This is a genomic window from Nannocystis punicea, from assembly GCF_026965555.1.
GTDB classification, from domain to species: Bacteria; Myxococcota_A; Polyangia; order Nannocystales; family Nannocystaceae; genus Nannocystis; species Nannocystis punicea.
Genome location: NZ_CP114040.1, coordinates 1,322,493 through 1,437,835 on the forward strand (window position 1 = coordinate 1,322,493; position 115,343 = coordinate 1,437,835).

88 protein-coding genes (2 of these 88 cut by a window edge) are annotated in these 115,343 nt (G+C 71.8%); 41 read left to right on the forward strand and 47 right to left on the reverse strand.

Going from position 1 to position 115,343, the window contains the following annotated elements:
• The 3 genes from O0S08_RS05100 to O0S08_RS05110 form a co-directional block, all read left to right on the forward strand.
• Window positions 1-832, forward strand: the 3' portion of a protein-coding gene (locus O0S08_RS05100; RefSeq protein WP_269037859.1) for a sigma-70 family RNA polymerase sigma factor. Its footprint begins 137 nt before the window's first position; only the last 832 of its 969 coding nucleotides appear in the window; its start codon lies beyond the left edge, outside the window; the stop codon is at window positions 830-832.
• A gap of 91 nt (window positions 833-923) precedes the next feature.
• Window positions 924-1,340, forward strand: coding sequence for a VOC family protein (locus O0S08_RS05105; RefSeq protein ID WP_269037860.1), 417 nt, complete (start codon window positions 924-926; stop codon window positions 1,338-1,340).
• 613 nt (window positions 1,341-1,953) lie between these two features.
• Entirely contained in the window at window positions 1,954-4,011 is a 2,058-nt protein-coding gene (locus O0S08_RS05110) for a hypothetical protein (protein ID WP_269037861.1), read from the forward strand.
• Window positions 4,012-4,204: 193 nt separating this feature from the next.
• Here the strand turns inward: O0S08_RS05110 and O0S08_RS05115 are convergent, their stop codons facing one another.
• The 6 genes from O0S08_RS05115 to O0S08_RS05140 form a co-directional block, all read right to left on the reverse strand.
• Window positions 4,205-4,636: an acyl-CoA thioesterase gene (locus tag O0S08_RS05115; protein ID WP_269037862.1), complete on the reverse strand. Its 432-nt coding sequence runs from the start codon at window positions 4,634-4,636 to the stop codon at window positions 4,205-4,207.
• A 327-nt stretch (window positions 4,637-4,963) separates the two neighbouring features.
• Window positions 4,964-6,130 carry a M56 family metallopeptidase gene (locus O0S08_RS05120; protein WP_269037863.1) on the reverse strand — a complete coding sequence of 389 codons (1,167 nt, stop codon included), beginning with the start codon at window positions 6,128-6,130 and terminating at the stop codon, window positions 4,964-4,966.
• Window positions 6,127-6,513 carry a BlaI/MecI/CopY family transcriptional regulator gene (locus O0S08_RS05125; protein WP_269037864.1) on the reverse strand — a complete coding sequence of 129 codons (387 nt, stop codon included), beginning with the start codon at window positions 6,511-6,513 and terminating at the stop codon, window positions 6,127-6,129. Before O0S08_RS05125 ends, O0S08_RS05120 begins: the two co-directional genes overlap by 4 nt.
• A 591-nt stretch (window positions 6,514-7,104) precedes the next feature.
• The gene (locus O0S08_RS05130; protein WP_269037865.1) at window positions 7,105-7,818 is read right to left on the reverse strand and encodes a hypothetical protein; all 714 of its coding nucleotides are present in this window, start codon (window positions 7,816-7,818) and stop codon (window positions 7,105-7,107) included.
• Complete coding sequence (locus tag O0S08_RS05135; RefSeq protein ID WP_269037866.1) at window positions 7,815-8,378, reverse strand: RNA polymerase sigma factor; 564 nt, start codon at window positions 8,376-8,378, stop codon at window positions 7,815-7,817. Before O0S08_RS05135 ends, O0S08_RS05130 begins: the two co-directional genes overlap by 4 nt.
• Before the next feature lie 42 nt (window positions 8,379-8,420).
• On the reverse strand, window positions 8,421-9,551 hold the full coding sequence (locus O0S08_RS05140; RefSeq protein WP_269037867.1) for a hypothetical protein: 1,131 nt from the start codon (window positions 9,549-9,551) through the stop codon (window positions 8,421-8,423).
• Between the two features lie 85 nt (window positions 9,552-9,636).
• Here O0S08_RS05140 and O0S08_RS05145 point away from each other — a divergent pair, with 85 nt between their 5' ends.
• Window positions 9,637-10,746: an SUMF1/EgtB/PvdO family nonheme iron enzyme gene (locus O0S08_RS05145; RefSeq protein WP_269037868.1), complete on the forward strand. Its 1,110-nt coding sequence runs from the start codon at window positions 9,637-9,639 to the stop codon at window positions 10,744-10,746.
• 107 nt (window positions 10,747-10,853) lie between these two features.
• On the opposite strand, the gene O0S08_RS05150 is transcribed toward O0S08_RS05145, so the two are convergent.
• From O0S08_RS05150 to O0S08_RS05160, 3 genes are all read right to left on the reverse strand, one after another.
• Complete coding sequence (locus tag O0S08_RS05150) at window positions 10,854-11,840, reverse strand: hypothetical protein (protein WP_269037869.1); 987 nt, start codon at window positions 11,838-11,840, stop codon at window positions 10,854-10,856.
• A 326-nt stretch (window positions 11,841-12,166) separates the two neighbouring features.
• Window positions 12,167-13,048, reverse strand: a complete 882-nt coding sequence (locus tag O0S08_RS05155) for a hypothetical protein (protein ID WP_269037870.1) — start codon at window positions 13,046-13,048, stop codon at window positions 12,167-12,169.
• Between the two features lie 23 nt (window positions 13,049-13,071).
• The gene (locus O0S08_RS05160) at window positions 13,072-13,962 is read right to left on the reverse strand and encodes a hypothetical protein (RefSeq protein ID WP_269037871.1); all 891 of its coding nucleotides are present in this window, start codon (window positions 13,960-13,962) and stop codon (window positions 13,072-13,074) included.
• Between the two features lie 501 nt (window positions 13,963-14,463).
• Here O0S08_RS05160 and O0S08_RS05165 point away from each other — a divergent pair.
• On the forward strand, window positions 14,464-15,117 hold the full coding sequence (locus O0S08_RS05165) for a hypothetical protein (RefSeq protein WP_269037872.1): 654 nt from the start codon (window positions 14,464-14,466) through the stop codon (window positions 15,115-15,117).
• A 25-nt stretch (window positions 15,118-15,142) separates the two neighbouring features.
• Here O0S08_RS05165 and O0S08_RS05170 read toward each other — a convergent pair whose 3' ends face one another.
• Window positions 15,143-16,897, reverse strand: a complete 1,755-nt coding sequence (locus O0S08_RS05170) for a DUF6438 domain-containing protein (RefSeq protein ID WP_269037873.1) — start codon at window positions 16,895-16,897, stop codon at window positions 15,143-15,145.
• 490 nt (window positions 16,898-17,387) lie between these two features.
• The gene (locus O0S08_RS05175) at window positions 17,388-19,046 is read right to left on the reverse strand and encodes a leucine-rich repeat domain-containing protein (RefSeq protein WP_269037874.1); all 1,659 of its coding nucleotides are present in this window, start codon (window positions 19,044-19,046) and stop codon (window positions 17,388-17,390) included.
• A 370-nt stretch (window positions 19,047-19,416) separates the two neighbouring features.
• Between O0S08_RS05175 and O0S08_RS05180 the strand changes: the two genes are divergently transcribed.
• Complete coding sequence (locus tag O0S08_RS05180; protein WP_269037875.1) at window positions 19,417-19,944, forward strand: hypothetical protein; 528 nt, start codon at window positions 19,417-19,419, stop codon at window positions 19,942-19,944.
• A gap of 204 nt (window positions 19,945-20,148) precedes the next feature.
• Here the strand turns inward: O0S08_RS05180 and O0S08_RS05185 are convergent, their stop codons facing one another.
• Genes O0S08_RS05185 through O0S08_RS05195 form a run of 3 tightly spaced genes read right to left on the reverse strand, consistent with a single transcriptional unit; the run spans window position 20,149 to window position 22,395 of the window.
• Window positions 20,149-20,808: a CoA transferase subunit B gene (locus O0S08_RS05185; protein WP_269037876.1), complete on the reverse strand. Its 660-nt coding sequence runs from the start codon at window positions 20,806-20,808 to the stop codon at window positions 20,149-20,151.
• A gap of 46 nt (window positions 20,809-20,854) precedes the next feature.
• The gene (locus O0S08_RS05190) at window positions 20,855-21,673 is read right to left on the reverse strand and encodes a hypothetical protein (RefSeq protein WP_269037877.1); all 819 of its coding nucleotides are present in this window, start codon (window positions 21,671-21,673) and stop codon (window positions 20,855-20,857) included.
• Window positions 21,674-21,699: 26 nt separating this feature from the next.
• Window positions 21,700-22,395 (reverse strand): CoA transferase subunit A, encoded by a 696-nt coding sequence (locus tag O0S08_RS05195; protein WP_269037878.1) that lies wholly within the window; start codon window positions 22,393-22,395, stop codon window positions 21,700-21,702.
• 206 nt (window positions 22,396-22,601) lie between these two features.
• On the opposite strand from O0S08_RS05195, the gene O0S08_RS05200 reads away from it, so the two are divergent.
• From O0S08_RS05200 to O0S08_RS05210, 3 genes are all read left to right on the forward strand, one after another.
• Window positions 22,602-23,528 carry a hypothetical protein gene (locus tag O0S08_RS05200; RefSeq protein ID WP_269037879.1) on the forward strand — a complete coding sequence of 309 codons (927 nt, stop codon included), beginning with the start codon at window positions 22,602-22,604 and terminating at the stop codon, window positions 23,526-23,528.
• Between the two features lie 565 nt (window positions 23,529-24,093).
• On the forward strand, window positions 24,094-25,005 hold the full coding sequence (locus O0S08_RS05205; protein ID WP_269037880.1) for an isocitrate lyase/PEP mutase family protein: 912 nt from the start codon (window positions 24,094-24,096) through the stop codon (window positions 25,003-25,005).
• A gap of 428 nt (window positions 25,006-25,433) precedes the next feature.
• Complete coding sequence (locus O0S08_RS05210) at window positions 25,434-27,476, forward strand: ankyrin repeat domain-containing protein (RefSeq protein ID WP_269037882.1); 2,043 nt, start codon at window positions 25,434-25,436, stop codon at window positions 27,474-27,476.
• A gap of 82 nt (window positions 27,477-27,558) precedes the next feature.
• Here O0S08_RS05210 and O0S08_RS05215 read toward each other — a convergent pair whose 3' ends face one another.
• Window positions 27,559-27,726: a hypothetical protein gene (locus tag O0S08_RS05215; RefSeq protein ID WP_269037883.1), complete on the reverse strand. Its 168-nt coding sequence runs from the start codon at window positions 27,724-27,726 to the stop codon at window positions 27,559-27,561.
• 141 nt (window positions 27,727-27,867) lie between these two features.
• Here O0S08_RS05215 and O0S08_RS05220 point away from each other — a divergent pair, with 141 nt between their 5' ends.
• The 9 genes from O0S08_RS05220 (at window position 27,868) to O0S08_RS51025 (ending at window position 38,510) form a co-directional block, all read left to right on the forward strand.
• Window positions 27,868-28,413: an MAPEG family protein gene (locus O0S08_RS05220; protein ID WP_269037884.1), complete on the forward strand. Its 546-nt coding sequence runs from the start codon at window positions 27,868-27,870 to the stop codon at window positions 28,411-28,413.
• A gap of 113 nt (window positions 28,414-28,526) precedes the next feature.
• Window positions 28,527-30,227, forward strand: a complete 1,701-nt coding sequence (locus O0S08_RS05225; protein ID WP_269037885.1) for a hypothetical protein — start codon at window positions 28,527-28,529, stop codon at window positions 30,225-30,227.
• 155 nt (window positions 30,228-30,382) lie between these two features.
• A complete protein-coding gene (locus O0S08_RS05230) occupies window positions 30,383-31,648 on the forward strand; it encodes a hypothetical protein (RefSeq protein WP_269037886.1) in 1,266 nt (421 codons plus the stop codon).
• Window positions 31,649-31,678: 30 nt separating this feature from the next.
• A complete protein-coding gene (locus tag O0S08_RS05235; protein ID WP_269037887.1) occupies window positions 31,679-32,254 on the forward strand; it encodes an RNA polymerase sigma factor in 576 nt (191 codons plus the stop codon).
• Window positions 32,241-33,041 carry a hypothetical protein gene (locus O0S08_RS05240; RefSeq protein WP_269037888.1) on the forward strand — a complete coding sequence of 267 codons (801 nt, stop codon included), beginning with the start codon at window positions 32,241-32,243 and terminating at the stop codon, window positions 33,039-33,041. Before O0S08_RS05235 ends, O0S08_RS05240 begins: the two co-directional genes overlap by 14 nt.
• A gap of 25 nt (window positions 33,042-33,066) precedes the next feature.
• Entirely contained in the window at window positions 33,067-33,657 is a 591-nt protein-coding gene (locus O0S08_RS05245; RefSeq protein WP_269037889.1) for a hypothetical protein, read from the forward strand.
• A 632-nt stretch (window positions 33,658-34,289) separates the two neighbouring features.
• A complete protein-coding gene (locus O0S08_RS05250) occupies window positions 34,290-35,210 on the forward strand; it encodes a hypothetical protein (protein ID WP_269037890.1) in 921 nt (306 codons plus the stop codon).
• A 199-nt stretch (window positions 35,211-35,409) separates the two neighbouring features.
• The gene (locus O0S08_RS05255) at window positions 35,410-37,173 is read left to right on the forward strand and encodes a hypothetical protein (RefSeq protein WP_269037891.1); all 1,764 of its coding nucleotides are present in this window, start codon (window positions 35,410-35,412) and stop codon (window positions 37,171-37,173) included.
• A 380-nt stretch (window positions 37,174-37,553) separates the two neighbouring features.
• Window positions 37,554-38,510: an STAS domain-containing protein gene (locus O0S08_RS51025; protein ID WP_276082587.1), complete on the forward strand. Its 957-nt coding sequence runs from the start codon at window positions 37,554-37,556 to the stop codon at window positions 38,508-38,510.
• A gap of 38 nt (window positions 38,511-38,548) precedes the next feature.
• On the opposite strand, the gene O0S08_RS05265 is transcribed toward O0S08_RS51025, so the two are convergent.
• Window positions 38,549-39,835: a hypothetical protein gene (locus tag O0S08_RS05265; RefSeq protein ID WP_269037892.1), complete on the reverse strand. Its 1,287-nt coding sequence runs from the start codon at window positions 39,833-39,835 to the stop codon at window positions 38,549-38,551.
• Between the two features lie 493 nt (window positions 39,836-40,328).
• Here O0S08_RS05265 and O0S08_RS05270 point away from each other — a divergent pair, with 493 nt between their 5' ends.
• Entirely contained in the window at window positions 40,329-43,199 is a 2,871-nt protein-coding gene (locus tag O0S08_RS05270; protein ID WP_269037893.1) for a serine/threonine-protein kinase, read from the forward strand.
• 86 nt (window positions 43,200-43,285) lie between these two features.
• On the opposite strand, the gene O0S08_RS05275 is transcribed toward O0S08_RS05270, so the two are convergent.
• The 4 genes from O0S08_RS05275 to O0S08_RS05290 form a co-directional block, all read right to left on the reverse strand.
• Window positions 43,286-44,095 (reverse strand): hypothetical protein, encoded by an 810-nt coding sequence (locus O0S08_RS05275; RefSeq protein ID WP_269037894.1) that lies wholly within the window; start codon window positions 44,093-44,095, stop codon window positions 43,286-43,288.
• Window positions 44,096-44,101: 6 nt separating this feature from the next.
• The gene (locus tag O0S08_RS05280) at window positions 44,102-45,358 is read right to left on the reverse strand and encodes a cytochrome P450 (protein WP_269037895.1); all 1,257 of its coding nucleotides are present in this window, start codon (window positions 45,356-45,358) and stop codon (window positions 44,102-44,104) included.
• A 149-nt stretch (window positions 45,359-45,507) separates the two neighbouring features.
• Entirely contained in the window at window positions 45,508-45,906 is a 399-nt protein-coding gene (locus O0S08_RS05285; RefSeq protein WP_269037896.1) for a hypothetical protein, read from the reverse strand.
• A gap of 356 nt (window positions 45,907-46,262) precedes the next feature.
• Entirely contained in the window at window positions 46,263-47,165 is a 903-nt protein-coding gene (locus O0S08_RS05290; RefSeq protein ID WP_269037897.1) for a hypothetical protein, read from the reverse strand.
• 698 nt (window positions 47,166-47,863) lie between these two features.
• On the opposite strand from O0S08_RS05290, the gene O0S08_RS05295 reads away from it, so the two are divergent.
• Both O0S08_RS05295 and O0S08_RS05300 read left to right on the forward strand, forming a co-directional pair.
• Window positions 47,864-48,085, forward strand: a complete 222-nt coding sequence (locus tag O0S08_RS05295) for a hypothetical protein (RefSeq protein WP_269037898.1) — start codon at window positions 47,864-47,866, stop codon at window positions 48,083-48,085.
• Window positions 48,086-48,100: 15 nt separating this feature from the next.
• Window positions 48,101-48,607 carry a hypothetical protein gene (locus O0S08_RS05300; RefSeq protein ID WP_269037899.1) on the forward strand — a complete coding sequence of 169 codons (507 nt, stop codon included), beginning with the start codon at window positions 48,101-48,103 and terminating at the stop codon, window positions 48,605-48,607.
• A gap of 12 nt (window positions 48,608-48,619) precedes the next feature.
• On the opposite strand, the gene O0S08_RS05305 is transcribed toward O0S08_RS05300, so the two are convergent.
• On the reverse strand, window positions 48,620-50,161 hold the full coding sequence (locus O0S08_RS05305; RefSeq protein WP_269037900.1) for a hybrid sensor histidine kinase/response regulator: 1,542 nt from the start codon (window positions 50,159-50,161) through the stop codon (window positions 48,620-48,622).
• Between the two features lie 1,187 nt (window positions 50,162-51,348).
• Here O0S08_RS05305 and O0S08_RS05310 point away from each other — a divergent pair.
• On the forward strand, window positions 51,349-52,347 hold the full coding sequence (locus O0S08_RS05310) for a sensor histidine kinase (protein ID WP_269037901.1): 999 nt from the start codon (window positions 51,349-51,351) through the stop codon (window positions 52,345-52,347).
• Between the two features lie 860 nt (window positions 52,348-53,207).
• Here the strand turns inward: O0S08_RS05310 and O0S08_RS05315 are convergent.
• The 8 genes from O0S08_RS05315 to O0S08_RS05350 form a co-directional block, all read right to left on the reverse strand.
• Window positions 53,208-55,241, reverse strand: a complete 2,034-nt coding sequence (locus tag O0S08_RS05315; RefSeq protein WP_269037902.1) for a PAS domain-containing hybrid sensor histidine kinase/response regulator — start codon at window positions 55,239-55,241, stop codon at window positions 53,208-53,210.
• 178 nt (window positions 55,242-55,419) lie between these two features.
• Window positions 55,420-55,743 carry a circadian clock KaiB family protein gene (locus tag O0S08_RS05320; protein WP_269037904.1) on the reverse strand — a complete coding sequence of 108 codons (324 nt, stop codon included), beginning with the start codon at window positions 55,741-55,743 and terminating at the stop codon, window positions 55,420-55,422.
• Window positions 55,740-57,464, reverse strand: a complete 1,725-nt coding sequence (kaiC, locus tag O0S08_RS05325; protein ID WP_269037905.1) for a circadian clock protein KaiC — start codon at window positions 57,462-57,464, stop codon at window positions 55,740-55,742. Before kaiC ends, O0S08_RS05320 begins: the two co-directional genes overlap by 4 nt.
• A 355-nt stretch (window positions 57,465-57,819) precedes the next feature.
• Entirely contained in the window at window positions 57,820-59,010 is a 1,191-nt protein-coding gene (locus tag O0S08_RS05330) for a sigma-70 family RNA polymerase sigma factor (protein WP_269037906.1), read from the reverse strand.
• Between the two features lie 822 nt (window positions 59,011-59,832).
• Window positions 59,833-60,906: a PAS domain-containing sensor histidine kinase gene (locus tag O0S08_RS05335; protein WP_269037907.1), complete on the reverse strand. Its 1,074-nt coding sequence runs from the start codon at window positions 60,904-60,906 to the stop codon at window positions 59,833-59,835.
• 10 nt (window positions 60,907-60,916) lie between these two features.
• Window positions 60,917-61,525 carry a response regulator gene (locus O0S08_RS05340; protein ID WP_269037908.1) on the reverse strand — a complete coding sequence of 203 codons (609 nt, stop codon included), beginning with the start codon at window positions 61,523-61,525 and terminating at the stop codon, window positions 60,917-60,919.
• Window positions 61,526-61,720: 195 nt separating this feature from the next.
• A complete protein-coding gene (locus tag O0S08_RS05345; RefSeq protein WP_269037909.1) occupies window positions 61,721-63,475 on the reverse strand; it encodes a response regulator in 1,755 nt (584 codons plus the stop codon).
• Between the two features lie 13 nt (window positions 63,476-63,488).
• Window positions 63,489-69,743: a HAMP domain-containing protein gene (locus O0S08_RS05350; RefSeq protein WP_269037910.1), complete on the reverse strand. Its 6,255-nt coding sequence runs from the start codon at window positions 69,741-69,743 to the stop codon at window positions 63,489-63,491.
• 1,067 nt (window positions 69,744-70,810) lie between these two features.
• Here O0S08_RS05350 and O0S08_RS05355 point away from each other — a divergent pair.
• From O0S08_RS05355 to O0S08_RS05365, 3 genes are all read left to right on the forward strand, one after another.
• Complete coding sequence (locus O0S08_RS05355) at window positions 70,811-72,022, forward strand: tetratricopeptide repeat protein (protein ID WP_269037911.1); 1,212 nt, start codon at window positions 70,811-70,813, stop codon at window positions 72,020-72,022.
• A gap of 126 nt (window positions 72,023-72,148) precedes the next feature.
• Window positions 72,149-73,378 carry a hypothetical protein gene (locus tag O0S08_RS05360; RefSeq protein ID WP_269037913.1) on the forward strand — a complete coding sequence of 410 codons (1,230 nt, stop codon included), beginning with the start codon at window positions 72,149-72,151 and terminating at the stop codon, window positions 73,376-73,378.
• Window positions 73,379-73,405: 27 nt separating this feature from the next.
• Entirely contained in the window at window positions 73,406-74,500 is a 1,095-nt protein-coding gene (locus O0S08_RS05365; RefSeq protein ID WP_269037914.1) for a hypothetical protein, read from the forward strand.
• A 63-nt stretch (window positions 74,501-74,563) separates the two neighbouring features.
• On the opposite strand, the gene O0S08_RS05370 is transcribed toward O0S08_RS05365, so the two are convergent.
• Window positions 74,564-75,661: a DUF481 domain-containing protein gene (locus tag O0S08_RS05370; protein WP_269037915.1), complete on the reverse strand. Its 1,098-nt coding sequence runs from the start codon at window positions 75,659-75,661 to the stop codon at window positions 74,564-74,566.
• 94 nt (window positions 75,662-75,755) lie between these two features.
• Window positions 75,756-76,493 (reverse strand): ribulose-phosphate 3-epimerase, encoded by a 738-nt coding sequence (gene rpe / locus O0S08_RS05375; RefSeq protein ID WP_269037916.1) that lies wholly within the window; start codon window positions 76,491-76,493, stop codon window positions 75,756-75,758.
• A 123-nt stretch (window positions 76,494-76,616) separates the two neighbouring features.
• Here rpe and O0S08_RS05380 point away from each other — a divergent pair, with 123 nt between their 5' ends.
• The gene (locus tag O0S08_RS05380) at window positions 76,617-77,834 is read left to right on the forward strand and encodes an MFS transporter (RefSeq protein ID WP_269037917.1); all 1,218 of its coding nucleotides are present in this window, start codon (window positions 76,617-76,619) and stop codon (window positions 77,832-77,834) included.
• The gene (locus O0S08_RS05385) at window positions 77,831-79,438 is read left to right on the forward strand and encodes an Eco57I restriction-modification methylase domain-containing protein (protein ID WP_269037918.1); all 1,608 of its coding nucleotides are present in this window, start codon (window positions 77,831-77,833) and stop codon (window positions 79,436-79,438) included. Before O0S08_RS05380 ends, O0S08_RS05385 begins: the two co-directional genes overlap by 4 nt.
• Window positions 79,439-79,524: 86 nt before the next feature.
• On the opposite strand, the gene O0S08_RS05390 is transcribed toward O0S08_RS05385, so the two are convergent.
• The 6 genes from O0S08_RS05390 to O0S08_RS05415 all read right to left on the reverse strand — a co-directional run bounded on the left by O0S08_RS05390 (window position 79,525) and on the right by O0S08_RS05415 (window position 85,266).
• Window positions 79,525-80,190 carry a glutathione S-transferase N-terminal domain-containing protein gene (locus O0S08_RS05390; protein WP_269037919.1) on the reverse strand — a complete coding sequence of 222 codons (666 nt, stop codon included), beginning with the start codon at window positions 80,188-80,190 and terminating at the stop codon, window positions 79,525-79,527.
• Window positions 80,191-80,439: 249 nt separating this feature from the next.
• Entirely contained in the window at window positions 80,440-81,630 is a 1,191-nt protein-coding gene (locus O0S08_RS05395; protein WP_269037920.1) for a pectin acetylesterase-family hydrolase, read from the reverse strand.
• Between the two features lie 567 nt (window positions 81,631-82,197).
• Window positions 82,198-83,082 (reverse strand): hypothetical protein, encoded by an 885-nt coding sequence (locus tag O0S08_RS05400; RefSeq protein WP_269037921.1) that lies wholly within the window; start codon window positions 83,080-83,082, stop codon window positions 82,198-82,200.
• Between the two features lie 182 nt (window positions 83,083-83,264).
• Complete coding sequence (locus tag O0S08_RS05405) at window positions 83,265-83,438, reverse strand: hypothetical protein (protein WP_269037922.1); 174 nt, start codon at window positions 83,436-83,438, stop codon at window positions 83,265-83,267.
• A gap of 244 nt (window positions 83,439-83,682) precedes the next feature.
• Window positions 83,683-84,780: an NADH:flavin oxidoreductase gene (locus tag O0S08_RS05410; protein WP_269037923.1), complete on the reverse strand. Its 1,098-nt coding sequence runs from the start codon at window positions 84,778-84,780 to the stop codon at window positions 83,683-83,685.
• A gap of 9 nt (window positions 84,781-84,789) precedes the next feature.
• On the reverse strand, window positions 84,790-85,266 hold the full coding sequence (locus tag O0S08_RS05415) for a hypothetical protein (RefSeq protein WP_269037924.1): 477 nt from the start codon (window positions 85,264-85,266) through the stop codon (window positions 84,790-84,792).
• Between O0S08_RS05415 and O0S08_RS05420 the strand changes: the two genes are divergently transcribed.
• Both O0S08_RS05420 and O0S08_RS05425 read left to right on the forward strand, forming a co-directional pair.
• A complete protein-coding gene (locus O0S08_RS05420; protein ID WP_269037925.1) occupies window positions 85,259-85,951 on the forward strand; it encodes a MopE-related protein in 693 nt (230 codons plus the stop codon). The genes O0S08_RS05415 and O0S08_RS05420 overlap by 8 nt on opposite strands.
• Before the next feature lie 453 nt (window positions 85,952-86,404).
• On the forward strand, window positions 86,405-87,076 hold the full coding sequence (locus O0S08_RS05425; protein ID WP_269037926.1) for a DUF4336 domain-containing protein: 672 nt from the start codon (window positions 86,405-86,407) through the stop codon (window positions 87,074-87,076).
• Window positions 87,077-87,347: 271 nt separating this feature from the next.
• On the opposite strand, the gene O0S08_RS05430 is transcribed toward O0S08_RS05425, so the two are convergent.
• The 4 genes from O0S08_RS05430 to O0S08_RS05445 all read right to left on the reverse strand — a co-directional run bounded on the left by O0S08_RS05430 (window position 87,348) and on the right by O0S08_RS05445 (window position 90,488).
• Complete coding sequence (locus O0S08_RS05430; protein WP_269037927.1) at window positions 87,348-87,719, reverse strand: DUF4180 domain-containing protein; 372 nt, start codon at window positions 87,717-87,719, stop codon at window positions 87,348-87,350.
• 527 nt (window positions 87,720-88,246) lie between these two features.
• Window positions 88,247-88,714, reverse strand: a complete 468-nt coding sequence (locus tag O0S08_RS05435) for an SMI1/KNR4 family protein (protein ID WP_269037928.1) — start codon at window positions 88,712-88,714, stop codon at window positions 88,247-88,249.
• Window positions 88,714-89,883: a ferritin-like domain-containing protein gene (locus O0S08_RS05440; protein WP_269037929.1), complete on the reverse strand. Its 1,170-nt coding sequence runs from the start codon at window positions 89,881-89,883 to the stop codon at window positions 88,714-88,716. Before O0S08_RS05440 ends, O0S08_RS05435 begins: the two co-directional genes overlap by 1 nt.
• A gap of 2 nt (window positions 89,884-89,885) precedes the next feature.
• The gene (locus tag O0S08_RS05445) at window positions 89,886-90,488 is read right to left on the reverse strand and encodes a TetR/AcrR family transcriptional regulator (protein ID WP_269037930.1); all 603 of its coding nucleotides are present in this window, start codon (window positions 90,486-90,488) and stop codon (window positions 89,886-89,888) included.
• A gap of 130 nt (window positions 90,489-90,618) precedes the next feature.
• Here O0S08_RS05445 and O0S08_RS05450 point away from each other — a divergent pair, with 130 nt between their 5' ends.
• From O0S08_RS05450 to O0S08_RS05470, 5 genes are all read left to right on the forward strand, one after another.
• Complete coding sequence (locus tag O0S08_RS05450) at window positions 90,619-90,978, forward strand: hypothetical protein (protein ID WP_269037932.1); 360 nt, start codon at window positions 90,619-90,621, stop codon at window positions 90,976-90,978.
• Complete coding sequence (locus tag O0S08_RS05455) at window positions 90,978-91,430, forward strand: DUF2062 domain-containing protein (protein ID WP_269037933.1); 453 nt, start codon at window positions 90,978-90,980, stop codon at window positions 91,428-91,430. Before O0S08_RS05450 ends, O0S08_RS05455 begins: the two co-directional genes overlap by 1 nt.
• An 88-nt stretch (window positions 91,431-91,518) precedes the next feature.
• Window positions 91,519-93,216 (forward strand): Ig-like domain-containing protein, encoded by a 1,698-nt coding sequence (locus tag O0S08_RS05460; RefSeq protein ID WP_269037934.1) that lies wholly within the window; start codon window positions 91,519-91,521, stop codon window positions 93,214-93,216.
• 11 nt (window positions 93,217-93,227) lie between these two features.
• Window positions 93,228-95,570 (forward strand): PKD domain-containing protein, encoded by a 2,343-nt coding sequence (locus O0S08_RS05465; protein ID WP_269037935.1) that lies wholly within the window; start codon window positions 93,228-93,230, stop codon window positions 95,568-95,570.
• A 188-nt stretch (window positions 95,571-95,758) separates the two neighbouring features.
• Window positions 95,759-96,397, forward strand: coding sequence for an isochorismatase family protein (locus O0S08_RS05470; protein WP_269037936.1), 639 nt, complete (start codon window positions 95,759-95,761; stop codon window positions 96,395-96,397).
• Between the two features lie 76 nt (window positions 96,398-96,473).
• Here the strand turns inward: O0S08_RS05470 and O0S08_RS05475 are convergent, their stop codons facing one another.
• Window positions 96,474-97,184: a GTP-binding protein gene (locus tag O0S08_RS05475; RefSeq protein WP_269037937.1), complete on the reverse strand. Its 711-nt coding sequence runs from the start codon at window positions 97,182-97,184 to the stop codon at window positions 96,474-96,476.
• 261 nt (window positions 97,185-97,445) lie between these two features.
• On the opposite strand from O0S08_RS05475, the gene O0S08_RS05480 reads away from it, so the two are divergent.
• Window positions 97,446-99,362 carry a lipoxygenase family protein gene (locus tag O0S08_RS05480; protein ID WP_269037938.1) on the forward strand — a complete coding sequence of 639 codons (1,917 nt, stop codon included), beginning with the start codon at window positions 97,446-97,448 and terminating at the stop codon, window positions 99,360-99,362.
• Here the strand turns inward: O0S08_RS05480 and O0S08_RS05485 are convergent.
• Window positions 99,359-99,727 carry a hypothetical protein gene (locus O0S08_RS05485; protein WP_269037939.1) on the reverse strand — a complete coding sequence of 123 codons (369 nt, stop codon included), beginning with the start codon at window positions 99,725-99,727 and terminating at the stop codon, window positions 99,359-99,361. The genes O0S08_RS05480 and O0S08_RS05485 overlap by 4 nt on opposite strands.
• A 297-nt stretch (window positions 99,728-100,024) precedes the next feature.
• Between O0S08_RS05485 and O0S08_RS05490 the strand changes: the two genes are divergently transcribed.
• The 4 genes from O0S08_RS05490 (at window position 100,025) to O0S08_RS05505 (ending at window position 106,505) form a co-directional block, all read left to right on the forward strand.
• On the forward strand, window positions 100,025-101,296 hold the full coding sequence (locus O0S08_RS05490) for a M28 family metallopeptidase (protein ID WP_269037940.1): 1,272 nt from the start codon (window positions 100,025-100,027) through the stop codon (window positions 101,294-101,296).
• Window positions 101,297-101,472: 176 nt separating this feature from the next.
• Window positions 101,473-104,139: a M16 family metallopeptidase gene (locus O0S08_RS05495; protein WP_269037941.1), complete on the forward strand. Its 2,667-nt coding sequence runs from the start codon at window positions 101,473-101,475 to the stop codon at window positions 104,137-104,139.
• A gap of 61 nt (window positions 104,140-104,200) precedes the next feature.
• Window positions 104,201-105,637 carry a hypothetical protein gene (locus O0S08_RS05500; RefSeq protein WP_269037942.1) on the forward strand — a complete coding sequence of 479 codons (1,437 nt, stop codon included), beginning with the start codon at window positions 104,201-104,203 and terminating at the stop codon, window positions 105,635-105,637.
• A 37-nt stretch (window positions 105,638-105,674) separates the two neighbouring features.
• Window positions 105,675-106,505, forward strand: a complete 831-nt coding sequence (locus O0S08_RS05505; RefSeq protein ID WP_269037943.1) for an SDR family NAD(P)-dependent oxidoreductase — start codon at window positions 105,675-105,677, stop codon at window positions 106,503-106,505.
• Between the two features lie 68 nt (window positions 106,506-106,573).
• On the opposite strand, the gene O0S08_RS05510 is transcribed toward O0S08_RS05505, so the two are convergent.
• Window positions 106,574-107,149 (reverse strand): hypothetical protein, encoded by a 576-nt coding sequence (locus O0S08_RS05510; RefSeq protein ID WP_269037944.1) that lies wholly within the window; start codon window positions 107,147-107,149, stop codon window positions 106,574-106,576.
• A 287-nt stretch (window positions 107,150-107,436) separates the two neighbouring features.
• Between O0S08_RS05510 and O0S08_RS05515 the strand changes: the two genes are divergently transcribed.
• On the forward strand, window positions 107,437-108,006 hold the full coding sequence (locus tag O0S08_RS05515) for a hypothetical protein (RefSeq protein WP_269037945.1): 570 nt from the start codon (window positions 107,437-107,439) through the stop codon (window positions 108,004-108,006).
• Between the two features lie 73 nt (window positions 108,007-108,079).
• On the opposite strand, the gene O0S08_RS05520 is transcribed toward O0S08_RS05515, so the two are convergent.
• The 3 genes from O0S08_RS05520 to O0S08_RS05530 all read right to left on the reverse strand — a co-directional run bounded on the left by O0S08_RS05520 (window position 108,080) and on the right by O0S08_RS05530 (window position 113,961).
• Window positions 108,080-110,062 (reverse strand): IgGFc-binding protein, encoded by a 1,983-nt coding sequence (locus tag O0S08_RS05520; protein WP_269037946.1) that lies wholly within the window; start codon window positions 110,060-110,062, stop codon window positions 108,080-108,082.
• A gap of 215 nt (window positions 110,063-110,277) precedes the next feature.
• A complete protein-coding gene (gene ggt / locus O0S08_RS05525; RefSeq protein WP_269037947.1) occupies window positions 110,278-111,999 on the reverse strand; it encodes a gamma-glutamyltransferase in 1,722 nt (573 codons plus the stop codon).
• Window positions 112,000-112,380: 381 nt separating this feature from the next.
• Entirely contained in the window at window positions 112,381-113,961 is a 1,581-nt protein-coding gene (locus tag O0S08_RS05530) for a chondroitinase-B domain-containing protein (protein WP_269037948.1), read from the reverse strand.
• A gap of 341 nt (window positions 113,962-114,302) precedes the next feature.
• On the opposite strand from O0S08_RS05530, the gene O0S08_RS05535 reads away from it, so the two are divergent.
• Window positions 114,303-115,343 carry the beginning of a poly(A) polymerase gene (locus O0S08_RS05535; protein ID WP_269037949.1) on the forward strand. Its footprint extends 1,983 nt past the window's final position, so only the first 1,041 of its 3,024 coding nucleotides appear in the window; the start codon lies at window positions 114,303-114,305; its stop codon lies beyond the right edge, outside the window.

Below are 115,343 nucleotides of genomic sequence, written 5' to 3' on the forward strand. Positions count from 1 at the left end.
CTGGCGGGCGCTCGACCGCTTCGAGGGCCGGGCGTCGCTGCGCACCTGGTTGTACCGGATCGCCACGCGCGTGTGCCTCGACGCGCTGAGCCGGCGCTCGCGGCGGGCGCGGCCGATGGAGCTCGGGCCGGTGGGCACGGTCGAGGACGTGCTGGTGTCGATGCCGGGCGAGCGGTGGGTCGAGCCGATCCCCGACGCGCAGGCGCTGCCCGCCGACGCCGACCCGTACGAGCGCGCCAGCCTGCGCGAGAGCATCCGCCTGGCCTTCGTGGCGGCGCTGCAGCACCTGCCGCCGCGGCAGCGGGCGGTGCTGCTGCTCACCGAGGTGCTCGGCTGGCCGGCGGTCGAGGTCGCGGGCAGCCTCGAGACGTCGGTGGCGGCGGTGAACAGCGCGCTGCAGCGGGCCCGCGCGACGATGGCGAGCCGCGGCGCGGAGCTCGGGGGCGCGCCGCTTTCGGCCTCGCAGTCGCAGCTGCTCGAGCGGTTCGTCGAGGCGTTCGAGCGCTACGACATGGACGCGCTGTCGAGCCTGCTCCACCAGGACGCGACGCTGTCGATGCCGCCGTACTCGCTGTGGCTGCGCGGGCTGCCGACGATCCGCACGTGGCTGTCGGGCCGCGGCGCGGGCTGTCGCGGGTCGCGGCTGGTCCCGACCGCGGCCTCGGGCTCGCTGGCGTTCGGGCAGTACCGGCCGAACCCCGACGGGGGCCACAAAGCGTGGGCGCTCATCGTGCTCGAGACGGCCGGCGACCAGATCGTCGGCCTCAACTCGTTCCTCGACACTGCGGCGTTGTTCCCGCGCTTCGGGCTGCCGCCGGCGCTCGACCCGTAAGAACTCTATCTTTTAAAATTCTTTGCGAGCGACCGATGAGTCGAGGAAGCGGCCTCGGTCTGTAGTCCAGAACATTCAAGGAGGAACCACCATGGCAAGCACCCACTCGCGCAAGCTGTTCGTCAACCTGCCCGTCCGCGATCTCAAGCGCACTGTCGACTTCTTCACCAAGCTCGGGTTCACCTTCAACCCGCAGTTCACGGACGAGAAGGCGACCTGCATGATCGTCAGCGAGGAGGCGTTCTTCATGCTGTTGACCGAGGAGCGCTTCAAGGATTTCACGTCGCGGCAGATCTGCGACACCCGCACGCACGTCGAGGGCCTGTTCGCGCTGTCGGCCGGCAGCCGCGAGGAGGTCGACCGCCTGGTGAACACGGCGATCGAAGGCGGGGGATCGGCCATCGGCGAGCCCAAGGACTACGGGTTCATGTACTACCGCGCGTTCCATGACCTCGACGGGCACCACTGGGAGGTGGTGTTCATGGACCCGAGCCACGTGCAGTCGTGAGCGCGGGGCGAGCCGGGCGCGCCGCGGAGCGCCCGGCTCGGTCGTCGTTCGAGAGGGCTCTGTCGGGATGGCGTCGCGGGGCCCGAGGTGCGCCCGGTGCGCCGAATCATTCCTGCCGTCGAGTGAATGCTCGCATTTTCAGGGCAACTCTCGTCGCGCATGATTGGGAGTTCGGGCAGCTCGATATCGTCGGAGACGATCGATTCGCAGGGGCTTCGAGCGACGGGCTGGCGAGGCACTCACGCCATTCGCGTCGCACCGAGGAGTGTTTCTCTTCCGCCGACCGTGCCCGAGCGGAGGCGGAGTGAATACGGGGAGTTCGAAGAACGACGCGAGAAAAGCGGCGGCGCGTGCTCCTGCGGGCGGTGGTGCAGAGGGGAGTTCAGGGCCGCCCCTGGCGGGGCTCATGCTCCTGTCCTAGTATCGAGGGGTGCGCTCCGTTCGGAGGTGCGGCGTCGTCTGGGTCGCGCTCCTCGCGTGTACGCCGGGGCGGACCGCGCCCGTGGCGGTGCCTGGCGCGCGGGAGGGCGGTGGAGCGGCGCCGGCGATCGGGCGCGAGGGGCTGCTCGCGCGTCTCGGCTGTCCGGAGCGAGAGGCGCCGGATTCGGCGCCGATGCACCTTCGCGCCGGCGGATACGGGTTCGCCGGTGGTGGGCCGCGCACGGCGATCGTCGGTCGTGGCGGCACTGCGCTCGTCGACGCTCGCACCGGCGTGCAGAGCTCGTTCCTCGCCGACGTCGGCGCGCTCGGCTGGCTGGACCCGCGCACGCTCCTGGCCCGAGTGTGGCTCCCTGCGGCGAATGAGGTCGCGGTGCCCGGGCTCGCGCGAGGTGGGAGCGGCGAGGTCCTGCCGCGCATGATGCTCGTGAGTGTCGACGTGGTCGACGGCGCCGTGAAGCCGAGCGCGACGGTGCCGTACGCGACCGCGGTCGAGTACCTCGCGGGGGCGCGTGAGGTCCTCGTCGTCCACGGCTCCGAGGAGTTCACCGTCGTCTCGACCACGGGACAGCGTCTGTGGGGTGTGCCGGCCGCCGCAGTCACTCCGCTCTCGGACGAGCGATCGTTCCTCGGGGCCGTGCGAGTGTCCTTCGTGAACGATCCGTCGCGGGCGCGGATCGCCGTGGTCGGCAACCTCGGCTCCGAGGTCCGGTCGAGCGATTCGGGGGAGGTCCTGTCCGCGCATTCGAAGCAGCGGATCCTCGGGTTCTCGACCGAGCCGGCGGGGATCTGGGCGCAGGCCGGCGAGGTGCGGCTGCTCGGCGAGCAGGCGACCGCCGGCGAGGTCCGTCTCGACCTCGGATTCGCGGCGAAGGGCGCGGCGCAGCACGGCGACTACGTGGTGTTCTTCGGGGCCGAGCACGCCGAGCTGTGGTCGATCGCGCCGGCGCTGCGGCTTCATGCCTGGTCTCACCCCGGAGCGTCGATCTCGAGCGCGGCCTGGATCGAGGACGGATGTCGCGTGTTGCTCGCGGCCGACGAGGGCTCCTGGCTGTACGACCCCCGCGCAGGCGGCCTCGTGAAGGCGCTGCCGCGCGCGGATCTGGCGCCCGGAGGGGCGTTTCAGGCGTTCGTGGCGGGAGGCCAGCTCGCAGTGTCGGACGGCCTGAGCCTGACTCTCTGGTCGCCCGGCGCGCCCGGGCCTGCGCGGCGGAGAGATCTTTCAGAGGAACTGGCGGAGGGCGCCGCGAGCGGGCAGTTGTTGGTCGATCCGGCCGGCGACGGGCTGTTGTGGTTGGTCGAGGGCGGCAGCGGCACCGCGATGCACGGCCTGGATGCTTCGCTCGCGGCGGCGAGGGAGCTGGGGACGTTGCCCTGGAGCGGCCCCGGCCGCGAGGTCCGTGTGTCCGCGAGCATGGCCCTGGCCGCCTCGGCCGAGGCGCTGCGGGTCTGGACGCGCGAGGGTCTGCAGCGACGGTTGGACGTGCATTTCTCGGGGCCGCGGCTGGCGGCGGTGAGCCTCGGTCCGCGCTCGGGTGATGTTTATGTGCACAGAGCCGGCAGCTCGGCGATCGAGCAGCTCGGACCGGGGGGTCGCGCACGTCGACGCGTGCGGCTGCCCGAGAGCGCTCGAGGCTGCATCGAGGCGCTCGAGATCTCCGCCGACGAACAGTGGCTCGCGGCGGTCGATTGCTCGGGTGAGGTGAGCGCGGGGACGGTTTCTCGCGCGAGACTCGAGCGGCTCGAGCTTTCGCCGCGGCATCGATTGCGGCCGTACCATCCGTTCCACCAGGGGAGCCGGCTGGCATGGAGTCGGCTCGAGGCCCGGCTCCTCGTCGTCGACGACGGTCGGGACCCGGTGCTCATCGACATGCGCCGGCCCGACCAGGCGACGGTGCTCCGCGATCCGCAGCGGCCCGCAGCCGTCCTCGCATCGGGGCCGGTGCAGGCATCCTTCACTCTGGACGGCGCGCAGGTGCTCGTACGGCGCAGCAGCGGCCTGTTCGAGCTGTGGGAGGGCGGAGGCACCGAGCCGCTGGCCCGTCTGGCGCTGTTCGCCGACGGGAGCTGGGTGGTGTGGCATCGCGACGGGCGGTATCAAGTCTCGGATCTTCCTGGTGCCGCGGCCGCTTCGTTCGCCGCCGGGTCGGGGGTGCGAGATCCATCGCTCGCGGCCACGCTGTTCGCTCCGGCTCCGGCCGGACCTCCGAACCCGGGGGCGGGCGGTCGCTGAGGTCGGTCACGGCCGATGGTCGCGCTCGCGGTTTCTCGCGCGTCGCGTCACGGTCGGAGGCAGGAGCGCCGCGCGGACCTCGGCGGATCGCGGGGCTCCGCGCCGGTGCGGGCATCGAAGCGGACAATGCGGGCCTCGCCCCGGCATGGATGCGATCGAGGTGCTCGCGGACGATCCGGCGGCGCGCGTCGCGTCACGGGTGAAGGGCCAGGAGGGCGGCGCGGACCTCTGCGGGCAGCGGGGCCTTCGCGCCGGCGCTGTAGTCGAAGCTGACGATGCGGCCCTCGCCCTCGGCGGCGACGCGATCGAGGCGCTCGCTGACGATCCGGTAGCGCATGGTGAAGCGATCGTCGCCGATGTCCTCGGCGCGAGCGGCGAGGATGACCGTGTCCGGATAGGTGAGCGGCGCCTTGAACACGCAGGAGGTCGAGGCGAGGATCGGGCCGACGCCGCCGGTGTGGCCGCCCCGGGTCCAGCCGATCTCCTCGAAAAAGGCGATTCGCACCGACTCGAACCAGCGGAAATAGACGACGTTGTTGACGTGCGCGAAGGTGTCCTGGTCGCCCCACGCGACCGGCCAGCGGCGGACGACGGGGAAGTCGGCGAGACGGGCGTCGGCGGTCATCGCCGCGGACGATAACGGAGGCCGGCGCAGCTGCCCAGGGCGCGCGGCGCGAGGGGCCGCCCGGCGAACTCGCGGACGTCGATGCGCTTCGAGCGAGGATGGCGGGGCGTCCACGGCTGGGCCGCGCTCGTCACGGAAGAGTGCGAGTGCAATCGCGCCGCGACGTGCGCACTGGTCGCGTCGCGCTCGACGAAGTTGGGATGATGGCTTTTAGGACATGTTTATGAGGGCATGTCCTGTAGATCACCCAATAACGGCCGCGGCCATTATCCCAAATTCCACACTCTACACAATCACACCGCTGGCGCGCCCCCGGCGCCCTGCCGCTCAGCAACCGTCGGTGTCTGCGGCCGGCTCGGGTTCGGGCTCGGGCGGGGCGATGAACGGGATCGGATAATCGCATTCGGCGTCGCTCGGCGTCGGCGCGGCCTCGTCGGCGGCGGGCTTCGCCTGCGCTTCGGCGGGGAGCTGCCAGGCGTCGCCTTGTTCGGCGGGCGCCGGCGCGGCCAGGGCGGGCACGGCGGGGGCGTCGTCCTCCTCGGTCTCGCAGGCCGCGAGGGCGCCGGCGCCGGCGAGGGCGCCGCACAGGAGGGCGAGGCACAGGCCGCGCGAGCAGGCGGGAATGGGGGCAGTGGGATCGACGAGGCGTTCGATGCGAGACACGAGGGTTCCTCCGGTGGCAGACAGGGCCGGCCGCAGCGACGGTCGAGCGGACGCGGCGAGGCGGGTGAGGGCGTGGACGTAGGGGGCGAGGGCTTCGGGCCGGGCGAGGACGGCGGCGTCGCAGCAGCACTCGCGCTCGTGGCGGATCTGGCGGGCCAGCCAGCGCGCGGCGGGGTGAAAGAACAGCGCGACCTCGACGAGGTTCTGCGCCCAGCCCCAGGCGACGTCGGCGCGACGGACGTGGGCGACCTCGTGGACGAGCAGCCACTCGAGGTCGTCGCCGGGCCAGCTCGCGAGGGCGGCGGCCGGCAGGGCGCACAGCGGGCGCCGCCAGCCGAGCACGGTGGGGACGCCGACGTCCGGCGAGATCGCCAGGTCGATCGGGCCGGTGTACGCGAGCTGACCGCGGGCCCGCGCGAGGCGGGGCTCGGCGGCGGCGGCGGGCAAGAGCCGGGCGCGTCGCCGCAGCCGCGCGAGGCGAGCGGAGGCGACGGCCAGACCGAGCAGGCCCCAGGCGGCCCCGAGGGCCCAGACGAGGCCGATCCACGGGGTGGCGGGCGCGAGCGAATAGGAGGCGGATGCGACGGTGGCGCCGAGGTCGGCGAGCCCGGAGGCGGCCGCCGCGGGCTCGGTGGCGAGGCGCGGGTAGAGGCCGCACAGCAGCGCGGCCGGCGGGACCGCCAGCAAGGCCGCGAGGGCGACCGCGTAGCGCTCACGCGGGCGGGCGGCGCCGAGCCGCCGCAAGGCGATGGCAGCGACCGCGGCCGCGGCGAGGCCGAGCCACGCGGCGTGCAGCACGAGGACCCCGAGGATGGCGAGCGCGGCGGTCATGGGTTGCCCCTTCGCTCGAGCCGCGCCAGGAGCTCGCGCAGCTGCGCCAGCTCGTCGGCGCTGGCCGGCCGCTCCTCGAGCGCGCGCATGACGAGGCGAGAGGTCGAGCCGGCGAAGGCCTTGTCGAGGAGGTCGCGCACGAGCGAACCCTGGGTCTCGGCCTCGGCCTGCGCAGGCGCATAGATGTGGCTGCGCGCCGACTCGTCGCGGATGACGAGCCCCTTGTCGGTCATGATCTGCAGGAGCTTGAGGACGGTGGTGTAGTTGACCGCCCGCTCGGCCTGCAACGCCTCGAAGACGGTGCGCACGGTGGCCGGCCCGGTCGACCACAACACCCGCAAGATCGACAGCTCGGCGTCGGTCGGTCGAGGCGGCGGAGACATCGCTCGAGAAGATGTACGACGGGTTTCGTAGTGTCAACGAAAAGTTTCGTATTTCTTCGGCGCGAAATCGCGCGGCGCCTGTAGGGGCTTTCAAAAGGGGGCTGTGGGCGCGATCGCAGAGGGGGTCGGGACGGTGATGCGCGGCGTGACGCTCGAGGTCCCTCGAGGACGGCGCCGGCGCTCGCGGGGGCCAGGTCGTCGTTGGCTGACCCTAAAGACGGCTCGTGAACGGGTGTCCCGAGATGCCGCCGGCGCTCGCGGGGGCCAGGTCATCGGTGGCTGACTTTAAAGACAGCTCGTGAACAGGGGTCCCGAGATGCCGCCGGCGCTCGCGGGGGCCCAGGTCGCGAGTGGCTGACTTTAAAGACAGCTCGTGAACGAGTGTCCCGAGATGCCGCCGGCGCTCGCGGGGCCAGGTCGTCGTTGGCTGACTTTTAAGACAGCTCGTGAACGGGCGTCCTGAGATGACGCCGGTGCTCGCGGGGCAAGGTCGGCGTGGCTGTCTTTAGAGACAGCTCGTGTCTCGTGACATGCAGTCCGTCGATTACTATGGCTGTCCTCGAGGACATGTTGATCCTCGGCGAGCGGCGATTACAGGCCGCAGGCGCCGCGGACGCGCTCGGCGTGGATCGACGTCGGGTTGGCGGCGAGGAACCGGCGGCCTGCGGCTGGCGCGTTCGCCTGCTCGCCTTCGCAGCGAGCGATCGCCCGCAGGGCGTCGCGGTCCTGTGCGAAGTGGCCCGCGGGATAGAGCTGTGCGTGGCGGCGCAGGGCTGCGAGCCCCTCGCGCAGGTCGCCGCGCTGGATCGCGGCCTGGGCGGTCGCCAGCAGCTGCAATTCGGCGGCGAAAGCGTCCTCGTCGGCAGCGACGGGCGGGCGCGAGGGAGCGGGTCGTCGCGGCGCCGCAAGGGCCGTCTCGGGCGGCGCAGGGGCTGCATCGGGCGGCGGCGACGGTGGGGTCGCGGCCTCGCGGGCGGGCGCCGGCGGGAGCACCAGCGGCAGCGGGAACAGCCGCGGCTCGGGGTCGACCGTCGCGGCGATCGCCGCCGGTTCGGCGACCTCGCGCCCGGCCAGGCCCACGCCGACGGTCGCGAGCACGCCGACGATCAGCGTGGTCAGCGGGACGACGCGCAGCCACGGCGTGCGCGGTGCGGGGGCGGGTGCGGCGGGCTCGGTGACGACATCGTCGGCGGCGAGCGCCGCGGCCAGGCGCGCCCAGCCGCGCTCGCGCGCCCCGTCCGGCGGGACCACGCCGTCGGCCTCGCGGCGAATGATGGCACGCAGCTCGTCGTCGACGGCGGTCACCGGGGCTTCTCCTTCGTACGGGCCAGGTAACGGGCGACGGCCCGCTGCATCGCCTGGCGGGCCAGACGGAGGCGCGAATAGACGGTGGGCAGCTTGAGGTCGAGCGCCGCGGCGATCTCCGGCGCGGTCATGTTCTCGAGCTCGATCATGATGAAGACCGCGCGCTGATCGTCGTCGAGCCCGGCGAGCAATTGGTGCAGGGTCACCGCGGTCTCGTGGCGAGTCTGCGGATCTGCGGGGCTCCGCGGGGCGACGCTGAGCTCGTACCGCCGCAGGTGGTGGACCTCGCGCTGATGGTCGCGGCGCCGCGACTGGGCGACCCGCATGGCGATGGCGAACAACCAGGTGCGCAGGCTCGACCGGCCCTCGAAGTCCGCCAGCCGCCGCGCGACCACGAGGAAGGCGTCGTGGACCGCGTCCTCGACGTCGGCCTCGTCGACGCCCAGCCGCCGCAGCGAACGCCACATGAAGTCGTGGTGCTCGCGGTAGACCTCGGCCAGCCCGTCCGGCGGTCGAGCCGCGGACGCGGGCCTGGGCGCGGCGGCAGGCGGGGCGGTCACGCGCTTGGTTCCTCGGGCGGGGCCGTTTCCATCACGCGAAATTCACGGGAAGCGCAGCTCGATCCCGAGCATGAAGCGCCCCGCGACCGGCGCGGCGCGATGGAGCGTGCCGCGGCCCTCGACCACGAACTCGGGGCGCGTGGCGGGGACGATCAGCTCCGGCGCGAACCACACCGCGAGGCGAGTCGACGGCACCACGGCGAGCGACGGGGCGAGGACGGCGGCGATCCAGCGGGTACGGTCGTCGCCGTCGTTCTGCAGGCGGACGTTGGCGACCCGGACGCCGCCGAACTCGAGGCCCGCGCACAGCGGCAGCTCGACCAGGCGATGCGGATGCACGACGCCGCACAGGCGCGGGCCCACGGTCCACAGCAGGAAGTCGGCGCCGGACTCGGTGCCGGCGATGCGAGCGCGACGCGACGGCCACAGCTCTGCCACCAGCTCGAGGCGCAGGTGGCGAAACACGAGCGCCGCGGCGCCGCCGAGGCCTCCGCCCGCGGCCGGGAGGTCGCCGACGCCGAGGCCGCCGAGCAGTCGCACGGCGCCGCGCGGCTGCCATCGCGTGGGGCGCGGGGCGGGCGGAGGCGTCGCGTTCGCCGGAGGCGGGGGCTCGACCGGCGTGGCAGCAGCAGGCGAGGGCGTCGCGGCCGTCAGGGGCGGGGGCTCGACCGGCGCGGGTGCAGGCGAGGGAGCCGCGTTCGCGGCGGGCGGGGGCTCGGCGGGCGCAGGAGACGGAGGCGCGGTCGCGGGGACGGGCGTGACCGCGGGGTCCGGAGGCGGCGGCTGGAGCAGCGCCAGGGCGTCCGGATCGAGGCGACCGACGGCGGTCGGGTCGACGGTGATGGCGATCAGCACCGCGGCCGCCTGGGTCAGCAGCGCGCAGTCACGGTCGTAGCGCAACGCTCGTTCGCGCATGCCCTCCGCCGTGACGGTGAAGATCCGGAGCGACCGCGTCCCGCCGTCGTCGCGGACCACGGCGACGATCGACAGCGGTCGGGTCCGCGGGGCGTCGAGCGGCGCGCCGAGGATGGCCTCGATCCGGCCGCGCAGGGCCGTCTCGTCGGGACACGCGGCAGGAGCGTCCCAGCGCAGCTCGACGCCCCGGGCGGCGGGCGGAGGGGCTGCGGCGCCGGCGAGTAAATAGAGAGTCGTCGAAAGCAGCGCCCCCAGCACCGCGCGCACTATAGCCGGACCCGATCGTTCCGGCCCGCGCAGATCGTGTGATGGATCGGCGGGCGCCACGGCACCAAGCGGCGCCATGACCCTTTCACACCGCTTTCCAGTTCTACTGTGCTATCTCGCGCTCTCTGCCTGTCAGGCCACGGTCAATCTCGGTCCGCTGAGCGGCACCGACGGTATGGATACGAGCGACAGTTCGACGGCCGACCCGCCCGGGACCACCGGGATGACCGATCTGACGACGGAGGGTCCGTCGAGCTCCGACCCGGGGACGACGACGGGACCGGACCCATCGGGGACCGAGACCTCCGAGACGTCGACCGGCGACCCCGGCGAGACGACCGCGAGCGACACCGGCAGCGCGAGCGAGGGCACGAGCACCACTGACACCACGACCGGCGACACGACCACCGATACCATCACGAGCGGCACCACGGGCGGCGTCGACCCGGGCTGCGGCGATGTGCCGGCCGACATGGCGTGCGTCCCGGCCAACACCTTCGAGATGGGCACCAACCTCGCCATGTTCGGCGGCTGGCAGACCGACCCGACCGAGAAGCCGGCGCATACCGTGACGATCACCAAGTCCTACTGGATCGATCTCACCGAAGTCACGGTCGAGGACTACTCGGTATGCTGGGCGCTGAAGGTCTGCGAGCTGCCGATGCAGGGGCCGAACCTCAACTGGGGCGTCGCGGGCAAGGAGAAGCACCCGGCCAACGGCATCAATTGGTATCAGGCCAAGAAGTACTGCGAATGGAAGGGCAAGCGGCTCCCGACCGAGGCCGAGTGGGAGCTGGCGGCCCGCGGCGACGACGGGCGGATGTATCCGTGGGGCGACGAGCCGCCGACCTGCGACCACGTCGCCTCGAACGACTGCGGGACGACCGGGACGGTGGCGGTCGGGTCGAAGCCGCTCGGCGACTCGCCTTACGGCCTCCACGACATGGGCGGCAACGTGGTCGAGTGGTGCGCCGATTATTACAAGGAGGATTACTACTATCAGTCGCCCGCGGTCGACCCGATGGGGCCCGTCGACGGCACCCGGCGCTCGGCTCGCTCGTTCGGGACCTTCGTCTACGCGCCCGGCCCCGCGTCACGGGCGACCCTGCGCAGCGGGGCGTCGCCGCTGCTCCAGGACATCAATCCGGCGGTGGCGGGCTTCCGCTGCGCTCAGACGGCGCCTTGAGCGAATCATCGCGGGAGATCGAGCTGCAAGGACATGTCTCGAGAGACATGTCCTTGCATGGACTCGAGGTGGCCGATCGGTAGGCGTGACGCGGCGATGCCTCGCGTTCATGCCGCCGCGACCGCTGCGAGCGTCTGCTGCCGCTCGCGTCGCGCCTTGCGCTCGCGCTCCCAGCTCACCGCGTGGCCGGGGCTGGCGGCTTCGCGGCGGGCGAGGTCGGCGGTGAGCTCGGCTTGCTCGCGCGCCCACGCTGCCAGGGCCTCTGCGCCGAGGGCGGCCGCGGCGTTCGCGGCCGAGCCGAAGGCCGCGCTCGCCATCCCGAGCAGGCGCACGAGGCCGCCGCCGAGGTGAAGCCGCGCGGCCACGGGCGCGAGGCCGGCCGGCTCCGCGGGGGGCGGCGCGAACAGGGCAGGCGCCCAGGCGAAGCCCTGCGCGAGGTCGTCCTCCCAGTCGACCACGTCGTCGCGGTATTGCAGGCCGAGCGCCGCGCCGGCGACCACGGCCTCGACCAGCGATTGCTCGGCCGCGGAGAAGCCGGCGGCGGCGGCAGCGGCCAGCGCGGCCGGGAACGCGAAGCCCTGCTTCTTCCACGCGACCGCGAGGTAGCGCTCGAGCGTCGCCGGGGCCCGTCCTGCCGCGGTCGCGCGCTCCTCGGCGACCGACTCGGCGGTCATGCGCCGGGCCCACGCGAAGTCGCGGAGGAACGAGGGCGTGTCGGCGAGCAGGGCGGCCAGCGCCGCGTCGCGGGCGCGCTCCAGCCGCTCGAGGATGGCGCGCTCGCGCAGGCCGACCACGACCTGGCCGTCGTCGATGCGGTCCATGCCGAAGGCGACGATGATGGCGAACAGGTGGGCCGCGCCCGCGACGCTGCGGAGCTCGTCGGACACGCGCGCGCGATCGGCGAGGAGCAGCATCGGCAGGCCGAGCACCGCCGGGTTGTTGAAGACGCGGCTCCACGGCGTGCCGGGGTTCGGCGTGAGGCCGAGTCGATGCGGGAGGTCGTGCGCGACGGCGACGAGGTCTTCGGGCAGCTCGCGGACGAAGCGAGCGTAGGTGCGGTCGATGCCTTCGTGAACGGACGTGCTGGGGCTCATGGCGGTCTCCGGGGAGCGAGCGCGGCGAACCTCGCGTCGTCTCCTCGGCCAGCCCCGTCTTCACTCCCCGTGCCCTGCGGCGGAGCCTCGTGATCTCGCGCGCTTGCAGGCGGGCGCGAGGGGGGCCGGAGGTTTCTGCCGGCTCGGGCCGGCGGTTTCTGCCGGAGACCGCGGCGGCCGTGCGCCGACACGGGGAGCGTGAGAGCTTCGCGGTACCGCGATTGGCCTCCACGGACGAATCGGTGGTGAGTGCAGGAGCTGCCGGCGCGTCGCGCCCGGACGAAGGCGAGAGGGATCATTCGTGAGACATGTCTTTTCGACCATCTCTAGGGCGATGCACAGCTGCCGACGTCCTCGAACCCGGGTGGCGCCTCGCCGTCGCCGTACCACGGCAGACACTCCTGCCCCTGCCCCGGGCACGGTTCGGCCGCCGACGCGTCGCAGAACGGCACGCAGCAGCCGGGCGCCCGCGCCTCGCACTCGACCGCGGCCTCCGGCTCGCCGCAATGCAGCCCCGCCTGGCACTCGTTGAGGTACTGGCACGGAGCGAACAAATCGCCCTCCTCACCGCCGTCGAGGACACACATGAATTCGCTCGGGTTGCCCGGCCGGGGGATGCACACGTCGTTGTAGGGGCAGTCCTGCAGCAGCGGATTGCACATCGGCCCGCAGATCGTGAACGCGGGGTCGTCCGTCGGCACGCACGTCTCCGCGGGGTCGACACAGTCGGGCGCGTCGGGGCTGCCGCTGCACAGACCCACGCACTCGCTCACGTCGTCGATGCTCGAGCACAGGAGCCCCACGTCGCAGCTGTCCTCGCCGCTCGCCGCCGGGCCGAACACCTCGCACGGCTGGTGGAGCCCGTCGGGCTCGGGCACCACGTCGACGCACTTCAGGCTGTCCGGCGCGTCGTCGCCGTAGGCCGAGTACTGCGTGCACTTCTGTCCCGGCGGACAGTCCTGCCCCCACGGGTCGCATGGATGGCCAGGGGCGCCGCCGTCCAGCGGCATGATGAACGGCGAGCTCGTCGCGCTCCCGGTGTCCGCCGCCGTCGAGTCGACCCCGGCGGTCGTCGGCTCGACTCCTGCCGTCGTGGTCGAGCTCCCCATGGCCTCGCCGCCGCTCGCCCCGCCGTCGGTCTCGCCCGGCTGCCCCGGCGTACAGGCGGCGAGGACGAGCGGGAGCAGGCGAGTGAGCGCCCTGTCCATTCGAACATGTCCATCAGGCCATCTCATTGCGGGACCTCGCACACTCCGACGTGCTCGAACCCCGGCAGCGCCGTCCCCGGCTCGGACCACGGGACGCACTCCTGCCCCTGCCCCGGGCACGCGTTCGCCAGGGAGGTGTCGCAGAACGGCGCGCAGCAGCCGACGACCCGCGGATCGCACTCGTCCGCCAGCTCGGGCGCCAGACAGTAGAGGCCCGGGTCGCACGCGTTGGTGTACTCGCACGGGTCGAACACCTGCCCCTCGTCCCCGCTGGCGTCGAGGACGCACGTGAATTCGTCCGGAGCCACCGGGTTGGGGATGCAGACATCGTCGGGGGCGCAGTCCTGCAGCAGCGGATGACACACCGGCTGGCACAGCGTGACGACCCCGTCACCGGTGATCACGCAGCTCGCCAGCGGGTCGGCGCAGTCCGGCGCCTCGGGGCTGCCGGTGCAGAAGCCGATGCACCGGCCCACCCCGTCGACCACGCCCCAGCAGATCATCCCGACCTCGCAGCTGTCCTCGCCGCTGACGGCCGAGCCGAACACCTCGCACGGCTCGTAAAGGCCGTCGGGCTCCGGCACGACATCGACGCACTTGTGGCTCTCCGGCCAGTTGTCGCCGTCGCCCGACCAGGCGTTACACTTCTGTCCCTCGGGACAGTCCTGCATCCACGGATCGCAGCGCCCCGGGCCGCCCGCGTCCGGCGGCGCGATGAACACCGAGCCGCTCTCGCCGTCGCCGCCGGAGGTCGTACTCGCGGTCGGCTCGTCGACCGAGCCGCTCGACGTCGAGGACACTTCGATGGTGCTGCTCGCCGTCGCCGCGTCGCTCTCGCCTCCTCCGAGATCGTTCGGCTCGCCGCACCCGCCGAGCCACGCGAGCGCCAGCAGGCAGGCTGATCGTCCGGACATGTCCCGAAGAACCTGCATGAAAGAGCAGAACCTCTGGCCCGCGGGCTGCACGGTTGAAAACTAACATACATCATGTTTCTTCACGGTGGCGGTCGTCAATATTAGAAAACATGGGTTAGTTTTGACGGATCGTCGCGCAAAGTCGCGCCTCCGAAGACCGCGACACTCACGACCTGTCTATTCGGGCATGTTCGGAATGCGCCGCCCTCGGGCTCAAGTGGGGAGGTATCGAGGACCTCGAGGATGCGCATGCGTCCGCCGCACTTGCGGCGACGGTGCGTCACCTTCGCGCGTCGTCCCCGTCCGGCTGCACGCTCGGATGACAACGGCGGAATCGCGGCGGTGGATGTCCCGGCAGCTGTTGATTGCGACGGTTGCGGCGGACGCGGCGTCACGGTCGCTGCCGGCGCCGTCCGGGTCGCTGGCGTCTGCGAGCGCTCCACGCGAGCCGGGGCGAGAGCGCCTGGACGCGCGCGCCGGGCCGCGTCACAAGACGCGACGATGCTTCGAATCGCGGCCGCCGGTCTCGTCTTTACAATCGCCTGCCTGAGCGGCGGGTGCCCGCAGCCCGATTCGCCGGGGGCGACCAGCGGCGTCGGCGAGCCCGTCGTGGCCGAGTCCGCCTGCGAGTGCGTCGAGCCCGAGGCGTTCGCGGAGGAGTCGGCCAGCTGCTTCGACCAGCGCCCCTGTGACCTCGTCGAGCGCGCCTGCCTCGCCGGCGACGAGCAGGGCGACGCCGTCTGCGGCGAATGGGGCGAGTTCCACGTCAGCGAGGCGGCGCTGAACTGCGCCCTCGAGCAGATGATCGCGGGCAGCCCCGGGCTCATCTTCTACGAGGACACGGCGCCGCGGGACGACGGCGACGCCCTGGAGTTCCCCCACGAATTCGCCTGGGGCGGATTCATCCAGGTGATGCAGTCGCGGACCGCTCTCGGCCGCGACTGGACCTCGATCTCGAACCTCGACGGCGAATCGAAGGAGGAGTCGGCGGCGGAGGTCCACGATCTGAAGGCCAGGGCCTACTTCGAGGGCTGCAAGGCCGAGCCCGATCTGTCGCGGCGCTTCGACTGCCTGATCGCCTGGCGAGCGGGAGACGCCCGTCTGACCTGCGACGCGCCGAGCGTGGTCCATTACGAGATGAGCAGTGGCCTCTGACGCGTCGGCTGCGGCGCGACGACGATCAATTCATGGTGGTCCAGCGATCGGTGTCCAGCAGGGCGGAGATCCGGTAGGCCAGCGAGAACATCGCCGCGTGGGCCGGGGCAGTCGGGCACAGCCGCTCGCTGTCGTACTCGACGGTCCGGCCGTCCCGCCGCACGCGGACGGCGAAGGTCTCGTCGTCGAACACGCGGACGCCGCACGGGCCGCGCTTGCCGGGCTCGGTGGCCTCGAATCGCGCGAGCGCAGCGAGGATCAGCTTGACGCGATCGAGGGCGACCCGGTCCGAGGCGGGGCCCTTCTCGCGGACGTGGCGCTCGCCGCGGTAGTCGAGGCCGCCGTCGGCGCGGACGGTGATCGTGAAGACGGGGCAGTTGCCGAAGCAGCCGCGGCGGTCGAGGCGGAGCTCGAAGTCGGCGGCGATCGTGCGCGCCGCGTCCTCGGGGCCGAGGACGGTGCTGTAGATCTCGCTGGCGCGGCGCCAGTGACGGGTGACGAAGCGGGCGAGGTAGGGTGATTCGACCAGGGCCCGCCAGCCGCGCTCGCCGGGCGTGTTCATCGAGACGTCGAGGCGACGCAACGACGCGAGCTGCGGCGCCGTGGCGAGGGCGACGATCCCGTCGGGGCCGATCCGGTTGCCGCCGACGCCGAGCGTATGAAGGCGGCGCCATTCAGTGCGGCCGGCGATCGCTCGCGCGCCGGCGTCGCCGATCCGGTTGCCGTCGAGCGCGAGCGTCTCGGGGTCGGTGAGGCGCGCGAGGATGGCGGTCGCGGCCTGCTCGCCGAGATCGCAGCGCGAAAGGTCGAGGTAACGCAGGCGGGCCAGATGAGGGGCGTTGGCGAGGGCGTGGCCGCCTTCGGGTCCGAGGTCGTTGTGGGACAGATCGAGCCGCTCGAGGGATGCGAGGTGCGTCGCGCCGGCGAGGGCCGCGGGGCCGCGCGGGCCGATATGCGTGCCTCGCAGCGACAGCTCGCGCAGGCCGGACCATTGCTTCGCCCCGACGATCGCGGCGAGGCCGGCGTCGCCGATCCGGTCGCCGGCGAGGCGCAGGACGGCGAGCCGCGGCAGACCGCCGGCGCGCGCGAACGCGGGGAAAGTGTCGGCGTTGACGCCGATGGCCCCTCCGAGGTCGAGGACCTCGAGGCCGGCGAGCGCGGGGTTGCGGCCGAGCTGGCGCAGGGCGGCCGGGGTGAAGATGTTGCGCGACAGGTCGAGCTCGCGCAGGCCGGTCCACGCGGGCGTGTCGGCGAGGGCGGCGCTGACGGCGGTGGTGTCGAAGCTGTGGTGGAGGCGGAGGATCTCGAGGCCGCGGAGGTGCGGGCTGCGAGCGAGGGCGGCGATGCCGGCGGCTTGCGGCTTGCTGTCGGTCAGGTCGAGCTCGACGAGCCGGGCCAGCAGCGGACGCTCGGCGAGGATCGCGGCCTCGCGCGGGCCGATCCACCCGCGCAGGACGAGGCGGCGCAGCGCGGGCAGCTGGAGGCGGTCGAGGTGGAGGAGCAGCTCCGGCGGACCCGCAGGACGGCAGGGTGAGCTCGAGCGTGTGGACGCGCGCGAGCTGGGGCGAGCCGGCGAGGAGGGCGAAGAACTCGTCGGTGCGCTCGCAGATGTCGGAGAAGCTGAGCGGGTGGATCCGCAGGATCGTGACCTCGGCGAGCGCGCCGCGGTCGAGGAGGTTGCGCGCCTCGGCGACGCTGTCGAGGTGGACCGAGCGGACCAGCGGCCAGCCGATCGGCGCCCGGCCTGCTGCCCACCACTCCTTGGAGTCGCGTGGTTCACGGCGCAGCTGGTCGGGCCAGGTGTCGGCGGCCGCGAGGCCGCGGCGCAGCAGCTCGTCGCGCTCGCGGCCCGGCGGGAGCTCGGTCAACCTTTGCTCGAGGGCCCGCCACAGCTCGGCCGGGGCGTCAGGTTCGCGCAGGTCGGGGTCGGCCGGCGGGAGCGCGCGACGAAGCGCTTCGACCGGGTCGGCCGGCAGGGCGGGCGTCGTCGGTTGGCTGTCCGAAGGGACAGGTTGTTTTGAAGGTGTCCCGAGAGACAGGTTGCTCGCGGACGGGGAGGCGCACGCGGCCACCAGCAGGACGGCGAGACACACGCGCACCGGGTGACGGTAGCAGAGGTCGCGGCGCGTGGGTTCGGCGGGGATAGGTCCACCGCGATCGCAGAGCCGGCGACCGGTGATTCCTCGCGCCTGCGGCGAGTCCACAGCGGCGCGAGGGCGCGCGATCTGCCGTTCGCTCGCGCCGTGGGGGCGCTCGCGGCGGTCGGACACTCACGGCATCGGCAGCCGGACGCAGCCGCCGAGCCCGCTGCACGCGTCGACCATGTTGTCGTAACAAAAGTCGTCCGGCGGCGATTGCAGCGAGGCGTAGAGCGCCTTGGCGACGCAGCTCGGCAGCTGCTGGTTGTCCGAGACGTCGTACCTCTCGTTCACCTCGACCAGAGCGCCGTCCTGCAGCGGCGCCAGAGTGGTCAGGAGCGGGTTGTCGGCGATCTGCAGGCTGCCCACGCCGGCCAGGTTCTCGAGCCCGGCCAGCGACGCGAGCGCCGGGTTGTCGGCGATGTACAGGGTGTCCAGGCTGGTCAATCCTTGCAGGTCCGGCAGCGCTTGCGCCTTCGTCTGGGCGAGCACCAGCGACGTCGTCGACTGCAGGCTCTGCAGCGGCGTCAGCGATGCGAGCTGCGGATTGTCGGTGATCTGCACGTAGTCCACGCTCGTCGCCTCGCCCAGGCCGGCGAGGGTCTCGAGCGCAGGGTTGTGGCTGATGGTCACGGAGTTCAGCGCGTCGCCGAGGCCGGCGAGCCCCTGTAGGTCGAGCAGCGCCTCGTTGGAGTTGATCTCGAGCTGGGAGTTGATGACGACCTCCTCGAGGCCGGTGAGGCTGACCAGCGCGGTGTTGCTGCTGACGTCGAGGAGGCCGACCTCGCCCTGCAGCGGCGGCAGCGACTCGATCGCGTTGCCGACGAGCATCAAGTTGCCCTCCACGGTCGTGCCGGCCAGGGGCGCCAGCGTCGTCAGCTCGGGGTTCTGGCGCACCTCCAGGTGGTAGAGCGTCGTCAGGCCCTCCAGGCCGGCCAGGCTGACCAGCTCTGGGTTGTACTCGATCTCGAGGCGACCGTTCGGTCGCACGATCGCGTGGAGGCCCGCGAGGTCGACGAGCTCCGAGTTGTGGGCCAGCCGCAGGCCCGCGAGCGAGGTGAGCGCCGCGAGCCCGGCGAGGTTCGTCAACCGGGTGTGCTCGAGCTCGAGGTCGCCGGAGAGGTCCGTCAGCGCGGTCAGGTCGAGCGAGGTGAGCGGCGCCGAGAGCTTCAGGTCGCCGCCCACGGTGGCGAGGGCGCCGAGGTCCAGCGACGCGAGCTTCGGCGCGTCGCGGATCTCGAGGTATGTGCCGACCGACACCAGCCCCGCGAGCGCGCTGGCGTCCTCCAGCTCGGGCGTCGATTCGAAGAGCAGATGACCGCCGATCGACTCGAGCTTCTCCAGGCCGTGCAGGCTGACGATCTCGTGAGTGCCGAGGATCTTGAAGTATCCGCCGATGGAGCGGATCTCGCTCAAGAACCACAGGTCAGGGCCGGTGCCGGGCGAGAGCCACACGTCGCCGAGGATGCAGTCGTGACCCTCCAGGCGCTCCGCGGTCAGCTCGGCGACCGAGGACACGATGCTGCTCTCGTAGCAGTTCATCGCCGGGCCGGCGGTCGTGGAGCTGCTCTCGCCGGGGTCGGTGGTCGTCGGCAGGGTCGTGCTCGCGTCGCTGCTCGTCGGCTCGCCCGTGGTCGAGGGCCCCCCCGTCCCGCCGCCGGTCGAGCTCTCCGACTCGGAGGCGCCGGTGCTGCTGCCGGTGCTCCCGGTGCCGGTGGCGCTGTCCTCGGCGACGGGGTCGCCGCAGGCGAAGAGCAAGACCGACACGGCGAGCAGGAGCGATCGATCCACCACCATGCGACCGTAGAGCACGACCTGCGCGGCTCGCAAGCGGCGGGCGAAAGGGAGCTCGCGGGGCCCGGAGCGGCCGGAACGCGGGCGCGGCGAGGCAGTCGACGGCGCGCCGGATGTCGGGCGATCCGTCAGCGATCGCCCGTGCGCTCGGGCTGCGTCCCGCGGGGCCCGAGCGCCCTCGGCCGAGCGAGGATGCTTGTAGAGACATGTCTCTCAAGACATGTTTTTCGATGCGCCGCGACGCACCGCACCGCGCCGCGCCGGATCGGGCCCGAGGCGCGGGAGCGCGCGCGGAATCGGGGCGGGGACGGCCTGGGACGCCGAAGATCGGCGAACGGAATGCCGGGGGCCCGGGCACACACTCGACATGCTCGACCGCCTGACTTGCCTCTTCCTCCTGGCGACCGCGCCGCTCGGCTGCGGGTCGAACGAACACTGCATCGGCGACTGTGAGCCGCAATCCAGCTCGTCCGCCACGGCGGGGCCGGCGACGACCTCCGGGGGAGGCACGTCGACGACCGCGGAGGAGGGGACGACGGCCGACGCGCCGACGACGGGCACCGCGAGTACGACGGCCGAGGCCACCACCACCGGCGGCCCGGGTCCAGCGACCTGCCGCGACGCCGTCGCCTGTGCGGCCCAGTGCGTCGTCGAGTCGGAGCCGCCCCCGCCGGGAGAGGAGGGCTGGCAGGCTTGCGTCCTGGCCGGCTGCGCCGAGGACCTGAGCAACGTCGAGTGGCTCAAGCTGTTCGACCTCACCGAATGCGTGCAGACCAAGTGCGCGACGGCCTGCATGGCAGGCGAGGAGCCCTGTCAGCAGTGCGTCATGCAGGGCCTGGGCGACATGCTCCCGCCGGGGGACGAGTGCGAGGCGCCGGCGGAGGCCTGCGACTGAGGCGCCGCCGGTGCGAGAGGCGAGACGTCCGGGCGCGGCGGGGCGCTGCCGGGTGGCCGTGCGCGGCGGCATGTTGCAAAGGACATGCTCCTTCGAGCATGTCCAGGATCGCGGGCTGAACAGGGCTAGCGCTTCGAGACATGCTGCGAAGGACATGCTCCTTCGAGCATGTCCAGGAGAGCATGTTCTTTCGGGCTACGCCGCTCAGTTCGCGGCGACGGTGGCGAGCTCGCCCTCGACGTGGACCTCGCAGCCGGTGCGGCTGCGGACCTCTTCCAGGGTGTGGCCCGGGGCGATTTCGGCGAGGACGAGGCCCCTGGGGCCGGTCTTGAAGTAGCCGAGGTCGGTGACGACCTCGTGGACGACGCCCTTGCCGGTGAGCGGGAGGGCGCAGGTCTTGACCAGCTTGGGCTCGCCGTCCTTGTTGTTGTGCTCCATGCAGACGATGACGCGGCGGGCGCCGGCGACCAGGTCCATGGCGCCGCCCATGCCCTTGACCTTCTTGCCGGGGATCATCCAGTTGGCGAGGTCGCCGCGCTCGCTGACCTCCATGGCGCCGAGGACACACAGGTCGATGTGGCCGCCGCGGATCATGGCGAAGCTGTCGTGGCTGCCGAAGAACGAGGCGCCGGGCTGGAAGGTGATGGTCTGCTTGCCGGCGTTGATGAGGTCGGGGTCGACCTCCTCCTCGCGCGGGAACGGGCCCATGCCGAGCAGGCCGTTCTCGCTGTGGAGCACGACGTCCATGCCGGCCGGGATGTAGTTGGCGACGAGGGTCGGCATGCCGATGCCGAGGTTGACGTAGTAGCCGTCGCGCAGCTCTCGGGCGACGCGCTGGACGATCTGCTCGCGGGACAGGGGCATGGCGTGGTTTCCGGGGTGAAGGGTAACAGCTCGAGGGGCGGGACGATCAGGCGGAGAAGTCGAGGAGCAGCGGCGGCGGGTCGCCGAGGTCGGCGAGCGCGACGCGCGGCAGGCGAGCGGCGAGGACCTCGTCGTCGCGGTCGGGGCGCGCGGCAGGGTCGCCGGCGCGCGGCGCCTCGGCGGCGACCACCCGCGGCGACGCGCCGCGCTCGAGCCTCACCCACGCGCGCGCGCCGGCGGCGGTCAGGACCAGCGGTCGCTGCAACCTGTCCGTGAGGACATGTGCGGAGGGCGCGTCGCTGGCCTGGCACAGGCGCAGGACCTCGGCGGCGAAGGCGACGGCGAGGCCGCAGTCGTAGCGGCACGGCTCGAAGGTGACGAGGCGCAGGTGCTGGCGCAGCAGCAGGTTGTTGAGGCGCCAGTCGGGTTTGGCGACCGAGGCGTCGTGGGCGGCGACGTAGTCCTCGTGGACGCTGTCGCGGTCGCCCGCGCGCAGCTTGCCCGGGCCGCGGAGGATCCGCGCGGTGAAGGCGTCGACGCAGCAGCGCGGGTAGCCGAGGCGGCGGCCGAGCTCGCCGGCGTAGTAGGCCTTGTCCTTCGGCGGCAGGTGGCTGGCCAGCAGCGGGCGCTCGGCGGCGCGGACGGCCGCGGCGTCGGCCGGGTCGCGGGCGACGTAGACCAGAGTGTGCTCGTGGCGGTGCACGCCGACCGGGCCGCGGGCGGTGACGACGGCGGCGCCCAGGGCCTGGAAGCGCCCGGCGATCGCGCTCGCCTCGAGCGCGGTCGCGGCGATCCGGATCGCCGGCTTGAGGCCCGCGGCGAGCGCGAGCCACTCGACGTCGATGCGCTGGTGGCCGCCGTGCATCTGTCTCTTCGGACCTGGCGAAAAGGTCAGGCGCTCCGGGTGGTCCGGAACTCGATCGGCTTGGCGTAGCGCTCGCCCTGGATGATGCGCTGGACGTAGATGCCGGGGGTGTGCACGTGGTCGGGGTCGAGCGCGCCGGCCGGCACGAGCTCCTCGACCTCGGCGATGGTCACCTTGGCGGCGGTGGCCATGGCCTGGTTGAAGTTGTTGGCGGTGCGGCGGAACACGAGGTTGCCGTGCGTGTCGCCCTTCCAGGCCTTGACGATGGCGAAGTCGGCCTTGAGCGGCGCCTCGAGCACGTACCAGCGGCCGTCGATCTCGCGCACCTCCTTGCCCTCGGCGATCGGGGTGCCGTAGCCGGTCGGCGTGTAGAAGCCGCCGATGCCGGCCCCGCCGGCGCGGATCCGTTCGGCCAGGGTGCCCTGCGGGACGAGCGTGACCTTGAGCTTGCCCGACAGGTACAACTTCTCGAAGGTCTTGTTCTCGCCGACGTACGAGGCAGTGATGCTGCGCACCTGCCCGGCCTCGAGCAGGATGCCGAGGCCGACGCCGTCGACGCCGCAGTTGTTGCTGACGAGGTCGATGTCGCGGATGCCCTTGCGATGGATCGCCTGGATCAAGTTCTCGGGGTTGCCGCACAGGCCGAAGCCGCCGCTCATGAGGGTGATGCCGTCACGCAGGTCGGCGACGGCCGCGTCGGCGCTGGGATAGGTCTTGTCCATGGCGCGGGGATTGTCGGGCGGTGTCGGGCGGGAGGCAAGCGCGCCGTCGCCGGCACATGTGAGCCGGCGCAGCGGGCTCCTCCGCACGCGCCGGCGCCGGGGCCCGAAAGCGCCGCAAAGCGCCCAGGACGGCGAAGCTGCGCGAGTCGCGGGCGGTTCGCTGCCGCCGCCTGGTGGGCCCGGGGGCCTGTGGTAGAGGAGTGGCCATGGCTTCCCATACAAGGTTCTCCGGCGCCCTCGCGGCGATCTTCCTGCTCTCGCTCCCGGCCTGCGGCGACTCGACGGCGACGACCACGGCCACCACGGTGGCGACCACCGAGTCGTCCGGCCCCAACACCGGGACCGAGACTTCGCCGCCCGACACCACCACCACGACCACCGCGACCACCGAGGCGGTGACGACCTCGGCCTCGACGGGCCCGACGTCGACGACGGCCACCACCGCGCCCGAGACGTCGACGGGGCCGGCGACCGAGACCACGGCGGCGTCGGCGACCACCAGCGAGACCAGCGGCGAGACGACCGCGGTCACCAGCGAGACCTCCGGCGAGACGACGACCGCCGGCGAGACCTCCGAGGGCACCACCGGCGAGCCGATGGGCGCCACCTGCCAGCAGGACAGCGACTGCCAGATCTACACCGACTGTTGCACCTGCGACGTGATCGCCGTCGGCGAGCAGCCGCCCGCGTGCGACGTCCCCGAGTGCTTCGTCGAGGTGTGCGGCACCTACGACCTCAGCCCGCAGCCGCCCGTGTGCCGGTTCGGCCGCTGCACCTTCGCCGACGTCACCTGCAACCCGACCGGCGTGACCTGCGACGAGCCGCCGCCGGACTGCGGCCCCGGAACCCTGCCGAGCGTCGCCGGCGAGTGCTGGACCGGCAAGTGCGCGCCCGTCGAGGCCTGCAACTGGGCGCCCGACTGCGAGGCCTGCACGACCGACCCCGACCCGCTGGTGTGCGTGCTCAAGGCCCAGAAGGGCGCCTACCACGTGTGCGAGCCGAAGCCGGTGGCCTGCGGCGACGCGCCCGAGATCGACTGCGAGTGCGGCCAGGAGATCTGCGACGCCCTGCCGCCCCACACCGAGTGCCACGACCAGACGCCCGGGATCGTCTGCGAGTGCCCGTTCTGCTGAGGTCGTTCCTCGGCCCGACCGACTTCACGCGAGCGGCGTCCTGTGGCTCCCCGAGAGCCCCCTGGAGACCGGGGGGCCATGCTTCGGCACCGACTGGCACGAGCCGGTCGCCACCGCAAGCGGCTCGACCCGGAGAGCGCTGGCTACTGCGCTCGCCCGTCCGTTCAGCGTCGACGACGACTCTCGTCGCGACGCGCGTCTCCGCGGGGACGCTCATCGCGATTCGTCGACCATTCTTGCGCCCAGGGGCCGAGCATGGCTTCTGCATGGCGACGAGCCGAAGTACTCGACGATCCCCGTCAGCTGCCCGCGCGGGGCCTTCGACTCCTCGCGCCAGAGACATGCCGCCGAGCATGAATGACATGGGCCACACGCGGGCGGAGCCCGTCCTTGACGGCTGGATATTCCTCTTTCATGGACCCTCATGGGCTGTCGGAGCGGACAGGAATTCGTGACCACGGTCGAGCGCTCGCCATGGTGCAGTCGAGGGCCATCACGGACGGCGCTCGCCTCGCGCGCCGGTCGCATGGCGTGGGGATGACGGGCTTGCGGAGGAGTCCTCGCCATGGCTGATCTGTTGCCGCGTTCGGGGACCCGTCGTCGGTCGCTGCGCGACCTGCTCCGCAACGGTAGGCCGGTGCTCGCGCCGGGCTGTCACGACGCGCTCTCGGCTCGGCTGGTGGCGCAGGTCGGGTTCGACGTCGTGTACATGGGCGGCTTCGCGACCACGGCATCGCTGCTGGGTCGGCCGGATGTCGGCCTGCTCGGCGGCTCGGAGATGATCGACAACGCCCGACGGATCGTTCAGACCGTCGAACTGCCCGTGATCGCCGACGCGGACACCGGTTACGGCAATCCGCTCAACGTGATCCGCACCGTATGCGAGTACGAGCGGGCCGGGGTGGCGGCGATTCACCTCGAGGATCAGGTGAGCCCGAAGCGGTGCGGGCACATGACGGGCAAGCGCGTCATCCCCACGGCGGAGATGCTGGCGAAGGTGCGTGCTGCGGTGGCCGCCCGCGACGATCCCGAGTTCGTCCTGATCGCGCGCACGGATGCCCTCGCGGTCGAGGGGGTCGAGGCGGCGATCGACCGCGCCTGCCGCTACGCGGACGCGGGCGCCGACGTGCTATGGGTCGAGGCGCCGACGACGGAGGCGGAGCTCGAGCGGATCGCCGTCCGGCTCGAAGGCCACACGGTGCTGCTGAACTGGCTCGAGCAGGGTCGCACGCCGCCGATCGGGATCGAGAGGATCCGCGAGCTCGGCTTCGCGCTGGTGCTGTTCCCGATCGGCTCGGTGTTGGCGATGGTCGCCGGACTACGCGAGTACCTGCAATGTTTGCGCGCCCACGGCACTCCCGTCGGCTGCCTCGAGCGGTTGCCGAGCTTCGAACAGTTCAACGCCGTCGTCGGCCTCGGCGAGGTCGAGGCGCTGGGGCAGCGCTTTCGATCCGGAGAACCTGTCGCCGAGGACTGACACGAAGGCCCTGCGCGACGCAGAGCACCGGCGCCAAATCGCCTCGCTTCCGGATGCCCTCGACCGTGAACGTCGACAAATCGACGCGGCCCTGCTCGACGCTCGCGGGTGAACAGCACGTCGCCCCCGGGGAGCCTCGCGTATACCCGCCAGGCGGGCCCTGGCGCAGCGACGGTGCGGCCGTCCGCGTGGAGCACACGGTGCCCCGCCAGCTCGTCCTCGTCTTCGAGGAACACATCGACGAGCAGCGCGCCGTCGGCGACAAAGCCGCTCGTGATCCAGTCCTCGCCGCGGCCCCGGACGAAGCTGGGACAGTGCGCACCGATTAATCAGTGCCGGTCGCACGTGCGAATGTCACGGCTGCCTGTGGTGGTCTCGGCGTGCACCGATCGCGCTTGACCGCGTGAAGCAGGACGATAGTCTGCGGCATGGCCCGCACCCCCAAGCCAGTCGATCCCACCAAGGCGCTGCGCAAGCTGCTCAAGCTCGTCCGCGACGGCGACGCCTCCGAGGAGGCCGGCGTCGTCGCCGAGCTCACGGCCGTCCTCGACGCCTCACCCGCCGCGATCACCACGCTCGACGGCCTGCGGTTCCTCCCGCACGCCGCCCAGATGCGCCGCCTCGACGTCGTCGAGCTGTTGCTGGCCCGCGGCGCCGATCCGCGGGTCAAGGCCAGCGACGACGGATATCCCTGCATCGCGGCGCTGATCGGCGCCCCCGACAGCGCGCGGGTGATCGCCCTGATCGAGCGCATGGTGGCCCGCGGCGCCGATCCCAACGAGCGCAGCGGTCGCACCAGCGCGCTCGAGCAGGCCGCCGACGTCGGCCTCGCGGAGACCGACGCGCTGCTGCGGCTCGGCGCCTCCGAGGCCGCCGCGCTCGCGGCCCTGCACATCGCCGTGCCGGCCGCCGTCCGCGACCCCGAGCGTGCGGCGATCGTCGAGCGTCTGCTCGCCCACCTCGCCAGCGTCGATGCCCCCGGCGAGGAGGGTCTCTCGGCGCTGCACATCGTCGCCGTGCACGGGACGCCGGAGCTGCTCGCGCCGGTGCTCGCTCGCAGCGGCGACCTCGGCCACGAGGTCACCGCCGCCAGCGAATTCAACGTCGGCGCCTGCTCGCCTCCCGGGGGCGGCCTGGTCCCGCAGGTCCGATTCGCGCCCGGCTGCACCGCCCGCGACCTCGTCGCCGCGGTCCTCGAGGTCCACGAGGCGGCGATCGCCTGGTACGGCGCGGCCGGGTACGAGGGTCCGCAGCGGCTCGAACGCCACGCGCAGCTCACGGCGGTGCTCGCCCTCCTGAGCGCCCGCGGGGTGCCCCACGGCGCCCCCGAGCGCGGCGAGCTGCCGCCCTTCGTCGCCGAGGTCGACGCGCTGCTCGCCCGTCTCGCCGCCCACGTCGGCGGCGACCCGGAGGCGCTGCGCCGCACCGCCGCGGCCGCGCCGATCGAGGACACCGGCCCGTGGAGCTACAGCAGCGTGATCCTCGAGCGCGCCCGTACGAGCTTGCTGCGCGGCGCCGTCGCGGCGCACACCGGCGACTCCTGGCTCGCGCATATCGTCGCCGGCGATCACCGCCGGTTCCTGGTCGCGCGCCACGAGCAGCACGGCTGGAAGCCGCCGCAGGCCGAAAATTATCCGGAGGCGGCTCGGCGGCCGCTCGCGAACGGCGTGGTGGTCGGCGGCCGCGGCGAGGCGCTGCTGCTCGTGTGGCGCCACGCCGAGGGCATCGGGCGGATCGGAGTCGCGGCGCCGGACAGCTTCGTCGCGCTCGGTGACGACATCCTCGACTTCCTGCGCCGCGAGCTGCGGACGCTCGGCGTCGCGGTCGACGACATCGCCACGGGCCCGGTGCAGGGCCCGGGCGCGGGATTCGGGCCGCAGGTGCTACGCGCCGATCGCGAGACGCCGCCCCGCCCCGAGCAGATCGATCGCATCGGCGGCCTGCCGCGCGGCATCCGCGAGTGGCCGGAGTTCGACGGCAAACCGATGCACCACGTGCTCACCCTCGACCTGCGCGAGCACCCCTATCACTGCCCGCCCGGTGTGCGCGCGCTGGCGCTGTTCGTCAGCTCGCCGATGGAGCACGAGGCCTACACCCCGTACAACGATCACACGCGAGTGCTGCTGCTGACCGACGCGGATCTCGAGCGCGGCGAGCACCCGCTGCCCGTGGCGCTGGCCGGCGTCGAGACCGTGGCGCCGGCCAGCGTGCGCCGCGAGAACGCCGCCGGCATGGGCGAGCGCGAGCTCTACAAGCACAGCTTTGTCGGCGGCGACCCGATCTGGCTGCAGGGCGACGAGGGCGACGGCGACGAGGGCGACGGCGACGACGAGGACGAGGACGACGACGGGGCCCGCCCGCCGCACTCCTTCGTCCTGCAATTCGACGAATCCTTCATCTCCGAGCTCAACCTCGGCGACATGGGGATCATGTACGTGTTTACGGACACCGCATGGTTCCAGTGCCATTAGACACGGGGACGCGGGCCCGCTGCGAGCGCTCGTTCTGTTGCGGCCGCCTCCGCCGCGGCCGAGGCTTCCGGGCCCCGGCCGCTCAGACGCCCTGGAAGTAGTGGAACTCGATCGTGTCGGCGAGCAGGCGCGGGACGAGGATCCGGGAGCTCGGGGCGGTCGTCGCCGCGTCGGTGGCAGTGTCGCCGCCGTCGTCGCCGCAGGCGGTGAGGGCGAGGGCGAGCGAGAGCCGTGCGGAAGTGAAGCGCATGACCCGAGCTTTTAGCACGCGCCCTCGATCGGCGGCCTCTTCGTGTGCGGCCGCGTGCCGTCGCGCGCGGGCGCGTGCGCGCGCCGAGACGTCTTGTTCGTCGTTGCAGGACGTCGCCGAAGCATGGCGTATCGTCGCGTCATGAACTCCGAGCTTCAGGCCAAGCGCGCCGCCACTATTCGACTGATTCCGATCGGGCTCGCCCTCGGGTTGGGCATGGTCGGTCTCCTGTACTCTCTTGTCCCGCCGCTGCGCGACGTCGACACGCTCGCCGACCGGATGGTCGTGGCGCTGCGCTGCGCCGGGGTGGCGGCGCTGACCCTGTTCGCGGGGATCCAGGCGGTCGCCGGCCAGCGCGGCAAGTCCGAGGCGATCGACCCCCTCGCGGGCGCAGGCCGGGAGCCGCGGGTCATGCAGATCCACGCCCGCTACACCCAGAACACGCTCGAGCAGCTCGTGCTGTTCGTGATCGTCCTCGGGGCGCTGAGCACGTACCTCGACGCGGGCTCGATGCACCTGCTGCCCATCCTGACCGCGGTGTTCATCCTCGGCCGGGTCGTGTTCTGGGTCGGCTACCTGCGCGACCCGCTGCTCCGGTCCCCCGGGATGGCGATCGCGTTCATGATCAACGGAGTGTCCCTGGTCTACATCGTCTACCGCACGCTGCGCTCGCTCGTCGGCGTGTGATCCGTTCGCACGGGGGCCGGGCTCCGCGGGGCGGTGAGCTCCGCGATGCGATGCATCGCCCGGCGCGAGGTCCTGGCCTCCGCGCGTCGGTATGGCCTACAATCCTCGCTGTCATGTCTCTTCGCGATCGGTTCTACACCCCGGCCGACGTCGTCGCCGATCTGCAATGGGTCCGCGGGCGCCTCCTCGATCCCGCGGCGCCCGACGACGAGCGCTCGCACGGGCGCGTGACCAGCGACGAGCTGTTTCACCGCTGGTCCGGCAGCGGGCGCAGGCCGGCCCGCGGCGGCATCTTCTGCCAGCGGATCTTCGGCCCGGTGAACGAGTTCTGCTGCGCGTGCGGTCGCGTGTGCGGGGCGGAGCACGCGGGCGTGACGTGCGAGCGTTGCGGCGTCCTCTGCACCGCCGCCGACGCGCGCCAGCGTCGACACGGCCACCTCGAGGTGGCCGGCGTGCTGCACCCGGCGCTCGCGCCCGTGGTCGCGCAGGCGCTGCGGCTCGCGCCCGAGCAGGTCCTCGCGGTCGCTCGCTGTCAGGCCTGGCTCGATGGCGACGTCTGGCACGCGCTCGCGGACACCGACACTTGCGAGGATCCCGAGACGACCGGTCTCGTCGCGCTCGTGGCGGCGCTCGAGCGGGTCGGCGCCGATCCGGCGCTGGTCGAGCTGGCGATCACCCGCGCCGTCCCGGTGCCGCCTCCGGGGCTGCGGCCGTTCGCCGGCGATCTCGGCCCGGCGATGGTCGACCCGTGGATCGGTCCGCTCAACGAGGCCTGGCGCACCTTCCTGCTCGCCGCCAACCAGCAGCTCCGGCTGCTCGAGATCGGAGTGCCGCCCATCATCGACATGCACGCGCAGCGCAGGGTGCAGGAGCGCTTCGAGGCGCTGGTGCGGTGGACCGCGTCGCCGCCTGCGAGCGTGCGCCCGTGGCCCGAGCCCGCACCGCTGGTGGCGCCGGTGCGCCTCATGGGCCCGCCCGGTCGCCTCCCCGACGAGGTCGGCTCGGAGGTCGTGGGTCTGCTGTTCGTCGACGAGGAGCGGCTGTTCGTCCAGCGACCTCAGGCCTCCTGGCTCGTCAACCTCGCGGGCGAAGTGCTCGCGCGCTTCCCCACGTGCGGGCGGATCGCCACCAGCGTGCACGGCTCGCGCCTGCGCATGCCGCAGTGGATCCGTCACGAATGGGACTGGTTCGGCCAGGACGAGTACTGGGACGCGAAGTCGGGCCGCGCGAGCGTCGCTGTGCTCGAGCTGCAGACGGGCGAGTACCTCGACACCTATCCCGCCGATCTGCCGCTGCGTTCGCTCGAGCACGATCAGCCGGAAGAGCTGGTGCCCGTCAGCGTCGACGGTGACGCGCTCTCGGGCCCCTTGCGCTGGGGCGGCGATCGGCCGGGGACGCTGGCCACCACGCGAGACGGGCGCTTCGCGTGGGTCGGCGAACAGGACGCCACCGCGGTCCTCGATCTCGACACCGGCCTGCCGCTGCTCGACCCGGTCATGGAATCACGCGTCGACGAGGAGGACCCGGTGGTGCGCCTCTCGCCGGATGCTCCGGACGTCCGCGACGAGGCCGACGCCGGTGAGGCCGCGACGGCGCTCGGCCTCACCCCGCAGCAGCGATTCCGCTTCCTCCACGGCACCGGCGTGGTCAGCGACGGCGAGCGCTTGTGGTTCCGCGTCGACGCGATGATCCTCGCCGCGGCCTTCAGCCCCGCCGCCGATCGCCTCGCCATCGCCACCGACGAGGAGATCGTCGTCATCGCGGTGAGCGACCGGCCCGCGATCGTCGGTCGCTTCGCCGCGCCGCAGGCGTGACGCACGCGCCGGGATGCTCGCGCGCGTAGATTCGCGAGCCGTGGAATTCGTCGCGCAGGACCCGACTTCTCTCGGGGTGCAGGCGCTCGAAAGCCGCCGAGTGAAGGGCGCTCGCGGGCGTTGCGGCTGCGAGAGCCGTGCGCCATCCTCCGCCGGTGTCACGCCCCCTGTCCTGTGCGGTCGCGGTGCTGGTGCTCGCCGGGTCCGCTGCGACCGCGCGGGCCGCCGGCGAGCGCGTCGCGCTGCGCTGGGACGGGCCCGAGAGCTGTCCCGCGGACAGCTTCAGCGCATCGGTCGAGCGCTACCTGGGCCCGCGCGCCGGCGACGGGCCGCCGCTGTCCGTGCGGGTGCGGGTCCGCGAGCACGGGCCCGGGCGCTGGTCGCTCGACCTGGACGCCGCCACCTCGGCGACCACCGGCACCCGTCACCTCGAGGCAGACAGCTGCGAGACCGTGCTCGACGCGGCCGCCTTCGTCGTCGCCCAGGCGATCGCCGCCGCCAGCGGGGATGAACCGGCGGCGGGGCCCGGCGAACCGCCGCCCGCGGCCGCCCCGGAGCGCGACTCCGCGCTCGTGCCCGAGCCCGGCAGCGCGGAACCGCTCCAGCCCTCGCCGAGCCGCAGCGGGTCGACTGCGCCGTCCAGGTCGCCCGTGGGCGCCACCGCGCCGCCCGGGTCGCCCGCGGGCGCCACCGCGCCGTCCGGGTCGCCCGCGGGCGCCACCGCGCCGCCCGGGTCGCTCGTGGGCGCTCCCGCGGCGCCCGGGCCGTCCGAGGCCGCCGGCGCGTCGGGCAGTCCGCAGGCGGTCGAGGGCCCCGAGGCGGCTCCGGCCGGCGTCGCACCGGTCGCGCGCCGGCCACCACGCCTGCGCGCGGCGATCCGCCTGACGGAGGGCATCAGCGGCGTCGCCCTCCCGGCCGTGAGCAACGAGCTCGGCCTCGGCGTCGCCCTGCTCGGCGCGCGCTGGCGCGCCGAGGTCGTGGCCCACGGCCGCCTGCCCGCGCGGGTGCGCGCCCCGGACCAGCCCTCGATCGGCGCCGACCTCTCTCTCTGGGCCGTGGGTGTCCGCGGCTGCGCGGTCCCGCGCGTCTCCCGTCCGGCTCCGTCGCTGCGGACCTTCGAGTTCCCGCTGTGCGCCGGCGCCGAGGTCGGGCAGGTCCTCGCCCGGAGCGTCGGCCTGGCCGTGCCCGGGCGCGTCGGCCTGGTGTGGGCGGCGATCACCGCCGCGCCGGGCGTGCAGTGGGTGCCCCGCCCGTGGCTCGCAGTGGGCTTGCAGGTCGAGCTGGCGGCGCCGCTGCTCCGCCACGAGTTCGTGATCCGCGGCCTCCCGCCGCTGCACCGCCTCGGCCCGGTCGACGTCCGCGGCCTGCTCGGGGTCGAGTTCCGCCTCGGGGGCGCTCCCGCGCGTCCGCGTGGGCCGTGACGGATCGGGACCTCGGTGGGAAATCCGAACATGCCGCCGCCTCCCGAGTCCGCCGCCGGCCCTGAAGGGGCGCGCGAGGGCGCGCGGGCCCGGCTCGGGGCGCTGTACCAGGCGCACGCCGACTTCGTGGTCCGCATCAGCCGCCAGCTGGGAGCCCCGGCGGCGCAGCTCGAGGATGTCGTCCACGACGTGTTCCTCGTGGTGCACCGGCGCATCGACGAGTACGACGCGAGCCGCGGCTCGCCGCGGGCGTGGCTGTACGGGATCGCCCGCAACGTGGTGCTGCACCGCCTCCGCGGCCAGGCCCGCGCCGAGCGGCGGCTCCGCCTGCTGCCGGACCCGGAGCCGCGGCCAGGTCCGGACGAGCGCCTGGCCCGGAACCACGCCGCCTCGCTCGTGCAGCGCTTCCTCGACGAGCTCGACGAGGACCGGCGTATGGTCTTCGCTCTGATCGAGATCGAAGGCATGAGCGCGCCGGAGGTCGCCGAGGCGCTCGGCGTCAAGCTCAACACCGTCTATTCGCGGCTGCGTCTGGCCCGTCAACAATTCAAGGCGACCGTCGACCGCCTGCAACGCGGGCGAGGAGGACCCCATGGAGGAGCTTGACCGGAGCGCTCACGAGTTGCTGCGCGAGTACCGTGTCGAGGCCGGCCTCGACGCTCCGGCGCGGACGCGGGTGTGGCGGCGCCTCGAGGGCTCGATCGAGACCTGCCCGATCGAGCAGGCCCCGCCGGCACGCCGCCCGCGCGGGCAGATGGCGGCCGCGGTCGTCATCGTCTCGCTGGCCGCGGCGATCTTGCTGCTCGTGTGCGACCGACGGGGACTGCTCGCGTCGGGGCGAGGCGACGACGCCGAGGCGGCCGCCTACGCGGCGTCGGGCGCGGGCGAAACACGCGAGCTCGAGCGATCGAGCCGGCCGAAAGTGGAAGCGGCCGAGCCGACCTCGCCGGAGCTCGAGGCCGCCACCGCCGCGTCCGTCGCCCCGGAGGCGAACGACGCCCCGGCCCGACCCCGCGGCCCGCGCGTCGGCCCGCGCGTCCGCGGCGGCGTGATCGAGTCACAGGTCGACAAGGACATGTCGAATGAGACAGGTTCCTCGGGACAGTCGAGCCTCGCCGCCGAGCTGGAGCTGCTCCGCCGCGCGCGGGCGGCCCTCGACGGCGGCGACGCGGCCGGCGCCCTGCAGGACCTGGCCGGCCACGAGCGCGCCTTCGCGGCCGGGCAGATGCTGCAGGACCGCCTGCTGCTGCGCATGGAGGCCCTGTGCGCGCTCGGCAAGGGGCGCCAGGCGCGGGCCGAGGCGGCGGTGTTCCTGCGCGCGTACCCCGGGTCGACGCATATTGCGCGGGTGCAGACGATCTGCCCGGAGTCGTCGAATGTCGTGACGGATTGAGGGGAGCGCGGGAAACCAGCGCACCATGCTTGATCTACTCCGACTTCGTCCCCTCGCCCTCGTGCCTTGCCTGCTGCTCCTCCCCGCCTGCCCCGGCAAGGAGGGCCTGCTGACCGACTTCGACCCCTCGACCACGGGCGAAACCCCCGAGACCTCGACCGGCGGCGCGTCGAGCACCAGCAACAGCGCGAGCACCGGAGGAGGCGTCACCACCTTCGACCCCTCGACCGAGACCGCGAGCCCAGGCGAGACCGAAGGGACCGCGGGCACCGACACCACCTTCGACCCCGAGGATCCCCCGCCGCAGACAGTCACGTCCTTCACCGGCGGCGAGGAGACCACCGGCCCGGAGTTTCCCGCCAACCTGTGCGCCGATCTCGGCTGCGGCCCGGACCAACTCTGCGTCAACCCGGGCCCGTGGTGCGACTACCGGCTGGACCCGCCGGACTTCGTCGACGTGCCGCCGTACTGCGCCGATTTCCCGGCCCACTGCGAGATGGGGATGGGCCTGGACTTCGATCTCTGCCTCGGAGAGGAGTTCTGCACCCTCGGCGAGCTCCCAATTTATGCGGACGAACACCACGTGTATTGCGGGGGCGCCGCCGATTGTATCTGACGCCGCCTTCACGACGCACGGGCCTTCCTCGCAGGAGGCTCGCGTGCGGCCCGCTCGGGTTCGCCGTGACCGGGCGTGTCGCACGGCACAATGAGCAGGGCGCAGGCGAGACGTATGTGAGGACCACGCCGTTCGCCGCACGTCGGTGATCGGCGCGCTCCCGACGCGTCGAAACCGACCGCGACGTCGACCGGGCCGTCGCGATTCTCGTCCTGCCCCGGCTGCGGACTGCGTCGCAGCGCGGCCATTGTCCTCGCAGCGCGAGCGGCCCGATTCGCCGCGAAAATTTCCGGGACAGCGGACGCCGAGGTCGACGTCCGCCATAATCCATCGTTTCGGCAGCGGCCGTCCCATCGTGACGAGTGCCGCGACTCCGACAGGCGAGAACACCGCACTTTCGGCGCCGGGCCCACGGGGCGATCGAGCATTCATTCCTGTGTCTGCTCGCACATGTGCTCGGCCGGCCTCGCGCTGCGGGCGATCCGCTGGTGCGTGGGCGGACCGCGAGCGAGGGCGCCCTGCGTCGCGGGTGCGCACGGGACCCACCTCGCGCCATGCTGGGGGCGCCGCGTCGGCCCGGCGCGGTCCAGGGCTCAGCACCGCCCTGTACTCCGTCCATTCGAGGTGAAGTCATGTTCGCCCTGCCCCTCGCCCAATGTCTCGGGCTCGGCGCCGCGGTCGCGCTCGTCGCTGCGCCGCTGCCCGCGACCGCATCGCCACAATCCGCCCCCTCGGACCCGACGCACGCGACCGGAGCGGCCGCACCCGCCAAGCCGTCGAAGGCGAAAAAACAGCACCAGGACAGGAAGCCGCCGCCGAAGCTCGAGCAGCAGGAGGCCGCGGCGCTCGCCGAAGCCGCCCGCGAGCGGGTCGACATCACCGCGCGCGCGGCCGAGATCGCGGGCAAGCACGGCCTGCAGGCGAGCGCTCGCTGGCTGACGGTGCAGGCGCAGGCGACCCGCGATCCGATGGTCTACATGATGGCCGCCGAGACGTCGCTCGAAGCGGCGGCGAGCGACGAACAGCTCGCGGGTGTCCTCGAATTGATCGAGGACGCGATGCTCCTCGCCGAGGCCCCACCGGTGGTCCGGATCGCGGCGGGACAGGTCTCGCAGGTGCGCTCCGAGTGCGAGGCGATCCGGACCGCCGTGGCGGAGCGGCGCGCGGACAGGGCGCGCCGCGAGGCGCAGCGCAAGCGGACCAGGCGCGGCACGCAGCGAATGTTCGTGGGCGGGGCGATGCTGTCGCTCGGGGTCGCGGGCCTCGGCCTGATCGCCGGCGGCGCCACCCAGCTCGGCAGGTACCACGAGACCCTCGGCGCAATCGAAGGGATGGAGCACCTCTACGACACGTCGGCCTGGGATTCTTATTACGATCAGGGCTCGCGCATGATCCTCGCGGGGACGCTCCTCACCGTCGTAAGTCTCGCGGCCGGCGTGCCGCTGCTGGTCTTCGGCGCCCGCGATCGGCGAGAGGGCCGCAGGACCGGCGAACGCATGACGTTCACGGTGCGGCCCGGTCTGGGCAGCCTCGGCTTCGTCGCCCGCTTCTGAGCCGACGTCGCGTCGCGTCGCCCGTAGGCCGCGACGCCGCGGATTGCTCGCATCGAAACCGTCGATCTTCGTTGGACCTCGATCCCTTCAGGAGCGAACTATGCGCTGTTTCATCCCACCACCGAGCCCGTATACCCTCCTATCATTCACTGTTGCGATCCTCGCCGCCGCCGGCTGCCCGCCTCCCGACGACTTGCCGATGACCTCGGCCACCGAGAGCGGCACCACGGGCGATCCTGTCACCCCCGCGAATGACGCGCCGACGACGGGCGGACCGCCGGAGGCCGTCGCCTGCGAGTCCCGGCGCAATCAGACCCAGGAGATCTTGCAGGCGCACTGCGGCGGCTGCCACGGCGATCAGGGCAAGGGCGACTTCAGCAACGTCACCGATCTGGAGGCGCTGATCGCCACCGGCAAGATCACGCCCAAGGCTCCCGCCGACTCCTATCTTTATCAGCGGATCGTCAAGGGCGAGATGCCCCCCGCGCCGAATGCTCCGGTGCCCGCGGACGAGCAGGCCGTCCTCGAGGCGTGGATCGGCGAATGTAGCACCCCGATCGGTCAGGAGAGCGGCGATCCACAGAGGCCGCCAGAGTGCGCCCCGGAGGCGCCCGTGACGACGGGCGAGTGGCTCAACGCCATCCAGGCGGACCTGCTCACCCTCGACCCCAACGACTGGAAGTTCCAGCGCTACGTCTCCTTCATCGAGCTCTACAACTTCGGCTACTGCCCGGGCCAACTGACGACGTATCACCACGCGCTGACCAAGGTGCTCAACAGCCTGTCGGACCAGACCGAGCTCGGCTTCCCGGTCGCGGTCGCGGGCAGCCACGACGCCATCTTCCGCGTCGACCTGCGCGACTACGGCTGGAACGCAGACCTCTGGGACAGGATCGCCTGTGCCAACCCCTATTCGATCGATTACGGGGTCAACGAGGCCTACCCCGTCGCCGCGGCGATCCAGGACGCCTTGAAGAACGAGAAGGGCACGGAGGTGGCCCTGTTCGTCCAGCCGGGGCGGCCGTTCATCAACATCGTCACGCGCCCGCCGCTTTACCACGACATCCTCGAGATCCCGGAGACCCTCGCCCAGCTCGCCCTGATCAAGAGCGGCATCGTCGACCTGGCCGGCAACGCGCTCGCCGAGCAGAACAACGAGATCGAGGACATCGTCCACCGCGCCGGCTTCTACGTCTCCGGGGTGTCGGACTCGAACCGGATGATCGAGCGCCAGAGAGTGCCCGGCGAGAAGGCCGGGTACTTCTGGCACAGCTTCGACTTCGGCGACAACGACGGCCCACGCGACATCTTCGCGCACCCGCTCGACTTCCAGGCCGACGGCGGCGAGGTGATCTTCTCGCTGCCGAACGGGTTCCAGGGCTACATGATCGTCGATGGCCTCGGACAGCGGATCGAGGCGGCGCCGACCGCCGTGGTGAAGGACCCCGACAACCAGGAAGTGGCGTACGCGGTGGTCAACGGGATCTCCTGCATCGGTTGCCATTCCTCGGGGATCATCGTCAAGGCCGACGAGATCCGCGCCCACGTCGAGAGCAACATGGAGGATTACACGCCGCAGTCGATCATCGTCGGGGTGCAGAACCTGCACCCGGAGGAGAACGTGATCGAGATCCAGCAGAAGGACTCGAACCGATTCATGGGAGCGCTCGAGGCGGCCGCGGTGCCGCACGTGATCGAGGCCGGCAACGGCCAGCTGATCGAGCCGATCCGCATCGCCGACTTCGCGTTCCTCCGCGTCAATCTGACCAAGGAGCTCGCCGCGGCCGAGATCGGCACCTCGCCGGAGAAGCTGCTGTCGATCGAGCAGACCGTGCCCGACATCGCCCTGCTGTACGGCAGCGGGACGCTCACGCGCGAGGACTTCGTCGACGTCTTCGCCCCGTCGGTCGAGGCGCTCCAGATCGGCGACGCCCAGCCGCTCGCGGCCTGCACGCCCGGCTGAGCCGGTTCGAGACGGCGACGCGCGCGCCGACTTCGCCCGCCGGCGTGCGAGCCACCGCTCGTCGGAGAGATGTGGGCGAACGCGTATTCGCGGGTCGCCGATCATTGGTCGCACCGAGCCACCGGCGCGAATCCGCGGCGCCGGGATCGGAGGCGGCCGGGTCGGCGCCACGCGGCCCTCCGGGCGCAGGCGGTGACCAGGTCCCCGTGACGACGGGATATCCGCTCGTACTCCGTATATTAGGACCTCCTGGCGATATTCCCGCACACGCGATTCGGCGGGGCGAGCGCTGTGCGGTCGTGGCGCCGATTGGCGAGAGCTGCCTTTGCGGAGATTCCTGGGACCGCGAGGAACGTTGATTATCGGCCCCGCGAGGTCTCTTGTCGGAACAAGGCGAGCTATCACTGTCCCTGGCGCGCGCGGAGGAGGAGCTCCTGCAACTCCGCCAGCGACTGGCCCAGGTCGAGGGCGAGGCCCGACGCTATCGGGCGCTGGTCGACTCGAGCGCCGTGAGCATCCAGGTCTACCGCCCGGACGGCAGCTCCGCCGAGGTCAACGGCGCCTATGAGCAGCTGTGGCGGGTGACGGCCGCGCAGGTGGCCGAATACAACGTCCTCCAGGACCCGCAGATCCGCGCGTTCGGGATCATGCCGCTCGTCGAGCGCGTGTTCCACGAGGGAGTCTCGTCGCAGATGCCGTCGGTCCGCTACGACCCGTGCGTCAACGAGCTCGTCAGCGCCGGCCAGGCGGCCTGGGTGGCGTCGGCGATGTCGCCGGTCCTGAGCGCGGAGGGGACGGTCGAGGAGGTCCTGCAGATCCACCTGCACGTCGGCGAGCTCAAGCAGAGCGAGGAGGAGCTGCGCGAGCAGAACCGCCGGCTCGAGGAGGCCGTCCAGGCGCGCACCGCCGAGCTGGAGGCCAAGCTGCAGCTCATCGAATCGCAGCAGGAGGTGATCCGCGAGCTCTCGACGCCGATCATCGAGGTGTGGGACGGGGTCATCACGCTGCCGATCGTCGGCCTGATCGACAGCGTCCGCACGGCGGAGATCATGGACAGCCTGCTGCAAGCGGTCGCCCGCACGCGCGCCCGCTTCGCCATCCTCGACCTCACCGGCGTCGAGGTCGTCGACACCGGCACCGCGAGCCACTTGATCGGCATGATCCAGGCGATCCGCCTGCTCGGCGCCGAAGGCATCCTGACCGGCATCCACCCCGTGATCGCCCAGACCGTCGTGGCGCTCGGCGTCGACCTCACGCGCGTGACGGTACACGCCAAACTGCGCGACGCGCTGCAGTACTGCCTCACCAGGCTCGCCGAGCGGCGCGCCTGGAGGTAGGTCGGGCTGTTCGAGCGGGCAGGCGCGGCGAGGGGGTGTTACGAGCTGCCGCCGCCCGGGAGGATGTGCTTGAGGACGAAGGCGCCGACGAGGCCGAAGTCGTCCCAGTCGCCCTGGGTGGCGCCGCAGCTGGTCATGCTGCTCCACCCGGGGAGGTTGGCGTTGCCTCCGGGCGGATTGTAGAGGCGGTGAGCGCCGTTCGGGGAGTTGGCGTCGGTGTAATAGCAATTGGCGCCGAGCGGGTCGCCGTTCGTATCGAAGTCCTTGTAGACGGACTCGAGGACGAACTGCCAGCTGCCGATGATGGGTGGGGACGGGAGGTAGGCGCTGGTGGTTTGGTCGAACCAGGGGGGATTGTGGGCGAAGTCCTTGAAGTGGACGGGCGTGCCCAGCACCGTTCGCGCGTCGCCGGCGTAGAAGGCCCGGTACGCGTTGGCCAGGGCGTTGTAATTGGCGAGGCCATAGCTCCGCTCACCGGGGGCGCCGGCGTCGACGTACGAATTGGGGGTGACGGCCAGGAACTCCTGCGGCTTGGAGAAGGCGTGGCCCTGGCAGGCGATCACCGACGTGGAAGGGATCTCGAAGTCATCCGGCCCGAGTCCGTAGGCGTTCTCGAGCCAGGCCGCCTGGCCCTCGAAGTTGAGCTCGACGTATTCCAGGAACAGCGCCTCGCCGCTCTCTTCCTCCGAGACGGGGCAGATCGAGTAGTAGGTGCCACTCCACGGGCTGGGGGTGAGCCCGCCCGGAAGGTCGGGCGGGCTGCCGGCGGACGGGTAATCGCTCGTCGGCGGCGCGGTCCTCGCCGCGATCGCATACTTCCACGCGTCGAAGGTCGGCGTCGGGGAGCTCGTCGCGGAGTGCCGGATCCAGATCGCGATATCCTCCACGGTCACGGGGTCGACGGAGAAATCGACGATCGTCAACTTGACGAAGGCCTGCTTGCCCTGGTCGATGGCTTCCATGCCGAGGGTCGTGGAATTGTACGCGTACAGCCGGCCCTCCGGCGTCACGACCAGGAAATTGAAGGACATCCAGGTGTCGTCGTTGCGCTGGAGAGCCCCGGTGCTCCAATGCGACCAGGTCGAGACGCCCACGACGGGCGTGGGCGCCGATGCGTTCTCCTTGGTCCGGATGTTGGACCACGGGTAGTCCCCGACGAACGGAGAGTTACCGATGCAGTCGGGGGGGACACAGTCGTCGTCGCGAAAGGAGACGGGCGCGTCCGACCAGCCGGCGACGTCGTCCGCTGCGACCTCGTCGCAGGCGCCGGCGGCGGCGGCGAGGGAGAAGTTCAGGCCAACAAGTGCTTTGATGGAAGGTCGCATTGATGGTTCGTTTCGGAGCTGGAGCCTCGGCCCCCGGTCCGGTGAGGGTGGATCCGGGGCCTATAGCTGTTATGCTGTCTATGTGAGTAGTACCCGGCGGTCCAGAACCAATTGCGCGCCGAGCCAAGTTCTTCCCCCCCTCGCTGCTCGCGTGCGGGTGACTCTCGGCGTCGCGCACGGCTTTCACCCGCTCTGCCACGTGTGAGGAAGCAGGCGTGAAGTCGCTCAGGGACGGGAAATTGCGCGCTCGGTCCGACTCAAAACCGGGCCGGGCGACGCGTATAGGCTGGAGTCCACGCGATTGATACCACGGAAAGACCAGGGTCCGGCCAATCGCTCGCCGGACGATCCGGAGCCGGAGCTCCGTGTGAGAGCATTGGCCGGTGAGGGAGGCGCCTTCGCGCGCGATGACGGGCCTTCGTCCATCGCCGCGACTGCCCGCTCCGACGCGCCCGGGCAGGCGGAAGCGACGCCCGCCGTCGAGCGGGCCGCCATGGACGGAGACCGGGCGACGCCGATCCCGGCACCGCCTCCCGGGGACGGCGATCCGCTCGGCAAGCAGCTGGTAAAGCGGGCGCTGTTCCCCCGCAGAGCGCAGCCCGTTCAGCTCGGGCGGTTCACTGTGCTCAAGCTCCTGGGCCAGGGCGGGATGGGCGTCGTGTACGCCTGCTACGACGACCGACTCGATCGCAAGGTCGCCGTCAAGGTCCTGCACCGCGAGGTCGTCCGGGAGCAGGAGACGTCGCGGAAGCGGCTCCTGCGGGAAGCCCAGGCGATGGCCCGGCTGTCGCATCCCAACATCGTCACCGTGCACGAGGTCGGGCAGGCCGACGGCCTGGTCTACGTGGCGATGGAGTTCGTCCGCGGCGTCAGCCTGGACGTGTGGGTCCACGAGCCGCGCTCGTGGCGGGAGATCCTGTCGGCGTATCTGCAGGCGGGTCGCGGCCTCGCGGCGGCGCACAGGGCCGGGCTCGTCCACCGCGACTTCAAGCCGCAGAACGTCATGATCAGTGACGAGGGACAGGTGAAGGTCCTGGACTTCGGCCTCGCGCGCCTGCGCGACGGCGATCCAGGCGAGGAAGCGCCCGCCGAGGTGCCTGCGGGTTGCGAGAGCGGGCTGCTGCTGCGGCCGCTCACCCGGACGGGCGCGGTCCTCGGCACGCCGGGCTACATGTCGCCGGAGCAGCACCTCGGCCGGCGTACGACCGCCGAGAGCGATCAGTTCAGCTTCTGCGTGTCGCTCTATCAGAGCCTGTACGGCGGCTGGCCGTTCTCCACCGAGTCGTTCCAGGCGCTGCGCGAGGACGCGGTGCACGGTCGCGTCGCGCCGCCGCCGGCGGGCAGTCCGGTGCCGTCGCGGGTGTTCAAGGCGCTCCGCCGCGGCATGATGGCCGAGCCCGCGGCTCGCTTCGCGTCGATGGCGGACCTGCTGGCGGAGCTCGAGCGTGACCCCGGTGTGTTGATTCGGCGCGTCGCCGCGCTGGTCGCGACTGCCGTCATTGCCGGCGTGAGCGGCGTCCTCGCCACCACGGGGAAGGTCGCGGTGGAGCAGTGCCCGGACGCGCGCCCGGAGCTCGCGGGGGTGTGGGACGAGGAGCGCGCGGCGGATGTCCGTACGGCGGTGCGGGCCGTGGCGCCGGCGCGCGCGGCGGAGATCCTGGCCGCGATCGAGCCGCGGCTCGAGCGATATGCGGCCACCTGGGTGCAGCTGCGGAACGACGCCTGCCGGGCCCACGCCGAGGGGCGACATTCGCCGCAGTTGTTCGATCTGCAGACCTCGTGCCTCGATCAGCGGCGGGCCGCCCTCGACGCGACCGTCGACGCCTTCGCCCTCGCCCTCGCCGACGCGACGCTCCTCGACAACCTGGTCCAGACGGTCGCCGGGCTGCCTCCGCTCGCGACCTGCGCGGACTCCGAGGCGCTGATGGCCGCGCTCCCTCCGCCCGATGAGCCGCTGCGCGCGCGGGTTCAGAAGCACCGCGAGACCCTCGCTCTCGCCGAGGTCCACGAGCACACCGCGCAGACCCGTCTCGGGCTCCAACTGGTCGAGAGCGTGCTCTCCGACGCGAGGGCGATCCGCTACGAGCCGTTGCTCGCCGAGGCGTACCTGCGCAAGGGGAGCCTGCAGGTGCTCGAGGGCGCGCCGACGGCGGCGCTGCAATCCTTCGACGAGGCGCTGTGGACGGCGATCGGAGTGGGTCACGAGGCCGTCGCCGCGCTGACGAGCTCGCGGCGCGGGCTTCTCCTGGCCTATCAACTCCGACGACCCGAACAGGCGCGAGCGGAGCTGCGACTCATCGCGGCGCTGAACCGAAAGGTCGAGCGGGATGTGGAGATCTACAGCCAGTTCCTCAACAACGCCGGGGCCGTTCATGCGCTCGTCGGAGAGTGGGCCCCGGCTCGGGCGAGGTGGGAGGAGGCTGTAGCCTTGCGCGAGGAGCATGGTCGCCTCGACACGCCGCTCGGCGTCGGCACCTTGTTCAACCTCGGCGCCCATCTGCTGAAGAACGGTCGATACGAGGAGGCAGCGCCGATCTTTCACCGCGTCATCGCGCTCTCGGAGGCGTTGTCCGGCCCGAACCATCCCGAACGCGCGATGTACGAGAGCATGCTCGCCTACGGTCTGACGAATCTCGGTCGGCCGCGCGAAGCGCTCGCGCGGATGCAGGAGCTGCAGGAGCGCATCGGCAGCAGCGAGAACAAGGTCGCGCGGATGAGCGCCCTGATCGGGCTCGGTCAGGCCGCGCTGGCCCTGGACGACGGTCGTTCGGCGTTGCAGCACTTTGCCGTCGCGCAACGGACGAGCCCCGAGAATTTCAGGAGCCGCGAGTGGGCCTGGTTGATGCGGGCGGCGGCGGTGGCGGCGGATGTCCCGGCGATGGAGAACGCGCGCAAGGAGGCGCTCGCCCGGCTCGACGAGCACGGTGATGTCCGCGGCACCACGTATCAGGAGGTGTTGTTCGGACAGGGGCGAGCGCTGGCGTCGCTCGGCCGGCTGCGCGAGGCGCTGGAGCCTCTGAGCCAGGCGCGGTCGGTGCTCGTCGGTTCGGACGACCCGATTCACGCCATGCGCCGGGGCAAGCTCTCGCTCGAGCTCGGCCGGCTCCGCGGGCAGCTCGGTGAGCAAGAGGCGGCCGAGAGCGAGCTGCGGACGGCGCTGGCGGAATTCGAGGCGGTCCTGTCGCCGCGCAACCTGGAGCTCGCCGACGCCATGCTGGCCCTCGGCGAACTCGCGCTCGCGCGCGGGCTCGTCGACGAGGCGGTGCAGTGGGCGAGCCGGGCGGAGTCGATCTACGTCACGACGGCAGAGCCCGACCACGGCCCGTTGCTGCAGGCACGAGGGGTGCAGGCGAGGGCTCGCTGAGCGCGGCTCGGCGCGAGCGCCGAGTAGTAATTTTGAGTCATGTCGTTTAGAACATGCCCGATAAGGCATGTCTTTGGAGACATGATTCATCCTCGACGCCCGGCCTCGCGTCGGCGGGCGCGGGCCTCGCGTCGAGCCTGGCGGCGGACGTACCGCAGGGTGGCTGTGCTGATGGCGACGCCGCCGAGCCTGAAGCTCCCCGACGAGGCGGGGACGGCCGGCGGGACGCGCTCGGGTACCGGCACCGCATCGACGACGCCGTGCGCGGCGCGAGGATCGGTGTCCGTCTCCGCCGGCAGCGGCTCCTCCTCGGCCACCGCGGTCGCGGGTTCGAGGACGGGTACAGGCGCGGGCAGCGGGCAGCCTTCGTCGACATCTTCCCCGAGTTCGCTCGCCGCGTCGGGCGGGACCGTCTCGCGCCCGTCCTCGCCGTGGCCCGTACACCCCGCGGCGATCGCCGTCGCCAGGGTCGCGCCAGCCAGCAGCGGGCTCCGTCGCGGCGGCGCGGGCGGATCGGCGAAGCGGACGGCGCCGCGGCGATCGACCTCGTAGCGGACGCACACGCGCTCGCCGAGCTGCGGCCCGAGCACCGCGAGCGCCTCCTCGGCCCTCATGCGCGACAGATCCATCACCTCGCGCGCGCATGCGCTGCAGAACCGGCGGACCTCGTCGCCGGGCATCGCGGACCAGTCGGCGTCACAGGGTCGAGCGAGCGGGAGCGGATGGCGGCGCGTCATCGTGACCAGCATGAAGCCGGCGAGCGCCCCGACGATCCGTCCGCCATCGGACCCGCGCTCCGCGGCAGGGCGCCGGGTGAGCGTGAACGCGGGCCGCATCGGGCTCCGCAAGGGCAGCGTGGTCGCGGCTCGCAGTCGCTCGGCGTCGTTCGCGGTCACGCGCGCTCACGCATGGGTCGGACCCCAGGTCAGGTGCAGGCGGTCGTAGCCGAAGAACAGGATCACGCGCGCGCGCTCCAGCGGGGCGTCGGTCCGCAGGCGCAGGTCGGGCAAGCGCGCCAGCAATTGCTCGATGCCGACGCGGAGCTCGAGCCGGGCCAGGGCCGCGCCGAGGCAGAAGTGGATCCCGCGACCGAAGGACAGGTGCCGATCGGGGTGGGGGCGCCGCGGGTCGAACCGGTCCGGCTCGGCGAACAGGGACTCGTCGCGGTTGGCGGCCGCGACGAGCAGCTGCAGGGAGCTGTCGGCCGGGATCGTGACGTCGCCGATCGTCAGCTCGGCGGTGGTCTGGCGCTGATTGAACAGCAGCGGCGTCTCGTAGCGGAGCACCTCCTCGATGAATTGCGGCAAGAGCGTCGGATCGGCGCGCACGGCCGCGAGGTCGGCGGGGCGCTGCAGCAGCAGCGCCAGCGCGTTGCTCATGGCGAACATGGTCGTCTCGTGGCCGCCGACGATGAGCTGCATCGGCACCGCGACCAGCTCTTCCTCGCTCAGGCGATCGCCGTCGTCGAGCCGGGCCTGGATGAGCACCGACAGCAGGTCGTCGCCGGGGCGCGCCCGTCGCTCGGCGATGACCTCGGCGAAGTAGCGCTGGAACGCCAGCAGGCCGTGCGCCGATTCGACCAGGCGCTCGATCGGCTCGACGCACCAGATCAGCCGCAACCAGTCGCCCGACCAGCGCTTGAGCCGCTCGATGTCCGCGCGCGGCATGCCGAGCATGTCGCCGATGACCGTCGCAGTGAACGGGAACGCGAACCGCTGCGCCACGTCGGCGTGGCCGTCGGCGATGAAGCCGTCGATGAGCTCGTCGGCGAGCCGCCGGATCGCCGGCTCGCGCGCGGCGATGCTCTGCGGGGCGAACCCCTTGACCAGGAGGCCGCGCATGCGCGTGTGGTCGGGGGGGTCGGTCGTCAGCAGCGTCGGCAACCACGGCGCGCGCCCGGCGAACACCTCCAGGACCTCGGCGGGCATCTCCCGGTGCGCGCTCATGATGTACTTCGAGGAGAAGCGCGTCGGGTCGCGCCAGATCGCCTGAATGTCCTCCGGTCGGGTGATGAACCAGCTGTTGAGCGGCGCGTTGAAGAACGCGGCGGTCGCCCGTCGAGCCGCGGCGTAGAACGGGTACGGATCGGCCATCCGTTCGAAGTCGAACGGGTCGTGGGCGGCGAGCTCGGCGGGATCGATCGGCTCCGATACGCTCATGGGCAGAGTCCTCCGTTCTCCAGCCTGCACGGGGGCCCGACTCCCGTGAATCGGTGCAGACCCGATGCCCGGGCCTCGTCTGCGATCGCCAGCGCTTCGGGGCGCTCCTGCACGCGCGACGTCCCGACACTCGATTGTGGGGAGTCGCTCTACGAGGTCTCGCAATGATCGTCGACGAGGCGGCAGTTCGGCTCCGCCGGCTTCGGCGGGCAGATCCCGCTGCAGACGATCTCGCCGAAGAAGGCCTCGGTGCACCGTCCGTCGACGCACCAGCGATCGACGCGGGCCGTGATCGCCTGCGGCGCCCAGTGCTCGTGCGCGACGCTCCAGCGGCCGGGCTCCTGCTCTGTACCGAGGCCGCACGAATACACGCAGCCGCAGTCGGCGGCGACGACCGGCAGGCAGCGACGCGCAGGGCTCGTGGGCGCCGGCGCGGAAGAGGGCTCTGCACTCGCGGGCGCCGGCGCAGGAGGCGGGGTCGGGGCCGCGGGCGAGCCGCCTTGAGGGGTGCAGGCGAGGAGCAGACAGACCACGACGGCCGCGCGCATGCCCGCAGCGTACCCCGGCGAAGCATCGCCGGGCAGCCCCGTCGGGCCCGCGGTCTCCATGCGCCGGAGTCGGCGCGTCCCGACAGCGACGGTGCTCGCGGGCGCCGACGCGTGCCGCATGGGGTCGGTCGTCCTGTCGCTGTCGTCGGCGGGAGACAGTGTCACGGACCTGTCCCGAGGGACAGTCGCCGCCAGGCGACACCGCGACATCCGCGTCGCGGGCGGTTCGCGCGTGTCGTGCGGGAAGGTCGCGGCCTCCGGCCGAGGCGCGCGGCCTCGTCGGTGCGCGCCGGTCCCTTCGAACATGTCCTGTCAGACATGCCCAACAGGACATGTTTTTTTTGATTATCCGCAGTTCAGCCGGGGATCACGCAGATCCCGACGTCGGCGAACTCCGGCGGCGCGTCGCCGCCCACGTCGGAGTAGAACGACACGCACTCGGCCCCCTCGCCGTTGCACTGCGGATCGGAGGTGTCGCAGAACGAGATGCAGCAATAGGGGACGTCCTCGCCGCACTCGATCGCCGACTCCGCGCCCCAGCACAGCAGGCCCGGGTCGCACACGTTGCTGAACTCGCACGGGTCGAACTCCTGGCCCTCCTCGAACGAATATTCGGCCAGGCACACGAACCGCTGGCCGTTGCTGGCCCAGTCGGGCAAGCAGCCCTGGCCCTCGGGGCAGTCCTGCAGCAGCGGGTCGCAGCCCTGCAGGCACACGTGCGCCAGGCCGGCGACCCAGAACACACAGATGTCGTCCGAGCCGGGGCAATCGTAGGCGTCGGGGTTGCCGGTGCACAGGGCGACGCACTGGCCGGTGTTGTCGGCGTGGTTGATGTTCCAGCAGGCGAGGCCGTAGTCGCAGTCGTCGATGCCGGTCCACCAGCCGCCCTCGACCTTGCACGGGTCGCCGACCTTGCCGGGGTTCTGCGCGACGGGCGTGCACATGGTGCCGGTGAACGCGGGCTCGCCCTCGGGCGCGAAGGCCATGCACTTGTAGCCGTCGGGGCAGTCCTGCATCCAGGGGTCGCACATCGACTCCTCGCCGTCGGTCACGCTCGTCTGGGGGTCGACGGTGTCGCTGCCGCTGGAGGTCGACCCGCTGGAGGTCGGCGTGACCGTGGTCGAACCATCGGTGTCGGTGTCGGTCGAGGGCGAGGTCGCGGTCGAGGTCGAGGGGTCTTCCGCCGTCGTCGGCGTCTCGGTGGCTCCGATTCCCGGCCCGGAGCAACCCGCGACGAGCGCGGCGCAAAGCATGGTCATAGGTAGGGCGAGCTTATGCATCATTTCCTCCGAGGTATGCGCGAGTCGTTCCTGGTGACGATCTCGACGAGCATGGGATAGGAGCGCAGCCTAGCAAGTCGAGGGCGATCCGCCCGTCGCAGACGTCCGACGAGCCTCGGACCGATGTCTCCGGCGGCGGTCCGTTCCGTCACGAGAAGGTAGGCTTCGAGTCGGCGGCCGGCTCACGCGGGGCAAGTGTCCCTCGCGGTCCGATCGATCGCGCCGAAGTGACGATCGCGAACGTGGGCGACCGGGCGCGCTGGTGACCTCCGGCCTCACCCCATGCCGTAAACCCACGATCTACCGCGCCGATTGTCCGATTCGCCGCCGCTCCGCGCTCGCCCGCGCTGCGGAGCTTCGCCGCCGGGCCACGAGCGCTGGCGTTCCTCGCCGACGGCTCGCTGATCGTCGGCACCAGCCACGGGCTCACTCTGCACGACCCGACGTCACCCACCCCGCCGCGTGCGGCGCCGGTGTCGGCGCGGCCGCACGCGGAGCCGCAGGGCGACGGCCCTGCTGGTCGGTGATTACCGCCGCCGCTGGGGCGAGTGAGGCCGCGGCGGCGTGGATGTCCCATGAGACATGTCGTACGGAGCACCGTCATTGTCGTTACATGGTCGATGGGTGGTGCTGTCGATCGGCGACATGCCGGCGCTCGCCGGGCGTCGGCGCTCTCGGTGTTCGCGGCGATCTCCCCGCTCGAGATCCACCTCCACGACCTGCCGGCGTTGCCCGGCTTCACCTGGTCGACCCCGCTCGACCGGCTCCACGTGCTCGGCCTGGCGACCCTGTCCATGCTGGATCTGTCCGACGTGGTCGCGGCGCGGGAGATCGTGCTGAACGACCTGCCGGCGCTGACGAGCCTGTCTGGGCTGGCGGCGCGCGGTGTGGCAACCTGAGGGCGGAGCCTGGACATGAGCGCGACGGCGGAGCTCACTGGTTGCATCGAGCGAATCCTGACCGACCTCGAGGCCGTCGCGCGCGCGCCGATCCGCGACGAGCGCCGGCGGGGGTTCATCGCGGCCATGATGCGCGACGTCTACAGGCTGGGCCTCGCGTGGTCGCGCGAGCCGGCGCTGCGGGGCGAGGTGTTCGCTCGGCTCGCGCCGGTGCGACGGCACTTCGCGGACGAAGGTCCGTTCGAGCTGCAGATATTCGCGGCGCGGCAGTCGTCGGCGCGGCTCGAGGCCGAGGGGTGGGAGGGGCTGTGTCGCGGTCGTTCGGCGCTGGCGTTCTTCGTCGAGCTGGCGGGCGCGGAGCTCGACGGCACGCGGTTGGAGGAGGACCTCGCGGGGCTCGACGAGTACTTGCGCGAGGTGGCGACCCGCGAGGGCTACCTGCGCGAGGAGGAGCGCGACGCCGACGTCCCGCGCGCGCACTGGTGGTGGTGGGCGCCGCTCGAGACCGGCAGCGCTACGTGACGACCGGGCGAATCAGTCGCCGCCGAGGTCGTGGGCGTGGAACACCTTGGCCAGATCCTTGAGGCCGACCGGCTTGGTGAGGTGATGGTCGAACCCGGCGGCCTTGGTCGCTTCGCGGTCGGTCTCGAGGCCGTAGCCGGTCAGCGCGACGAGGATCGGCGGGCGCTCGCTCGACTGCCGCGCTCGCACGCGGCGCGCCACCTCGTGACCGTCGAAGCCCGGCAGGCCGATGTCGATCAGCGCGATGCGGGGCGCGAACTCCAGGATCCGCTCGACCCCCGACGGACCGTCGGCGGCCTCCTCGACCTCGTGCCCCGACAGCTGCAGCAACTTGCGCAGCATCTCGCGCCCGTCCTTGTTGTCCTCGACCACGACGATCCGCTGCGGCGGCATCTTGCGGGGCGCCAGCCGCAGGGCGGGGCGTACGACCGGGCCGGCGACGAAGCGCGGCAGGCGGACGAGGAGGCGGCTGCCCTGATGCGCGCCCTGGCTGAAGGCCTCGACCGAGCCGCGGTGGAGCTCGACCAGCTGACGCACGAGCGTGAGGCCGAGGCCGAGGCCGCCCTCGGCCCGCTCGGAGCCGCGGTGCCCCTGGACGAACAGGTCGAAGGCGCTGCGCAGCAGATCGGGGCTCATGCCGATGCCGCTGTCGGCGATCTCGAGCCCGACCACGTCGTCGGACGCGTCGACGCGGATCGAGATGATGCCGTCGGGCGGGGTGAACTTGAGGGCGTTGCCGAGCAGGTTGTCGAGGATCTGCCGGATGCGCTGCGGGTCGGCCTGGACGAGCGCGGGGCGAGCGTCGCAGGTGACGGTGTGCTGGACGAACTTGCCGCCGGCCCGCAGCGAGGCGACGTGCTCGCGGGTCAGCTCGCCGAGGTCGATGGTCTGCAGGTCGAGGCGGATCTTGCCGGCGACGACGCGGCCGACCTCGAGCAGGTCGTCGACCAGGTGCTTCAGGTGCGCGGCCTGGCGGGTGATGATGCCGCGCGCGCTCGGCGACGCGGCCGGGTCCTGCTCGAGGACGTCGAGCGCGACGGTGATGACGTTCAGCGGGTTGCGCAGCTCGTGGCCGAGCATGGCGAGGAACTCGTCCTTGGCCTTGTTGGCCCGCTGGAGGTCGAGGAACAGCTGGGCCCGTTCGCGCTCGGCGCGGGTGTTCTCGGTGATGTCGCGGGCGATCTTCGAGGCGCCGATGATCCGCCCGGTCCGGTCCTTGATCGGCGAGATCGTCAGAGAGATGGCGACGAGCTGGCCGTCCTTGCGCCGCCGCACGGTCTCGAAGTGGTCGACGAGCTGGCCGGCGCGGATCTTGGAGAGCACCATCTTCTCCTCGTCGATCCGGTCCTCGGGGATGATCAGGTTGATCGACCGACCGATCGCTTCGGCCGCCGTGTAGCCGAAGATCCGCTCGGCCGCGGTGTTCCACGAGGTGATCATGCCCTCGAGCGTCTTGCTGACGATCGCGTCGTGCGAGCTGTCGACGATCGCGGCCAGGCGCGCGCGCGAGGCCTCCAGCTGCTCGAGCGGATCCTTGCTACTTGGATCGTGCATGCGGATCGCCAGTGTCGTCGCTAAACGGAGCGCTCGCAACGTCAGCGACTGCCGCTCCGCGCGTGTCGTACATCGCCGCAAGTCGTCGCTGCGAAGTCGGCGCCGAGCGCGGGCACGAAGCGCAGTTCGGGCGCGCGTGTGTCATGAATCGTCGATGTCGCTGGGATTATGCGGCAGCGAGCCTGGCTGAGGCTGGTGAAGATGGCGGAGCGCCGATGCGTTCGCGCGGGTCCGCGACGCCCGTGGTCCAGGAAGTGTGCCCGTATAGAGAGGGATTACGGGACGCTCTACGTTCCCCGCGGGCAGCGCCGAGCGATTCCCCGATCGGCCGGCGTGATGCTGGTGGCTCGGACCGGCTGTGTGCGCCAGGTCCAGGGTCCGGCCGCGTCCTCGCCGCGCCGGCGAGGCGAGCCGAGGTTCTTCGCACCATCGCCGCTGGCCCGTTGCCCCGGGGCCGCCGAAGCGGCTCGGGCCGCTGGCCGCCGGGGACTCGTGACGGATGCCTCGGCGTCGCGGTCCAGCTCGATCCGACGCAGGCGCGGCGGTGCGAATGGACGCGCGCCCTGGCATCGGCGGATCGGCGTACGTCGAAGGCGCTGGCAGAGCCGTCGCTGGCCGCAGGCGCGACGGTGCCGGGCTCGTCCGACCACGAGTTCGCCGATCGTGTTCCGGCGGCGCGGCTCGCCGGTCGGGACGAGGAGGTGCTGCGAGTGCCGCCCCACGCTCGGCGGGTGAGGCCGAGTCGTGATGCGGACGACCTCGGTCGACCACGATGGCATGTCCTTCGGGACAGGCGAGATGCGCGCGGCGCGGCGCTCGGCGGGTGAGGCGATGGTGGGATGCGGACGACCTCGGCCGGGCGACGTCCGTAGATGTCCTCAGGGACAGGCGAGAGTGGCCGCGGCAGGGCGAGTTCGTGGAAGTGGACGACGACGACGACCGCGGCGGGGGAGCTTGTGGCGCTCTGCAGCGACGTGTGGGAGATGCCGGAGCGACCCACGGATTGTGGGTGGTCGCGCAGGTCGACGATCGACGAGCGCACGCAGGCGCGGCGTGAGGCGGCGACGAGGCGCGAAAATCACCCGTCTGAAGCAGGCTTCACGGAGGAATTGAGGCGCAGGGAGCGGGCGAACGCCGCGCGGAGCTTCACGCGCCGCTCGCGTCTGTGCCATATTGCGCGGCCAACGATGCCGGAACGGCGCTCTTCCTCCTCGTCGCGCAAGCACGTGGCCCAGCGCCTGCGCGAGCGCCTGCCGGCGTTCGTCGAGCTGTTCGACGGCGCGGAGATGCTGGTGGAAGAGCTCGCCGAGCTGCTCGAGGGGACGGACGAGCTGGCGGCCGCCGACGCGGCGAGCGGGCACGGGGCCGGCCGCGCGCGCGAGGACGCGAGCCCGGAGATGCTCGCCGGCGAGTTCGCGGCGCTGCGTCGAGCCGTGGCCGGACACCTCGAGCCGGCCGACCGCGAGGGCGAGGTCGGCGAGGCGCTGCACGAGCTGCTCGACCGCCAGTACGCGGCCGCGATGGCGGCGCTGCTGCGCGAGCGCGAGGCGCAATTGCTGGAGATGGTCGCTCACGACATCAGCAACCCGCTGATGAACATCTGCCTGTGCCGCGACTACCTCGCCGGCCTCGGCGGCGGCTCGCCCGAGCAGGAGATGGTGAGCGACATGCTGCAGAGCGCGTCGCAGCGGCTGCAAGACCTCACGCGCGGGCTGCACGAGGTGGCAGACCTGCGCGGGAGCCCGGAGCTGCTCGAGCGGGGAGCGATCGCGGCGACCGAGCTGGTGGTCGACGCGGTGGCTCGCTGCGCGCCGCAGGCCGCTGCCCGCAAGGCGCGGATCGAGCAATCCCTGCAGCTCGCGGGGGTGACGGTGCTCGGCGATCACGAGCGCCTGGTCCGGGCGCTCGGCAGCGCGCTGCAATCGGCGCTGCGAGCCGCCGGCGGGGACCGAGTCGTCACGCTGCGCGGGGAGGTGGTCGGCAGCGAGGTGGTGCTCCGCGTCAGCGACGTGATCGCCGATCTGGGCGGTCCGTCGCTGGCCCGCCGCCGCACCACGAGCGAGCTGTTCGTGGCCCGCAGCATCGTCGAGGCCCACGGCGGCCGACTGTGGTACGAGCCGTCACCGGGCGGCGGCGGCATGACCCTCGCCCTCGGTCTGCCGCTCGCGGCCGAGCCGAGCGCGTGAGCTGCCGCCGGTCATGGGGCGGCCTCCCGAGTCGCTCCGGGAGAGCGAAACATGGTCGTTCGGACAGGTACGAAAGCGACTTGAGCGGCGAATGAGAACGGCGGGGTCCGGCGCGGCTCTGCGAGTTTAAAACAAGGTCGAACGGACAGGTACGAAGCGTCCTGAGCGGCGAAGGGAATGGGGGGGTCCGGCGCGGGGGGTTTAAAACAAGGTCGCAGGTGCAGGTCCTGAGCGGCGAAGGGAATGGGGGGTCCGGTGCGGCGCTGCGGGTTTGAACAAGGTCGAACGGACAGGTGCAGGTCCTGAGCGGCGAAGGGGAATGGCGGGGTCCGGTGCGGCGCTGCGGGTTTAAAACAAGGTCGCAGGTGCAGGTCCTGAGCGGCGAAGGGAATGGGGGGTCCGGCGCGGGGCTGCGAGTTTAAAACAAGGTCGAACGGACAGGTAGGAAGCGATCTGAGCGGCGAAGGGGAATGGCGGGGTCCGGTGCGGCGCTGCGGGTTTAAAACAAGGTCGAACGGACAGGTGCAAGTCCTGAGCGGTGAGGGGGAAGTGGTGGGGGCCGGCGTGGCTCCGCGAGTCAAACATGGTCGTTCGGACAGGTCTCGAGACACCTGGCCTTGGACGGGCAGAGACGGCGTGCCGGGCCGCTCCGCGAGCTCTAGTATGTTCTTTTGGACATGTCTTGAAGGACTTCTACCGACGAGAAGGGCGGCGTTCCGAGCGGGTCCGCGGGACCGAAACCTGCTCGTTCGGACAGGCTCGAAAGAGCCGAGCCCGACGGGCGAGCGGCGGCGTCCCGGGCGGCGGCGCCGTTCAAAAGATGCTCGTTCGGACAGGTCTCGAGGGACCTGTCCGAACGGTCATGCTTCCACGTCGCCGGTCTGCGGCGGGCGCAGCAGCGTCTTGAGCTTGGCGAGGCCGACCGGCTTGATCAGGTGGGCGTGGAAGCCGCTGGCCTGCGAGCGCTGGCGGTCCTCGGCGCGGCCGTAGCCGGTGAGGGCGACGAAGCGGGTGGCGGCGAACTCCGGGCGGGCGCGCAGGTCGGCGACCACGCCGTAGCCGTCGAGCAGCGGCAGGCCGATGTCGCACAGCACCAGCTGCGGGGCGAACGCGAGCGCGGTGGTGATGCCGGTCGGGCCGTCGGCGGCGGTCTCGACCTTGTGGCCGAGCATGCCGAGAAGGGCGGCGAGCAGCTCGGCGGCGTCGCGGTTGTCGTCGATGACGAGCACGCGCAGGCTCGGGCCGGTGGCGGCGGCCTTGTCGGCGCGCGGGGCCTCGGGGCCGACGCGCTCGCCGTCGTGCAGCGGCAGGCGGACCACGAACTCGCTGCCGAGGCCGGGGCCGTCGCTGTGGGCCTCGACCTGGCCGCCGTGGATGGTGACCAGCCGCTTGACGAGGGCGAGGCCGATGCCGAGGCCGCCCTGCGAGCGGTCGAGCGAGCGGTGGACCTGCGTGAACAGGTCGAACACCTCGGCGAGCATCTCCTGGGGGATGCCGATCCCGCTGTCGCGGACGCGGATGACGGCTTGCTTGTCCTCGCACTCGAGGCGCACGCCGATGTCGCCGCCGATCTCGGTGTACTTGGCGGCGTTGTTGACGAGGTTGCCGATGACCTGGGCGATCCGCGTCGGGTCGGCGCGGACCCACACCGGGTCGGGCGGACAGGCGAATTGCAGCCGGTGGCCCTTGGCGTCGATCGCCGGGCGGCTGGTCTCGATGCCGCGCATGACCGCGGCGCCGAGCTCGATGCGCTCCATCTGCAGCTGGATCTTGCCGGTGTTGATGCGCGACACCTCGAGCAGATCGTCGACCAGCCGCGTCAGTTGCTGGACCTGGCGCTCGATGACGTCGCGGCACTGATTGGCCAGCGGGTCGTCGAGCGCCTGCAGGTTCATGATCTCGAGCGATGACTGGATCGGCGACAGCGGGTTGCGCAGCTCGTGGGCCAGCATCGCCAGGAACTCGTCCTTGCGCCGATCGACCGCCTGCAGCTCGCTGGCCCGCCGGCGCAGCTCGTCCTCGGCCTCGCGCAGCGAGGTGATGTCGGTCAGGGTGATCACGACCCCGAGCCGCTCGCCGCCGGCGACGACCAGCGGGCCGGCGCCCAGCATCAACTCGGCCCGCTTGCCCCCGGGCCGGTCGCAGCGGACCTCGAGGCCGCGCACGGGCTCGCCGCGCCACACCGGGGCGAGGTCGACGCGCGCGCCCGGCTCGTCGTGGCGGGTGAGCGCGAACACCCGGTCGAACCGCTGGAACAGCGGGTTGGTGCCGCACAGGTCGTGCGCGGCCCGGCTGGCGCGCAGGACGGTGCCCTCGATGTCGCACACGACCACTGCGTCGGCGACCTGCTCGAGGATCGCCCGCGCGGTCGCCTCGTCGGCGATCAGCCGCTCGCGCCGCTTCTGCTCGCTGAGGTCGACGACCAGCAGGCACACGCCGGCGACGCCCTCGTGCAAGGCCCGCACGCCGAGGACGATCGGCACGCGCTCGCCGTCGCCGCGCCGCAGCATGACCTCGCCCTCGCTCAGGACCGCCAGACCGTCGCGCAGCAGCGCCTCGAACACCGGTAGGCCCGGCGGGTCGATGTGCTGCTGCAGCGGCAGGCCGAGCACCGCCTGCTGCTCGCAGCGGAGGAGGCGCGTGAACTGGTTGTTGCACGCGAGGACGACCCCGTCGATCGCCAGCGCCGCGGCGCCGTGGTGCATCTGCTCGACGAGCAGCCGGTACGGCTTGTCGGCGGCGTCGAGCGTGAACACCCGCGGCGGCTCGGCGTCGCTGATCACGAGGGCGTCGACCTCGCCGCCCTGGATCGCGCGGATGGTCTCCTGGGCCTCGGCGAGGCGGAGCCGCAGCTCCTCGAGCTCGCGCTGGGCGGCGGCGAGGGCGTCGCTCACGGCGCCACCTCGCCCCGGGCGGCGCCGCCGAGCTGGCCGAACGGACAGGCGCACGCGGCACCCACGTGACCGAAGGGACAGGTGATCCCGGAGCGCCGGGAGGGGGCCGCGGGCGTTCGAATCTGGCCGAAAGGACAGGTTCTGGCGAGCGCGGCGATGAGGGCGATCGGGCGGGCGATCATGGGGCGTTGGCGGGGACCAGCTGGAGGCCGAGCAGCGTCTTCTCGACGTTCGAGAGGTCGCCGATGACGCGGCGGATCGGGTCGGGCAGCTTGCGGACGAGCGTCGGGATGGCGACGATCTCGTCCTGCTTGGCCAGCTTCGGGTGCTTGTGCAGGTCGATGACCTCGATCCTGTAGCGGCCGCGCAGGTGCTCCTCGCACAGCCGCTGGAGGTTCTGCAGCGCCTGGATCGACTTCGGGGTCTGCCCGGCCACGTACAGCCGGAGCTCCCAGACGTCGGGGTCGTCGGACTCCGCGGGTACCTCGTGCTCGCTGTTCATGCCGTCTCCTCCTCTTCGTTGTCGGCGTCGGCGCGGCGGCTGAGCGCCATGCTCGAGCGGTCGTCGGTGAGCCGGCGGTCGACGGCCTCCTCGGCGGACAGCAGCAGCTCGAGCTCGAGCTCCTCGCTCTCCGCCTGCGCGCGCAGCGAGGCGATCTGGGCCTCGAGCGCGTGCCGCTTGCGCTCGATCTCCCGCCGCTTGCGCGCCATCGCGTGGCGGCGCGCCTCGGCGGCCTCGCGCTCCCTGGCCTCCTGCGCCAGCCGCATCGAGCCGGTCAGCACGCCCTCGGGGCCGACGTAGACGTCGCGCAGCTCGACCCCGTGGCTGGTGAGCACGAACTCGCGGACCTGGTTGGAGTGAGCGGTGCCGCGGGACTTCAGCACGTGGAGGCCGCGGTTGCGCTCGCCGCCGAGCTCGACGTCGCGCAGGAGGATCCACGTGTCGATCAGGGACGAGACGTTCTGCTCGGTCGCCTCGAGCAGGCCCTTGCCGCCGCTGACCAGGCTGACGAACACGGCGGTGCACTGGCGGCTCTTGAGGTAGTCGACCAGGCGCAGCAGCATCGACTGGGCCTCGCCGGCGGTGCCGACCGTGATGAAGTTGCTGATCGGGTCGATGACGACCAGCCGCGGGTCGAACTCGCGGATGTGCTTGAACATGGTCGCCAGGTGCATCTCGAGCCCGTGGAAGGTCGGGCGGGTCGAGACGAAGTGGAGCATCCCGTTGGCGAGCCAGGGGCCGAGGTCGAGGTTGATCGACCGCATGTTGCGGAGCACCTGCTGCGGCGACTCCTCGAACGAGTAATAGAGGCAGCGCTCGCCGCGTTCGCAGCTGGCGGCGGCCATGTGAGCGGCGATGCTCGACTTGCCGGTGCCGGCGGTGCCCGACAGCAGCACGCTGGTGCCGCGGTACACGCCGCCGGCGAGCATGCTGTCGAGCCGCTCGATGCCGGTCGACACGCGCTCGGTCGAGGCGACGTGGTCGAGCTTGAGCGAGCTCAGCGGCAGGACCGAGAAGCCGTCGCTGTCGATGAGGAACGGGTACTCGTTGGTGCCGTGGGTGGTGCCGCGGTACTTGACGATCCGCAGCCGCCGCGTCGACACCTGGTCGTGCATGCGGTGGTCGAGCTGGATCACGCAGTCGGAAACGTACTCCTCGAGGCCCTGGCGGGTGAGGGTGCCGTCGCCGCGCTCGGCGGTGATGACGGCGGTGACGCCCCGATCCTTGAGCCAGCGGAACAGCCGCCGCAGCTCGGAGCGGAGGATCGCCTCGTTGTCGAAGCCGCCGAACAGGGTCTCGAGGGTGTCGAGGACCACGCGCTTGGCCCCGACGGTGTCGATCGCCAGGCCCAGGCGGATGAACAGCCCCTCGAGGTCGAACTCGCCGGCCTCCTCGATCTCGCTGCGCTCGACGCGGATGTGCTCGACCACCAGCTTGTCGCGCGCGGCCAGGTCCTCGAGGTCGAAGCCGAGCGAGCGGACGTTGGCGGTCAGGTCGTCGGCGGTCTCCTCGAAGGCGAAGAACACGCCCGGCTCGTCGTAGTCGGTGGCGCCGCGGACCAGGAACTCCATCGCCATCAGCGTCTTGCCGCACCCCGCGCTGCCGCACACCAGCGTCGGTCGGCCGCGCGGCAGGCCGCCGCCGGTGATGTCGTCGAGGCCGTGGATCCCCGTGGGGGCCTTGGGGATGCTCGCGCGTGGGCTGGCGGTGCTTGCGGTCATGCTTGCGTCTCGCGGACGCGCCGAGCGCCCGATCCGCAATGGGCAGTTTAGGGCGACCACCGTGCGAGCGGCAACCTCGAAAGCTCGGTCACCGGGCTCGGCTATGTCACGACCGGCCTCGTGCAGATCGGCGACGGCGCCGACTCGCTGCGAGCGGGCTCAGGGGCGCGGCGAACCGACGGTGCGACGCCGTGAAGATCGCGGCGACGAGGTTCGTGCGTGCAGGATCACGAGACCGCGTGCGAGCGGGCGCGCGGCGACCGGCGAGCGCGGCGGGCGATCGCAAAATACGACGCGAGCCGATCGCCGCGTGGGGCGACCGGCTCGCGGTCGAGGTCGTCGTCGGAGCGGGCGATTACATCAGCTGGCGGCGGGAGAACTCCGAGCGGAGCTTGCGCAGCGCCTGCTCCTGCAGCTGACGGATGCGCTCGCGCGACAGCGAGTAGGTGGCGCCGATCTCCTTGAGGGTGAGCTCGGGCTCGCCGTCCATGCCGACCCGCTTGCGCAGGATGTCGGCCTCCATCGGCGACAGCTTGTCGAACACCTCGAGCAGGGCGTCCTGCAGCAGGGCCGAGTCCATCAGCTCGTAGGGGGCGACCTGGCTGGCGTCGACGAGGGTGTCGGCGAGGCTGCTCTCGCCGTCGCGGGTGGCCGGCAGCGACAGGCTCAGCGGCTGGTCGATCAGCGACCAGCTCATCCGCTGGATCCGCTCCATGCTGATGCCGGTGGCCGAGGACAGCTCCTCGTCGGTGGGGGTGCGGCCGTACATCACCTCGTACTCGCGGCGGGCCCGGTTCACCTTCTTGCAGGCGTCGATCATGTGCAGCGGCAGGCGGACGCTGCGGTCGGTGTCGACGATGGCGCGGGTGATGGCGTAGCGGATCCACCACGCGGCGTAGGTGGCGAAGCGGCAGCCGCGGGCCGGGTCGAACCGGTCGACGGCCTTCATCAGGCCGATGTTGCCGTCCTGGATGAGGTCCTGCAGCGGGATCGCGCTGCGGGCGAAGCGGCGGGCGATGGCGACGACGAGCCGCAGGTTACAGCGCACGAACGCGTTCTTGGCCAGCATCACGGCGTCGTGGGCCCGGCGCGCCGCGGTGACGTAGCGGATGAACGGGACGCTGTCGCGGTACGGCGGCTTCACCTTCATGTTGGTGGCCACGCCGCGGTTGCTCTCGAGGCCGGTGAGGTCGGCGAGGATCGAGTCGGCGACGACGCTGTCGACGTCGGCGAACACCAGGCGGTCGATGAGGGCCGTGCGGGCGGCGTTGAAGGCCTCCTCGTGGCTCTTCAGGACCCGGTCGCGGAGCGCCCGCGAGGTCTTCTCGACCGCCTCGAGCACCGCGGGCGGGACCGCCTCGGCCGACAGCCGCTCGGCCACCAGGCCGCAGATCGCCGACACGAACGGCGGGTAGCCGAGGAACGCCGCCCACATCTGCTTGCGCAGCTCGACCAGCCGGGTCGCCGCGGTCATCTCCTCGTCCTTCCCCATCACCGTCACATCGGCGAGCTCACGGAAGTAGCGCGCGGTCGTCGCGCCACCCATGGTCGTCGCATTGTAGGTGGAATCGTTCCCGGAGTTGGTGATTCGATTGAGCATTGTGGACCCCTCGTCTGACCTCCAATAGATTCGCAATGATCGGATAAAGAGGACGTAAAGAGGAAGCGTGTCCGCATCAAGATCGCATAAAGAACGCTGTTAACTGCGGTGTATGCGCGGTTTTTCTTCGACTTTACTCGACTTTGTCCGACTGAGACCGCGTTTCGTGGTGACCAAAAATAGGGCTAAAACCGGGTTGTGCATAAGGTTAAACCTTAAAATAGTATTATGAATGAGTCGAGAAAGCATGGTTCGGCGTCGGTGAGGTCGCGGCGGCGAGTCGCGAGTCAGCACATTTCCGAATCGTCGTTCTCCGTCCGCGAACCCCGAGCGGGCTCGGCCGGGAGGGCGCTGCGGAGCAGTCGAGGCCGGCGAGCGGTGGGCGGGTCTGCGGGGCGCGGCGGGAGGATGCGGGCGCGTCGAGAGAGGCGTCGCAGGGCCGCAGCTGGGGGACGGGACGTCGCGTCGGGAGCGCCGTGGTGTTCGCGGCACGCGGGCAGGCGTCGTGGCAGGTGCACGGGTGACGGGACGGCGTAGAGAGTGCCGTGGTGTTCGCGGCACGCGGGCATGCGTCGTGGCAGGTGCACGGGTGACGGGACGGCGCGTAGGGAGTGCCGTGGTGTTCGCGTCACGCGGGCAGGCGTCGTGGCAGTGCACGGGTGACGGACGGGGCGTAGCGAGTGCTCTCGCGTCCGCGTCACGCGACCACGCGTCGTGGCAGAGGCACGGGTGACGGGACGTCGCGTCGCCCGTGCTCTCGCGTCCGCCTCACGCCGGTGCGCGGCGCGGCAGGTGCACGTGCATCAGGTTGCCGCCGGCCTCGCTCGACTCGAAGGCGATCGTGCCGCCGTGGGCGAGCACCAGCTGGCGGGTGACGAACAGGCCGAGGCCGAGGGCGCGGGCGCCGTGGCGGCGGGCCGGGTCGGTGCGGCGGAACGGCTCGAACACCGACTCGCGCACGCTCTCGGGGACGGTGGGGCCGAGGTTGTGGACCATCAGCTCGACGGCGTCGGCCGCCTCGCCGACGGCGCGGACGGAGATCGGCGTGCCCGGCGTGCCGTGGTCGACCGCGTTGCCGAGCAGGATGGTGACGACCTGTAGCAGGCGATCGAAGTCCCAGGTGCCGCGCAGGTCGCCGACGGCGTCGAAGCGGATCCGCGTCTTGCCGTTCGGCAGCTCCTCGATCGCCTGCTCGACGATCTCGCGCAGGTCGACGGCGACGGGGTGGACGGCGATGCGGGCGCCGAGGCGCACGAGCGTCAGGTCGAGCAGCTGCTCGATCAGCCGACCCATGCGCTCGCCGCTGGCGAGCACGCGCTCGAGCGGGGTGCGGACCGGCTCCTCGCGCGCGCGCAGGAGGGCCAGCTGGGCCGAGACCATCATCGCGTTCAGCGGGTTGCGCAGGTCGTGGCCGAGGATCCCGAGCACCATCTCGCGGAAGGCGTCGACCTCCTTGCGCGCGTGGATGTCGACGGCCGCGCCGACCCACTCGAGCCGCTCGCCGCCGGCGCCGAGCACCGGCGCGGCGCGCAGCTGCGTCCAGGCGTGATGACCGTCGGGGCGCTGCAGGCGGAGCTCGACGTCCCACGCGACGCCGGCGGCCACCGCGGCGCGCACGGCCGCCTCGACGCGCTCGCGGTCGTCGGAGTGCACGCCGGCGAGGACGCCGCGCTCCAGCCACTGCTCGCGGCTCACGCCGGTCAGCGCGCGCCAGCCGGGCGAGTCCTCGAGCGGGCGCGCGCCGTCGGGCGCGAGCCGCCACACGACCTGGCCGGTCGCCTGCGCGAGGGCGGCGAAGCGGCGCTCGGCGGCGGTGTCGTCATCAGCGGTGCTGCGGCTCATGCGTGGCTCCTCAACGGCGCTCCAGCAGCTTGCGGAGCGCGTCGCGCAGGGCGCCGAGGTCGATCGGCTTGCGCAGGACGATCGCGCCGCCGGCCTCGACGCGTCGCTCGGCCGTCACCAGCAGCACGGGGATCGGCGCGAGGCGAGGGTCGCGGGCCTGAGCCGCGCGGAACTCCTGCCCGCCCATGCGCGGCATCTTGAGGTCGAGGACGATGACCGCCGGCAGCGGCGTCGCCGGGGCCGCGAGCAGCTCGAACGCCTCGATGCCGTCGGCGGCGGCCAGCACGCCGTAGCCCTCGTCGACCAGGAAGTCGCGCAGCGACTCGCGGACCATCTCGTCGTCGTCGACCACCAGCACGTAGTCGCGGGGCGTCGCCGCCGCCGGGTGCTGCCCCGGCGTCTCCGACCGGCGCTGGCCCTCCGCCAGCATCCACTTGTCGACCTCCGACAGCTTCAGCTTCCACAGCTTGCCGATCTTCTGCGCCGGCAGGCCGCGGCGCTCGATCCAGCGGTAGATCGAGTCCTTGCGCACTCCGAGGTGCGCGGCGACCTCGTCGATCGAGGCCCACGGCTCCGAGCGCGGATCGTCGTCGCGTGGCGGGCGAGGCGGTGCGGCCATGCGCAAGATTGCTACCTCGGAGAATGAAATCCCTCAATAGTCGTGAAAACACGGTACTGAAGTGCGCCAATGACGCGGGCGCGGCCGCGCCGGCCGGAGGCGGGCGGACGGGCGTCCGAGTCTGTCTCCGGAGACAGGAACCAGAGCCTGTCCTTTGGGACAGGAGGCGCCTCGCGGCGCGGGCGCGGGTCGCCGCTAACCGACGCTCTTGCGCCCGGCGCCGCGGGACTGCGTCATCAGGCGGGTCAGCTTGGCGAAGTTGACCGGCTTGACCAGGTGGGCGTCGAAGCCGGACTGCTGTGTCCGCGTGCGCACGTCCTCCTGGCCCCACCCGGTGACTGCGATCAAGAGCACGTGTTCGGCCCAGGGTTGCGAGCGGATCCACGAGGCGGCGCCGAAGCCGTCGAGCTTCGGCATGCCGAGGTCGAGGAAGATGACCTCGGGGCGGAATCGGTCGGCGGCGTCGATGCCTTGCTGGCCGTCGTAAGCGGTCTCGACGATGTTACCGCTCACCTTGAGCAGGCCGGCCAGGCTGAGGGCGGCGTCGACGTTGTCGTCGACCACGAGCACCCGGCGGGCGGTCGGGCTCGGCTCGGTGGCGGCGCGCGCCGCCGGGCTCGGGTGGGCGGCGGCCTCGCTGCGCAGGAGGGGCAGGCGGACGGTGAACTCGCTGCCCTTGCCCGGGCCGTCGCTGCGGGCGGCGACCGAGCCGCCGTGCAGCTCGACCAGGCGGCGGACCAGCGCGAGCCCGATCCCGAGGCCGCCCTGGGCCTGGTGGACGGTGCGGTCGACCTGAGTGAACAGCTCGAACACTTTCGGCAGCATCTCGCCGGAGATCCCGGTGCCCGAGTCGGAGACGTGGATCAGCACGTGCGTGTCGGCAGCGAGCTCGACCGTGAGGCGGATCTCCCCGCCCTCCGGGGTGTACTTGGCGGCGTTGTTGAGCAGGTTGCCGACGACCTGGGTCAGGCGCGTGCGGTCGCCCTCGATCCAGATCGCCTGCTCCGGCGCGTTGACGGCGATCTGGTGGCGCCGCGCGTCGATCAGCGGGCGGGTCGTCTCGAGCGCGCGGCTGATCACCGCCGCGACCTCGAGCGGCGCGCTCTGCAGCTTGATCTTGCCCTGGGTGATCCGCGAGACGTCGAGCAGGTCGTCGACGAGGCGGTGCAGCTGCTCGGTCTGGCGCTCGATGACGTCGCGACACCAGCGGACCTCGGGGTCCTCGATCTCCTTGACGCCCATCAGCTCGACGGCGCTGTGGATCGGCGCCAGCGGGTTGCGCAGCTCGTGGGCGAGCATGGCCAGGAACTCGTCCTTCTGGCGGTCGGCCTCGCGCAGCTGCTCGTGGGTGCGGCGCAGCGCGTCCTCGGCCCGCTGGCGCTCGGCGACCTCGGCGGCCAGGGTGCGGTTGGCCTCGGCGAGCCCGGCGTTGGCCCGCTCGAGCACCGCGTTGAGCTGCTCGAGCTCGCGGGTCTTCTCGGCCTGCAGGTTGGAGTTGGCGAGCGCGAGCTGGGCGTTGGCCTGCCCGAGCTCGCGGTTGGCCCGCACCAATTCCTGGCGCTTGAGGTGGAGCTCGACCAGCACCGAGACCTTGCCGCGCAGGATCTCGGGGACGATCGGGACGTAGACGTAGTCGACCGCGCCGAGCTCGTAGCCGCGGAGGGCGTCGAGGTCGGTGATGTTGTGGCCGGTGACGAAGATGATCGGGGTCCGCTCGAACCGCGGGTGCTGGTGGATCATCGCCGCGGTCTCGAAGCCGTCCATCTCGGGCATGCTGACGTCGAGGAGGATGACGGCGAACTCCTCCTTGAGCAGCTTCTGCAGCGCCTCGACGCCCGACGACGCGCGCACCAGGTTCTGCTCGAGCGGCGCGAGGATGGCCTCGTAGCTGAGCAGCCGGGCCGGCTGGTCGTCGACCAGGAGGATGTTGACTCGTTCGCGCGCGGTCATGACGACACCTCCGTCACCTGTGGAGCCAGATCCGCAGCAGGGACAGCAACTGCTCGGTGTTCACCGGCTTGGCGATGTAGTCGGACGCGCCGGCCTCGAGGCACTTCTCGCGGTCGCCCTTCATCGCCTTGGCGGTGAGGGCGATCATCGGCAGGCGCCTCAGGCCCGGGTCCTTGCGGATCCGCCGCATCGTCTCGTAGCCGTCCATCTCGGGCATCATGATGTCGACGAGGGCCAGCGCCAAATCCGGGGTGGATTTGACGATGTCGATGGCCTCCTGGCCGGTCGAAGCGCTGATGACGCGCATGCCCTGGCGCTCGAGCAGGGACGACAGGGCGAAGATGTTGCGCACGTCGTCGTCGACCACCAGGACCCGCTTGTTGACCAGGACCTCGTTGTTGTCGTGGAGGCGCTCGATCATCCGCTGCTTGTTCGGTGGCAGGGCGGTGATGTCGCGGTGGAGCACCAGCGCGGTCTCGTCGAGCAGGCGCTCCGGCGACTGCACGTCCTTGAGGATGATGCTCTTGGCGACCTTGCGCAGCTGGGTCTCCTCGGCGGGCGACAGCTCCTTGCCGGTGAACACGACGACCTGGAGGTCGCGCATGGCCGGCTCGTGCTGCAGGCGGGCCAGCAGCTCGAAGCCGGTCATGTCGGGCAGGCGCAGGTCGAGGACCACGCAGTCGAACGGGCGCTCGCGCAGGGCCACCAGGGCGGCCGAGCCGCTGTCGACGGCGGTGATGCGGATGTCGTCGTGCTGCAGCAGCTCGGACAGGCTCATGCGCTCGACGTCGTCGTCCTCGATGATGAGGAGCTCGCGCGGCTTCTTGTTGGCGAACCGCTTCATGCGGTCGAAGGCGGCGGCCAGGCTGTCGCGCGACAGCGGCTTGTTGAGGTAGGTGAAGGCGCCGCGCTCGAGCACGTGCTGGCGCTCGTCGTCGAGCGTCAAGATCTGGACGGGGATGTGCCGGGTCGCCGGGTTCTGCTTGAGCTGGCTCAGAACGGCCCAGCCGTGCACGTCGGGCAGGAAGATGTCCAGCGAAATCGCGGTCGGGCGGAATTGGAGCGCAAGGTTGATCGCGTCGGCGCCGCGCAGGGTGACCAGGCCCTTGAAGCCGCGCTCGCGCGCCACCTCGAGCAGGAGGACGGCGAAGTGCGGGTCGTCCTCGACGATGAGCAGCGACATGTCGCCGGGGCGCAGCGAGTCGCGGTCGTCGACGAGCTGGTCGGGCCGGGCCGGGACGGCGGTCGCGGGGGCGGCCAGGTGATTGCGCGGGGTCGGCGGCGCCTTGCTGTTGGCCGGGCCCTGGTACTGGAGGGGCAGGTACAGGGTGAAGGTGCTGCCGCTGCCGAGGGCGCTGTGCAGCTTGATCTCGCCGCCGAGCAGGCTGGCGAGCTCGCGGCTGATGGCGAGGCCGAGGCCGGTGCCGCCGTACTTGCGGGCGGTGCCGGCGTCGGCCTGCTGGAACGCCTCGAAGATGATGCGCTGCTTCTCCGGCGGGATGCCGATGCCGGTGTCGCTGACCGAGAACGAGACCACGCCGGGCGCGGTGCTGAGGACCGGGTGCTCGGGGTTCCAGCCGCTGGCGGCGACCTTGACCTCGAGGCGGACGCCGCCGCGCTCGGTGAACTTGAAGGCGTTGGACAGCAGGTTCTTCAGCACCTGCAGCAGGCGCTTGGGGTCAGTTGTGATCGCCCGGCCGATGTTGGGGGCGAAGTCGGTGGTGAGGGTGAGGCCGCGGTTCTCGGCCTCGTGGCGGAAGTTGCGCTCGACGGTGTCGCGCAGGCTCGAGAACGGCAGCTCCTCGGAGTCGACGGTGACGGTGCCCGACTCGATCTTCGACAGGTCGAGGATGTCGCTGATCAGGTTGAGCAGGTCGGTGCCGGCGGCGTGGATCGTCTTGGCGAACTCGACCTCGCGCTCGCTGAGGTTGTGCTCGATGTTGTCGGCCAGCTGCTGGCCGAGGATGAGGATGCTGTTGAGCGGCGTGCGCAGCTCGTGCGACATGTTGGCGAGGAACTCGGACTTGTAGCGCGAGGTCAGCACCAGCTCGGCCGCCTTCTCCTCGAGCGCGCGGCGGGCCTGCTCGATCTCCTGGTTCTTGCGCTCGACCTCCGCGTTCTGCTCGGCCAAGAGCTTGGCCTTCTGCGCCAGCTCCTCGTTGGTCTGCTGCAGCTCCTTCTGCTGCGCCTGCAGCTCGCCGGCCAGCTGCTGCGACTGCTGCAGCAGGCCCTCGGTGCGCATGGTCGCCTCGATGGTGTTGATGACGATGCCGATGCTGCCCGTCAGCTGCTCGAGGAACGCCAGGTGCGAGGCCGTGAACTCGCGCAGCGACGCCAGCTCGATGACCGCCTTGACCTGGCCCTCGAACAGCACCGGCAGCACGATCACCGTGCGCGGGCGGGCGGACAAAAGGCCGGAGCTGATGACCACGGTGTCGTCGGTCACCTGCGACAGCAAGATCCGCTGGCGCTCGAAGGCGCACTGGCCGACCAGGCCCTCGCCGACGGCGTACTGGCGCGGGTTCTTGGGGTCGCGGGCGTCGGCGTAGCTGGCCAGCTGGCTCAGCGCCGACTCGCCGTTGATGCCGTCCATGACGTACATGACGCCCTGCTGGGCGTCGATCAGCGGCACCAGCTCGGACAGCAGGCGCTGGCCGACCGTGATGAGGTCGCGCTGGCCCTGCATCATGCGGGTGAAGCTGGCGAGGTTGGTCTTGAGCCAGCCCTGCTCGTTGTTGCGCTCCGTGGTGGCGCGCAGGTTGTCGATCATCGCGTTGATGTTGTCCTTGAGGTCGGCGACCTCGCCGCGCGCCTCGACCTGGATCGACCGGGTCAGGTCGCCCTTGGTGACGGCGGTGGCGACCTCGGCGATGGCGCGGACCTGGGTGGTCAGGTTGGCCGCCAGCAGGTTGACGTTGGCGGTCAGGTCCTTCCAGGTGCCGGCCGCGCCGGGCACGTTGGCCTGGCCGCCGAGGCGGCCCTCGACGCCGACCTCGCGCGCGACCGAGGTGACCTGGTCGGCGAAGATCGCCAGGGTCCCGGTCATGTTGTTGATCGTGGTCGCCAGCGCCGCGACCTCGCCCTTGGCCTCGACCGTGAGCTCCTGCCGCAGGTCGCCGTTGGCCACCGCGGTCACGACCTTGACGATGCCGCGCACCTGGTTGGTGAGGTTGGCGGCCATGACGTTGACGTTGTCGGTCAGGTCCTTCCAGGTGCCGGCGACGCCCTTGACCTGGGCCTGACCGCCGAGCTTGCCCTCGGTGCCGACCTCGCGGGCGACGCGGGTCACCTCGGCCGCGAACGCGTTGAGCTGGTCGACCATCGTGTTGATGGTGTCCTTGAGCTGGAGGATCTCGCCCTTGACGTCGACGGTGATCTTCTTCGACAGGTCGCCGCGGGCGATCGCGGTCGTGACCTCGGCGATGTTGCGCACCTGCGAGGTCAGGTTCGACGCCATCGAGTTGACGTTGTCGGTCAGGCCCTTCCACGCGCCGGCGACCCCGGGCACCTGGGCCTGGCCGCCGAGGATGCCCTCGGTGCCGACCTCGCGGGCGACGCGGGTCACCTCGGCGGCGAAGCCGTTGAGCTGGTCCACCATCGTGTTGATGGTGTTCTTGAGCTCGAGGATCTCGCCCTCGACGTCGACGGTGATCTTGCGCGAGAGGTCGCCGCGGGCGACGGCGGTGGTGACCTCGGCGATGTTGCGCACCTGCGAGGTCAGGTTCGAGGCCATCGAGTTGACGTTGTCGGTCAGGTCCTTCCAGGTGCCGGCGATCCCGGGCACCTGGGCCTGGCCGCCGAGCTTGCCCTCGGTGCCGACCTCGCGGGCGACGCGGGTCACCTCGGCGGCGAAGCCGTTGAGCTGGTCGACCATCGTGTTGATGGTGTTCTTGAGCTCGAGGATCTCGCCCTTGACGTCGACGGTGATCTTGCGCGAAAGGTCGCCGGTGGCCACCGCGGTGGTGACCTCGGCGATGTTGCGCACCTGCGAGGTCAGGTTCGACGCCATCGCGTTGACCGAGTCGGTGAGGTCCTTCCAGGTGCCGGCCACGCCGGGCACCTGGGCCTGACCGCCGAGCTTGCCCTCCGAGCCGACCTCGCGGGCGACGCGGGTCACCTCCGAGGCGAAGCCGTTGAGCTGGTCCACCATGACGTTGATGGTGTTCTTGAGCTCGAGGATCTCGCCCTTCACGTCGACGGTGATCTTGCGCGAGAGGTCGCCGCGGGCGACGGCGGTGGTGACCTCGGCGATGTTGCGCACCTGCGAGGTCAGGTTCGACGCCATCGAATTGACGTTGTCGGTCAGGTCCTTCCACGTGCCGGCCACGCCGGGCACCTGGGCCTGACCGCCGAGGTTGCCCTCGGTGCCGACCTCGCGGGCGACGCGGGTCACCTCGGCGGCGAAGCCGTTGAGCTGGTCGACCATCGTGTTGATGGTGTTCTTGAGCTCGAGGATCTCGCCCTTGACGTCGACGGTGATCTTGCGCGAAAGGTCGCCGCGGGCCACGGCGGTGGTCACGTCGGCGATGTTGCGGACCTGCGAGGTGAGGTTCGACGCCATCGCGTTGACGTTGTCGGTCAGGTCCTTCCAGGTGCCGCCGGCGCCCTTGACCTGGGCCTGACCGCCGAGCTTGCCCTCGGTGCCGACCTCGCGGGCGACGCGGGTGACCTCGGCGGCGAAGCCGTTGAGCTGGTCGACCATCGTGTTGATGGTGTTCTTGAGCTCGAGGATCTCGCCCTTGACGTCGACGGTGATCTTTCTCGAGAGGTCGCCGCGGGCCACGGCGGTGGTGACCTCGGCGATGTTGCGCACCTGCGAGGTCAGGTTCGAGGCGAGGCCGTTGACGTTGTCGGTGAGGTCCTTCCAGGTGCCGGCCACGCCGGGCACCTGGGCCTGGCCGCCGAGCTTGCCCTCGGTGCCGACCTCGCGAGCGACGCGCGTCACCTCGGAGGCGAACGAGCGCAGCTGCTCGACCATCGTGTTCAGCGTCTCCTTGAGCTGGAGGATCTCGCCGCGCACGTCGACGGTGATCTTGCGCGAGAGGTCGCCGCCGGCGATCGCGGTGGCCACCTCGGCGATGTTGCGGACCTGCGCGGTCAGGTTCGACGCCATCGAGTTGACGTTGTCGGTGAGGTCCTTCCAGGTGCCGGCGACGCCGGGGACCTGGGCCTGGCCGCCGAGCTTGCCCTCGGTGCCGACCTCGCGGGCGACACGCGTCACCTCGGCGGCGAAGCCGTTGAGCTGGTCGACCATCGTGTTGATGGTGTTCTTGAGCTCGAGGATCTCGCCCTTGACGTCGACGGTGATCTTGCGCGAGAGGTCGCCGCGGGCGACGGCGGTGGTGACCTCGGCGATGTTGCGCACCTGCGAGGTCAGGTTCAGCGCCATCGCGTTGACGGAGTCGGTCAGGTCCTTCCAGGTGCCGGCGACGCCCGGCACGATCGCCTGACCGCCGAGCTTGCCCTCGCTGCCGACCTCGCGAGCGACGCGCGTCACCTCGGAGGCGAACGAGCGCAGCTGGTCGACCATGGTGTTGATCGCCTCCTTGAGCTGGAGGATCTCGCCGCGCACGTCGACGGTGATCTTGCGCGAGAGGTCGCCGCTGGCGACCGCGATCGTGACCTCGGCGATGTTGCGCACCTGCGCGGTCAGGTTGCCGGCCATCGAGTTGACGTTGTCGGTGAGGTCCTTCCATACGCCCGACAGGCCGGCGACCTGGGCCTGGCCGCCGAGCTTGCCGTCGGTGCCGACCTCGCGAGCGACGCGCGTCACCTCGCTGGTGAATACGCTCATCTGGTCGATCATCGTGTTGACGATCGTGGCGGAGCGCAGGAACTCGCCCTGCAGCGGCCGGCCCTCGACGTCGAGCCGCATGGTCTGCGACAGGTCGCCCTTGGCGACGGCGCCGATGGCCCGGCTCACCTCGGCCGTCGGCCACAGGAGGTCGTCGATCAGGGTGTTGACCGAGTCCTCCATGGCACCCCACGCGCCGGCCCGGTTGTGCCCGCGCACCCGCTGGCGCGTCTGGCCGCGCTTGCCCACGACCTCGCCGATCCGCTCGAGCTCGCCCGCCATGGTCCGGTTGGCGACGATGATCTGATTGACGGTGTCGGCGATCTTCCCGCCCAGGCCCGTCCAGTCGCCGGGCAGCTCGGCCGAGAAGTCGCCGTCGCGCACGGCCTGCAGCACGCGCAAGAGCTGCCGCTGCTCGGGGGTGCCGATGCCGGTCAGGCCGGCCCCGCTTTCCGTCGCGTCCGTGATGGTCATGTCCCAGTGCTCCTCGTCAGACAGGCAGACAGGCCCGACGGCCTCGCGTCCAGGAGGATACGCAGCTTCACACGCGGCGTCCCCCTCGATCATGTCAGCCGTGAAAGGCGCGTCTGCCGCGATGCCAGCGAAAAAACTGGGAATATCCCGCGACTTACGGCGGTACGAGGCGCTGCCCCCGGCCACCCTCCGAGCGCGAGGCGCTCGCCCCGTCCGCGACGACGACGTCGCGTTCGCACACATCGGCCGCCGCAGGTCGTGGATGTGGGGCCGCGAGCGCGCGCGGGCGCGATTGATAGTACATGCCCGAAGAGACATATCGTCGCGGGCGAAGTCGGCGCCGGCGGCGGTCGCCGCGAGCGCTCGCAGGAGGATGCGTGAGGGCGTGAGGGCGAGAGGCAGCCGCACAGGTGCAGGCGTCGGCGTCGATGGGCCGTGGCCTCGCTCCACCACGCCAGGCGCGATCTCGCGGAGCGCCAGGCTTGCGGCGGAGCTGCATGCCGGGTCTTCGCATGCGCTCGCAGGGAGTGTGCTCGGGGGCGGTGAGGGCGAGAGGCAGTCGCACAGGTGCAGGCGTCGATGGGCTTCGCTCGACCAGGTGCAGGCGCGAGCTCGCAGATCGCCAGCTTGCGGCGGAGCTGCATGCGGGGTCTTCAGGCGCGAGGCAAATTAGGGCGCGGGGATCGCTCGCACCCGCCTTGAGCTCGAGCTGCGGCCGCAGAGCGTCGCTGGTTCCGTGCACCACGACCCCGACAAGGCCGCGCTCCCGGGCGGCTCGCCCGCACCCGACCTCGTTCCTGGCCTCGCTCGCTCGCGGCCGCAGAGCGCCGCTGGCCCCGTGCATCACGACCGCGAGGTTGCGATCCTGGATCGCTCGCACTCGACCTCGTGTCTGGCTTCGCTCGCTCGCGGCGGCCGCCACGATTTCGGGTGGATGCTCGCGGATTCTCGGTCCGTCGCGCCCTCGCGTCGCGACGATGGCGGACTCCAGGCGCGAGGCCGCGGACCCGCGCCCGCCGAGGCTTGACGCTCCCGGGGGGGTGGGCCACGCTCGCGCAAATATGCGGATGGACCGGCGTCTCCCGCCCGTGGCCGCGGGCTTGTTGTGGGCCGTGACCGCCTGCTCGGGGCGGACGCAGGCGACCGCGCCGGCCGAGCTGCAGCCGCCGCCGCTGTGCGAGGCCAGCGAGTGCAACTCCCAGGGCATGCAGGCGCTCGGGCTGCAGCGGCCGGACGAGGCGCTGCGCCTGCTCGATCGGGCATGTTCCCTGGGACATGCGATCGGCTGCTCCAACCTCGCCGGGGTGTACCGCGGCGGGGTCGGCGGCGCGCCCAAGGACCCGCCGCGGGCGGTCGGGCTGTACGACCGCTCGTGCCGGCTGGGCTTCGCCGAGGCCTGCGCGACGGTCGGGACGATGCTGTCCGAAGGGACAGCCGTGCCGGCCGACCCGCCGCGGGCGCTGGGGATGTTCGAGCAGGCGTGCGCGAAGCAGGACGCGTTCGCGTGCTTCACTGCGGGGCTGTTCTACGAGACAGGTCGCGGGATGCCGGCGCGCGACCCGGCCCGCGCGACCCGCTCGTTCGAGCAGGCGTGCGGGCTCGGCCACGCGACGGGCTGCTTCAACGCGGGGATCTTGCTGTACGACGAGGCGGCGGGCGGGGCCGGCGAGAACGCGCGGGCGGTCGAGCTGTTCGCCCGCGCGTGCGACGGGGCCCAGCCGGCCGGGTGCCTGCGCCAGGGGCTGGCGGCGCTGCGCGGGGTCGGGACGGCCGCCGACGCGAACAAGGCGGCGAGCCTGTTCGCGCGCGCGTGCGAGGGCGGCGACGGCGACGCGTGCGGGCTGGCGGAGCAGCTGAAGAAGTCGCGCGGGCGCAAGATCGAGGTGGCGCTGACGAGCCGCGCGCCGGCGCTGACGATGGCCGGGCTGACCGTGCACGAGCTGTCGTGCCGCATGGCGCAGACCGACCCGCTGGCGCTGGCGGAGGCGCTCGAGGGTGTGGCGGCCCACAAGGCGGCGCTCGACGCCTGCGCGCCGGCCGGGGCGGCGGTGGCGGTGGCCTGGACCTACCGCGGCGGCCGGGCGGCGCTGGTGCGGGTCGACGGGGCCGATCCCAGGCTGGCGGGCTGCGTGCGCAAGGCGGCCCTGCGGGCCCGCTCGAGCCTGTCGGCCAGCTGCGCGGCGACGCTGCTGATCGGCGAGGCCGCGGGCGCCCGCAAGGCCCTGGCCGAGCGGAGCTCCGCGAGCTCGCCCGCGCGTCCGCTGGCGCAGGCGCGTTGACAGGCCGCGCGGGCGAGGCCGCGGGCGCCCGCAAGGCCCTGGCCGAGCGGAGCTCCGCGAGCTCGCCCGCGCGTCCGCTGGCGCAGGCGCGTTGACAGGCCGCGCGCGGGGCCCGTAGCGTGGGGCATGCGCTTAATTTCGCGTCGGTTCGGGCCCGTGATCCTCCTGGCCGCGGCGATGGCGTGCGGCAGCGACCAGACCGGCGCGACCGACACCGACACCGGCACCGGCACCGGGACGACCGGCGAGGCGATCGCGCTGGCGGACTTCTTCGACCTGGCCGAAGAGGCATATTGCGGGTGGGCGGTCCGCTGCGGCGCGTTCGCGGAGGCGGCGGACTGCCGCGCGGTCGAGTTCTTCGAGACGATCTATCCGCCGCGCTTGCTGGCCGAGGCGTGGCTCGACGTCGGTCAGGGCGGGCAGGCGGTCGAGTACCTGCTTGCGTCGGCGGAGGCGGGGCGGCTGGTGTTCGACGCCGAGGCGGCGGCGACCTGTCTGGCCCACGTCGAGGCGCGCGGCTGCGGGGTGCCGGGCTCGTACGCCGTCGAAGAGGCCGAGCTGGCCGGCAAGGCCGCCTGCGACGCGATCCTGCGCGGGACGACGGTCGAGAACGGGCCGTGCCTGCTGTCGGTCGAGTGCGCGCCGCAGGACGGGCGGACGATGGTGTGCGGCTTCGACCCGACCTGCAGCGACGGCTGCTGCATCGGCGGCTGCCGCCCGCTGGCCGCGCTGCCGATCGGCACGCCGTGCAGCTTCAACAGCCGCTGCGAGGAAGGCAGCTACTGCGGCCGCGACACCAACACCGGGATGTTCACGGTGTGCACCGCGAAGCAGCCGATCGGCGGCGCCTGCCAGGGCTTCGACGAGTGCGGCGCCGACGCCTACTGCGACTTCGCGGCCGGCAAGTGCCTGGCGCTGGCCGGGGTGGGCGAGCCGTGCGCCGACTTCGGCGACGAGGGCTGCAAGCCGGGGCTGTACTGCGCCGACCCGGGCTACGTCGGCGACGGCCGCTGCTACGAATATTCGCCGCTCGGCGGGGCCTGCCTCGCCGACTGGTACCTCGGCTGCGGGCCGCTCGGATCGCTCTGTGACCTGCAGGCCGAGCAGTGCGTGGTCGGGCCCGGGCCGGGCGAGGCGTGCCCGTCCGGCGGGTGCGGCCTGACCAGCAGCTGCGACTGGAACACCCAGACCTGCGTGGCCCTGGCCCGCGAGGGCGAGCCGTGCGGCGACAGCCTGCGCTGCGCCGGGGCGCTGCAGTGCGACGGCTGGGACCCAAGCGAGGCCCGCTGCCGCGCGCCGGCGGTCACCAGCGTGTGCGCGGTGCCGGGCGAAGATGATCTGCCTCAAGGGCCATAACTCTTAGGACATGTTTTGGAGGACATCATGAAGAAGACGATCCGCGGGTGGGTGCTGGGGTTCGGCGCGGCGGCTGCGGGGTGCGCCCAGCAGGCCACGCCCGAGAACTTCGCCGGCGAGTACGAGGAGGCGCTGTGCGCCTGGGCGACCGGCTGCTCGGTGTTCCAGTCGCGCGGGCAGTGCCGCGACGCGCTGGTGTGGGACACGTCGGGGCGCTTCCAGTACCTGCTCGCGGCGCTCGAGGCCGACCGGGTGGCGTTCGACGCCGAGGCGGCCGAGGCCTGCCTCGAGCAGGTGAGCGCGCAGGCGTGCGACCGCGACCAGCTCGACCGGGTGCTGTTCTTCGCCGGCCCGACCGCGGCGCCCGCGGTGTGCGCCGACGTGTTCGTCGGCAAGGTCCGCAACTACGACCCGTGCCTCAACTCGGAGGAGTGCGCCGGCGAGGCGGTGTGCGGGTTCTCGCCGCTGGGCTGCGACGAGGGCACGTGCTGCGCGGGCGCGTGTCGGGTGCTCGCCGGCGCGGGGCCGCAGATCGGCGAGGCGTGCACCGGCTCCGACTGCGCCGACGACGCCTTCTGCGCCCGCGACCCGAACACCTTCGTGCCCACGGTGTGCACCGCGCGGCGTGAGGCCGGCGAGTCGTGCGCCGACGACGGCGGCTCGTGCGTCGCCGCGGCCTACTGCGACTTCGACGCCTCGATCTGCAAGGCGCGGGGCCAGGAGGGCGACGACTGCTCCTCCGGCTGGGTCGAGTGCGCCGAGGGCCTCGACTGCTACGCCGACGACGACGACCGGCGCACCTGCCGGGCGCTGCCGAACGAGGGCGAGAGCTGCTCGAACCACAACTACCGGGCGTGCGCCCGCGTCGACGACTACTGCGACGCGTCGAGCAAGTGCGCCAAGCTGCCCGGCCCCAACGAGGCCTGCGCCGACTACCAGTGCCTGCCCTACGCCGAGTGCCGGGGCGAGTCCGGCTCCCTGGTCTGCGTCGCCCTCGGCAGCGAGGGCTCGGACTGCGGCGAAGCCTCCGGCTACGTGCGCTGCATCGGCCACCTGCAGTGCGGCGCGGGCGACCGCTGCGTCGAACCCGAGGCCGAGCCGGTGTGCGACGTGCCGGAGTGAGCGGGCTCGGGTCCTGCGGAGATGTCCCCGGGGACAGGTCGAAAACCTGCCCCGAGGGACAGCTCAGATGAACTTGAACACCAGGCTGAACGAGGTGATCGTGTCGAGCTTCTTGATCCCGGGCAGCGGGGCGTTGTCGTAGCGCAGGGTGAAGCTGGTGGCGAACGCGAAGCGCTTGCCGAGGGCGGTGGTCAGGGCCACGTCCCAGTTGACCCACGACTTGGCGCGCGCCTTGCCGCCGTCGGTCTCGACCGGGTTCGAGCGGAACGGCGCGAACGCCTGGATGTACTCGATGCCGGTGGTGAAGGTGACGTACTCGGACAGCAGGTTGCTGTAGCCGAGGAAGATGCGGCCCGAGTGGGTGGCCACGCTCGGGCGGGCGGCGCAGGTCGGCATCGCCGAGGTCGTGTTCGGCACGTCGAGCACCAGGGTGGTGCCGGCGGGGCACTGCGAGTTGTCGGCGCCGCGGCGGACCCGCCGCTGGTCGTACAGGAAGTCGTAGCCGACCTCGGCCCACAGGCGGTGCTTGGGCTGGTTCACCATGTAGAACGCGAAGCCCGGGTCGACGCGCATGCGCATGTTGAGCCCGAGGAACGGGTCGAAGCGGGCGGTCAACATGGTGAAGAACGTGACCCGCGGGTGGAAGTACACGTCGTAGCGGACCCGGCCCTGGACGTTGCCGGCGGTCAGCTGCCCGGTGCGCGCGCCGTCGGGCTGGCGGATCGCGGCCTGCGCGTAGTTGCCGACCAACTGCGCCTGGAACTCGTGGATCTTGCGGCGGATCCGGAACCGGCCGCCGCCGGTCAGCGCCGCCGAGCGGGCGTTGCCGGAGGTGAACAGGCCGCCCGCCGAGATCTCCGCCTCGGTCGCGTCCATCGGCTCGCTGGTGCCGGTGGTCGCGAACTTGTTCTCGTCGAGGTTCGTGGCGCCCGTGCTGGCCGGGGCCTGGGCGCCGACGGTGCCGGCCGCCCGTGGCCCCGCGGCCGCGGCGGTGCCGGTGGGTGCGGGGGCCGGTGCGGGGGCAGGGGCCGGCTCGGCCTCCTCGGCGGGAGCCGGTTGGGCCGGCGGGGCGGGGGTGGGCGATTGAGCGGCGACGTCGCCCGCGGCTGCGAGCACGAGGGCGAACGCGACGAACGAGGGACAACGAGCGGGCGACGGCATGGCGGAATCGGCGCGCTCGTTTGTGACACCGATTGCTCCGCCAGCCAACTTCCCGCGCAGCCGCGGTGGGGTGTCCGGCAGTCCGGACGGCCGGTCAGGTGCGCCAGATCATGGCGGCATCGGCGGTTCCCCGAAGGGCCGCGATGGCGGCCGCGTAGTCGCGGCCGAATTGCGGGCTGCGCAGGACCCCGGTGCCGGACACGAAGGCGTCGGCCCCGTCGGCCGCGACGTCGGCGATGGTGTCGACGGTGATGCCGCCGTCGACCTGGATCCGGGTGGGCAGGCCGGCGGCGGCGATCATGGCCCGCAGCTCGCGGATCTTCGGGCGCACGGCCGGGATGAACTGCTGGCCGCCGAAGCCGGGGTTGACGCTCATGACGAGCACGAGGTCGCACAGGTCGAGCACGTGGACCAGCACCGACACGGGGGTGTGCGGGTTGAGGCTGACGCCGGCCAGCACCCGCCCGCCCGACTTGCGCGAGAGGTTGCGGATCTGCTGGAGATTGCGGTGCAGGTGGCGGCAGGCCTCGACGTGCACGGTGATGATGTCGGCCCCGGCGTCGGCGAAGGCGCCGACGTAGCGCTCGGGCTCCTCGATCATCAAGTGACAGTCGAGCACCCGCGAGGTGTGCGGCCGCAACGCGTCGACCACCAGCGGGCCGATCGTGATGTTGGGGACGAAGCGGCCGTCCATCACGTCGACGTGCATCCAGTCGGCGCCCGCCCGGTCGAGCGCGACGACCTCCTCACCCAGGCGGGCGAAGTCGGCGCTGAGCAGCGAGGGGGCGATCACCGGCGCGAGCCGTTCGGACGGGGCTGTATGTTGAGACATGTCTCTCCGGGCATGTGGCCGACCGGCCGCGCGGGAGTGGTAGCACAGTCGGGCGGGCGTGGGTAAACTGCCGGGGTGTGCGCGGACGCCAGGTCGCCTGAGCCCCGGCCCGGATGGGGCGCGGTGGTCCGCGGCAACGTGCTCGCGGTCGGGGTAGTCAGCCTGCTCACGGACCTGTCGAGCGAGATGATCAATCCGCTGCTGCCGGTGTTCGTCGCCGGGCTCGTGCCCGCGTCGACGGCGGCGGTCACGCTCGGGCTGATGGAGGGCCTGGGCGAGGCGACCGCGAGCCTGCTCAAGCTGGTGTCGGGCCGCATGAGCGATCGGCTGGGCAAGCGCAAGGCGCTGATCCTGGGCGGCTACGGGCTGTCGACGCTGGCGCGGCCGCTGTTCTCGCTGGCGACCGCGGGCGGCCACGCGGTCGCGCTGAAGTTCGTCGACCGGGTCGGCAAGGGCGTCCGCACCAGCCCGCGCGACGCGCTGATCGCCGACGCGGTGCCGGCGGCGCGGCGCGGCCTGGCGTTCTCGTTCCACCGGGCGATGGACCACGCCGGCGCGGTGCTCGGGCCGCTGGTCGCGCTGGCGCTGCTGCACGTGCTGCTCGGCTACGGCTTCTGGCGCGGCGAGCGGGCGATCCCGGCGGCCGAGGAGATGGCGGCGCTGCGGGTGGTGTTCGCGGCGGCGCTGGTGCCGGGGCTGCTGGCGCTGGCGGTGATCGTGTTCGCGGTGCGGGAGATCGTGCCGGCGGCGCCGCCGACGAGCGGGCCGGGTTCGCGCGGGGAGGGGCTGCCGCGCCGGTTCTACGGGTTCGTCGCCGCGGCGGCGCTGTTCGCCCTCGGCAACAGCAGCGACCTGTTCCTGCTGCTCTACGCGCACGAGCGGTTCGGCCACGGGCTCGTGCAGCTGATCGCGCTGTGGATCGCGCTGCACCTGGTGAAGATGGCGAGCTCCGTGCCCGGAGGCTTGCTCGCCGACCGGCTCGGCCGGCGCGCGGCGATCCTGATCGGCTGGAGCGTCTACGCGCTGGTCTACCTCGGCCTCGCCCGCGCCGACGCGGCCTGGCAACTGTGGGCGCTGCTGCTGGCCTACGGGCTCTACTTCGGCCTGACCGAAGGGGCAGCCAAGGCGCTGGTCGCCGACCTCACCCCGAGCGCGCAGCGGGGCACCGCGTTCGGCATCTACCACGGCGCCGTCGGCCTGGCCGCGCTGCCGGCGAGCCTGCTGTTCGGGGTGTTCTGGGCCGCGCTCGGGCCCCAGGCGGCGTTCTCGATCGGCGCCGGCCTGGCGCTGGCGGCCGCGCTGGTGCTGCTGACCGCCGCGCGCCCGGGACCGCCGGCATGAACGAGGCCGCGCGGGCGCACGAGCGCGGCCTCGACCCGGCCCGCCGCAAGATCGACGGGGTGTTCTACACGCCGGCGCCGCTGGTGGCCCGGCTGGTCGACGACGCGCTCGGGCGGGCGCTGGCGGCCGCGCCCGCCGCGGCGACGGTGCGGGTGGTCGATCCGTCGTGCGGCGCGGGGGCGTTCCTGGTCGCGGCCGCGCGGGCCTTGCTGGCCCGGGGCGAGCAGATGGCCCGAGAGACAGGTGCGGAGCTCGGCCCGGCCGAGCGGCTCCGGCTGCTGCGCGCGGCGATCTTCGGCGTCGACGTCGACCCGGCGGCGGTCGGGCTGGCGCGCGCGGCGGTGGCCGAGCTGGCAGGAGCTGTCCCCGAGGACATGTCCGAGAACATCAAGGTCGGCAACGCGGTGGTCGGCGAAGGCGCGCCGGCCGAGGCGGGGCCGCCGTTCGTGTGGGCGGACGAGTTCCCGCAGGCGGCCGGCGGCTTCGACGCGGTGCTCGGCAACCCGCCGTTCGTCGGCGCGGAGGCGATGACGCGCCACCACGCGGCGCTGCGCCGCTACTGCGCCGGCCGCTACGAGGCGGCCCGCGGCAACTGGGACCTGTTCTGCGTGTTCATCGAGCTCGGCCTGCGGCTGTGCGCGCCGGGCGGCTACGTGGCGCTGGTGGTGCCCAACAAGCTGGCGTCGGCCGACTACGCGGCGGCGGCCCGGCGGCTGCTGACGCGCGAGGCCCGGCTGGTGGCGCTGCACGACCTCAGCGGCGCGCCGCCGTTCGCCGCCGGGGTCTATCCGCTGGCGTTCGTGGCCCGCCGCGGCGCCGGCGAGGCCGCGCCGGTGACGATCCGCCGCGGGGACGAATGGTGTGAGATGTCCCTCGGGACAGGTGACGGCGACGGGCCGTGGCCGATCTCCGGGCGCGGCGACGCGGCCTGCGTCGCCCACATGCGCGCGGTCGGCCGGCCGCTCGGCGAGCTGGCCGACGTGTGGGGCGCGGCCACCGTCGGCGAGGCCTACGCGATCGCCGAGCTGATCGTCGAGGGCGACGCCGGCCTGCGCGTGGTCAACAGCGGGACGATCGACCGCTGCGCCGAGCTGTGGGGCAAGACGCCGCTGCGCTACCTCGGGCGCAGCTTCCTCCGCCCGGTGATCGCGGCGCCCGAGCGGCTGCCGCCGCGCCGCCTGGCCCAGGCGCGCACGCCGAAGCTGATCGTGGCCGGGATGACGCGCTCGCTCGAGGCGATGATCGACGCCCGCGGCGAGGTCCTGGCCGGCAAGTCGACGACGATCTGCTGGTGGCCCGCCGACCTGCGCGTGCTGGCGGCGATCCTCCACAGCCGCGCGCTCGACGATTATTATCAACACGTGCACGGCGGCGACCGCCTGGCCCGCGGCTACCTGCGGATCGGGCCCCGTCAGCTGCGCGGCCTGCCGGTGCCCGCGCCCGCGGACTGGGACCCGCAGACCGCCGCCGAGATCGCGGCGCTCGTCGACCGCTGGTCCGCCGGCGACGCCTCGGTCGCGCCCGCCTCGACAAGCTGGTCGACGCGCTCTACGGGCTGGCCTGAGCCGGCCCGAGGTGATCGATCGAATCAGTCGAGAGAATGAAAGGACATGTCGTAAAAAACATGTCGATACGGGCACCCGAAGGGGACGCAGCGGTCGCGGCCGACCGCTGCGGGCCCGGGCGCGGCTCACACGAGGATGTTCTTGCGGATCTCGTCCACAGTCTTGTCGCTCGGCTGCGGCTCCGCGGGCGGGACGCTGCGGCCGCGTTGCACGGCGGGGCGCTCGCCGATGTCGCGGAGCCAGCGCTGGAGGTTGTCGAGGCCGTCGAGGGCGACGCCGGCCCAGTCGTGGCCGCGGACCCACGGCCAGGTCGCCATGTCGGCGATCGAGTAGTCGCCGGCGACGTACTCGACCTCGGCGAGCTGCCTGTCGAGCACCTCGAACAGGCGCCGGACCTCGCGCTGGTAGCGGCCGATGGCGTAGGGGATCTTCTCGGGCGCGTAGCGGAAGAACACGTTGGCCTGGCCCATCATCGGGCCGACGCCGCCCATCTGGAACATGAGCCACTGGATCACGCGGCTGCGGGCGCGCACCTCGGTGGGCAGGAACTGACCTGTCTTCTCGGCCAGGTAGATGAGGATCGCCCCCGACTCGAACACCGCGAAGTCGCCGGCGTCGCGGTCGACGATCGCGGGGATCCGGCCGTTGGGGTTGAGGGCGAGGAACTCCGGCTGCTTCTGGTCGCCGCGGGTGAGCGAGAGCGCGTGCACCTCGTAGGGGAGGCCCATCTCCTCGAGCGCGATCGAGACCTTGTGCCCGTTGGGCGTGGCTGCGGTGTAGAGGTCGATCATCGCCATGCTGTAGCAGATGCGGCCGGGCCGTTCGAGGCGGCCGGCAGCGACGCCCGTGCGCCTTCACCGATCCAGCCGCGGGGCGTTCGTCACGTGCGACGTCGCGGCCGGGACAGGAACGACGGCGCCGCGCGCGATCGGGTCGCCACCGATGCGGCGAGGTCGGAGCGAAGCGCACGGGCGGCGGGTGAGAGCCGGCTATGTTTTAAGGGACATGACCGATCGGGCATGTCCAAAGGGGCAGCGCCATCACGGCCCGACGTGGCCGGCCTTGCCGACCAGCAGGTCGCTGAACCAGTCGACGAAGCGGACGCCGTGGACCCAGGTGGAGGAGAACCGGGTGTCCGTGGTCCACACGTGGTCGCCGCTGTCGCCGACGAAGTAGGTGCTCCACACGCCGGCGGGCTTGTTGACGTAGTTGTCGCGCAGGTCGACGAGGCCGGCCTCGAAGTCGCCGGCGGGGACGTTGATGGTCTTCGGCATGCACTCGTCCTCGCCGTAGCCGAAGAAGAAGCGGATCGTCAGGTCTTGCGTGGAGGAGACCAGGCCGAGGTGCTGCTTCGGGTGCTTCTCGCCGAGGTAGCGGGCGAGGTTGGCGAGGCCGCCGCCCGCGCTCGGGAAGCAGTCGTCGCAGCCCTCCGGCAGGGCGTCCTCGAGGCCCCACAGATCGCTCCACTGCTGCTGCAGGCACGAGGCGAGGACGTTGTTGGGCAGCGGCGGGCCGGAGTCGTCGAGCAGGGTGACGCGCGCGTCCGGGAAGGCGCGGGCGATCCGGTCGTAGTGGATGCCGGCGCCGAAACCCCCCGCGCTCGCGCCGGTGACGAGCACGTTGGGCGCCGCCTTGAAGGTCGGGACGATGCGGTCGAGGAAGGCCGTCATGTTGCGGTAGCCGACGAACTGCTGCAGACCGTCGACGCCGGGGATCTCGACGTCGGTGCGGCTGCCGGCGTGGACGTCACCGGTGCAGTACGGGACGTGGACGAAGTTCCAGTCGTGGACCGGGTTGTCGGTCCACGTGTCGTCGAAGATGCCGTCGCCGTCCCAGTTGAACCACCAAGTGTCCTCGTAGTTCGCGGCGTTGTTGGCGCAGGTCAGGGCATTGAAGCAGGCGCCGCCGCCCTCGAAGAAGATGACGAGGCCGGGGCCCTTGCCGTAGCGCAGCCAGATGCCCGCGCGGCTGCCGTCGCGGCACTGCGAGTCGGGGAAGGGGATCCAGTTCCAGCGGCCGTAGTCGTCCCACGGCAGCTTCTCACCGTCCCAGACCTCGGGCTCGGGCTGGACGTCCTCGCCGCTCGTGGTGTCGCCGGTGGTCGAGTCCGTGGTGGTCGGCTCGCTCGCGCCGGGGTCCGTGGTCTCACCGGTGGTACCGGTCGTCGTCCCGGTGGTCGTGTCGTCGGGGCTGGTGTCTTCGGGGTCGGTGTCGCCGGTGCTGGTGGACATCGGCGAGCCCTCGCTGCCGGCGACGGAATCGCCACAGGCGGGAGCCAGCATCCACATTGTCAACGACGAGGTGAGGAGGATACGCGACGGGTTGGCCATATCGGTATTCGGGTGGCCGGGCGCGAGGGCCCAGCGCTGCAAACAGAGGCGCCGGAATAGTTCGAGCCAGAAGACGAGATAGCAGAGCGAGCCCCGGGTTGCGAGGCGGACGTCCGGGCCAGGCGCGTGCGTGGGCGCGCAGGCGCGAGGCGTGCGGAGGAGGAATGACGAGGCGCACGCCGAGGTTGGGAGGGCGCCGGCGGCCGCGAGCGGGGGATGTCCCAAGAGACATGTAGCCGGCCGCGCCCGAGTCACGGGCTCGCCGGAGGTCGCGGGCGCGGGCGCGCGAGGACGTCGTGAACGCTGCGTGCTCACTGCTGCTGCGGGGCCCCCGTGAGGGACAGTGCCCGCCGCGGGGCAAACAATTGTCGGCCCTGGCGCCAGCGAGGGCGCGGGCGAGGAACGGTGTGCGTCAGCGGGTGATGGCCCCGTCGGCGCACCCGGACGCACCCATGCGCCTCGCGCGGCTCACGCGTCGGGGAAGCACGAGAAGCCGACGTAGAACCGCCCGGTCGCCGGTACGAAGTACATCTCGTCCTCGCCGTAGTAGTGACGGGTGCGCTTGCACTCGGGCTCGAGGTCGCGGGGGATCTCGAGCTCGCGGGCGATCTTCCGGGCGGCGACATCGAAGGTGGCCACTGTCTTCTTGCGCGGTCCGGACAGGTACAGGGCCAGGTTCGGGCCGGCCGGCAGGACCTCGAGGGGCGTCTTGTCGCCCAGGTCGAGCTTCACGAAGGATTTCGTCGACGGATCGATCTGCAAGAGGGCCGTGTCCTTGACGAGACCCGCTCCGTAGAGCTTGTCGCCGAGGACCACGAAGTCGCCCTGGAAGCCGCGCACGTCCGCCAGCGCGAACGACTCGGGCACGAGCGGATGAGGCTTCCTGAGGATGAACGTCGCTCCCGCGTCCGACCTGGGGACGTCGAAGCGCGCGAGCAGCTCCGGAGGTCGCGGCATCTTCACGAACTCGACTGTGGTCGGGGTCTCCGTCTTGCCGTCGCGCACGAACCACGCGGTGCCGTCGCGGGTAAGCAAGGTGATCGGCGGGGCGCCGGCGACGTCGAGGATGTACACGCCGCAGAACGGGCCCGGCTCCTCGTCGGGGCAGTACACCCGTTTGGGCAGCTGGTAGCGGTCGGGGCCGGCGAGGAGGGTCGGAGCCGCGGGCTCGGGCTCCGGCGCGGGGACTGCCGGAGTCGTCGGCGCGGCGACGGGCGGGGTCACCGGCGCGGGCGTCGTCGTCGCGGGCGCGGCCGCAGGTGGTTCGGCGGCGGGCTTGCTGTCCGCGGGGGCCGGTGGCGGCTCCGAGGTGCAGGCGATCGCGAGCGAGGCGACGACGAGGAGGCTGCGCATGCTTCGCTCATACGAGACGAGTCCGCGATCGCACAAGCGAAAGCGACGACTGCCCCAGGCGGCGGGGCGATAGTGCCCCGCCGGGGCGAGGGGCACGGGGTGGTCGGCGCTTCGACGGCTCGCAGGAGCGCTTCTCCGCGGAGCGGCCGCGTCGAGCGAGCGTAAACGTGCGCGGCTCGCCCTCAGTCGCGCAGGCAGGACTCGTCGAGCGGGTCGGGCAGCACCCAGTCGTGGACGTTGTCGCTCTTCCGGTATCCCCACACGTAATTGCCGCCGACGCTGTCGGTGACGACGAATGACTGCTGCTTGTCGAGGTTGTCACGGGCGGGGCCATCGAGGTATTCGCGGATGGCCACGCGATCCTCGCAAGCGCCGTGTTCGCCGGTCGCGGATGCGTCCGCGCGCGCCGGAACCGAGGCCGCCAGCGGGCAGACGAGAGCGAGCCTCGGGATGAAGCGCGGTGCTCTCGGCATTCGTCTCTGCTGTCGCTCGACGAGCCCATGGCGAGTCGACCTGTCTTTCGAGACATGCGTGCACCGAGGTGAAGGGCGCGGCGCAGGGCTCGTCGGGGAGGGCCGGTCGGTCGCGGCCTCGCCGGGCTCAGGCGTCGCGCACGATCGTCTTGAAGCGTCGCAGGTAGTCGACGAAGGTGGGGCTGATCGCCAGGTCGTGCAGCTGGGCGGGGGTCAGCGGGCCGCGCTCGGGCTGGTAGGACGGGTCGGCGGCGCGCAGCGGCCAGTCGGGATTCAAGATGGCGACCTTGCCGAGGGCGACGAAGTCGGCGCCGCGCTCCAGCTGGAGCTCGGCGTCGGCCGGGGTCCAGATGTTGCCGGCGACCACGAGCGGCACGTCGGCCGGCAAGGCGGCGCGGAACAGCGGGATGGGGTGCTGGTCGGGCCGCTTGGCGGTGTTCCGGGTGGTGTCCCACAGGGAGACGTGGAGGAAGTCGACGCCGTCCTCGGCGAGCCAGGCGGCGAGCTGCAGCGATTCGTCGAGGTCGAGGCCGCGGGCGTAACCAAAATCCTCGGGGGAGATCCGCGCACCGACGAGAAAGCCCGCGGGGGTGGCGGCGCGGACGCGGCGGGCGACCGTGCGAATGAGGCGAGCGCGATTGGCGAAGGAGCCGCCCCATTCGTCGGTGCGCTGATTCATGGTGCTGCTGAGGAATTGACCGAACAGATAGCCGTGGGCGCCGTGCAGCTCGACGCCGTGGAAGCCGGCGGCGGCGGTGCGACGCGCGGCCTGCTCGAAGGCGTCGATCGCGGCCTCGATGTCGCGGACGTCGGCGGCCCGCGGGACCTCGAATTCGGGCCGCGCCTCGGTGAAGCTGCTGGCGCTCCACGGCCGCCGGCCCGTCAGCCGCGAGGGCGAACGGACGCCGCCGTGATACAGCTGGACGAGACCGATGGCGCCGGCTCGCGCGATGCCGGCGGCCAGCTCGCGCAGCCGCGGGAGCTGATGATCGCCCCACACGCCGAGCTGGCCGTCGAAGCCCTGACCGTCCGGCGCGATGTGAGCGGCGCAGGTCTCGACGACGCCGAAGCCGCCCTCGGCCCGCCGCTCCAGCCAGCGCTGCTCCGCGGGCGAACACACGCCGTCGGCTTCGCTCTGCTGGTTGGTCAGGGGGGCGAGCCAGACACGGTTGCGCGCGACGAGGCCGTTGCGCAGGCGAATCGGAGAGAGGAGAGCGCCGCTCATGAGGAAGGGTTAGAGCATCGCTGCGCGCCGAACCGACAGGTGCGCCGGGCGCAGCACAGTGACAAAAATCGCGCGGATCTGCGCGCGTTGCGAGAGGGGCGCGCGGGCGCGAGGGCGTCGTGGACGGGTGGGCGCGAAGACGGGATGATGGGCGCGGTCGGATGGAGCGGAGGTCATGGTGACGAGGACGAGGGCGGACGCGCGGAGGCGGGTCGGGGGATGGAGCGCGGCGTTTTTCGCGATGTCGTTCGGCGGTGGATGCTTCTTCGATGCGATCGGGCACCCGGGGCTGGATACGTCGACGGGCTCGTCCGGCAGCACGACGGGGGGGCAGGGGATGACGACGGGGGCGGTGCCGACGTCGACGAGCTCGACGACGGGCGAACCCACGTCGACCGGCGCTGTGGCGCCGACGACGGAGGTGACGACGAGCGAGGCGACGAGCGAGGCGACGACGACCACGGGGACGAGCGAGGCGATGACCACCGGGACCAGCGAAGCGGCGTCGACGACCGAGTCGTGCCCGCTGATGATGGGCTACAAGGACTTCGACAATGACAACTACGGTGACCCGAATATGCCGGCGTGGGTGTGCGAAGGGACACCGGGGTGGGTGCACGACAACACCGACTGCAATGACATGTCGGCCAACGCGCATCCGGGCATCACCGAGATGTGTGACACGATCGACAACGATTGCGACGGTATGTACGATGAATTCGACGGGGAGACCAACAACCAGAGCTGTGGTGGTTGTCAATACAGCCTGCGCGATGGAACCCTCTACTATTTTTGCACGATTGCCCGCGAGTGGGAGCAGGCGGAGCAGTTCTGCGTGACCCATGGCCTCCATCTCGCCAAGGACGACGGCGGCGCCGAGCGCGAGTTTCTGCTGCAAGAGATGGGGGACACGGGGATGTGGTGGATCGGCGGCAACGACCTCATGACCGAAGGCATTTTCAAATGGGTGTCCGACGGGACGGACATGGCCGGAGACGGGTGGAGCAACATGCAGCCGGACGACAAGGAGTGGTTGGAGTGGGAAGACGCCGACTGCGTGGTATTGATCGACAGCACCGGCGTGTTTGGATATCCCGGTGATCCCGGCGAATGGGCCGATAATATGTGCGATGGCGGGTTCAAATTCATCTGCGAAGGGCCCGTTCCGTGAGCAGGCGGTGGGCTCGACGGTGAGCTCTGCTCTCGTTGCGCCTGCGGGCGGCCACAGTCCGGCTCGTCTGATCGCAGGTGGCGCTGCGGGCGCCGGTTTCGTGGTGGCGGGACATCGTTCGCTGCGACGGCTCGTCGGTCGGGTGCGGAGATATTCATAGGCGTACGCCGAGGCCGCAATGGGGCGAGGATTGGCGGGAGCTCGGCGGTTCGAGCCAACGTGGTGCGAGAAATCGACGGCTACGGCTGTTCATCGATCTGATGAATATTTTATATTCATAGGATGGCTCCGAGGTCGCGACGCGGTGAAGGGTTGGCGGGTGCTCGGCGGTTCGAGTCGAGCGCCGTCTTCAGGATGGCGAGCGCGGCCGTTTTTCGGGGTCGTAAGATCTGCATCGCCGGTGTCGCCGCGCGGCTCGACGCGGGCGTCGCGGGTCGGCACACTCATCTGCGCATGCCGCTGCGCTCGCTCGCCGACGAACTTTGGGTTCACGAACGCCGCCTCCGCTTCCTCGGGGTCGAGACCGGGGCGCGCATGACGATCGTCCGTCTGCGCGACGGGCTGTTCGTCCACAGCCCGGCGCCGCTGGCGGCCGAGTTGCGCGCCGAGGTCGACGCGCTCGGGTCGGTGCGGGCGATCGTCGCGCCGAGCCTGTTTCATCACCTGGGGCTGCGCTCGTGGATCGACGCCTACCCGCACGCGGTCACGGGCGCCTGCCCGGGGCTGGGGCGCAAGCGGCCGGACATTCGGTTCGATCGCGTGCTCGGCGACAGGCCCGAGCCCGAGTGGGCCGGCGAGCTCGATCAGGTCTTTTTTGAAGCCAGGGCGCTGGAGAACGAGGTCGTGTTTCATCATCGCGCCAGTCGCACGCTGATCTGCGCCGACATCGTGTTCAACCTCGGTGCGCACCCTTCGTGGTTCACGCGCCTCGTGGCCCTCGTGATGGCCGCCCGCCGGCCGGGGGCGACGTGGCTCGAGCGTCTGATGATCCGCGACCGCGCGGGTGCCCGCGAGCAGATCGGTCGCATGCTCGCGTGGGACTTCGACCGCATCGTGCTGTCGCACGGGCCGATGGTCGAGACGGGCGGGCGCGAGGTGCTGCGCCGGGCGTACGCGTGGCTGTGACTGCGAGTCGCCGGCGAGAGTCGGGTCGCATGCGCGACGGCGCGAGCGGTGGGCGCGAGGTGCTGCGCCGGCGTGGTCGCAGCGATCGTTCGCCGAGGGTCGACGGCGCGAGCGGTGGGCGCGAGGTGGGGTGTGGCGGGCATGCGCCGAGAAATCGCTCGCCGCTGTCGCACGACGCGAGCGGTGGCCGTGAGGCGCTGCGCGGGCGTCACGACGAGTCCGCTGGCAGCGGTGCGATCGAGGGTCTGGGCGCGCGATTGGGCCGCGGTGCTCAGTCGCCGGCGAGGCGGCGCTCGAGCTCGGGCCAGTCGGCGAAGAACCACACGCTGTCGCCGCGGTTGGCCTCGCGCACGTAGTCGCGGAGGGCGTCGCTGTCGATGAGGGCGAGCGAGAGGTCGCCGAGGAGGACGAGGCGGCGGCCGTAGGTGACGAATTTTTGCGTGAACTCGCCGGCCATGCGGGTGCGGAGGACCAGGAAGTCGGGGTGCAGGCGGGCGACCGGGACGACGACGGTGTCGGCGCCGCTGCTGGCGGTGTCGCCGATCAGCTGGATGGCGTCGTCGACGGTGCCGATGTCGGGACCGGAGTCGGGGAGCACGAGCACCTTGGCCGCACCGATTTGGCGGAGCTGGGGGACGGTCACGGGCGCATGATGCCTGGAGCCGGCGCCGACGTCGCGGCGGTCGTCGCGTGCGAATGCGCGCGGGGCCACGAGGCCGCGGCCATGAGGGAGCCTCGACGGCCATGCGCAGCGGTGACGGCGAGTGGCACTGCAGCGGTGCGCTCGAAGGTTGGGCGCTGTTCGCCAGGCGGTGCTTCGGCCCTGGCCGCCGGCGAGGCGGCCTCGAGCTCGTGAGCCTCGCGCGGTCGAGGCGGCGCTCAAGCCTGTGAGCCTCGCGCGGGCGAGCGGCTGCTGCGAACGACCGCGCCAGGGGCTCTCGAGACGGCGCGAGCGGAGTGGCGACGACGACGGGTGCGGGCGACCCCACGATGGCCGGCGGGCGGACGAGAGGAGCGAGGTGCCGGCAGTCAGGCGTGGGCTGGACGCCTGCGCGCCGGTGGGTCGAGGACGGGCGAGGTGGCCTTTGATGAAGATGTCCTTCAGGACATGTCGATGACGGCGCGCCGATCGATGATATGTCCTCGAAGACAGGCGAGCGCGCGCGCCGCTCACCTGCAACGGGCGGCGAGCTCTTGCGCGACGCTGGCCGCGAGCCAGGCCGAGAAGGTCCGCGGCGTGCGCCGCAGCGCGCGGTCCAGGCCATGGACGAACGCGACGACGTGAGGATCGTCGGAGGCGCCGAGGTGGAAGCCGCAGAGGGCGTAACCCTGGTGCATCGAGAACACGAACAGATCGGCGGGTAGAGGGCCGAGGCCGTGCTCGAGGAGCAGCTCGTCGGCCTCGGCGCGCAACTCGGACACCAGCGGGTATTGCCAGTCGGTGCCCTGCATGAAGCCGCCGGCGTCGCAGCCGGCGAGCGCCATGAGGCGTCGATAGGCGCGCGGGAGCGGGCCGCCGGCGTGGACCTCGAGCTCGCGGAGCTCGGCCTCGGTGCACCCGGTCAACCGGCGCCCGTTCGCCTGGGCCAGCCGGCGGAGGTCGGCGAGGGCGAGGTCCAGCGGATCGGGCGACGCCATCAGTTGAGCGTGGCGGGGGTGTCGGAGTCGCGGATCAGGTCGCCGGCGGTGATGTCGGGGGCGGCGCGCTCGTTCTCCCACTCGAGCAGGCCGAGGGCGGCGTAGTGCGGGCGGACGCGGTCGGTGAGCAGGCCGATCCGCTTGAGGTTGGGGACCAGCCGGCGGAACATGGTCTTGCGGAAGTTCTGCATGTACGTCGAGCTGAGGATCAGCTCGTCCCACTGCTTGCGCGACAGGGCGTGGCCGTAGAACTCATCATAAAACTCGTGGGCGAGGAAGCGGTTGCGCATCAGCACCGCGACCTCGAAGGCCCAGTCCTCGCGCTCGCGGCGCTCGGGCTCGGGCAGCTGGTGGTAGAAGTCGCGCAGGGACAGCACGCCGTAGTGCACGTGGCGGGCCTCGTCGGTGATGACGTACTTGAGCAGCTCGCGCAGCAGCGGCTCGCGGCTGGTCTGGCGCAGGGTGCCGAACGCGGCCAGGGCCAGGCCCTCGACCATGATCTGCATGCCGAGGAACTTGAGGTCCCAGCGGCCGTCGGTCATCAGCGCGTCGATGAGGGTGAACAGGTTGTCGTTGACGGTGTAGAGCTTGCCGAGCTTGTCGTTGAGGTAGCGGTAGAAGACCTCGACGTGGCGGCCCTCGTCGACCACCTGGGTGCTGCCGTAGAGCTTGCCGTCGACCCAGTGCACCGCCTCGGTGACCTGGCAGGCGGCGAACAGCGCCCCCTGCTCGCCGTGCAGGAACTGCGACAACATCCACGCCAGGAGCGCGTGGCGCTGGATCTGCTGGCCGCGCTCGTCGAGCTTGCGGTAGGCCGGGATGCTCGGCAGCGGCGACAGCTGCTCGGGGAACAGCTCCTTGCGGGTGTCGAACGGGTCGACGTCGATCGACCAGTCGAGGTCGGTGGTCGCGTTCCACTGCGAGGTCTTGGCGATCTCGTAGAGGCGCGCCATCTCGGGCTGGGTCCGCTGATACGTCCAGTCGAAGTGGGCCTTGTGGTTGGCCTGCATCTCGCTGGTGCTGCTGCGCCCGCCGTGGAGCACGAGGCCGCGGATCGCCGGGCCCAGCAGGTTCAGCGCGACCTTGACGTTGCCGCTGCGCAGGACCTTCTGCAGGACCGTGCTGGGGTTGTAGGCGCTGGCTTGGTGGAGGAGCTCCTTGACGTGCATCGTTACTCTCCGCTGTTGCTCGAGAAGAACAGCGCGCGGGCGAGGACCCGCGCGTGGACCTGATCGCCCCACAGGGCGCTCTTGAATTCGCGGGCCGAGGTGCGCAGCACCAGGTCGCTGGCGATCTGCAGGATCGCCGCGCGCACGGGCAGGTCGGGGCGGATGTAGCGGCGGCCCTCGATGCGGGCGAACCGCTCGGTCAGGTCGAGCAGCGGCACCACCTGCTCGAGCAATACGACGCGCCCGGGGCCCTGACCGTCGAGCAATTCCCACACGAGGATCCGCGCCAGCTCGGGGTGCTCCTCGAGGAAGTTGGTGTACGTGTCGATGATGGCGTCGAAGCGGTCCGAGAAGCTCGAGGGCTGCAGCATCGCCTCGGTCAGCGCGGCGCCCAGGCGCTGGAAGGTGCGCCGCACGACCGCGTTGTAGAGCAGCTCCTTCGAGGGGAAGTGATAGAGGAGCGAGGGCCGCCGGATGCCCGCGGCGGCGGCGATGTCCTCGAGCCGGGCGCCGCGGAACCCGTGCTGGGCGAACACGGCGTCGGCGGCGTCGAGCAGGCGCTCGGGCGTGGCCGTGGTGACGCTCCCTGCTGCCGGTCGACCCATCGCCGAGGACCATATCTACTCCCGAGTAGATATGCAAGCGCCGCTTGTCCGGCCCCGGGTTAGCGATCACGCTTGGGCCGATTCAGAGGAGAAAGCCATGCGCGGACACAGAATTCAGGCGCTAGCGGTCGTGCTCTCGGGGCTTCTGGCCGGCTGCGGCGACTCGGCAGCGAGCAAGCGCGCGTCCGAGGAGACGAAGGAGGCGATCGACGCGGCCTCGCGGGCGGCCAAGGCGGCGGGGGAGAAGGTCCGCTCGGGCGCCGAGAAGGCGGTCGACGTGGTCGAGTCGGGGGCGAAGGTGGCCGGCGAGAAGATCGAGGACGGGGCCGAGGACGCCGCCAAGCGGATCCAGCACGGCGCCGAGAAGGTCGAGCAGGGCGCGCGCGAGGCCCTCGAGAAGGGCAAGGCCGAGATGCACCAGATCAAGGACGCGGCCAAGGCCGGGGCGGAGGCCGCGAACGCGGAGCTCGAGAAGGACGAGAAGAAGTAGTGGGACGGGTCCGCACCTGGGTCGCCGAGCTGCTGGCGCTCAACGGCACGCCGCAAGGGGTCGCCGGAGGGTTCGCCCTCGGGGTCGGGCTGTCGCTGATCCCGATCCCGTTCGCGGGCATGCTGATCGCGCTGGCCCTGGCCCCGGCCCTCAAGCTCAACATCCCGGCGACGTACCTCGGCACCGCGGTCGTGAATCCGGTCACCGGCGCGGTGTTCTACGCCGGCGAGCTCTATCTCGGGCTGGCGGTGATGGGCCGCCCGCTGCCGTCGTGGGCGCAATTGCGGGCGCTCGACGCGGCCGGCTGGTGGGACCTGTTCACGTCGATGCTCGGGCCGTTCGCGCTCGGGGCGGCGGTGGCGATCCCGACGCTCGCAGGGCTGTCGTACACGCTGGTGTACCTGGCGGTCCGCCAGTGGCGGCGCACGCACGAGGCGGCCAAGGAGCCGTGACGGACCGCCGGGTGTCCCTGGCAGGCCCCTCGCTCGGGCACGTGCGCGAGGATTGAATCGGGCGCGGCTTTCGCCGCATAACCGCGCCATGAGGCGGATGCGTGTGATGACTGCGGCGGCGGCGGCGGTGCTCGGCTGCGGCGAGCCGACGCCGAACGCGAGCGCGACCGACGACTCGACCACGCAGGCGACGTCGAGCGGGACGGACGTCGAGACGACCGGCGCTCCGGCGACGACGACGAGCTCGGGGGATGCGTCGACGGCGAGCGGGGGCGAGCCACCGACGAGCACGAGCGAGGCGGCGACCAGCGAGGCGGCGACGACCGAGGCGCCCGAGCCGAACCCGTACCCCGAGCCGGGGGCGTTCCCGCCGGACGAGGGCCCGGGCGGGCCGCAGGTCGGCTTCACCGACGCGCAGCTCGGGGTCGAGTGCGCGACGCTCGACGGCGGGATGGACGGCGACGTCGGCAACGGCGAGCTGCACGACACCGAGGAGCACCACAACCTCGTGCAGATGTTCAACGGCTACCTGCTGATGCCGTGGGCGCCGGAGTACGGGGTCAACGCGGGGGTGACGTTCTACGACGTGAGCGACCCTTGCGCGCCGAAGGCGATCGGCTCGCATCAATCGCCGGAGATGCGCGAGAGCCACAGCCTCGGCTTCGCCAACTACGGCGACCGCTGGTACATGGCGGTCGACCAGATGCGACTGTTGCTCGGGGGTGGGATCGAGATCTGGGACATCACCGACCCGACGGCGATGGAGGTGGTGTCGAAGGTCGAGGTGCCGAACTTCTTCTACCCGGACGCCTACCAGCGCGTCACCCTGTCGGTGTTCTGGCAGGTGCCGTACCTCTACGTGGCCGGGGCCGACAACGGGATCTTCATCATCGACGCGTCGGACCCGTACAGCCCCGAGCTGGTGGCGCAGCACAAGTTCGACCCGATCCTGCGCGCCGGGCAGGTGCAGGTGGTCGGCAACCTGTTGATGACGAGCGCGGCCGAGGGGGTGCGCACGGCGCTGCTCGACGTGTCGAAGCCCGACTTCCCGCAGCCGATCGCCGGCGGCGAGTTCGCCATCCCGCGCGAGGCGTACTTCAGCAACCTGGCCGGCGGCCACGCCTACTACGCGCCGAAGGAGGGCGGCGGCGGCCTGATCGTCTACGACATCTCGAACCCGGGCGCGCCGGCGCTGGTCGGCGACTTCGCCAGCGGCGGCAACGGCGGCTACGTGTTCGTCAAGGACGAGTTCGCGTTCGTCGGCGAGTCGGAGTTCGCCAACATCTACGACCTCACCGACCCGTCCGACCCGACGCCGGTGCGGACGATGACGCTGACCGGCGACCTCGACACGATCACGCCGATCGGCAACGTCGCGGTGCTGAGCGTCGACGACAAGGCCGACGCCGACCGGGGGTCGACGATCGTGCCGTGGGCCAAGGAGGTCGACACGACGCCGCCGCGGGTGACGTGGGCCTGGCCGGCCGACGGGGCCACCGACCTGCCGCTCACGTCGCGCTTCGGCCTGACCTTCAACGAGTTCGTGGCGACCAAGAGCGCGTGGGCGGGGTCGGTGCGGCTGTACGAGACCGGGACCGACCCGGCGCTGACCCGCGTCGACGGCCACGTCAGCGCCCAGGAGGTGATCGTCAACTTCTCGCCCGGGGCCCCGCTCAAGCCCGGCACCCAGTACACCCTCGAGGTGCCGGCCGGCGGGATCCACGACTACAACGGCAACGCGATCGCCGAGCCGTTCACGATCACCTTCACCACGGCGGGCGGGTGATGACGCGCTGCATGGTACTTCGGACATGTCTCTCCGGTCTTGTCGTCGCCGGCTGCCAGGACCCCGGGCCGGCGGCGTCGACCGGGACGAGCGACGGGGCGACCGGCAACGAGGTGTCCTCCGGGACAGGTGACTCGAGCGGCGCGAGCACCGGCGACGCGACCGGCGAGGCGCCGACGACGGGGGAGCCGACGACCGGGACGACCGGGCCGGTCGGGCCGCTGCACCCCGATCCGGGCGAGCCGCGCTACGTGCGGATCGGCGAGCCGGTGGTGCTCGACGGCTCGGCGTCGACCGGGGCGGTGCTGTTCCAGTGGGACCCGGGCGACGGCTCGCCGGCGAGCGAGCCGTCGCCGGACCCTGTCTTTACGGTCATGTACGCCGAGCCAGGTCGTTACAAGCCGATCTTGACGGTCCACGACGGCCAGGGCGGCAAGCTGGCGGCGTCGGTGACGATCACGGCGACGCGGCAGGCGGTGTGGGAGCCGCGGCACAGCAGCACGGTGGCGATCTGGCGCGAGAGCGACCCGTTGACGGTGGCGGTGGTCAGCGCCGACTCGAACGAGGTGATGGTCGCGGCGCGGAAGAGCGAGGAGCAGGGCGAGGGCTGGGACCAGCGGTGGATCGCCACCGCGGCCGGGCCGCGTACGCTCACCGACATCGGCGGGTGGATCGCGGTCGCCGCCCAGGACGCGGGGGCGATCGAGTTCCACCGCCTGTCCGGGCGCGGCGGCGAGAGCTTCAGCCTCGACCTCGGCCACGGGTCGCGGCCGTTCGGGGTGGTCGGCCTGGGGCAGACGGTGTACGCGGCGCTGCAGGGGCCGGGGCGGCTGGCGGTGATCGGGTTCGACGGTCAGAACCCGCCTGTCCTCGAGGACATGATCGAGGTCGGCTTCGACGCCCGCGGGGTGACGATCCTGCCCGACGGGCGGGTGGCGGTGACGCGCTGGCGCTCGCCGACGAGCGGCGGGGTGGTGTCGGTCGTCGACGTCGCGCAAGGCGCGGTGGTCGAGGCGTGGCCGCTGCAGCTGGACCCGCAACTGGCCTCGGACACCGAGGTCGGCGGGGTGCCGAGCTATCTGTCGCAGATCGCGGTGTCGCCGACGGGCGACCTGGCGGCGTTGCCGGCGCTGCAGGTCAACGTGATGCAGGGGCTGTTCCTCAACGGGCACACCCTCGACCCCGACCAGGTGATGCGGGCGATCGTCGCCTACGTGGCGCTGCCGGGCGGGGCGGAGCAGTTCGAGCGGCGCAAGCAGTTCGACAACCGCGGCCTGGCGTCGGCGGCGGTGTTCAGCCCGCACGGCGACTACCTCTACGTGGCGACGCGCGGGCCGCAGACGGTCGAGCGGATCGACGTGTTCAGCGGCGACAACTCGGGCAACCTGTTCAAGGTCGGCTACGCGCCCGAGGGCCTGGCGGCGTCGCGCGACGGCCGGTGGCTGTTCGTCGACGCGTCGCTGGCGCGCGAGCTGGTGGTCTACGACACGCGCAGGTTCGACGAGCCGGGGCCCGAGGAGGCGCGGCTGCCGATCGCCAGCGCCGAGCCGCTGGCGCCGGCGGTGCTGCGCGGCAAGCAGCTGTTCAACGACAGCGAGGACGACCGCCTCAGCAAGGACGACTACATCGCCTGCGCCCACTGCCACCTCGACGGCGAGTCGGACCTGCAGGTGTGGGACTTCAGCGAGCGCGGCGAGGGCCTGCGCGACACGGCGGCGCTGCTCGGCCACGCCGGCGCGGGCGACGGGCCGATCCACTGGAGCGCCAACTTCGACGAGGTCCAGGACTTCGAGAACGACATCCGCGGCGGCTTCGGCGGCGCGGGCCTGCTGACCGACGACGACTGGGAGGCCGGGACGCACAGCCAGACCCTGGGCGACCCCAAGGCCGGGCTCAGCGAAGACCTCGACGCGCTGGCGGCCTACCTGGCGACCCTGACCGAGGAGCCGCACAGCCCGTTCCGCGGGCCGCTCGGCGAGCTGACCCCGGAGGCCGAGCTCGGGCGGGCGCTGTTCGAGTCGGCGGAGCTGGCCTGTACGACATGTCACAAGGGACAGCGCCTCACGGACAGCCAGTGGGTCGACCCGGGCGTGCCGCTGCTGCACGACGTCGGGACGATCGGCCCGGGCTCGGGGCAGCGGCTCGGGATGCCGCTGACGGGGCTCGACACGCCGAGCCTGCACGGGCTGTGGCGGACGCCGCCGTACCTGCACGACGGCTCGGCGGCGACGCTGTTCGACGTGATCGGCGGCGAGAACCCGGACGACCTCCACGGGGTCACGGGCGCGCTCGACGACGAGGAGCGCGCCGCGCTGGTGGCGTATCTGCTCTGTCTCGACGGACAGGTCGACTGACGCCCGCGCGCACGGGCGCGCCGCGCCGGCCGCGGCCGATCGCGCAGCCCCGGCCGCCGATGCGGTCGTGGGGGCGGCAGGCGGGCGCGGTGGGCGGAGGCTGGCGCGCCGCGGGCGGCGGCTATGGTGTCCGGTCGCAGGCGGCGGGATGCACCGCTCGCCTGCGCACATGTTCGAAAGGACACCTCATGGAAACCGAACGCGCAAAAGCCAAGTATGACCGCCTGAACAAGGACGAGGCGGCCCTCCTGATCATCGACCACCAGTCGGGCCTGTTTCAGCTGGTCCACGACCACAGCCCCGTCGACCTCGAGCAAAACGTCTGCGCTCTGGCCGACATCGCCAAGCTGTTCAAGCTGCCGACGGTGGCCACCACCAGCAAAGAGGACGGCCCCAACGGGCCGCTGATGCCGGTGCTGCGCGAGCGCCTGCCGAACCCCAAGATCGTCCGCCGCGAGGGGGAGATCAACGCCTGGGACAACGCCGAGTTCGTCAAGGCGGTCAAGAAGACCAACCGAAAGCAGCTTATCGTCGCCGGCATCACGACCGACGTGTGCGTCGCATTCGTGACCCTGTCGGCGCTCGAGGCCGGCTACAAGGTCTACGTCGTCACCGACGCGTCCGGCTCGCTCTGTATCGGCTCGACCGCCGGGGCGCTGGCCCGCATGGTCCACGCCGGCGCCTGCCCGATGTCGTGGTTCGCGGTCGCGTCGGAGCTGATGCGCGACTGGCGGGAGGACGAGCCCGGCTTCAAGAAGCTGATGGTCGACCACGTGCCCAACTACAAGCACCTGATCGACTCGTACAAGGCGAACAAGGAGGATTGATCGCGGCTGTCCCTCGGGGCAGGTGCCGCCGTCCCCCCACGGCCGACGCCTGTCCCCGAGGACATGTCCGTGGCGATCACACGCGGGGCCAGCCGCCCGAGCTGCCGGCGGCGATCGGATAGCGGTCGCCGCTGCCCTCGTACTCGGCCCGCAGCGGCTCGAGCAGGTCCTTGACGACGATCCGCAGGGTGTCCATCACGCCGACGCCCTCGGTGGCGACGGCCTCGACCGTGGGCAGGCCGTTGGGGTTGATCGCCTCGTCGAGCGCCTCGAGGGTCGACAGGACGATCGGCTGCGAATGTCCCGACTCCTGCGGCAGCAGGGCGGTGCCCTCGACCAGGTCGCGCTTGTTGTACTGCAGCACCATCGGCATGACCGCGCTGTCGACCCCGAGGTCGTCGAGCAGCGTCAGCAGCTGCTGCATCGACTCGACGTTGTCCTCGAACCGCACCAGCTCGCCGCCCTCCTCCTGGGTGTCGGCGACGAACACGACCGCGTCGACGCCCTTCAGCACCAGCTTGCGCGAGACGGGGCTCAGCACCGGCCCGGGCACGGTGACGAGGTGGAGCCGCACGCGGTAACGATCGGCGATCCGCGGCAAGGTGTCCGGGGCGAAGTCGAACGACAGCATCGGCTCGACGCCCGCGATCTCGTCGAGCCGTCCGCGCAGGGCCGGCCGCGTCTTGCGGTGGAGCGTGCGGATGTTCGTCGACTTGCCGGCCAGCGCGGGCCCGAAGTAGACGACCTTGACGCCGATCTCGCCGGCCTTGGTGTTGATGAAGGACACTGCTGAAGGGGCATGGTCGGAAATCCCGGCAGATCCGGCAAGGGGGCCGCGTGTGCGTGCTTTGCGCGGTTTCGCGCCCCCCGCCGTCCGCATCCTGATGGCCGATCGCGGACGGCCGGTCGCGCGAGGTCGGCGAACTCGCGAGCCGGCAATCGCTGCGCGCCGAGGTCCTCGCGCGGTGGCCGACCGGTGGCCACCGGCTGTCCGACTTCGGCCAGCCCGGCGCCGGCCCGTGTGACAGCATTCTCGAATCGAGGTCCTATGAATCCGCTCGCCGACGTCGCGCCGCCCTTCGAACTGTTGCCGCCGCAGCTCAGCCTCCCGGGTGACGATCCGGACCCGGCCGGGCGCGAGCGCAGGCTCGAGCTCGCCCGCGAGGCGTATCGCTACAGCTACGACAAGGCGAACATCCGCGGCCTGGCGATGTGCGAGGCGCTGGCCGACGACGAGCGGCCGGAGCCGGGCTGGCGGCGCGGGCTGACGGGCGTGGCGGCGCGCCTGGTGGTCAATGCGGTGAAGGTGTCGGGGCTGCCCGAGCGGTCGCAGGTGGCGGAGCTCCTGCGCGCAGTCGAGGCGGACGGGCTGTCCGGCGCGCTGCGCGAGGTGGGCGAGGTGGTGGTCGCCGGCGAGCCGGGGCTGGCGATCTCCCGCCTCGCCGATTACGCCGGGCTGTTCCACGAGTGGGAGAAGCCGGCGGAGGTCGCCGAGCTGCACCTCGATTCGACGTTCGCCCGCATGCGCCTCGCGGGGCCCAACCCGGCGTGGCTCCGCCGCGTCGACCCGCGGGCAGGGTTGCCGCCGGACTTCGCGGTGACCGCCGAGCACTACGCGGCGGCCGCCGGCGAGGCCGACACCCTCGCGGCCGCGGCGGCCGAGGGCCGGCTGTTCGTCTGCGAGTACCGCGAGCTGCTCGCGCTGCAGCCCGGCTCGGTGCCGGTGCCCGCGGGGATCACCATCGATTACGCGACCGACCCGGTCGGCTGGGACGCGGCCTACAAGGCCCGCGAGGCGGCCTACGCCGAGGGCGGGCGGGCGAAGGCCCTGGTCGCGCCGCTGGCGTTGTTCTCGGCGATCGGCGGGCGGCTGGTGCCGATCGCGATTCAGCTGTTCCCGCAAGGCCATCGCGGCCGGCGCTACCCGGTGTTCACCCCGCGCGACGGCCTGGCGTGGACGGCGGCCAAGGCGGCGGTCCACGCGGCCGACGGCACTGTCCACGAGACAGTGAGCCACCTCGGCCTGACGCACCTGGTCCAGGAGGCGTTCTGCCTGGCGGTGCACAACAATTTGTCGGCGCGCCATCCGCTGCATCGCCTGCTGGTGCCGCACTTCGAGGGGACGCTGTCGATCAACGCCGGCGCGGATCAATCGCTGGTGTCGCCGGCGGGCTACGTCGACAAGCTGCTGCTGCCCACGATCGGCGGGGCGATTCAACTGTGCGCGCAGGCGGTGCAGTCTTATGATTTCAACGCGTCGATGTTCCCGCGGCAGCTGGCGGCCCGCGGGGTCGACGACGCGGCGGTCCTGCGCGATTATCCGTACCGCGACGACGGCGAGCTGGTGTGGGCGGCGATCGAGTCGTTCGTGGCCGGCTACGTCCAGCATCACTACCGCAGCGACGAGGAGGTCGCCCTGGACGGCGAGCTGCAGGCGATGGTGCGGCAGGTCGGCGTCCACGGGGCGACGGACGCGGCCGGCAGGCAGGTCGGGGGCGGCATCCGCGGCGTCGGCGAGGACGGAGCGCAGGTCCGGACCCGCGGCTACCTGATCCAGATGATCACCCAGATCGTGTGGAACGGCAGCGCCCAGCACGCGGCGGTGAACTTCCCGCAGGCGGACCCGATGGTCTATTCGCCGCACTACCCGCTGGCGCTGCACGGGCCGCTGCCCGCCGGGCCGGCGGTGTCCGAGGCCGAGTACATGCAAATGCTGCCTGACCACGAATCGGCGCACATTCAGCTGTTTATTTTAAAATTGCTGGGCACGCATTACCACGGCCGCCTCGGCCAGTACTCGCGGGGTCCCGCGAGCTGGTTCGGACCCGACGCGGGCAGAGAGCTCGAGGCGGCGTTCGGGCGCAGGCTGGCGGAGGTGGAGCGGACGATCTCCGAGCGCAACCTGCGGCGGCCGGCGTACCGCTATCTGCTGCCGTCGCAGATCCCGCAGTCGATCAACATCTAAAACGCGCGCCAAATGCCCGACGCCTCGGCGGGGGCCTGGTCGCTCTCGAACACCATGGCCTGGCCCTGACCCAGCGGGATGGCCCACAACTCGCGCACGCCGGCCTCGTAGCCGCGCCGCAGCCCGCGGGGGTCGCAACAGCCGAGCACCCAGCCCAGCCCGGGCGGCAGGTCGGCCGCCACCCGCTCGACGATGTAGTCGTGGATGCTCGGCCACACGCCACGGAAGGCCCGCTCGGCGGCCTCGAGCACCCTGGCGTCGGTCGTCTTGAGGGCCAGCACCAGCCGCTCGCGGAAGTCGAGCGGCGCGCCGTTCGGCGGCGGGGCGACGACCTCGACCTCGACGTCGATGTCTACGTCGAGCATCGCGCCCCTCTCGTGTCGTGCGGCGGGCGGCTCGAAAGCCGGGAGGGGGCGAAATGACGGTTGATCATACCGACCTTCCGATTCAGGGGAGGAATGTAGAAAGCGGCGCGGCGTTGGGCAACACGAAATTTTGGTATACGGGCGCACAATTCACCGCGTCGACGCCGCGGCTCGTCCGCGGTGCGGGTCATTGCGCAGGGGGCAGCCCGATCCTTTACGCGATGTGCGGTCTTCCGACCCCGGTGAGACGTCGCGCTCGCCCGCGCAGCGAATGGGCGCCGTGTTACCCTGGCGCGGATGTCGCCCGGCCGCCTGCTCGTCGCCGCTTGCCTGCTGGTCGCCTGCGGTGAGCGCGGGGGCGCGGGTCGGGTGGCCCCGGCGCCCGACGTTCCGGCGACGCCCGCGGTCGCGACCCCGCGGACCTCCTGCGCGGGCGAGCGCGACGAGGCCGCGGCGCTGCGCTGCTGGGCCCGACTGCTGGCGGGGCCGGGGCTGGCCGGGCGCGACAACGGCAGTCCCGGCGGGGCGGCGGCCCGGGCGGCGATCGTCGCCGGGCTGCAGGCGTACGGGCTCGAGATGGCCGGAGAGACAGGGTCTTTCGAGCAGCCGCTGCCGCGCGGCGCCAACGTGCTGGCGCGGGCGCCGGGGCGCGACCCGGCGCGGGCCGGCGAGCACGTGGTGCTGGCGGCCCACTACGACCACCTCGGCGAGCTCGACGGGGTCGTCCATCCCGGGGCCGACGACAACGCCAGCGGCGTGGCGGTGGCGCTGGCGGTGGCGCGCCGCCTGGCCGCCGACCCGCCGGCGCGCAGCGTGCTGCTGGCGGCCTTCGACGCCGAGGAGCCGCCCGACTACCGCACCGCGACGATGGGCTCGAACTACTTCGTGGCGCACCCGACGATCGCGCGCGAGCAGCTGGTCGCGGTGGTCTGCCTCGACCTGATGGGCGGCGATCTGTGGGCGGGCCATCGCTCGCCGCTGTACGTGATGGGCCGCGAGACCTTCGCGCAGCGACCCGAGCCGGCGCTGGCCGACGACCCGCGGCTGCCGGTGCGGGCGATGCACCTGCGCCTGGTCGAGGAGCTGCCGCAGGGGCGGCAGGCGTTCAGCGACCACGGGGCGTTCTTCGCCGGCGAGATCCCGTCGCTGTTCGTCTCGACCGGGCGCTCGCCGCATTACCACCAGCCGACCGACACGCCCGAGACCCTGAAGTACGACAAGATGCTGGCGGCGGTCGACGTGGTCGAGGCGCACGTACGTGTCCTCGCGGACATGCCCGATCGGCCAGCCTGGGCCCGCGACCAGCCGGTGCGGTCCGCCGACGCGGCCGTGCTCGCCGAGCTGCTGGCGGCCGGGCTCGGCGAGGGCGGGGCCCGCGGGACCGACGAATTCACCGGGCTCGCGCGGCCGCGCCTGCAGGCCGACCTGGCGCGGGCGCGAGCGCTGGCGTCGGCGGGTCGCGAGCCGAGCGAGGGGGAGGCGCGCGAGATCGTGCAGATCAGCCTGCGCGCGCAGTGCCTGCTCGCGGTCGACAGCGAGGTGCCGACGGCGGCGTGCCTGCTGCTGTGATCCCGCGGGCTGGAGTCAGGGGGAATTCCGCCCGCGCGGGTGCGTCGCGATTGCGGGGTGTGCCGCCCAGGCGGCTGTGATACGCAGTCACTGCATTGACCCGCGCGCCGCAGCGACCCGCCCGTGATTCTCGATCGACGAGCCGGCGAGGGTGCAGGCATTGGCCGCTGCGGGCAATGGCGCGGGGGGGCGGCCGCTGGCTGGTCCTGCTGGCGTGGATCCTCGCAGGTTGCGGGACCGCCCGGCTGCCGCGGGCGGCGCGGGGGCCCGAGGGCGCGTGGCGGAGCTTCGCCAACGGCCTTCGGCTGTACGTGGCCCCCGATTCGTCCGGCGACCTCGTGCAGGTGCACATGCGCGTGCGCGCGGGGAGCCGCAACGAGGCGCGGGCGCAGGCCGGGCTGGCGCACTTCAGCGAGCACCTGGCGTTCGCGCGGACGCTGGCCGACGGGCGGACGCTGCTGGCAGCGATGGGGGAGGAGGCGCTGCTGTACAGCGGGACGACCGACGCCGACTTCGTCGACTTCACCGCGCGGACGGTGGCGGCCCACCTGCCGACGGTGCTGGGGCTGTTCGCGTCGGCGCTCGACGGCTCGTGCGAGGTGAGCCCCGAGGTGTTCACGCGCGAGCGCAACGTCGTGCTGAGCGAGATCGAGTTCCGCATGCGCGGCTCGACGGGCGTGCTGAACGACCTGGTGGCCGGCGTCTATTCGCCGGAGCACCCCTACGGGCACCTGATCGGCGGCACGCCGGACACCGTGTCGGCGCTGACTGTCGCAGACGCGTGTGATTATTTGCGCGGTCGCTTCACGCCGGGCAACGCGTCGGTCGTGATCACCGGCGGCGTGACCGAGGCCGCCGCGCTGGCGGCCGCCGAGACGACGCTGCAGCGGGTCGCGTCGCGCCCGTCGCTGCCGGAGGTCGTGGTGCCGCCGGTGGCCGGGGTCGGCGGGCGCGACACGCTGGTCGGGCTGCCGGGAGGGTGGGGCATGGCGCTGGTGCTCCACCTCCCGCCGGCAGGCAGCAAGGACGGGCGCTTCGCCGAGATCCTCGTCGAGCTGGTCGAGGCCGAGGTTCGCCGGCTGCTCGAGTGGGAGCCCGGGTCTCCGAAGTTCGAGGTCGGTCCCATCGGCGGACAGGCCGCGCCCTCGGTGGTGTTCGCCATCACCGGCGCGACGATCGACGCGCGGGAGTTCGCCGAGCGGGTGCTGGACGAGGCGATCCGCAACGTCCGCAAGGACGTCGCCGACAAGAAGGTGGTCGAGCCGCTGCGGGGCCGGCAGCGGCTCGCGGCGGCCACGCGCTACGAACGCCTCGACGCGCGAGCGGAGCGCCTGGTCGAGGTCGCGGACGGATCGCGGCTCGGAGCGCTGGCGAGCGACCTGCGGGCGCTCGACCGGCTCACTCCGGCCGCGCTGACGCGCGTGGCGGAGCAGGTGCTGGCCCGCGAGCGCGTGGGGAAGTTCGAGCTCGCTCCGGGGCGGACGCAGGCCGGGACGGGGTTGGCCGCGGTGGCCCGGCTGGCGGACGACGACCAGCCGGTCACCGCCCGGCCGGACGTCGCGGCGAGGCTCCTGGCGGAGATCCCCGCGAGCCGACGCAGCACCCGCTACACCCTGGAGAACGGGCTGACTGTGGTGCTCGCGCCGTCGTCGAGCCCGATGGTCGACGTGCGCCTGATGATCGCGGCCGGGATCGTCGACGCCCCGCGCGAGCACCCGCTGCTGGCGCCGATGGCAATGGCGCTGTTGAAGCCGCCGGAGAAGGGCCCGCACGCCAAGGCAATGGCGCGGCTGAGGGCCGGGGGGGCCGAGCTGGACGGGTCCTTCAACCTCGACGTGTCCGTGTTCAAGACGCGCGGGCTGGCGAGCGAGACCGATCATTTGCTGCGCGGGTTGGCGGCGGTGGCTGTCGCCGGGGAGTACGATTTCAAGGAGCGCAGGGCGGCGCTCGAGCGGGTGCGCGACGGGGTGGACGAGATGCGGCGCGCCGAGTCGGTGCGGCGGCAGATCGCCCGCCAGCGCCTCGACACTTGCGACGAGCTGGTGGGCGATCCCTACGAGCCCGACCAATTCGACGACGCGGCGATCGTCGCCTTCCGCGAGCAGCACTTCCGCGCCGGGCGGGCCACGCTGGTCGTCGCCGGCGGGTTCGACGAGGCGGTCGCACGGGAGCACGTGAAGGCGGCGTTCGGCGGCCGGCAAGCGCCGTGGGGCGCCGCCGCGGAGGCGCCGAGCCGCGCGAGTCGGCCGGCCCCGAACGTGAACCCGGCGGTCGTCCGAGTGGACCCGGGGGGCGGCGGGCGGCAGATCGGGGTGCTGCTCGGATTCGTGGTGCCGAGCGAGCTGCGCCGCGACAGCGGGACTCTGGCGCTGGTGCGGCAGCTGCTCGAGGACGCCGCCGAGGACGTGCGCGAGCGGCTCGGGGTCTCGTATGGCTTTTGGGTCACCCGCGAGGATCTGTGCGACGCCGAGATGATCTTGATCGGCGGCGACATCGACGCGGCGCACCTCGACCAGGGGATCGCCGAACTGCGCCAGGCGCTGGCGCGCCTGCGGACGCCCGAGGGTGTGGCCCGCGTGCTGGCGGCGGCGCAGCGGCCGGTCGCGGCGCGCCTGCTCGCCCAGGCGTCCGACAGCAGCGCGATCGCCGATCGACTGACCTTCCTCGCCGGCCACGGCCTGCCGCCCGACTTTTATCGCAACGAGGCGCGCGAGGTGGTCGAGGCCACGGCCGACGCGATCGCCGGGCTGCTCGCCCGCGTGCTCGCGCCCGAACGACTGTTCAAGGTCTGCGTCGGCCCGCAGGAGCGCACCGCGGCCTGCGAAACGCTGAGCTCGCCGTAGCCGCGGAAGACCCTGCATTCGCGCGGTTGGCAGGCGGCGCGAACTCTGGCATACGCGAGTGATGCGTGTGATGTCGATCTGTCACGGAATGATGGGTCTCGCGGTCGTCCTCGCCGGGTGCGGTGATTCGGGCGAGCCGAACGCGAGCGCCACGACTGCGGCGAGCGGGGGCCCGGCGAGCAGCGGCGCGAGCACCACCGACGAGCCGGTCACGACGGACCCCGCGGCGACGACGGACGCCACGGCGAGCACGACGTCGCCGACGAGCGCGACGACGTCGAGCGCGCCGACCACGAGCGCGACGACGACCGCCCCGCCCGACCCGACCGGCTGCGTGCCGACCGACTGCGCCGCGGCGGGGGCGGTCTGCGGCGAGCTGGCCGACGGCTGCGGCGGGACGCTGAACTGTGGGACATGTCCCGGGGACCAGGTGTGCGGCAACGGCGTGGCGCCGAACCAGTGCGGGGCCGCGGCGTGCAAGCCGGCGGAGGCGGTGACGACCGAGGGCGGCGGGCGCTGCGGCGACCTCTCGCAGGCGTGGACCGCGAGGGGCATCAACGCTGGCTATTACCCGTTCCGCGCGGTCGCGCCGGTGCTGCAGTACTCCGGTGATTTCTCCGGCGACCCGAATCAGGTGTTCGCGCCGGGGCCGACGAGCAAGGGCGTGGTGCTGCAGACGATCCCGGCCGGCTCGTACATCGGCCTGTCGACGACGGGGCCGTGGTACATGCCGGCGGGCGACTGCCAGAGCGGGGACACCTGCGGCAACCCGGGCATCGCCGCCTGCACCGACAGCGCGCCGCCGCTGCGGGCCGGGATCGGCGGGTTCTATTGGGGGTACGCGTATTCGGGGGCGAGCCACATGCAGGGGTGGATCTACTACGACCCGGCGGTGATGGTGTTCGCGGGGTTCGACCCGGCGCACCCGTGCGCGCGCGGGCCGGCGGGGCTCGACTACGAGGCCAGCGCGGCGTGCGGCCAGCCGATGGCGTGCGCCGGCGGCAACATCACCTGCGGGGCGGCCAACCCGTGCAGCGAGGGGGCCGACGACTGCGGCCGGCTCGAGTGCGGGGCCATGAGCGGCGGCGCCCTGACGCCGACGGCCCACCGCAAGATCGTCAGCTACCCGGCGGGGACGCACCCGTGCGGCAAGGACGTGCCGCACCCGTCGATCGCCTGCTTCGCCAACGGCAACGACCCCGACTTCTTCCTGGTGTACCCGTTCGGCGCCTATCTGTACTGGGCCCAGAACAGCACGACCAAGCACTGGCTGCACTACGGCGACCGCGTGCAGTCCTATTATCATACCCGCGACGCGCAGGGCGTGCTGTGGGACTTCGTCGAGGTCATCGCCAGCGGCGCGCCGACGCTGACGCCGGCGAGCGACGGCGTGGGGGCCGGCGGCGGCTGCTCGGCCCAGGACCCGGGGGCGTGCGCGCCGTGCCAGAACGGCGGCACGTGCGGGTGGGTGCAGGCGGTGTTCCTGAAGGATGAATGAGCTGGGCCGGCGGCGGCAAAGCTGCTATCCACCGGGCATGAAGAGCTTCACCGACAAGGTCGCGGCGATCACCGGCGCCGGCTCCGGCATGGGCCGCACCCTGGCGCAGTCGCTGGCGCGGCGCGGCTGCCACCTCGCGCTGAGCGACGTGAACGAGCAGGGGCTGGCCGAGACCGCGGCGCTGCTGCAGGGCAGCGCCGTCGAGGTGACGACGCAGCGCGTCGACGTGGCCGACCGCGAGGCCATCTACGCGTGGGCCGACCAGGTGGTGCGCGACCACGGCAAGGTCAACCTGATCTTCAACAACGCCGGAGTCGGCCTCGGCGCGACGGTCGAGGGCATGCGCCTGGAAGACTTCGAGTGGCTGATGAACATCAACTTCTGGGGCGTGGTCCACGGCACGCGCGCCTTCTTGCCCCACCTCAAGGCGGCGGGCGAGGGCCACGTCGTCAACACGTCGTCGGTGTTCGGCCTCATCGGCGTGCCGTCGCAGTCGGCCTACAACGCGGCCAAGTTCGCGGTCCGCGGCTTCACCGAGTCGCTGCGCCAGGAGCTCGACATCCTCCGCTGCGGCGTCTCGGCCACCAGCGTCCACCCCGGCGGGATCAAGACCAACATCGCCCGCGCCGGCCGCGTCGACCCCAGCATCGCCACGCTCGGCGCCGACCCGAAGAGCGCGAACCTGAAGTTCGAGAAGAATTTCATCACCAGCGCCGAGTCGGCGGCCGAGACGATCCTGCGCGGGGTCGCGAAGGACAAGCGGCGCGTGCTCGTCGGCCCCGACGCGTACATGATCGACCTGATGGTCCGGCTCCTGCCGGCGCTGTACCAGCGCCTCACCGTCGCGGTCACGCGCAAGCACATCTGAGCGCGAGCTTCGCCCTGACTGAGCGTCGTCGACGTGGTCGTGCTCGAACCGAACGACCACGTCGGTGTTCACGGGCGCATTGCGAGCGTCCGTCGCGAGGCCCACGTCCACGGCAGGTCCCCGGCCTCCCAGCGGAAGCGTCCCCAGCCCGCGAAGTACGAATTCTCCTCGCGCCAGGTCGCGTACTCCGGCGCGCGACCGAAAGTGACGCCGTCGAACGACCAGGCGTGCGCGAACAGCTCGGCGCCGTCGGTGCAGCGCAGGAACACCGCGGCGATCCTGGCCTCGCGCAGGGCGTCGTCGTCCCTGGCGACCAGCTCGAGCGCGGAGATCGGGGCGGGCTCGCGCGCGGGGTCGAGGGTGAAGCCCGCGCCGCTGAGGATGCACATGTCTTCGGCGCCGTCGTGATCGACCCAGACGGGCAGCTCCGGGCGCGCGGCCGGGGTCGCGGCCAGGAAGCCCTGAGAGGCCTCGAACCAGACGACCCCGTCGCCGAGTTCGAGCCAGAACCCCGCGAGGAGGAACGGCCGGTAGAAGGGCAGCGGGAGATCGTCGGAATGGCGGAGGCCGAGCACGAGCACGTCGCTCAGGCCCCCTCGCGCGAGCGCGGCGAGCGTACCGTCGAGGGGCGCGTCGTCGGGCATCGGGGCGCTTGTAGCACGCCCCCCACGCCGATCTGCCAGCGGCCCCGCCTCGAGGGCGTGAAGGATGGCGCTCGCTTCCGGGGCCCGACCGACGAGGCGCTCGGGTACGAGGACCGGGTGTCGCAGGGCGAGTCCTCGGCGCGGATGGCGGGCGAGGCGTGGGGCGCCGCCGGCTTCCGCGCCTCTCGTGGCTGAGCCCCTCCTCGGCCGCGGAGCGGCAAGGCCGAGGCAGCCGGCACGCGGCTCTCCTTGAGAGTGCCGGCGTCGTCGCCAATACTGACGGTGGTATGAGTGACGCGCGTCGTAGAGCCGAGACCATCGCCGCCAGGATCCGCGCCGGCATAGAATTCTCCGTCCGCGAGCGGGAAGTGCGGATCCGTAACGCCGATGGCTCGTCGTCGTGGACGATCTTGAGCGCCGAGGAGCTCGTCGAGCTGGAGAAGATCCTCGCCGAGGGGGCGCGCAAGGTCGTGGTCGAGAGCGTCGCCGCGCTGACCTCCAGCCCGCGCGGCTGGCAGGGCACGGACACCAGCGGCGTCCGCCTGCTGGTCGTCGACGTCGAGGACGCGGAGCTGGTCGGGACGGTGCAGGGCGCGATGGATCGCGTCCGCGCGCACCTGGAGACGGCGAAGCACATGCTCGCGGCGTGGGTCTTCAAAAAAGTGTCGCTGTGGGCGGCGGGCGCGACGCGCTCCGAGGCGCAGGTCCGCGATTCGCTCCGGCTCGACGCGGTCACGGTCTACGCCGCCGGCGAGGCGACCTTGCTGTTCTCCGCCGACGAGCTGACGGCAGGGCACCCGGTGGCGATCGACCTCGATCCGAAGGGCATGCCGGAGTGGCCGCGCCTCGAGGGCTGAGAGATCGCGCAATCGACCGAGTGTTTGAAAGGACATGACTGATAGGGCATGTCCGTTCGGTCATGAGAAAGCGTCACTGCGGGATGATGATCACGTCGTTGATGAGCTGGACGTTCATGCCGGCGGGGTAGCCGTAGGACACGTTCTGCGTGAAGATGGAGGTCTTCGGGCTGCCCCAGCCCCAGATCCACATGCCGAAGCGGCCCTCGCTGGTGATCTCGTGACGGCCGGTCGAGCAGCCGGCGACCGGCTGGAAGTCGCCGGTGCTGAGGTCGACGCGGGTCCACTCGTAGTCGCCGACCGGCTGCCAGCCGCCGACCACGCCGCTGCAGTCGAGCGTGACGTCTTCGAACACGTCGGCCTCGGTCTTCTTGCGCACGAGCACGAGGTTGGTCTCGGGGTAGGTCGGGTCGGTGAAGAACACGTAGCGCGGCAGGTACTGGTCGACCGGGACGCTGATGACGTAGTCGGAGTCGCCGTGGCCGTTGAGGTTGGGCTGCCAGCCCGAGCCGCTCATGTACGTGAACAGGAAGAAGGGGTGCTCCTCGTCCTGGCTCTTGACCACGAACGGGGTGCTGCTGATGAACTCGGCCTTCTGGCCGCGGGCCAGAGTGGCCGGGCCGCCGACGTCAGTGCTCCACGTCAGCTCGGTGCCATCGACCGCGCCGACGACCCGCCAGATCGCCGGCTCGTTGACACGCGGGCGGTACATGACGCCGACGTACTCGCTGCCGAGCGCGCGGATCGGCGGGATCATCTGCTCGGCGTGGTCGGAGTACGAGGTGCCGACAGGGGCCTGCATGCCGGTGTGACCGCCCATCAGGCCGATCGGCTTGTCGGACTGGATCACGCTGCCGGTGAGCTCGGCGCCCTGGGTCAGCTGGGCGTGCTGGCCGGCGTTGAGCATGAATTCGACGGGGACGCCGGCCTGGCCGGCAGGGATCCCGCCGCCGCCGTTCAGCGCGACGACCGGCTCGATGGTGACCTTGGTGCCGTCGTGATGGGCGACGATGTTGGCCGAGGGCTGACCGACCGAGGCCGGCAGCGAATTGATGATGACGTAGTTGGTGTCCCACGCGCTGGTCGGCAGCAGCAGCGAGGCGCCGGTGACGGCCGCGCTGCCGCCGCCGTAGGGGTTGATCTGGTAGGCGACCACCGGGACGTCGGAGCTGATCCGGAAGCTGTCCCCGAGGCCAGTCCCGGCGACCGCGGCACCCTGCGGCACGGCGCTGTCGACCGGACACGGGGCGGAGCCCGGCATCGGGTTGCCCTTCGGCCCGGCGAGGAAGAGGATCGCTACCTCGCCCGGGGGCAGGCCGGCGTTCGGGTCGTAGGGGCCGTAGGTGAGGGCGGGGCCCATGCCGCTGGGGATCCGTGCGAACTGGGCGATGTCGAGGTTCTGGCCCTGGCGCGTGACCGAGAGCTTGGCCGGGGTGTTCCAGGTGTTGGCGACGAAGGCGGCGAAGCAGCGCGACTGCGGACCGTCGTGGTGCTGCATGAAGGTGGCGTAGTACTCGCAACCGACCGACTGCTTGCTGTTCTCGGCCGCCTGACAGGCGTTGATGCAGGCGACCATTTCAGCGTCGCAGCCGTCGGTGCCCTCGCAGGTGTCGACGGGCTGGCCGGTGCAGGTCTCGATGCCGTGGAGGTCGGCGGTGCACTTGATGCACGTGCCGCCGGTGTCGGTGGTGGTGCCGAGGCTCGGATCGACGGTGGTCGCGTCGCTGTCGGTGCCGGTGGTGTTCACCGGGCCGGTGGTGTCGCCGGTGGTGGTGGTGGACGTGGTGCCGGTGGTCGACGTCGGGTCGTCGACGGTGGTGCCGGTGGTGCCGGTGATCGAGTCGCCGCTGGTGCTGGTGCTGGTGCTGGTGGTGGGGCCGGGGCCGGTCTCGGTGCCAGGGTTGGCGGTGTCGGTGGTCGGCGCGGTCGAGACCGAGGTAGGCGCGCTGTTGCCTTCGCTGGCGACCGGGCCGCCATCATCACTGCAAGCGGTGAGGATCGCCGACAAGAACAGGGGCGCGCGGGACACGAACGGGCGAAGCGAAGCCATCGTCATGCCGCCATCCTACCAGCGGCCGCCGGCTCGCTCGCGCGGCGCAGGCCGCGTCGCGCGGCGGCGAGGCGGGCGACTCAACACACGAGGCGCGAGCGTGGGCGCGTTTTCGGTGCGGTCGCCTGTCCGGAGCTCGATGGCGGGGTCGCACGCGCGCGAACCCAGCCGCGAGGACATGCACCTGAGGACAGGTGATTTCCCTTCGCGGTCCGCGCGGCTCACTCGGCGCGGGTGATGCCAACGGCGACGCCGTCGCGGCGTGGGTCGGCGACGCCGACGTAGGTGTCGCCCTCGATGGCGATGAGGCCGACGTCGCCGACCTCGGCCGGCTCGTCGAGGAAGCGGTGGCCGAGCTCCTCGAGCTCGTCGCGGATGGTGAGCGAGAGGTCGCTCTCCCAGCGGGCCTTCTCGCTGCAGACGGCGCTGTAGACGCGGGGCATGGCGATCGCGTGCTCGCGGTCGAGGCCGTACTCGAGCAGGTTGAGCAGGACCTGGGCGACCGCGCCGATGATCCGCGGGCCGCCGGGGGAGCCGATGACGTAGACCGGCTCGCCGCCCTGGAACACCAGAGTCGGGGCCATGCTGCTGAGCGGCCGCTTGTCCGGCGCGACGGAGTTGGGCCGCCCGGGGAAGGGGCTGAAGTCGGTCAGCTCGTTGTTGAGGAAGAAGCCGTAGCCCGGCAACAGGCGGCCGGTGCCGTAGTGCTGCTCGATGCTGACGGTGAAGGCGACGAGGTTGCCCCAGCGGTCGGCGACGTTGGCGTGGGTGGTCTGCGGGTGGCCGTTCGAGAGCTCGGCCGTCGCCGCCGGCGCAGGCGCCCCGGAGAGCTCGCCGGACGGCAGCGGGCAGGTGTTCTCCTTGAGGTCGATCAGCGCGGCGCGCTTCTGGATGTACTTGGGGTCGAGCCAGTCGTCCAGCGGGATGTCGACGAACTCGGGGTCGCCGAGGTAGGCGTTGCGGTCGGCGAAGGCGAGGTGCATCGCCTTCATCACGAGGTGATAGCGGAGGCTGGAGTCGAAGGGGTATTGCCCGGGATCGAGGACCTCGAGCAGGTCGAGGATCTGCAATACGGTGAGGCCGCCGGAGCTCGGCGGGGCGGTGGTGACGATCTCGTAATCGCCGTACTCGCCGCGCACGGGCTCGTCGAGGGTGACCTGATAATTGTCGAGGTCGGACATCTTCATGCCGCCGCCGGCAGCCTGGACCTCGGCGACGAAGGCCTGGCCGATCGGGCCGTGATAGAAGGCGTCGATGCCATCCTCGGCGATGAGGCGCAGGGTGTCGGCGAGCTCGGGCTGGACCAGCAGGTCGCCGATCGACAGCGGCTGGTCGCCGGGCAAAAACAGGGCGCTGGCGGCCGGGTTGGCCGCGAGCACCTCCTCGTGCTCGCGCACGCTGGCCGCCAGCAGCTGGCTGACGATCACGCCGTGCTCGGCCAGCTCGATGGCGGGGGCGATCAGCTCGGCGAGCGGCCGCGTGCCGAACTTGGCCCGCGCGGCCTCGGCCCCGGCCAGCGCGCCCGGGACGCCGACGGCGACGCCGAGGGTGCGCCGCTTGGCGAAGGCGATCGGCTCGCCGTTCTTCTTGAGGAACATCTTCGGCTTGGCGCTGGCCGGGGCGCGCTCGCGGCTGTCGATGACGGTGACCTCGTCGGCGTCGACGTCGTAGACGATCATGAAGCCGCCGCCGCCGATGCCGGAGAAGCCCGGCTCGGCGACGCCGAGCGCGAACTGGACGGCGACCGCGGCGTCCACCGCGTTGCCGCCGGCGGCCAGGACCTCGGCGCCGACCCGCGCGGCCTCGCTGCTCGACGAGACGACCATGCCGTCCTTGCCGCCGACGATCGGCCCGATGGCGGTCGCCATCTCCGCGGCCGCGGCGGGGGTCGCGGGCAGGGCGAGGGCGGCGAAGGTCAAGGTGTGGACAATGATTGCGCGCATGCGGGCTCCGTTCGCCGCGACGCCGGTCGTTCGCCCGGCGATTGTGAGGATCGCGGAGCGCAGGAGGATGGCACGCGGCAGATCGGCGGCAACCGGGCCCGGCAAATTCAGGTCTGCCACGAATGCATCGACGCCGACAGGGCGGTGAGGACGGGCCGCGGACGGGCCGCTCGCGGCGGGCGAACGGCGACAGGAGCGAGGGCGACGTCGGCGAGCGCCGCGACGATTCGCTCACGGGGCGCGGCCGGGGCGGCGCAGCAGCCGTCGTGCGGACGACTGCTACGAATGATTCGACGCCCGGCGGGCGACTGCCACGAATGACTTCGAGGCCGACGCAGGCCCGCGAGGGCCGGGACGGCCGCAGCGGGCGGCGGGCGGCTGCTACGAATGACGGCGACGGCGGCGGAGCAGGCCCGCGAGGGCGAGCAGGGCGAGCGGGCCGCTCGCGGGCGCGTCGCTGCGGCAGCCGCAGCCGCTGTCGTCGTCGACGCCCGGGGAGGTGTCGCCGGCGGTGGCGCTGCCGCCGTCGGTGCCTGGTTGCGTGGTGGCGCCGCCGGTCGGCTCGCCGCTCGACGTCTCGCCGCTCGTGCCGCTCGGATTCGCGGTCGTCGGGCCGCCGGTCGGCTCGCCGGGATCACCGCTGGTGTCGCCGCCGGTGGTGGGATCGCCGGTGGGGTCGCCGCCGGTCGGATCGCCGGTGGTCGTGGTCTCGCCGCCGCTGCCGCCGGGGACCGGCAGGCCGCCGTTGCAGCCCTCGCCGTCGTACTCGATCGCGCCGATGTCGGGCGCGCCGTCGTTGCGATCGTTGCCGCAGTAATCGTCGGTGACCTCGGGCACCGCGAGGCCGAGGTCGACGAAGGCGGCGCCGTCGACCAGGGTGAAATCCTGCGCGGCCGGGTCGGCGAACCACGCGGCGAATTGCTCGAGGGTGGCCTCGACGAGGTTGTTCTGCTTGTCGGTGACGGCGCCGTCGCGGTCGCGGATCTTGCCGTTCATCAGGTTGTTGTGGACGACGCCGGTGGTCTCGGCGAAGCGCATGTCGACGCCGCCGGTGTTGTAGAGGGTGTTGTTGAGAATCTTCGAGTCGGCGCCGGCGTTGACGTAGATGCCGACGTCGGCCGGGCAGTTGAGGATCAGGTTGTTGCGCACGATCCCCCGCTCGTGCTCCGGCTTGCACGCGCCGTCCTCGCAGATCATGTCGGGCCCAGAGCCGCCGCCGCCGAGCGACAGGCCGAGGCGGACCTGGCCGCTGTGGAGCAGCTCGCACACGACCAGGTTGCGCTCGATGAGGCCGTCCTTCGAGTGGCCCTTGAGGAAGGCGGCGTAGCTGATGCCGTCGCCGCCGCCCTTGGCGTGGTCGTGGATGAAGTTGCCGCGGACGATCCACCGCTGGCCGCCGACGACGTCGATCGGCGTGACCGGGTTGCCGGTGTCGCGGGGGGCCTCGTTGAAGAACTCGTTGTACTCGACGACGACGTCGTCGGGGTGCTCGTAGGCCATGTTCGGCCCGATCGGCTCGCCGTTGCCCTTGATCATGGCGTTGAAGCCGTGCAGGCGGTTGCCGACGATGTGCGTGCCGCTGGCGGCGCCGGTGACGTGGAAGGCGTGCTCGCAGTCGCTGTCGGCGGCGCAGATGCCCTCGATGTCGAGGCCCTCGAAGCGCCAGAACGGGGCGCGCACGTGGAAGCCCTCGACCGCGTCGAAGCGCAGCTTGGCCGCGCCCGGCTCGGCGGCGCGGACGACGATCGGGGCGTCGGCGGTGCCGGCCGCCTCGCAGGCGATCTTGCTCTGGTGCACCTCGTACTCGCCGGCGGCGAGGACGATGGTGTCGCCGGGCTGAGCGGCGGCGATGGCCTGCAGGAGCGCGTCGACGTCGGCCACCGGCACGTCGGCGGCCCGGGCCGTGGTGCCGGCCAATGCGGTGACGAGGAGCGACGAGACGACGAGGCGCAAGCGATGCATGGCGCGACGGTAACACCGCGCCGACGCGCGTTCGCTGACGGGTCCGTGAAATTACTCGTCACCTCCGAGCCCCACCGTTCGCGACCGCGGGCCCCGAGCCGCGCGATTGTCGTGATGGTGATTCGGACATGTCGTGAAAGACATGTTCATGGGCGCGCGGCGGTCATGGCGCGCGGATGCGACCGGTGGACCGCCGGCGAGCCGAGCCGGCACGGCGCGAGGAGAGCGCGATCGAGCGATGCGCGCGGGCGCCGGCGGAGCCCGAGCGCGCGCCGGTTGAAATGCCGCGGCCTGGGCACTAGCCTCCTCTACCCGGCGGAAGGCTGCCGGGAGGTCCGGCGATGGCGAAGCAGCGCGAGAGGCAGGGGCTCCGGCCGGTGCAGGACGTGGTCGGGCGGCTGCGCTTCGACGCGACGTTCGACGTGCGCCGGTTCGTCGTCGGCTACGAGGAGCGCTTCGCCGGCGTGCGCGAGGCGCCGCTCGCCGATTTCTTCGCCGGCGACAACGAGATCCCGTGGCACCGGATCTTCTTCATCAAGGCCGGCGAGCTGGTGGTGTGGGATCGGCGGGCGCGGGTCGACCTGGTCTTCGGGTCAGGTGACAGCCCGGCCCCCGATCACGCGGCGATCGCCCGCGCGTGCGCGCCGGCGCCGGTGGTCGCGCCGACGCCGACGCGGCGCGGCAAGTCACGCGCCGCGGGCCCGGCGGCGTTCGTGAGCCGGCCGTGCTTCCGCTTCGATCCGCTGCGCGGGGACTGGCTGCCGGTGGCGGCCGCGGGGCTGCACGAGGCGCGGGTCGAGGCGCTGCAGGTCGCGACCTACAACGTGCTGTTCGACCTCTACGAGCCGGAGCAGCTGTACACCGAGGCGCGCACGCCGGCGTGCCTCGAGCTGCTGCGCCGGCGCGACGCCGACATCCTCGCCCTGCAGGAGGTGACGCCGGACCGGTGGGCCGAGCTGCTGGCGGCGCCGTGGCTGCGCGAGAGCTACTACGTGTCCGAAGGGCCAGACGCCGAGGGGCTGCAGCCGTACGGGCAGGTGCTGCTGTCGCGCTGGCCGCTGGCGCTCGAGCTGCACGAGTTCTCGGCGCGCAAGCGGCTGGTGGTCGGGCGGCTGGCGCTGGCGGGGCGACGCCTGGCGATCGCGGCGGTGCACCTGACGAGCAACCGCAAGGCCGACGCCGACGACCGCCGCGCCGAGCAGGTGGCGGTGCTGGTCGAGCGGCTCGGCCGGGCCGACGTCGACGACGCGCTGGTGCTCGGCGACTTCAACTTCGGCGACGGCGAGGAGGACCAGCAGCTGGGCCGCGCGGGGCTCGTCGACGTGTGGCGCGAGGTCCACCCGCACCACCCGGGCTTCACCTTCGACCCGGTGGCCAACCCG

Bases quoted from the DNA above. Each gene is read 5' to 3' on its own strand.
- O0S08_RS05105 (WP_269037860.1), top strand. From the start codon at position 924: ATGGCAAGCACCCACTCGCGCAAGCTGTTCGTCAACCTGCCCGTCCGC.
- O0S08_RS05110 (WP_269037861.1), top strand. From the start codon at position 1,954: ATGCACCTTCGCGCCGGCGGATACGGGTTCGCCGGTGGTGGGCCGCGC.
- O0S08_RS05115 (WP_269037862.1), bottom strand. From the start codon at position 4,636: ATGACCGCCGACGCCCGTCTCGCCGACTTCCCCGTCGTCCGCCGCTGG.
- O0S08_RS05120 (WP_269037863.1), bottom strand. From the start codon at position 6,130: ATGACCGCCGCGCTCGCCATCCTCGGGGTCCTCGTGCTGCACGCCGCG.
- O0S08_RS05125 (WP_269037864.1), bottom strand. From the start codon at position 6,513: ATGTCTCCGCCGCCTCGACCGACCGACGCCGAGCTGTCGATCTTGCGG.
- O0S08_RS05145 (WP_269037868.1), top strand. From the start codon at position 9,637: ATGACCCTTTCACACCGCTTTCCAGTTCTACTGTGCTATCTCGCGCTC.
- O0S08_RS05150 (WP_269037869.1), bottom strand. From the start codon at position 11,840: ATGAGCCCCAGCACGTCCGTTCACGAAGGCATCGACCGCACCTACGCT.
- O0S08_RS05155 (WP_269037870.1), bottom strand. From the start codon at position 13,048: ATGGACAGGGCGCTCACTCGCCTGCTCCCGCTCGTCCTCGCCGCCTGT.
- O0S08_RS05160 (WP_269037871.1), bottom strand. From the start codon at position 13,962: ATGTCCGGACGATCAGCCTGCCTGCTGGCGCTCGCGTGGCTCGGCGGG.
- O0S08_RS05165 (WP_269037872.1), top strand. From the start codon at position 14,464: ATGCTTCGAATCGCGGCCGCCGGTCTCGTCTTTACAATCGCCTGCCTG.
- O0S08_RS05180 (WP_269037875.1), top strand. From the start codon at position 19,417: ATGCTCGACCGCCTGACTTGCCTCTTCCTCCTGGCGACCGCGCCGCTC.
- O0S08_RS05185 (WP_269037876.1), bottom strand. From the start codon at position 20,808: ATGCCCCTGTCCCGCGAGCAGATCGTCCAGCGCGTCGCCCGAGAGCTG.
- O0S08_RS05190 (WP_269037877.1), bottom strand. From the start codon at position 21,673: ATGCACGGCGGCCACCAGCGCATCGACGTCGAGTGGCTCGCGCTCGCC.
- O0S08_RS05195 (WP_269037878.1), bottom strand. From the start codon at position 22,395: ATGGACAAGACCTATCCCAGCGCCGACGCGGCCGTCGCCGACCTGCGT.
- O0S08_RS05200 (WP_269037879.1), top strand. From the start codon at position 22,602: ATGGCTTCCCATACAAGGTTCTCCGGCGCCCTCGCGGCGATCTTCCTG.
- O0S08_RS05205 (WP_269037880.1), top strand. From the start codon at position 24,094: ATGGCTGATCTGTTGCCGCGTTCGGGGACCCGTCGTCGGTCGCTGCGC.
- O0S08_RS05210 (WP_269037882.1), top strand. From the start codon at position 25,434: ATGGCCCGCACCCCCAAGCCAGTCGATCCCACCAAGGCGCTGCGCAAG.
- O0S08_RS05215 (WP_269037883.1), bottom strand. From the start codon at position 27,726: ATGCGCTTCACTTCCGCACGGCTCTCGCTCGCCCTCGCCCTCACCGCC.
- O0S08_RS05220 (WP_269037884.1), top strand. From the start codon at position 27,868: ATGAACTCCGAGCTTCAGGCCAAGCGCGCCGCCACTATTCGACTGATT.
- O0S08_RS05225 (WP_269037885.1), top strand. From the start codon at position 28,527: ATGTCTCTTCGCGATCGGTTCTACACCCCGGCCGACGTCGTCGCCGAT.
- O0S08_RS05235 (WP_269037887.1), top strand. From the start codon at position 31,679: ATGCCGCCGCCTCCCGAGTCCGCCGCCGGCCCTGAAGGGGCGCGCGAG.
- O0S08_RS05240 (WP_269037888.1), top strand. From the start codon at position 32,241: ATGGAGGAGCTTGACCGGAGCGCTCACGAGTTGCTGCGCGAGTACCGT.
- O0S08_RS05245 (WP_269037889.1), top strand. From the start codon at position 33,067: ATGCTTGATCTACTCCGACTTCGTCCCCTCGCCCTCGTGCCTTGCCTG.
- O0S08_RS05250 (WP_269037890.1), top strand. From the start codon at position 34,290: ATGTTCGCCCTGCCCCTCGCCCAATGTCTCGGGCTCGGCGCCGCGGTC.
- O0S08_RS05255 (WP_269037891.1), top strand. From the start codon at position 35,410: ATGACCTCGGCCACCGAGAGCGGCACCACGGGCGATCCTGTCACCCCC.
- O0S08_RS05265 (WP_269037892.1), bottom strand. From the start codon at position 39,835: ATGCGACCTTCCATCAAAGCACTTGTTGGCCTGAACTTCTCCCTCGCC.
- O0S08_RS05270 (WP_269037893.1), top strand. From the start codon at position 40,329: ATGGACGGAGACCGGGCGACGCCGATCCCGGCACCGCCTCCCGGGGAC.
- O0S08_RS05280 (WP_269037895.1), bottom strand. From the start codon at position 45,358: ATGAGCGTATCGGAGCCGATCGATCCCGCCGAGCTCGCCGCCCACGAC.
- O0S08_RS05285 (WP_269037896.1), bottom strand. From the start codon at position 45,906: ATGCGCGCGGCCGTCGTGGTCTGTCTGCTCCTCGCCTGCACCCCTCAA.
- O0S08_RS05290 (WP_269037897.1), bottom strand. From the start codon at position 47,165: ATGACCATGCTTTGCGCCGCGCTCGTCGCGGGTTGCTCCGGGCCGGGA.
- O0S08_RS05300 (WP_269037899.1), top strand. From the start codon at position 48,101: ATGAGCGCGACGGCGGAGCTCACTGGTTGCATCGAGCGAATCCTGACC.
- O0S08_RS05305 (WP_269037900.1), bottom strand. From the start codon at position 50,161: ATGCACGATCCAAGTAGCAAGGATCCGCTCGAGCAGCTGGAGGCCTCG.
- O0S08_RS05310 (WP_269037901.1), top strand. From the start codon at position 51,349: ATGCCGGAACGGCGCTCTTCCTCCTCGTCGCGCAAGCACGTGGCCCAG.
- O0S08_RS05320 (WP_269037904.1), bottom strand. From the start codon at position 55,743: ATGAACAGCGAGCACGAGGTACCCGCGGAGTCCGACGACCCCGACGTC.
- kaiC (WP_269037905.1), bottom strand. From the start codon at position 57,464: ATGACCGCAAGCACCGCCAGCCCACGCGCGAGCATCCCCAAGGCCCCC.
- O0S08_RS05330 (WP_269037906.1), bottom strand. From the start codon at position 59,010: ATGGGTGGCGCGACGACCGCGCGCTACTTCCGTGAGCTCGCCGATGTG.
- O0S08_RS05335 (WP_269037907.1), bottom strand. From the start codon at position 60,906: ATGAGCCGCAGCACCGCTGATGACGACACCGCCGCCGAGCGCCGCTTC.
- O0S08_RS05340 (WP_269037908.1), bottom strand. From the start codon at position 61,525: ATGGCCGCACCGCCTCGCCCGCCACGCGACGACGATCCGCGCTCGGAG.
- O0S08_RS05345 (WP_269037909.1), bottom strand. From the start codon at position 63,475: ATGACCGCGCGCGAACGAGTCAACATCCTCCTGGTCGACGACCAGCCG.
- O0S08_RS05350 (WP_269037910.1), bottom strand. From the start codon at position 69,743: ATGACCATCACGGACGCGACGGAAAGCGGGGCCGGCCTGACCGGCATC.
- O0S08_RS05355 (WP_269037911.1), top strand. From the start codon at position 70,811: ATGGACCGGCGTCTCCCGCCCGTGGCCGCGGGCTTGTTGTGGGCCGTG.
- O0S08_RS05360 (WP_269037913.1), top strand. From the start codon at position 72,149: ATGCGCTTAATTTCGCGTCGGTTCGGGCCCGTGATCCTCCTGGCCGCG.
- O0S08_RS05365 (WP_269037914.1), top strand. From the start codon at position 73,406: ATGAAGAAGACGATCCGCGGGTGGGTGCTGGGGTTCGGCGCGGCGGCT.
- O0S08_RS05370 (WP_269037915.1), bottom strand. From the start codon at position 75,661: ATGCCGTCGCCCGCTCGTTGTCCCTCGTTCGTCGCGTTCGCCCTCGTG.
- rpe (WP_269037916.1), bottom strand. From the start codon at position 76,493: ATGTCTCAACATACAGCCCCGTCCGAACGGCTCGCGCCGGTGATCGCC.
- O0S08_RS05385 (WP_269037918.1), top strand. From the start codon at position 77,831: ATGAACGAGGCCGCGCGGGCGCACGAGCGCGGCCTCGACCCGGCCCGC.
- O0S08_RS05390 (WP_269037919.1), bottom strand. From the start codon at position 80,190: ATGATCGACCTCTACACCGCAGCCACGCCCAACGGGCACAAGGTCTCG.
- O0S08_RS05395 (WP_269037920.1), bottom strand. From the start codon at position 81,630: ATGTCCACCAGCACCGGCGACACCGACCCCGAAGACACCAGCCCCGAC.
- O0S08_RS05400 (WP_269037921.1), bottom strand. From the start codon at position 83,082: ATGCGCAGCCTCCTCGTCGTCGCCTCGCTCGCGATCGCCTGCACCTCG.
- O0S08_RS05410 (WP_269037923.1), bottom strand. From the start codon at position 84,780: ATGAGCGGCGCTCTCCTCTCTCCGATTCGCCTGCGCAACGGCCTCGTC.
- O0S08_RS05420 (WP_269037925.1), top strand. From the start codon at position 85,259: ATGACCACCGGGACCAGCGAAGCGGCGTCGACGACCGAGTCGTGCCCG.
- O0S08_RS05425 (WP_269037926.1), top strand. From the start codon at position 86,405: ATGCCGCTGCGCTCGCTCGCCGACGAACTTTGGGTTCACGAACGCCGC.
- O0S08_RS05435 (WP_269037928.1), bottom strand. From the start codon at position 88,714: ATGGCGTCGCCCGATCCGCTGGACCTCGCCCTCGCCGACCTCCGCCGG.
- O0S08_RS05440 (WP_269037929.1), bottom strand. From the start codon at position 89,883: ATGCACGTCAAGGAGCTCCTCCACCAAGCCAGCGCCTACAACCCCAGC.
- O0S08_RS05445 (WP_269037930.1), bottom strand. From the start codon at position 90,488: ATGGGTCGACCGGCAGCAGGGAGCGTCACCACGGCCACGCCCGAGCGC.
- O0S08_RS05460 (WP_269037934.1), top strand. From the start codon at position 91,519: ATGAGGCGGATGCGTGTGATGACTGCGGCGGCGGCGGCGGTGCTCGGC.
- O0S08_RS05465 (WP_269037935.1), top strand. From the start codon at position 93,228: ATGGTACTTCGGACATGTCTCTCCGGTCTTGTCGTCGCCGGCTGCCAG.
- O0S08_RS05470 (WP_269037936.1), top strand. From the start codon at position 95,759: ATGGAAACCGAACGCGCAAAAGCCAAGTATGACCGCCTGAACAAGGAC.
- O0S08_RS05480 (WP_269037938.1), top strand. From the start codon at position 97,446: ATGAATCCGCTCGCCGACGTCGCGCCGCCCTTCGAACTGTTGCCGCCG.
- O0S08_RS05485 (WP_269037939.1), bottom strand. From the start codon at position 99,727: ATGCTCGACGTAGACATCGACGTCGAGGTCGAGGTCGTCGCCCCGCCG.
- O0S08_RS05490 (WP_269037940.1), top strand. From the start codon at position 100,025: ATGTCGCCCGGCCGCCTGCTCGTCGCCGCTTGCCTGCTGGTCGCCTGC.
- O0S08_RS05495 (WP_269037941.1), top strand. From the start codon at position 101,473: ATGGCGCGGGGGGGCGGCCGCTGGCTGGTCCTGCTGGCGTGGATCCTC.
- O0S08_RS05500 (WP_269037942.1), top strand. From the start codon at position 104,201: ATGCGTGTGATGTCGATCTGTCACGGAATGATGGGTCTCGCGGTCGTC.
- O0S08_RS05505 (WP_269037943.1), top strand. From the start codon at position 105,675: ATGAAGAGCTTCACCGACAAGGTCGCGGCGATCACCGGCGCCGGCTCC.
- O0S08_RS05510 (WP_269037944.1), bottom strand. From the start codon at position 107,149: ATGCCCGACGACGCGCCCCTCGACGGTACGCTCGCCGCGCTCGCGCGA.
- O0S08_RS05515 (WP_269037945.1), top strand. From the start codon at position 107,437: ATGAGTGACGCGCGTCGTAGAGCCGAGACCATCGCCGCCAGGATCCGC.
- O0S08_RS05520 (WP_269037946.1), bottom strand. From the start codon at position 110,062: ATGACGATGGCTTCGCTTCGCCCGTTCGTGTCCCGCGCGCCCCTGTTC.
- ggt (WP_269037947.1), bottom strand. From the start codon at position 111,999: ATGCGCGCAATCATTGTCCACACCTTGACCTTCGCCGCCCTCGCCCTG.
- O0S08_RS05530 (WP_269037948.1), bottom strand. From the start codon at position 113,961: ATGCATCGCTTGCGCCTCGTCGTCTCGTCGCTCCTCGTCACCGCATTG.